This is a genomic window from Nocardiopsis rhodophaea (genome assembly GCF_039530945.1).
GTDB classification, from domain to species: Bacteria; Actinomycetota; Actinomycetes; order Streptosporangiales; family Streptosporangiaceae; genus Nocardiopsis_C; species Nocardiopsis_C rhodophaea.
Genome location: NZ_BAAAPC010000025.1, coordinates 1 through 84,892 on the forward strand (window position 1 = coordinate 1; position 84,892 = coordinate 84,892).

Below are 84,892 nucleotides of genomic sequence, written 5' to 3' on the forward strand. Positions count from 1 at the left end.
GGTGTATGGCCCCAGCGCCGAGACCGTGCTGGACCGGCTTGTGAAGCTGGAGGCCTGAGCCCACCATGCTGCGCACCACACTGGCCGGCCTGCGGATGCACAAGAGCCGGCTGATCACCACTGCCCTGGCCATCGTCCTCGGCGTCATGTTCGTCTCCGGCACCCTCGTCTTCACCGACACGATCCAGGACACCTTCGACAACAAGGTCAAGGGATCGACCGACCGGATCGACGCCGCCGTCGTCATCGACTGGGAAGCCGCACGACCCACGAGCCCCGAGGAGGCGGAGGATCGGGAGGAACCCACGCTCACCCCCGAGATGCTGGCGCGGATCCGCGACCTGCCGCAGGTCGCCAAGGCCGACGGCCTGACCAAGGGCGACGCCCCGCTCCTCGACCAGGACGGCCGCATCCTCGGGTTCGGAACGGCGGGCCTCTCCGTGGGCGATGACCTGGTCAGCCGCTACCCGGCGGAAGAAGGCCGCCTGCCCGCAGCCGACGACGAAGTCGCCCTGGCCACGACCAGCGCCGCCAGCGCCGGCTACACCACCGGCGACACCGTCGCGATCCTCGACGCCACCGGCGACAAGCACGAGTTCGATGTTGTTGGCCTCATCGACGTCGGCGTCGAGCCGGAGCTCGGCGGCCGCGGCGCAGTCGCGTTCGCCCCCGACACCGCGGCGAAGATGACCGGAACCTCGGGCTACAGCGAAATCGACGTCATCGGCAGCGGGGACACCGCACCAGAGGAGCTCAAGGGCGCCGTAGCCGCCACGCTCCCCTCCTCCGCCAAGGCCATGACCGGCCAGGAGCTGGGCGACGAAATGGCCATGGCGGCCGGAGGCGGCCAGGCGGCATTCCTGGGCACCGCGCTGCTGCTGTTCGCGGCGGTCGCCATGTTCGTGGCCGGGATCGTCATCTACAACACCTTCGCCATCCTCATCGCCCAGCGCCAGCGCGAGACCGCCCTGCTGCGCTGCGTCGGCGCCCAGCGCCAGCAGATCTTCGGCAGTGTGCTGACCGAGGCGTTGATCGTCGGCATCCTGTCCTCTCTCCTTGGGGTCGCGGCCGGGTTCGGCCTCGCCGCGGCGGCGATCGCCGTTGTCGGCACGCTCGCCGCCAACGTTCTGAACGGCCTCACCGTCGCTGGACCGCCAAGCCTCAGCCTCCCCGCGATCGCCGTGAGCCTGCTGGTCGGCACTCTCGTCACGGTCGTCTCCGCCCTGCTGCCCGCCTGGCGCGCCACCGCGATCCCGCCGCTGGCGGCGCTGCGCGCCGGTGCCGTGGCCACCGGCGTGGAGAAGGGCAGCGGGTGGAAGCGCGTTGCCAGTGCCGCGGTGCTCTTCCTGGTCTCGGCGGGAATGATCGCCTCCGCGCTCCGCGGAGAACCGAGTCAGAGCGCGATGATCGCCGTGGTCGCCTCGGGGATGGTCTCGTTCGTCGGGATGGTAATCATCGGTCCGGTGCTGGTGCGGGCCATCGTCCGGGTGGTCGGGATACCGCTGCGCACGTCCGGTGTGCCGAGCATGCTCGCCGTCGACAACGCCCGACGCAGCCCCAAGCGCGCCGCGACCGCCATGATCGCGCTCACCGTCGGCGCCACGCTCATGACCGGCTACGCGGTGATCAACTCCTCGACGGAGGCGACCCTCGACGACCAGCTGGGGCTGAAGTTCCCGGTCGACTACGCGCTGACACGGCAGCCGATCGGCGCCCCTGGTCCGCAAAGCGGCGCCGCAGCGGGTGAGGACGGCGGCGGGGACCTCGGGGTCCCCCAGGAAATCATTGCGAAACTCACCGCTTCGCCGCTGATCAGCGGCGTCTATCCCCAGCGCGGGACCGAAGTATCCCTGGATGGCCCGGACGAGGAGATCCAGGGCTACGTCTCCACCTACCTGGACGCGGAGATCGGAACCGACATCCGGCAGAAGGTGACGGCGGGGGACCTGTCGAAGGTCGGGCCGGGCCGGATCTCGGTTCCCCAGGGCATCGCCGCCTATCTCCAGGTGGACGTCGGCGACACGCTGGCGCTGGCAGCAGACGAGGGCGGGAAGCGGTCCTTCGAAATCGTGGCGATCACCGAGGGCGATGGCCCGCTGTCGTCGCCCACCATCGCCCCCTCCGATTTCGCCGCCGCCTACCCCAGCGCCACGACCAACCAGGCGGTGGCGATCACGGCGTCCGAGGGGGCGGATCTCGCCGACGTCCGCGAGGCCATCCTGGCGACGACGGCCGACGACCCCACGCTCGTCCTCGGTGGCGCCGCCGAGTTGAAACAGGAGTACACAACGGTCCTGAACGCCGTCTTCTGGACGGTGGCCGCGCTGCTGGGGCTGGCCATCATCATCGCGGTGTTCGGCATCGCCAACACCATGGCGCTGTCGGTACTGGAGCGCACCCGCGAGTCGGCGCTCCTCCGGGCGCTGGGGATGACCCGGGCGCAGCTGCGACGGATGCTGAGTATCGAGGCGGTCCTCGTGTCCCTCATCGGCGCGGGACTGGGTGTCGTGCTCGGGGTGCTGTTCGGCTGGGCCGCCGGTAAGGCGACGTTCGAAGACCTGATCCTGCGTGTTCCGGTGGAGATGATCGCCGGGTTCCTCGCCGCCGCGGTGCTCGCCGGCCTGCTGGCCGCGATCGTGCCCGCGCGCAAGGCGGCGCGCACATCGATCGCCGGATTGGGGTCGGGGGAGATCGGCTGACCGACAGCCCGGGGCCGCCGGTGGCGCCCACCGGCGGCCCCGTCGCCTACCGGGGCTATCGCTCTGACGGGGCCGGGATCCGCCATGATTCCGCGGGTCCCGACCCCGATCGGTGTCTCCGGGCGATTTCCGTAAGGAAACAGGGCTATTCGACGCCCCCGTCATCTGCTTATCGTTCGACTGGTTGAGCCTTCAACCCGGTGATTCCCCTCCGGCCCGGGCTGCCCCGCCCACAACGCGGGCCGTCCCGAGCGGGGAGGGAGCGGCCCGGGCACCGCCCCGAACGCCGCTTCGCCTTGTCCACCCCCACAGGCAAGGAACAGGAACACGGATATGCGGCCCCTCTCCCAGAGTCTCCGACTCCTCGGACTATCCCTGCTGGCCCTCGGACTACTCCTCGCGCTCTCCCCCACCGCCGCCGCCCACACGACCGTCACCGCCGCAGCGCGCGGCATCGACGAACCGACGCGCATCATCGCGGGCGACCCCATCTTTTCCGGCACCGTGTCCCGGTGCTCCATCGGCGCGGCCGTCAGGACGGCCACGGGCACCGGCGGCTTCCTCACCGCGTACCCGTGCGGCAGGCCGGGCGACGTCGTACGCAGTCCGGACGGTACGTACGGAACCGTCAGGTGGGTCGACCCCGAGCTCGGCGTCGCCTTCGTCGAAACCGACGAGGACTGGATCCTCACCCCCCACGTCCGCACCTCCCCCGGCGGAGCCTTGAAGACGATCGACGGGTCGCGGGAGGCGCCGATCGGGGCCTCCCTCTGCCGCTCCGGGTCCACGACCGGGTGGCACTGCGGGACCATCCAGGCCAAGAACCAGGATGTCCGCTTCACGTGGGGCACCGTGATCGGGCTGACCCGGACCAGCGTCTGCGCGGAACCCGGCGATACGGGCGGGCCCTTCATCAGCGGCAGCCAACTGCAGGGCATCCTGCTCGGCGGCGGGGGGAGCTGCCGCACCGGCGGCTACACCTACTTCGTCCCGATCAATCCCGTCCTGGCGAAGTACAGACTGATGCTCGTCACCGTCTGATCTCCGCCACGGAGTGCTCCCCCGGACGAGGACACCGACCGGTCGGTCTTGTAGGGTCGCTTCACCGCGACCACGGATCGCGCTCGTGCCGCTGGAGACCATCGATGAGTCGCACCGACGGAATCGACAGGGTGAACGGCCCCGTCCTCTCCGCCGTCGCCTGCGCCGATACCGCGCACGACGGAGATCCGGTTGGGATGACGCGCCCCCAGGGCGGCCCTTCGTGGCCGCCCTTCGCCTTTTCCCCCGCGTCACCTTCGCCTCATCCGCCCGGCCTCGGGACCCACCGGGGACCCCCACGATCGGAGCAGCAATGACAGAGTCGGACCTCATCCGCCCCCTGCGCTCGATGGTCGCCGTCACCTCCCGCATGCTGGTGGCCGGCAGCCCGTTCGAGATGGAGACCGTCGACGTCAACGGGACGCCCACCCGGGTCTGGAAGCACACCCCGCCGCACCTGCGCGCGATCCTGGAGGGGAGCCGTGAGCACGGCGACGCGGTCGCGCTCGTCTACGAGCGGGAGCGGACGACGCACGCCGAGCTCTACCGCGGCGCCGCCGCTCTGGCCCATCGCCTGGTCGACGACTACGGCGTGGCCAAGGGCGACCGCGTCGCGATCGCCATGCGGAACTACCCCGAGTGGGTGGTCTCCTTCTTCGCGACCGTGAGCATCGGCGCGATCGCGGTGCCGCTGAACGCCTGGTGGACGGGGAGCGAGCTGGAGTTCGGGCTGTCCGACAGCGGAGCGAAGGTGCTGATCGCCGACGAGGAGCGGTTGGACCGGGTGGCCGACGTGCTGCCGCGGCTCGGCGTCCCGGCGATCGCCGTGCGCACCGCGTGGTTTGGGGCCACCCAGGCCGGGGACACCGCGGGGTCGCCTCGGCCGGACTCGCCGCCGGAGCAGACGCGTTCGTGGGCCGACGTTATGGGCGAGGTGAGAAGGGATGTGCGGATCCCCGACACGGAGATCGCACCCGATGATCCGGCGGGCATCTTCTACACCTCGGGGACCACGGGTGTGCCCAAGGGCGCGGTCTGTTCGCACCGCAACATGCTGTCCAACATCGTCTCGCTGCAGTACGCGCGGGTCCGCTCGCTCATGCGGCTCGGCCTGGATCTGGACGATGGTCTGGGCTACATGGAGGCGCTGCCCACACCGGTCGTCCTGTGCCCGGTTCCGCTGTTCCACGCCACGGGAGCCCTGACGATCATGCTGCCCGCGCTGGCGCAGGGCGGGGCGCTGGTGCTGATGTACCGGTGGGACGCCGAAGAGGCGCTCGCGCTGGTGGAGCGGGAGCGGGTCACCGGTATCACGGCGGTGCCGGCGATGGTCAACCAGATGCTCGCCTCCCCGCGCCTGGCCGAGTTCGACCTGTCCAGTCTGTTGTCCCTGGGTACCGGTGGCGCGCCGGCGGCTCCGGCGCTGGTCTCGCGGGCCCACGGCAGCCTGCAGGACCTGGTGCTCGGGCAAGGGTACGGGTTGACCGAGTGCTCGGCCACGGCCTCGCTCAACGCGGCCACCGACTACCTGCTGCGACCGGACAGCGCGGGGGTGCCGGTCGCCACTGTCGATGTAAAGATCGTCGACCCGCAGGGCACCGAACTGCCGACGGGCGAACTCGGCGAGATCTGGCTGAACGGTCCTGGTGTGGTGCTGGGGTACTGGCGGCGGCCGGAGGCCACGGCGTCGACGTTCACGGACGGGTGGCTGCACACCGGTGATATCGGAAGGTTGGATAAGGAAGGCTTCCTTTACATTGTAGATCGCCTGAAGGACATGATCATCCGCGGCGGGGAGAACGTCTACTGCCCGGAGGTGGAGGCGGCGATCCATGAACACCCCGCGGTGAGCGAGGTGGCCGTGGTGGGGGTTCCGCACGACGTGTACGGCGAGGAGGTCGGCGCGGTGGTCCGGCCGCACGACGGCCACCGAATCGACCCCGCGGAGCTGCGCGACCACCTCAAGTCCCGGCTGGCCGCCTTCAAGATCCCCGACCACATCCACGTGGTGGACGCGGCACTGCCGCGCAACGCCGCGGGGAAGCTTGTGAAGAAGCGGGTGCGCGAGCAGCAGGGATGGACCGACCACCGGTAATGCCCGTGTCGCGGCCTTTGCCCGGTCGCGCTCCGTTTCCCCCCTCTCCCCCGGTCAGGCAGGGTGCGGCCGAGACCGGCGGTCCCGTGGCAGAGGCCCGCGGTCCCTCGGCAGGCCCAGCACACGCTCGGCGATGATGTCGCGCTGGATCTCGTCGGTGCCAGCGTAGACCGTGTCGGCGCGGGAGAAGAGGAACAGATTCTGCCAGCGGTCGAGGTCGTAGGGGGCTCCCTCGGCCACCGTCGACCCGGCCCCCAGCACGTCCATCGCGAGCTCGCCGAGCCCGCGGTGCCACCGCGCCCAGTGGATCTTGCCGATGGAGGCCTCCGGGCCGGGCGCGCCGTCACGCACACCCGCCATGGTGCGCAGCGCGGTGAACCGCATCGTCCGCACACCGATCCAGGCCCGGGTGAGGCGGTCGGCGATCAGCGGGTCGTCCGCGGCGCCGTTGGCCCGTGCCGTGTCGATGAGCCGCCGGAGCTCGCGCTCGTAGCCGACCTGGCGGCCCAGCATCGACACCCCGCGTTCGAAGCCGAGCGTGGTCATGGCCACGCGCCAGCCGTCGCCGGGCGCGCCGACGACGTTGTCCGCGTCGGTGCGGGCATCGTCGAAGAACACCTCGTTGAACTCCGAGGCGCCGGTGAGCTGAGTGATCGGGCGGACGCGCACGCCCGGCTGGTCCATAGGGACGAGCAGACAGCTCAAGCCCTGCTGGCGCCGCGAGCCCGGTTCGCTGCGGACGATGGCGAAGCACCAGTCGGCGTCGCGGGCGTGGGACGTCCACACCTTCTGCCCGTTGATGACCCACTGGTCGCCGACGCGTTCGGCGCGTGTCGCGATGGCGGCGAGGTCGGACCCGGCCCCGGGTTCGGAGTAGCCCTGGCACCACAGCTCCTCGACCGCGGCGACGCGCGGCAGAAAGCGTTCGCGCTGGTGGGGGGTGCCCAGCGCGATCAGCGTCGGGCCGAGGAGCTGCTCACCCATGTGGTTGACCCGCTCGGGGGCGTCGGCCAGGGCGTATTCCTCGTGGAAGATGACCTGCTGCTGAATGCTCGCGCTCCGGCCGCCGTACTCCTCCGGCCAGCCGATGCAGGTCCATCCCCCCGCCGCCATGTGGCGCTCCCAGGCGATCCGGATGTCGAAGGCCTCGTGGTTGCGTCCTGGACCACCGAGCCCGCGGGCATCGGCGAAGTCGCCGGTGAGGTTGGCGGCCAACCAGCCGCGAACTTCACGGCGGAACGCCCGGTCCGCACGGGACTCGTCGCCGCCGATGCCGCCGTCCGCCGCCGGCTGCGGGTCGGGTATCTCCATCCGTCCGCCTCCTGTCGCCGCGGGCTGACACAGGTTACCCTATCAAACACTTGTTAGGTTGAGGGAGGTGACGGTGGCGAGCGGTACCCCTCCCCCACCGCCCGCCCGGATCGGGCTCCCGGGCCGACGGGCCTCAGAGCGACGCCTCCAGGACGAACCTGACCCGTTCCTCGACCGGGGCCCGGGGGAGTTCGACCGGCTCGTAGCCGTAGTCCGTGTAGGTCTCGACCATCTGCGCCCAGGTCCGCTTGGCCTCAGCGAACGACTGCCGACGCTCGGCGTCCCGCTCGTAGATCTCCGGCCAGGGCGGTGCCACGAACACGCGCGTGCGATAGCGCAGCCGGCGTGCCGCCGCGCTGACATGCGCCGGGACCGGATGTCCCACCAGGTTCAGGTACCCCACGATGTCCGGCAGCGCGCGATCGAAGAAGACCGGGCCGCTCTCCGCCACCGCGAGCCGGTAGGAGCGCATCTCCCAGCACAGCATCGTCTCCGCGAACAGCACGGCGTCGACCCAGGGCACCGCGCTGCCGCCGATGGCGGTCTGATCGCGTATGACACCGCGCCCCGCCTCGTCGGTGGCCGGATACCCCGCCGCGCGCAACTGCTCGATGAGCGTGCTCTTGCCGGCCCCGGGTCCCCCGGTCACGACAATGAAGCGCTCGGCATTGGTGCTCGCGTCCGTGCTCATGGACACGCAATACCACCTTTCCTGTCAGCCTTGTCGGCCTTTTCCACCGCTTCGCGGGACATCGATCGATTGGGGCGACGCCCATCGCCGCACACCGAGGAGGACCATGCGGTTCAGTTCCGAGCAGGAGGAGTTGCGCACGACCGTGCGCACGCTGGTGGAGCGCCGGGGTGGGACCGCCGAACGGGACACGGGAGTGGGCTCCCACGGCGCCGCGGAGGGCGTGTGGCGGCTGCTGGCCGAGCAGGTCGCGGCGCACGCACTGGCGGTACCGGAGGAATTCGGCGGCGCTGGATACTCCTGCGTGGAGACGCACGTCGTCATGGAGGAGCTCGGCCGGGCGCTGACGCCGATCCCGTTCCTGGGCTCGGCGGTGCTCACCGCTCAGGCCCTCCTGGCCTGTGACCCGACCGCCGCCCGCGCAAAATGGCTGCCGCTACTGGCTTCCGGCTCCCTGGTCGGCGCTCTCGCGTGGGCCGAGCGGGGCTCCTTCGACACCGACGCGACCGCCACCCGCGCCGTGCCGGACGAGGGGGGTACCCCGTCCGTCCCACACCCCGCAGATCCCGCGCCCCGGCCCTCCTGGCGCCTCACGGGCGTCAAGGAGCACGTGCTCGACGCCGACTATGCCGGACTCCTGCTGGTGGCGGCGCGCACCGGCCGCGGGCTCGCGGTGTTCGCGGTGGACCCGGCGGCGCCGGGTGTCACCGTCGAACCGCAGGTTCCCCTGGACCTGTCCCGACCCCAGGGCCGCGTCCTGCTGGACGCGGCCCCCGCCACCCTCCTGAGCACGTCCGGAAAACGGGTGATGCGCCACGTTCTGGATACCGCGTGCACCGCCCTCTCCGCCGAACAGGTCGGCGGAGCCGCGCACTGCCTGGACATGACCCTCGCCTATGCCCGCCAACGTGTCCAGTTCGGGCGCCCCATCGGAGCGTTCCAGGCGGTCAAACACCGCCTGGCCGACATGTACGTCCTCCTGGAAAGCGCGCGTTCGGCCTCGTACGCCGCCGCCTTCGCTCTGGCCAACAGCGCCCCGGACGCGTCGGCCGTGGCCGCGCTGGCGAAGTCCTCCTGCTCTGAGGCCTTCCGCACGATCGCGGGCGAAGCCATTCAGCTGCACGGCGGCATCGGCATCACCTGGGAACACGACTGCCACCGCTACTTCAAGCGCGCGCACGGCTCGGCGCTCCTGTTCGGCTGCCCCGAGTGGCACCGCCGACGGCTGGCCCGCGGCCTGGGGCTGGCGGGCGGAGGAGACGCGGCGCGCACCGCTGGCGGCGCACTTATGGGGCACCGGGAGAGCGGGGCCGACCGCGGGTAGGGGTCCGGCGCCCTACCGCGGCAGCGGTGCGACCCCCGACCTGCCGAGCGGCCGCGTTCTTCCGCGGAGGTCGGCGTCACATGCGCGCGGCCGCTTCGTAGACCTCGCGGGCCGCTGTGCCCAGGACCGGGCCGTACATGTGGGTGCTGTGCTCCGGGTCGGTTCCGTGGCTGTTGACCGAGACGAGGGCGCCCAGGCCGGTGCGCTCGTCGATGTCGGCCAGCCAGGGGCCGCCGCTGGCGCCGCCGCCTATGTCGCAGGGGATGCGCTGTTCGTTCTCGGGGGCCGGCTCGGCGGTGCCGGAACAGTAGAGGAGTTCCCCGCCGAGCTGTGGCCGGGTGGCGGGGTAGCCGAAGGCGGTGATGTGGCCGCCGACCTCGCGGTCGAAGGCGACGGCCTGGCCGCCGACCTGCTCGGTGAGTTCACCCCCGTAACCGCGGTCCACGACGATCGCGGCGACGTCGTTGGTCGAGTCGTTCGTCCAGGTGTCCGGGGTGAGGGCGGCGCGGGCGGCGAATACGCCGTAGGGGCGCTCGCCCCGGTCGTAGCCGGGCACGAACACCACGCGGGTGGAGTGGTTCTCCGGGATGGAGGAGCCGCGCTGTACGCAGTGGCCCGCGGTCATGACCACCGATTGGTTCTTACTGACGACGGCCGTAGCGGTGCACCAGGTGTCGGCGCCGTCGGCGTTGACGAAGAACAGGCGGCCGACGGTCGGCATCTCCGCCCCCGTCCACGGGCGGGTCAGCGGCCCGGTGGGGCCGAGGTCGAGGTCGCGGCCGACCTGGCGCATGCGCTTCTCGGTCCAGTAGGAGAGGGCCTGCTGCCGTTGCTGGGGCGTGAACTCGTGCGTGGTGGCGGGGGACGCGCTGCCCCCGGCCGGGGTCTGCGCGAGCGTCGTGGCGGACGCGTCAGCGGCCGCTATCGGCGGGGCGGTGATGGTCGCGGCGGTGGCAAGGGCGATGGCGAAGGTCAGGGCCGACCGGGTGCGGAGCGGTCGGCGCAGGGTTTTCAGGGGGCGCATTGTCGCGGGCTTCTCCTTGTGGGATCGGGGTCGCGGTGGCCGGCACGCTAGGGGATGGGCCGCGTTCCGGGGAGCCGGGCGGGCGCGGTGCGGCTGAGGTGATGGTAGAGGCCGCCCCGCCGCTACCGCCCCACTGGTTCTGGCGTGTCCTCTTTTCGGGTTCTTCGCGCGGTGTGGCGGTCCGTTTCTCGGCGCGCCGATCCCCGCGGGAAGATCGGTGCTTTCATCGCCTCGGGGGATCTTGACAGCCCTTGATCGCTCCGCGCGTACTGGCCGGAGGAGAGACGCAGAGGCGAAGGAGAGACGCACCATGGCCGCCCTGGCTTCGCTGGGTTCTCTGGGTTCCGTCCCGGCTGCTCCCGGCCGGATCCCACTGGCGGGGCATGTGCCGCAGCTGTGGCGCCGCCCGCTGGCGTTCCTCGGCTCTCTGCGTCCGAAGGGCGGGATGGTCCGCGTCGACGTGGGCACGGTATCGGTCTACCTCGTCACCGACCCGGATCTGGCGCACGAGGCGCTGGTCACCAAGGCCGCCTCCCTCGGTCGGGGGCGGGTCTACGAGCGGCTGCGCCCCGTCCTGGGGCTCGGGCTGGTGACGTCCGAGGGCGAGGTGCACCAGCGGCAGCGGCGGCGGCTGCTCGCGGCCCTCCACCGGGTTCCGCCCGCCGGGCACACCGCGATCAGCGTCCACCACGCCGAAGAACTGATCGCCACCTGGCGCCCCGGCGAGATGGTGCGGGTGGACGAGGCCATGTTCGACCTGGTGCTCGGCATCCTCCTCCAGGCGGTGTTCTCCCGGGGCGTGGACCGCTTCGCCGCCGCGGAGATCAGGTACTCCACGCGGGTGGTGAGCAAGGGAGCGCTCGCGCGCGCGATCACGCCGCGGGTGCTCGACCGTCTGCCGGTGTCCCCGCACCAGCGCTATGACGCGGCGGCGGCGCGGTTGCGGTTCGTCCTCGACGCCCTCGTCGAGGAGCGTCGGGGCTCCGAGGGGGACTTCGATGACCTGCTGTCCCTGGTGATGTCGGTCCGCGACCCGGAGAGCGGGGCGGCCATGTCCGACGACCGGATCCGCGATGAGCTGATGGCCCTGCTCATGTCCGGCACCGAGGCGGCATCCGCCACGCTGGCGTGGACCTTCCACGAGCTGGCCCGGCACCCCGAGGCGGCCGACCGCCTGCGGGCGGAGGTCGATACCGTCCTCGGCGGGCGGCCCTGCGCTCACGAGGACTTGGCGCGGTTGGAGTACACGCAGCGGGTGCTCAACGAGGTGATCCGGCTGCATTCGGCGCCGCTGCTGCTGCGCCGCACCACGGCCCCCGTGAAGATCGGCGGCGTGCACATTCCCGAGGGGATCGAGCTCGCCATCAGCCCCTACGCGGTGCACCGCAACCCGCGGCTGTTCCGTTTCCCCGACCGCTTCACCCCGGACCGCTGGCTCACCGCCGAAGGCTCGCGGCTCCTGCCCCACGGCGCCTTCATCCCGTTCGGTGACGGCGACCGCCGGTGTATCGGCGACGCGTTCGCCTGGACGGAGATGACCGTGGCGGTCGCGACCGTGTGCTCGCGCTGGCGGATGCGTCCGGCCTACTGGCACACGGTCCGCGAGGTGCCCGCGGCCGTTCCCCGACCGGACGCGATGCCGATGATCGCCGAGCGGCGGTGACCGCGCGAGGGGCGGGAATTCGCGGACGATGCCGCGCCCGGCCCGCTCACTCCGCCCCTGGGGCGCGCCTGACCCGGTCGCCGTCGCCCTCGGCCGTGTGGTTGTCGGCCAGCGCCATCTCAACGATCGGGTAGATCTCGAACACCTCGCCCATCCGCAGCGTTTCGAGGATGCGGGCCGCCGCGGGGGACGGTTCGGCGAGCACCATGTGCCGCCCCTCGCGCGTCAGCACACGGTAGGCCGACATGAGCGCGCGTACGCCACTGGCGTCGAAGAACTCGACGCCGGAGAGGTCGACGATGACGCACGGGCTTCCCGGGCGGGGCACGGGGCCGCGGCGGCCGACGCCCGCCCGAACGGCGACGCCTTCCTTGAGCACGGTGGCGGGCGACGGATGGGCGGCGCGCAGCACGTGGTCGCGCACATCGTCAGCGGTCGCGATGTCGACCTCCCCGCGCACCGGCACGACGACGGCCTCACGGCAGGGGAAATACTCCGATCGTCCTCCGGACACCCCGCGCCGCCTCTCTACACGACCCCACGTAACAACACCATCACATCCCCGTAGGCAAGATCGTATCGGCTTGTGGACTCGGATAGGGGCGATTCATCGAAATAGCCGTCCAATCCGGCAGAGTACGCAGGGCACACTTCTTGCGCGCCGCACGGCGCCCCCGAACCCCATTTCACCCAGGAGACCAGGTCGTCGGGGCAGCACCCCCGTTTCCCGCCGTGCGGACCGTGCCGGGCCGGGACCGGTGCCCGTGGAGACAGCCTCGGCCGGATGTGGGACTTCCGCCCCATGCGGGCCGAGCCCAACGCCTCCACCGCCGACCGTCGCGGAAGGAGGAGAATTGGAGGCACACCAAGGCCAGGGGGTGATCAGTGTGACCGGGATCGAAAACGCGCAGCGGAGCCGCGGAGAGCTCGGACGCCGCGTCGCGCGGCGGCGCGAGGAACTGGGGCTCAGCCGGGAGACCGTGGCCGAGCGCTGCGGACTCACCCCCGGGTATCTCGCCTACGTCGAGGAGAACCCGGCCTACCTGAGCCACGGGGCGGTGGCCCAGTTGGCCGACGCGCTGCAAACGACGCCGGGGGTACTGCACGGCACCGAGCCGCCCCAGCAGCGCGCCCCGGAGTCCGCCGGCGGACTGCCAGAGCCGCTGAGCTCTCAGCGGTGCCTGGACCTCATCGCCCGCGGCGGGCTGGGGCGGATCGCGTTCGTAGTGCCCGGCGACGCCGCACCCACGGTGCTGCCCGTCAATTTCGCCGTCCACAACGACACCATCGTCTTCCGCACCGCGCCGTACGGGGTGATCGCGCAGCACACCCACGGCCATGTGGCGTTCCAGGTCGACGCGATCGACCCCGACCGGTACGAGGGCTGGAGCGTGCTGGTGACGGGCCGCACCCACTGGATCAGCGACCCGTTGGAACTCCGGGAGATCAGGAAGGTCCGCGGCATCCGGCCCTGGGCGGGCGGTGAGCGCGACACCTACCTCAAGATCGTGCCCACCCGCATCAGCGGTCGGCGGATCCCGCCGGCGACCGCGACCGGCGACACCACCAGCGCGGCCACTACGGAGCGCGGCGATCGCGGGGTCGGTGAGGGGGCGGAGACGTGACCGTCGGGTACCTGCGGAGCGCACGGTGTCCGGCGGCGGTGGTCGCGGCGGGCAGCGCGCCGTAGCGCCCGGCGAGCCGGGTACGGAAGATCCGGGGAAAGGCGGCGCCGAGAGGAGGGACGTGACCCAGAGCGCGGTGCGGGAGACGCTCCGCGCGGCCGCGCCCACCACCTCCAAGTCCCCCGCGCGTCGGCGGTGCGGGCCACGACCGCGCGCCGCACGACGTCGTGGTCGTCGGGCAGGAACGCTCTGGTCCGGATGCCGCCGCCATCCGGCGCTCGTCGGCGCGCCCGCCGTGCCGGTCCCTGGAAACCGCGGCCGTCCCGGGGCCGCCGCGGCCAACGGCAGCGCCCACCCGCGCCGTTACGGCCAAGCACGAGCATGGGTCAGGCACCCTGGTTCCCCTGCGCGCGCACGATCATGACGGGGCAGTCGGCGTGGTGCAGCAGCTTCTGGCTGACCGACCCCAGCACCAGGCCGGCGAAGCCGCCGCGCCCCCGAGCGCCGACCACGACCATGTCCGCCCGGTGGGACTCGGAGATCAGCGCGCGCTCGGGCAGGGCGCGCAGCACGACCTCCTCGACGCGGACGTCGGGGTGGTGTTCGCGCTCGCCCGCGATGGACTCCGAGAGCAGGCGCTCGGCCTCGGCGCGGGCGGCGACTTCTTCGGGGGATGCGTCGTGCCAGGTGAGGTCGGCGTGTTCCAGCGGGCCGAACCGCCCGTGCGAGCCCGGCCCATAGGCGCAGACGACGCGCAGCAGGGCGCCGCGCTCGGCGGCGGCGATGAACGCCTGCTGGGCGGCGGCGTCGGCGGCGCGCGAGCCGTCCACGCCCACCGATACGATCCCGCGCGGCTGCCCCGGCTCGACATCGGGGACGAGGACGACGGGGCAGGACGCCTGGGCGGCGAGTTCCAGCCCGGTGGATCCCATCCACAGCGCCTCCAGCCCGCTGAGGCGCCGGGTCCCGGACACCATCATGTGCGCGTGGCGGGAGTGCTCCAGCAGCACCGCGGAGCTGTAGCCGTCGACGGTGCGGGCGTCGATCGCGATGTCGGGCGCCCGCTCGTGCGCGCGGTCGCGGGCCCTGGAGACGATCTCGCGGGCGGCGTGGGCCATCTCCTCGGCGGCGGCGCCGGCAGAGGAATGGAACATCGGCCACTCGTTGGCGTGCACGATGTGCAGCGGGTGCCGCTGCCGCTGGGCCTCGTCGGCGGCCCAATCAGCGGCTCGCGCGGCGGCCTTCCCCCCGTCCACCGCCGCGACGATGGGCGCCGTGGTGTGCCCGGCCATGGCCTTCCTCCTTGTTGTCGGTGCGAGCTCGACGCGTATCGCGGGGCGCTGCGAGGGGAGGGCCGAAAGCGCCCCGGCCGTGTGGGGGCACTCGGGTCGGGATGCGGGCGCGGCGGCCGGTGACCGCGAGCGGAGTGGGAAGCGGCGCTCAGCGGGGGCGGGCGGTGAGCAGGCGCATCTCGGCCGCGAGGTCGGTGATGTCGGCGGTGGTCAGCCCCACCGGTCGCAGGAGGGCCTCGTACTCGCTCGCCGTCCGCTCCCGGCCGCTGGTCATCACCATCATGTGCACGTCGAAAGCGAGGGTGAGCAGCGGGTGCCGACCGTCGGGTATGACCCGCTCCACCACCAGCAGCCGCGCGTCGGGGCCCATGGCGGCGCGGCAGTTGGCCAGCAGCAGGTGGCAGGCCTCGTCGTCCCAGTTGTGCAGGACGCGGCAGAGGATATAGACGTCGCCGTCGTCGGGGATCTCGCGCATGAAGTCGCCCTCGACCAGGTCGCACCGGCCTTCGGCGATGTGGGGCGCGAGCCGTTCGCGCGCGCCGTGCAGCGCGGGCGGCCGCTCGAAGAGGATCCCGCGCAGGTGGGGGTAGGCGCGCAGGACGGCGGCCAGCAGAGTACCGTCGCCGCCTCCCACGTCCACGACCTTCTTGGCGGCCGAGAAGTCGTAGGCGGCGGGGAGGCCGGCGGCGAACGAGCTTCCGGCGGCCATCCCGGCGTCGAACAGCGCCTCGTCGTCGGGGTGGTCGGCGAGGTAGGCGTAGATGCCCTGGCGGTGAACGGAGCGGAAGGCGGGCTCCCCGGTACGCACCGCCTCGCTCAGCCCCCGCCAGGCGCGGGTGAAGAAGTCGCTGTTGTACAGAAGCGCCAGGGGCCGCATGGAGGCGGGGTGATCGCTGTGCAGCTGCTCGCCCATTTCCGTGAGCGCGTAGCGCCCGCCGTCCTCACTCAGCACGCCAGCGGCGGTGAGCAGACGCAGCACCCGCGCCAGCGGCTCGGGGCGCAGGGACAGCGCCGCGGCGGTTTCGGCGGGGGTCTCCGGTCCGTCGCCGAGGCGGTCGATCACACCGAGGCGCACCGCGGTGACGACGGCCTCGGTCAGCCAGGGCCCGGCCAGCAACCGCAGCAGCTCCCGGCCCTCCGTCTCTCCCCCGGCCATCGGCTCCCCCTATCGTGATCGCCGCCATCGCCAACCGTAGCGCTCCGTAGGCCGATTCTCACACGTGGAGTTTCGGATGGCGGGCGGACGTGCCGTGGTCCGCGTTCTTCCCGAGGGGATACGGCGCGGGCGTGCGGCCTCGCTGTGTGCCCGCCCGGGCCACCGCTTTCCCCTGGAAGCTCGGGTTCCGGCGTTCGCGTGCGCGCCGGACCGGTTCCCCGAGCTGCCGGCGGCGGCTGCCCAGGGGCGCTCCCCCTTTTTGCCAATGATCTTCGAAAACGATATTCATTGAAATATAAACAGCTTTCAAAAACGCGCCCCGCCACCCCAGATGAGCAATGGAACCAACCAGCCCAACCGAATAGCATTCGGACCGCGCCCGCGCAGCTCACAGCCGAGAAAACGAATTGGAGCAACACCGTTTACCATTCCAACCGACCCCGCGGTGACCGGATGCGGCCATCCCCTTCCCGCCAAATCGGTCTTGACACCCGACTTCGGACAAGTACGCTTCGGTGTTGTTGCGCGATCACGCCCAGCAAAACCCGACAGCGGGCGGACAATGAAATTAAACTATTTCCAGTACTGCCTTGCCGACCGTCTCTTCTATGACGCCCCCGGCAGCCGAGAACCAGATCGAGCCCCGTACACCTGCCCCCCACCTCCTGCCAATGAAGCGTGGTTGACAAGCGAGGACGGACCGTGGATCCACTACGTACGGCAGGATCGCCAGCCCCCGCCCCAAGGCTGGAAGGTCCACGTATCGGCGAATCTGGAATCGGCGCAGAAGGTGCTGGACCTCACATCGGACTACTGCGTCTCGGCGGGCATATCCTTCAAGCACCTGGCCCATGAAGGAGCTTTCCTGGCACGGAACGCGAAGTACGCCGATCGCGCAGCGAGTGGCAAATTCATCACCATATACCCGCCGTCGGATGACGCGCTGTACGCCGTCCTCAATGACCTCGCCGAGCGGTTGGACGGTCTCGGCGGGCCCTACATCCTCAGCGATCTCCGCTGGAAGGACAGCCCGCTCTATGTCCGCTACGGAGCCTTCACACTGAGATATGTCCGGAACGAACGGGGTGAACCAGTACCGGCAATTGAGGATCCTCAAGGACGGTTGTGCCCCGATCGCCGCGAACCCGTCTTCTCCTTCCCCGACTGGGTGCGGCCGCCGGACTTTCTCCTCCCGCTACTGAAAGAGCGGAGCGCCAGTGGGCCGCCCGCCGACTTCCCCTTCACGATCCGCTCCGCCCTGCACTTCTCCAACGGGGGCGGCATCTACCTCGCCGATGACCGCGAGAGCGGCGCGACGGTGGTCTTGAAGGAGGCGCGGCCGCACGCGGCACTCGACCAGGACGGCCGCGACGCCATCGCCAGGCTGCGGCACGAGCACGACATCCTCACCCAGCTCGCCGATGTCGACGCGGTTGTCGGCCTCCGCGGCCGATTCACCGCCTGGGAGCACGAGTTCCTTGTCCAGGAGTACGTCGGGGGCGGCACGCTCAGCACGGAGATGGCACGGCGCAATCCCCTGGCCCGCCCTGACCCCGACGGCGCGGCGAAGGCCGACTTCACGCGCTGGGTCGTGGACGTCACCTCCCAGGTCGAGCGGGCGATCGACCAACTGCACGACCGCGGCATCGCCTTCGGCGACCTCCACCCCGGCAACGTGCTGCTGCGCGGCGACGGCCGCATCGCCCTCGCCGACCTCGAAGTGGCGACCCGCGGCGGCGAGGACGGCCACATCGGTATCGGCGCACCGGCGTTCACCCCGCCCGACCGCCGCGGGGCCTACGCGGCGGACCGCTACGCGCTGGGCTGCGTGAAGATCGCGCCGTTCCTCCCGCTGACCATGCTGTGCGCGCTCGACACCGGCAAGGCGCGGACGCTGGTGGACGCGGTCGAGGCCCTCTTCCCCGTCCCCGACAACTGGGGACGCGATGTCCTCGACGACCTCGACCTCGGCCCCTCCCCCTGGGCTGGCACGCCGCACCAGATGGCGCGCTCCACCGCCCTCATCGCGGGCGCGGAAGACCAGCCCCCCGGCCCGGGAGACGACCGGAGGTCGGCGGCAACAAAACGCCCCGACTGGCGCGCGATCGAGGACTCCATCGCCCGCGCTATCCAGCAGAGCGCCACCCCCGAGCGCACCGACCGCCTCTTTCCCGGCGACGTCGAGCAGTTCACCACCTCCGGGCTCGGGCTGGCCCACGGCGCCGCCGGTGTGCTCTACGCCCTGTCGGCCTCCGGGCACGGCCGCCACGCCGGGCCCGAGCAGTGGGAGAGGTGGGAGGGCTGGCTGCTGCGCCGCGTGCGCGAGCAGCGCGCGCCGCACCGGCTCGGCTTCTACGACGGTCTGCACGGCATCGCCTACGCGCTGGAGGAGATCGGCCTGCGCGACGAAGCGCTCGAAACGCTGGAGGAGGCCGCCCGCGGGGAAGAGCACGGCGCGCTGGCCGATGGTCTCTACGGCGGGCGGAGCGGGATCGCGCTCAACCAGCTGCACTTCTTCCGCCGCCTCGGCGACCGCGAGTTCCTCGACGCCGCCGTGAACCACGCCCAGCGCATCGCGGACGGGGTCGCGCGACCCGAGGAGCGGGGCGCTCGGGGGCCGGCGGGGCTGCTGCGCGGGCCCTCGGGCAGTGCCCTGCTCTTCCTCCACCTGTACCGGGAGGCCGATGACCGCGGCTACCTCGACCTGGCGCAGCAGGCTCTGGAACACGACCTGCGCTCATGCGTACACGTGGAACGCGACGACACCCTGCTCGTCGACGACGGGCAGCGCACCCTGCCCTACGTGGCCGACGGGTCGGCCGGCATCGGGCTGGTGCTCGACGAGTTCCTGCGGCACCGCGACCATCCCGACTTCACCACGGCCCTGGCCCGGATCCGCCGGGCGGCCCAACCCGAGCTGGCCGTGTTCCCCATGCTGTTCCAGGGCAGCGCCGGGCTGCTCGGCCTCCTCACGCACCTGCGGCGGCCCGACAAGCACGACGCCCGCCTGGAAGAGCTCATCGCCGGCAAGCGCGACCGGCTGCGCTGGCACATGCTCGGCCTCCGCGGCGAGATCGCCTTCCCCGGCGACCAGCTGCTGCGGCTCTCCATGGACCTCGCGACCGGCAGCGCGGGCATCCTCCTCGCCCTGGCCGCGGTCCGCGACGACGACCTCCCGATCCTGCCCTTCCTCACCCGAGCCACCGCCGCCCGGTGACAGCCACCCCTGTGAGACCCGACCGACGACCGCCGACGAAAGGAGCACCCGAGCCGGGCGCGACGACACACAGCGCCCACGCCGCAGAGAATCATTCACCACCCCGGGTCCCTATCCCCGACCCGGATCCGACCGACGGACAACAGCCCGGGCGTTCCCCGGCCGAACGAAGGGATTCACCATGTCCTACATTCTCGACCTGCAGTCCATGGACACCCCCGTCAACGAGAGCGCCGACCAGGCCTACAGCGTGAGCTACCTCAGCCTGCTGGTGTGCTAGTCGGGGTGGACGACCGCTCCTGAGCCGCCGTGCGGCATCGCGTCCGCTCACAGAGCCGGTCCCCGCCTCTCGTGGGGGCGCGGGTTGCCAGGCACCCGCGCCCCCACCAGCGTGTCGCCGTCCCCCAACTCCCCGCGGCGTCCGGGGAGAACGTGCGTCGGGCCTGCCGCGCTGGCACAGTGAACACATGAGCGACGCACTGTTCCCGGTTCCGGCGCAGCCCGTGGAGGTGGCCCCCGGCGCGGTGCACGTTCCGGGATGGCTGAGCACAGAGACGCAGCGCAGGCTCGTCGATCTGTGCCGCGAGTGGTCGCGCGGCCCCGCCGGAATGCGGCAGCACCGGATGCCGCGCGGCGGCATGATGAGCGTGCGGATGGTGTCCCTCGGGTGGCACTGGGAGCCCTACCGCTACTCCAGGACGCTGCCTGACGGTGTACCCGTGGCTCCGTTCCCCTCCCTGCTGGACGAGCTCGCCCGCGCGGGGGTGGCCGACGCCTATGGCGCGCCCCTGCCGCCCGGCACGCCCGACTACGACGTCGCCCTGGTCAACTACTACGACGCCGAGGCGAAGATGGGCATGCACCAGGACCGCGAGGAGCAGGCCGATGTCCCGGTCGTCTCGCTGAACCTCGGCGACGCGTGCGTGTTCCGCTTCGGCAACACCGAGAGCCGCGGCCGCCCCTACACCGACGTGGAACTACGCGGCGGCGACCTGTTCGTGTTCGGCGGCCCGTCGCGGATGGCCTACCACGGCGTGCCGCGCGTCCTGCCGGGCACCGCCGACCCGGACGCCGGCTTGGAGCGGGGGCGGCTCAACATCACCATCCGCGCGTCGGGGTTGGAGTGACCGAGACGCCCCGGGCACAGTGTGCGGGCCGCACGGACCTCCGCCGCGCGGCCCGCGCGCTCAGCTCTCCACGGCCGCCAGGCCGTGGCGCGTCTGGCGGACCAGCAGGTCCACCACATCGGTGAGCCGCCCGCGCCGCGCGTAGGCGGTGCGCTGCCGACAGGCGCCGGACCCCACGGCCAGTAAGCGGTCGAGGAGCCGCCCGGCGAAGTCGGCGTCGGCGGGCACCAGCCCCTGCTGGGCGTGCTCCAGCATCTGGCGGACGAGCCGGTGAGCGGGGACGAGTTCGCAGCGGAAGGGGTCGAAGGCCTCGCCCTCCAGTCCGTCGTGGGCCGAGCGCCACACCGACAGCCGCAGTGTCTGGTCGCTGGGCGCCGGGTCGGGGCGCCCCTCGGCCCAGTGCCGCAGGGCTACCGCCGCCAGCCCGCGCACCAGCAGTGCGATCAGTACCGCCTCCTCCGCTGTACTCGCGGCGTCCACGGCGCGCACCTCCACGGTCGGCAGGTGGGCGGAGAGCCGGACGTCCCAATAGACCATGCGCCGGTCCAGGATCGCGCCGGAGGCCATCATCTCGTCGACGGCGCGATCGTACTCGGCGGCCGACGGCAGGAAGGGGGGTGGTCCGGCCGAGGGGAGCCGGGCCCAGGTGACCGCGCGCCAGCTGGCGTGGCCGGTGTCGCGGCCGAGGAGGAACGGCGAGTTCACGCTGAGTGCGAGCAGCATGGGTGACCAGGCGCGCAGGTGGTTGCAGACGTGCACGGCCGCCTCGCGGTCGGCGACGCCGACATGGACATGGCAGCCGCATACCGCGTGGGCGTCGCGCAGGGCGCCGAAGCGCGCGTCGATCCTGGCGTAGCGGTCGTCCTTGGTCAGCGGCGCGGGGGCCTGGTCGCCGATGACCGCCGTCCCGGAAGCGACGATGCCGAGCCCGTGCTCGCGGGCGGCGCAGGCGAGGGCGTGCCGGGCGTCCACGATGTGTCCGTAGAGCTCCCGGCCCGAGCGGCAGACGGGGGTCGCGGCTTCGACCTGGAGGCGGGTGATCTCGGCGCACATCGACGATTCGCGCCGTCGTCCGCGGTACCGCGTGCGGGCGCCCGACAGCACCTCGGGGGCGCGCCCGCGGGCCTGGAGCGTCGTGGTGTCGATGACGAAGAACTCCTCCTCCGCGCCGAGTGTCGGCCCGGTGGGCGCACCGTACGCCGTGTGGAGTGCCATTGGAACGGCCTGCTGGGTCGGGACGACGGGCATACCGCCCCCCGGCGCGGTGGAGAGATCCGCGCTGTGGTCGACTCGATCTCGGGCGGTACCGGATTCGTTCATCGGGTGAACCTCGCCATCGAGAGTAAAAAGGGCGAACGTAGTGATACCCATCCGCGGGTATCACCCGAACCCTCCGGAATGTCGAGATGCCCGGCCTCACAGCGGATCCCGCGTGGGCTGCCGGGTCGTCCTACCCCAGATGCGGCTCGCGAGCGCCGCCCGAACCTGAGTGCTCCGGCGACGCCGCGTTGTCGGCGGCCGGGGCCAGCCGGCCCGGCCGCCTTACGCCCGCGTCCGCGGGCGTATCACGGACAAGCATGGTGGGATTTGTATCGTCGCGAGGACATATGCCCCCAGTGCGACTGATGTCCGTTCTGGTTTCCGTTCTACCTTCCCTCCCACCGCCGTGTCACACAGGCGCACGACGCCTGGTCCGCGGGGTGCGGCCAGGGGTCCTCGACCATGCGCGGCGGTGAGCCGTTCAGGGGACGCAGCAGCACCGGGCCCCCGCGCGCGTATTCGACCAGGGCGAACGCGCCTTCGGTGGAGCACAGTTGGACATCCACTCGGACGGGGAGCGCGCGCAGGTCCGCCAGCAGCGTCGCCGCCCGCAGCAGCGGGAGCGGTTCGCGCGGGCGGATGACGATGTCCAGGTCGCTGCCGGGCAGCGTGACGGGGAGGCCGGTGACGATCTCGAACCCGGCGCTCCCGCCGATCCCCCAGCTGGGGACGTGGCGGCGCAGGGTCATGTCGAGCCGGGTGAGCACGCCGAGCGCGGGCACGGCCGCCTTGCGCTCGTCAGGCAGCCGCGGGTGCGACCGGGCCGCCTGTTCGGGGGTGAACCGCTCGACGACGGCGGACTCCGGGAGGAACCCGGCGACGCGGTCGGCCCGCCGGACACCGCGGATGCCGACCGGGATCATCCCGCCCGAGGCGATCCCCCGCCGCACCACCACCCACGGCACATCGCGGAGCACCGACACAGCCCACAACGGCAGCTCCAGCTCCGGCCCCTCAGGCAGCACCGCGCCCGGGTCATCGAAGCGAAGCAGATCGTGCGGGCGGACTCCAGAAACCACAGCAGGGCCCATGCCGCCACTTCCCATGCCTAGCCGCTTGTCGCCAACCACTCGACACCCTTCCCCCGTGGTCCACTCCCCGCGTCGGCGGGGTCACCCAGCACACGTGCCGCGGCACCGGTGCGGTTCATCCCCGAACGCGCGGAGATTCCCCCCATAGAGCCCCACCCCATCGGCCCGCGGCGGCCCAGCCCACCCCCGTCCGAGCGCGAGAGCGCGCTGCGTGACAACACGCAACTTTCACCTCCGCTTGACCCCGAGGTGACGCAACGTGAGTGGAATGCTACCCCCAGCACCGCTCACCTGGCCAGAGTCACTTTTTCGGGCATCATTCATCCCATGTCTCGGCCAAGCGGCGGCGCACATCCCGGGAGGCCGCGCGGTTCCTGCGCGCCTCAACCGAGCGCAGCCGCGCCGATAACCCCCGAGGCGAGGCGCGCGCGTCAGCGATGGCGTCCTCCAGGGCCGCGCGGACCGCGGCGGTCCCGACCGTGTCGGTGTCGGGGGCGTCGCCGTCAACACCGGTGACGAGCCGGTGCAGGGCGCCCAGCGTGGCGAAGGAGCGCACGTCGTAGGCGGTGGACGGAACCTCGCGGGCGATCGCGCCCAGTTCGGGGAGGGTCCGGCGGGTCAAGCGGGCGGTCGACTCGCGCGACATCGCCTGGATCACCACCGCCGCGTCGTCGAGCGCGACGATGCGGTCGGCCTGCAGGCCGTGGGCGAGGAATCCGCCGGAGATCGCCTGACCGACGACCAACGCGACGACGGGGTGTCCGGCGTGGCGGGCCTCGGCGTAGGCGTCGACGGCCCCGGCCAGGGCCTGGTGGACGCCGCGCACTTCCTCTCGGTAGCCGTAGGCCTGGCTGGGGGTGTCCACGATCGCGACGAGCGCCCGCTTCTCCTCGGCGGGGAGGGCGGCGTCCGCGCCCACCGCCGCGCGCACGCGGGCGGCCAGGGCCCAGCCCTCGTCGAGACCGACCTCCCCGGCGCGGGCGCGCGGCCAGCGCGCGACGGGATCGGGGACGACCGCCAGGAACCGGGCCGCGCCACCGCCCAGCTCCCCGTCGGCCACCAGGACCGATGCCGGTCCATCGGCCGATGCGGTGACCGGAGCACCGGTCAGGGCCGCGATCCAGGCGCGGCCCCGGCGGTCTTTGACGGCCGTTTCGGGGCGGGCGGCCCCGGTGGGACCCGCGGCCGTGTCCAGGGAAGCCCCCTCGCCCGGCGCGCGCCCGGCCAGACGCTCGGTGAACTCGGCAACGCGGGCACTGCGGTGACCGGACGCGCCGGGCACCGCGCCAGCGACGGCGGCACGGACCGCCCCGCGCAGCTCCGCCGCGTCATCGTCGACGAGCGTGTCGGCGAATCCGTCCGCTGTACGCCGCCGCCCGCCGACGGTGCGCAGGATCAGGTCGCGGTCGCGGGAGTCAAGCTCACCCACCCCCGCTTCCTGCTCGATGACCTGGGGACCGTTGAGGCCGAGCCGCCCCTGCGCGGTCATGATCAATCGGGTGCACAGCCCCGCCGCGATGGCCATGCCTCCGAAGCAGCCGATCCTGCCGCTGATGACGCCGACGACCCGGACATGGCGGCGCAGGTCGAGAATGGCGGCGTGGATATCGGCGACAGCGAGCAATCCCAGGTTGGCCTCCTGCAGGCGGATACCCCCGGTCTCCAGGAGCAGAACGGGGCGGACGGGGGCACCGGCCGCGGCGTCGCGCGCGGCCAGTTCCAGCGCCCCGGCGATCTTGGCGCCGCCCACCTCGCCGATGGCGCCGCCGAGGAACGTGCCGTCGAGCGAGAGCACCACGGCGGGTGCGCCGTCGATGGTGCCGCGGGCGGCCACCACGCCATCGTCGGGCTGGGGGATGACACCCTGCGGCGGCAGGTGCGGGGAGACGATCCGATCGGCGGGGCCGACGAGCTCGCGAAACGTGCCCGGATCCAGGAGGGCGCGGGCGCGCTCGCGGGCGGTCAGGCGGGTGTAGGGCGTGCCCGCACCGATCGGCGTGCGTCTCATACGGTCCTCCACCTCGACGTCGGGAGCGCGCGCGGGCGGTCCGGCCGGGTCGGAGCCCCGTCCCGGGGAGGGCGAGGGGGCAGAGGACTCATCGCGAGGCGTCGCCGGGGCGTGCGCGCACCCCGCTGCCGCCTCGCGCCGCTACGGGACCGGCCGGGCGGACCGGGTCGCCGATGACGTCCATCTCGCCTCTCTCCTCCCCCGCCCTCGACGCGATCGCGTCCGGTCCGGCGGCCCGTTCCAGGAACAGGGCCCCCGCCAGCAGGTCGGCCGAGCCCCCCGGGGACAACCGGTCGCGCCGCAACGTGTCATCCAACCGGGTGAACAGCTCATACCCGCTGGTGGTGGAGGTACCTCCGGCCTCCAGCACGTCGGCCGCCATACGCTGCACCTCCCGTAGGGCCGCGACCCCGCCGCGGTGGGCCAGGCACGTGTCGTCGAGTACGGCGAGCGCGCCGATCAGGGCGTTGATCCGGGCGTGCTCCTCGTCCAGACCGGCGGCGCGGGAGATCCGCAGCACCGGCAGAACGCGCGACACCAGCGTGGGAAAGCCGTCGGCGGCTTCACCTCTGGCGCCACGCAGACCATAGCGGGCGAGCGCACGCGCCCCGTGGGTGGGTACGGCATAGCGGGCAACAGCGGGGTCGGGGATGCGGGCGATCCGGCCGGCGGTGCCGACGATCTCGGCGGCGGGAGTGCCGTCGGGGTGTATCGCGGTCGCGGACACCAGGAGCCCGAGCGCCCAGATCGCGCCGCGGTGGGTGTTAACGCCTCCGGTGGCGGTGAGCATGTCCTCTTCAGCGCGGCGGCCCAGCGCGCCGAGCCGCCGCCGCAGCGCCTCGTCGGGGGCGCGGCTGTCACACGCGTCGGCCATCAGGGCGAAGGCGGGGCCGAGCGCCTCGGCGGAGCGCTCCATCAGGTGGAGGTCCATGTCCGGGTGGGCGCCGCCGCCGCGGCGATCGACCAGACCCGGTTTGGGGGTGAGGGCGGCCTCCTCGATCAGGGCCCGCACGGCGTGGGCGGCGAGGCGGTCGGCGCGCGGGCCGGCGTCAAGGTTCGGGGCCGACCGGGAGAGCGCAGTGGTCTCCCGGGCCGGGTCGACGACGCTCATCCCCATCCCCTCGCGTGGAGACCTCCGGATTCAACCGCTGGAGGGAACCCTTTCTCTCGCCTGAGTCTGTCAAAAATCCCGGCGGCACCGGCCCGAAATCAGCACAATGATCCCAACGGGCTACCCGCGACGAATGTCCGATGACCGACCGTGGTCAGCGCCGCAGGAGGTCGCGCACGTTGACGACGAGGAGGACGGCCACCACGACCACGATCGGCACCAGGAGTGTGATCCGCCAGTCCGCCATGAACGCCAGGATGATGCCGGTGACCACTCCGGCCACCAGGGCGAGAATGGCCAGTCCGGCCAGAAAGGTGCGCAGCTTGCGGCGCGCGAAGCTGTCGAAGGCGGCGAACAGCAGGACCACACCGATCATCGCCGGGATGGTGTAGGGGCCGTGCATCAGCAGCATGGCGCCCAACGCGGTGATGAGCAGCGGGGTGCTCAGCGCGACCCAGATGTGCAGGAAGCGGGTGGTGCGCTGCTGGCCGGTGGCATAAGGGAGGTGGGGCGAGCGCAGATGCGCCGTAGGGCCGGCGGTGATGGGCGCGTCGCTGTCCAGGGCTTTCTGGTGGGCGTCGCGCTCGTCGGCCTTCAGCGCCCGCTCGCGGTAGACAGCGGCGAGCTCGCGCTCCTCCTGCTCGATGAGGTCGCCGTACTCGCGCGCCCGGGCCTGGGCGTGCGGGATGCGGCGCAGGACGCACTGGGCGGCGGCCAGCCGACGAATCCGGTCGCGGCGATCGAGGATCTCGCCGTCGGCCTCGTCGATCTGGGCGGCGAGTCCCTTGACGTGCGCGGCGAGCTCGACGCGCGCCGCGGCGTCGGTGGGTGCGACCTTCTGCAGGCCCACCCAGGCCAGCGGGTCGGCCCAGGAGTAGCGAACGGTGCCGTCGCGCTCGTAGCGGGGACCGCTGGGCGCGCGCTCCCCGTCGAACCAGTCGCGGGTGTCGCGCCCCCACAGCCCGCGGAATCCGCGCACCCACGGGGTGTCGTCATCGATGACGACGGCGTCCCACGCGCGGTCGCCGCCGGGGCCGACGCGCACGCCGTCGCCGCGCGCGTAGTCGACGAAGGGGACACCGATGCCGTGGCGGCCGGACGGCGAGGTGTGGGGGAAGAGGCGGGTCGTGATGTGGCGCCAGGCGCGCACGACACCGCGCAGCGGGGCGGGGTCGACCTGGATGAGGTAGTCGCCGGGGAGCATCTGGTGGGAGTGCGATCCCGCGCCGACGTAGATGACGGGGTGGTCGCCTTCGCGGTCCAGGTCGGGGTCATCCCAGCTGCGCCGCAGGTCGTCGCCGGTGTACTCATGGGAGGAGGCGCCAACCCAGACCGGGCTGAGCCCGCCGTCGGGCCTCTCCACCACGTAGACGGTGACCTTCTCCCAGTCGGCCTCGTGGTCGTTGACGCCGCCGTAGATGGAGCGCCAGTCGTTCATCGCGTAGAAGAACCAGTACTGCAGCGCGATGTAGCCGCCGTCGCGGACCACGCGCCCGTAGTAGGTGGCGTTGCCGGGGTCGACCTGTTCGCGGTAGCGGGTGACGGCCGCCGCGGCCAGGCCGCCGGGGACGGCGCCGCGAATGAGGAGCGAGAACTTGACCAGGACGTCGACGATGCGGCCGAAGACGCCGACCGCCGCCAACCGCCCGCTCTTGGGGATTCCCGGGCGGGCGGTCGAGTGGAACCGCCGCGCCTCGTCGCGCAGGGTGTCCTCTTGGACGAACCGGAGGTGCTTGTAGCGGCCGGGCCACTCCTCCTCGGCCCCGGCCAGCCGGTCCAGGGTAAGCTGCCCGGCCGGCACCAGTTCGCGCTCCTTGCCTCCGTCGTCCTCACCCCACAGGCTGCAGGTGCGCACGTAGGCCGCGACGTCGGTGGGGAAGAAGAGTTCGCCCTTGGTGTAGCGCAGCACCGGCTCGAAGGCGCGGAGCAGCTCCAGATCAGATTTCTCGCTCATGTCTGCCCCCGACACTAGTGGATCTCTCCCCTCGGTTCGGTTCACGTGCGGCGTCCTCGCGGGCGTTACGCCGGTGCGGCCCGGCAGCGTTAGGTTTCCGTGTATGGAGGAGGAACGGATGACCCAGCTGATCCAGTCCGCACGGGACGACGCGTCGCCGCTGACCGCGCTGACCGCGACCGCTCAGTTGCGCGCCGAGGTCGAACGGCTGCAGGCGGTGCACGTTCGGCGGGCCCGGTCGCAGGGCGCCACCTGGTCGGAGATCGCGACGATCCTCGGCATCAGCAAGCAGGCCGTGCACAAGAAGTATGGGGGCAGCCGCCGGGAGAACTGAGACGACGACACGGCCCCGCCGCGCGGGCCGCGGTTCGGCGATGGGGACTCCACGGTGCTCGTGCGGCCACAGCAGACGGTCAGTGGCGCCCGGACCGTTTCCGGCCGGTCTGGTTCATGTCTGTTCCTCTCCTGTCAGTGCTGGTCGTCGACGTGCTGTCGAGCCGCGGCACCGTGCGGGTTCCGGTGCTCCCCGCGGCGTCGGCGCGCGCCTCGGCCTCCCGCGGGGCCGACCGGGGAATGTCCGGATGTGGCCGATCCGCAGTGGGGGACGGCGCCGACCGGGTGTCTCCGATCACGCTCTGTTCGGGCAGCGCGGGCTCGGTCACGGCCGAGTCGCCACGTGCCGCGCCGATGCCGGCGATCACCACGAGAAGAATCCCGCCGAACTGCGCCCATCCGGGCGTCTGGTGGATGATCAGCATGCCCATGACGAGGCTGACGGCGGGGTCCAGGCTGGCGAGGGTGCTGTAGGCGGTCCGGCTCATCCGCTGCAGCACCACCATCTCCAGCAGGAACGGCACGATGGGGAACAGCAGCGCGACACCCAGGGTCACGAGCACCGCGTGCGGGCTGGGGTGGGCCACGACGCCGGGCACTCCGAAGGGGGCGGTCAGGACCGCCGCGACAGCCATCGACAGCGCCAGCCCGTGCAGAGCGCGGAAGGTGCTGCCGACGCGCTGGGTGAAGACGATGTAGAAGGCGAGGCAGACCGCTCCGCCCAGGCCGAAGGCCACTCCGGTGAAGTCGGCCTTGCCGTTCCACGGCTGGGTCAGGAACAGCACGCCCAGCATCGCGAAGACGATCCAGATGAACTCCCGGCCACGGCGCATGGCCAGGACCGCGACGGCCAAGGGGCCGAGGAACTCGATCGCGGTGGCCGTCCCGAGGTTGATGCGCGCCGTCGCTTCGGAGTAGAGGGCCATCATCCCCGCACTGACTGTGCCCAGGATCACGACCGTGACCAGCTCATGTTTCGACGCCGCCCGGACTGCGGCCCACAGGGGGCGGCCGCTGAGGGCGATCAGGATCAGCGCGGCCCACGACAGCCGGAGCCAGGTGATACCGAGGGAGCCGACCTCGCCGAACAGGGTGACCGCGAGCGAACTGCCCGTATGCAGCGCGAACATCCCGCACACGAAGAGGAGCGGCGCGGGAACGCGGGTCTGGGCACGACGAAGCAGGCCACGAATGGAGATGATCACCCGACCATTGGATCTTCGGCCTATGTTTCTGTCCAGGGACCGATGGTGGATTTATCTTGTACTTTTGGTGAATGGATCTGACGCGCCTCCACCTGCTGGTGGAGCTGGAGCGCCTGGGCACGATGACGGCGGTTTCCGAGGTCACGGGCATGGGCACGTCGGCCGTCTCCAAGCACTTCGCGGTGTTGGAGCGGGAGGTCGGCGTCCCGCTGCTGGTCCCGGACGGCCGGCGGGTGCGGCTGACTCCGGCTGGGCACCGCCTAAGCGAGTACGCCGTGGACATTCTGGCCCGGGTCGCCGCGGCCCGCTCCGAGTTCGCTGGTGAGGGAGAACCGGTCGGCCGCATCGACCTGGTGACCTTCATCAGCGCCGCGCCGCCGATCGTGCTGCCCGCTCTGCGGCGACTGCGCGAGGACCACCCCGGGATCGACGTCCGGCTCATCGAGCATGAGCCGGACGAGGCGCTAGGCCTGCTGCAGACGGGGGACGCCGATATCGGGCTCGTGTACGAGTACAGCCTGGTACCGCGTAACTTCCCGGAAACCCTGACGTTGCATCGCCTGGGCAGTGAGCCGCTGCTGCTCTCCCAGCCCTCCGGGCCGCCGGCGTCCAGCCGAACGCTGACCCGGCAGCGGCTGAGCGCCCTGAAGTCCGCCTCCTGGATCTCCAACTCGCGCGGCAGCGACGAGGACGAGCTCGTCCAGCGCATGTGCGCCGCCGCCGGGTTCGCCCCGCGCATCCGGCACCGCATCGACAACCTTGAGGTGGTGGAGCAGGTGGTGGCGTCCGGGCGCGGGGTGGGCGTGATGCCGAAGCTGGCGGCGGTGACGCGGCGCGGCGTCACCCACTCCCCGCTCGGCGAGCTCGGCGGTAACCGGCGGATCTACCTGGTGAGCCGCACGGGCGGTTGGGCGTGGCGGCCGATGCGGGTGCTGGCCGAGTACCTGCACGACGTGGCCCGCGAGGTCCTGGACGACGTCGCGGACACCGTGTCGTTCTCCGCGCCGCCGGCCCCGGAAGCGCCCGCGTGACTTCCCCCGACCTGTTCGGGCGGCTCGTCCGAGGGGCGCGGCGGCGTCACCCCGTCGAGGCGATGAGGGGGCCGACCGAGGGCACCGGCACCTTGGCCGCGGCTTCGCGCACCGCGCTCAGCAGGGGCTCGGGGTCGGCCCCCGCCCGGCTCAACGCGACGATGTGGCGGCGCGCCGTGTTGCGGACCGACCGGACCACGATGTTGGGCGCGGGCAGTCCGGTCCAGCCGAGGCGCGGTACCAGGGCCATCCCCAGCCCAGCCTGGACCAGGGAGAGCACCGCGCTGAAATCGTCCACGGTGTGCACGATGCGCGGCTGGAACCCGGCCTGGTTGCAAGCCGCCGTCACGCAGTCGTACCAGGCGGTCCCGGGCGCCGACATGATCCAGTCGACGTCGGCCAGGTCCGCGGCGAGCTCCAGGTCGGTGGAGTTGGCCAGCGGGTGGTGATAGGGCAGCACCGCGTCGAACGGCTCGACCATGATCGGGTCGGCCCGGAACTCCGGTGATCCGTTGTGCGGCAGGTGCACGGACGACATGGTGATGGCGAGGTCGAGCTCACCGGTGCGGAGCATCTCGGTGCTTTCCTCGGGCTCGGCCTGGACGATCTCGAAGCGCCACCCGGCGTGGGTGTCGCGCAGGCCGGCGACGGCCGGTCCGAGGAGGTCGGAGATGCCGGTGGAGAAGGATCCGACGCGGGCGACGCCGACGGCGCCGTCAGCGTAGGCGGCCAAATCGGCTTTGGCCCGTTCCATCTCCGCGAAGATGACGTCGGCGTGTTCCAGCAGCACCCGTGCGGCTCCGGTGAGCAGGAAACGGCGCCCCTGCCGCTCGACCAGGGTCACCCCGGTCTCCTTGGACAGCGTCGCGAGCTGCTGGGAAACAGCGGAGGGGGTCACGTGCAACGCCTCGGCCGTCCCGGCAACGGTGTGGTGCTCGTCGAGCGCCCGCAACAATTGCAATCGCCGCACATCGATCATGATCACAATTTAGGCGAGCTGAAACACCGCGGTTACCTCTCGCGGTTACGGGGAGACGTGATCCCGTGCACGTTCGGGCCGCCACGGTACGCGGCGCTGACCTCCGCGCAGAGCCCTCCGCGCCGTCGTCCGCTCCCCGCTGTACCCCGCGCGGGCGGGGTGCGTGGTGGTCCGCGCACCCCGCCCGCCACACGAACCGGCCCCCGCTCAGGCGGTCCGGGCGTTGTCGACGGCCTCCAGGTCGGCGACGACACGCGCTGTCACCGGGGTGTCGATTCCGGCATCGCGCGCGGCCCGGAGCAGCGCGCCGCCGAGGGCGTCGATCTCCATGGGGTAGCCGTTCTCCCGGTCGAACAGTAGAGAGGGCTTGACGTGTGCGGGGCGGGAGTCCGCCACCTTGAGGACCTCGTCGGGGTCGATGGTGACACCGCGCGCGGCCGCCACGGCTCGGGCCTCGTCCACAATCCCGGCCATGGTCGCCCGGTGGGTGACGCGCGCCTCGCCGATGGGCAGCCGCGTGTGCGCGCAGACCAGTGCGGCGGGCAGCAGGAAGGAGTACTTCTTCCACAGCACCCTGTCCTCGCTGTCGAGGATGTCGGCGGTGATCCCCGCCGTGCGAAGCGCCGCCGCCAGCGCGTCGATCCGGTCGGCCACCGCCGCGGGACCGGCCATCTCGACGCTGGTCACGGATCCGGTGTGCTGAACGCGACCGGGGCTCGGGCGGGACGCGGCCACCAGGATGGAGGCGGCGACCACGTGAGCGCGGGGAAAGCGGGAGCGGAGAATGTCCACATGCTCGAACCCGTTGAGGAGCGGCACGATGAGCGCGTCCTCGACGGCGTCGGCGGAGATCCGCTCCAGTGCGGCGTCGAGCGTGGTGGCTTTGACCGTCACGAACAGGACGTCGGTCCGCTTGGTCAGTTCGGCGCGCGCCTCGGGGTGCGCGGTGAAGTCGCCGAAGGCCTCGGATTCCACTCGCAGCCCGTCGGCGGTGATGCGCCGGGCGGTGGACTCGCTGGCGACGACGCGGACACGGCGGCCGTGATCACCATCATCACCGTTCCCGGGGGCCCCGCGAGCGAGCAGACCGGCGAGCACGCCGCCGACACCGCCGGGCCCCAGGATCGTGAAATCCTTTAAATCTTTCTGATCCGTCATGAGGATCTCTCCTTTTCCTCGTGCCAGGACGCACGTACATCGAACTGGGACGTAATGTCGGAATCACAGCTCATCCCCTGGATTGGTCTGGACCAAAACAGGGAGTAGGCACGTCGTTGCGGGTGGAACGGGTGAGAAAAACATGGAAACTTCGTTGGTGACTAAACCGCGCACCCCTCTTTCGGACGTGCTGCGGTTCCGCTACCTCGGTTCCCACGAGATCGAAGAGCTCGCCGAGCTCTGGATGGCCCTGCACGAACAGCACACCGCGATCGCCCCGCACCTTGAGGACATCGTGACGTCGGTGTCCCCCGAGGAGTCCTGGAGGCGTCGGCGCAGCCAGTACCTCAGCTGGCTGTCGGACCCCGACACGCTCGCCGTCCTCGCCGAGCGCGGCGGTGAGCCCGTCGGCTACGCGATGGTGACGATCAGGGAGAACCCGAAGGGGTCGTGGGATCGTGGCGATCGGGTCGCTGTCGTGCAGACGCTCTCTGTGCCCGCGGAGTACTCCGCGTACGGCGTGCGGTCGGCGCTGCTGGAGGAGATCCGGCGGCAGGTCGGCGCCATGGGCGTCCGCGAGATCGAACTGACGGCGTTGGCCACCAGCTCCGACGACATCCACTTCTTCGAGCAGGAGGGGTTCCGCCCCTTCGTCACGACGATGGTCTGCCGCATCGGCGGCGTCGGCGCGCACGACTGACCTCACCCGGACGGCATGCGGCGGCTCCCGTCGCGGCCGGGCACTACGCCCGGTCGGCGACGGGAGCCGCCGTCGTCGCGGATCCCGACCGCGCGGTGGTCCGATCACCGGCTCCGCGCACCCCCGGATGCCCGCGCGGGACACGCGCTGATCTGCGCGTCCGCGGAGTCGGTGCCGGCGCCGCGCTCCGCCTCCAGCATTTCGTCGTAGATCCCGATCTTCTGGTCCAGGTAGCGAACCGTCCCCTCCAGCCGACGGATCTCTTCGGCCAGCCGCGCACGGTGATCGGCCAACAGGGCCCGGCGCCGCGCCGCCGTGCCGTCGCCTTCGCGGCGCAGCCGGGCGTAGAGCAGCATCTCCTGGATCGACATGTCGGTGTCGCGCAGCAGGAGGACGAAGCCCAGCCACTCCAGCTGCTCCTCGCCGTAGACCCGGTGCCCCGTCATTGACCTGGGGACGGGGTCGATTAGGCCGATGCGCTCGTAGTACCTGAGGGTGTCGGCGGAGAGTCCGGTGCGCTCGGCCACCTGGGAGATGGTCATGCCGCGGGGCGGGGAGACGCTCATGGTGGCGAATGTAGCGCTTTAGGGAACTGCTTCGCATTCCTCCTCATCGCGAGGTTTGCGTTGGAGCGCGCTCCAACGTCCAGGCTTTCCGTCTGGCGGGTCGCCCGACACCGCCGCCGTACACGGGAAGATTAAGGACGAACGCATGCGCACCACCACCCTGGGCGCCGACGGCCCGGGCGTCGGCGTCATCGGCCTCGGCTGCATGGGCATGACCTGGGCCTACGACCCGCAGAACCGAGACGACGACACGTCGGTCGCGGTCATCCACCGGGCGCTGGACATCGGCGTGAACCTGCTGGACACCTCCGACGTCTACGGCCCCTTCACCAACGAAGAGCTGGTCGGCCGCGCGCTCGCCGGGCGCCGGGACGAGGCGGTCCTGGCCACGAAGGTGGGCCTGTACATCGACGACAGCGGCACGATGCGCCGCAACGGGCGCCCTGAGCACATCCGCGCGGGCATCGACGCCAGCCTGCGGCGGCTCGGGACGGACCACGTCGACCTCTACCAGCTGCACCGGGTCGACCCGGAGGTGCCGATCGAGGAGAGCTGGGGCGCGATGGCCGAGGCCGTCGCGGCGGGCAAGGTCCGGGCCATCGGCCTGTCGGACGTGAGCGTGGTCGAGATCAAACGCGCCATGGCGGTCCACCCGGTGGCTAGCGTGCAGTCGGAGCTGTCGCTGTGGGACAAGGCCGCACTGTCGGAGGTCGTGCCGTTCTGCGCGGAGAACGGGATCGCGTTTCTCCCCTTCTCCCCGCTTGGGCGCGGCTTTCTCACCGGACGCTTCGGTTCGGTCGACGACCTGCCCGAGGACGACTGGCGGCGGGGCAACCCGCGCTTCCAGGATGAGGCGCTCGCCGCCAACCAGGTCATCACCGACCGGGTGAAGGCGATCGCCGAGCGGCGCGAGGTGCCCCCGGCCCAGATCGCGCTCGCCTGGCTGTGCGCGCAGGGCGACCACGTCATTCCCATCCCCGGAACCAAGACGCCGCGGTACCTGGAGTCCAACGCCGCCGCGGGGGATGTGCGGCTGTCGCCGGAAGAGCTGGCGGAGCTCGACGGCGTGCCGGAGGCGCGGGGGGAGCGCTACTGATCCGTCCAGCGCGACGAGGCCAGCGTGTGCGCGGGGCCCGTGGAGCGGCCGCTCCACGGGCCCCGCGCGTGTCATGCGTCACAGGCGGGGCCCTTGCGCGAGCGGGAGGGTCAGTTCAAACTAGTACATAATATTTTCTAACTAAAACAAAAGGTGCCCCCATGAGCAGTACTCCCCCCGCCCGCTACGCCGTGACGCCCCGCACCACCCCGTCGCGCAACCGCGACCGAATGCGCTATGACCGCGAGACCGTGCACGCGATCCTCGACGCCGACTTCATCTGCCACCTCGCCTTCGTGTCGCCCGACGGCGCGCCCGTCGCCCTGCCCATGCTGTACGCCCGTGTCGGAGACAGCCTCTACCTGCACGGCTCCACGGGGAGCCGGCCGATGCGCGACGCAGCGGAGGGCCTGCGCGTCTGCGCCACCGTCACCCGCACCGACGGTCTGGTCCTGGCCCGCTCCGGGGTGCACCACTCGATCAACTACCGATCGGTGGTGGCGCACGGGACCGCCTACCGCGTGACCGACCCCGGGGAGCACCGCACGGCCCTGGACGCCATCATCGACCACCTCATCCCCGAGCGCTCCGCCGATTGCCGCCCGGCCACCGCCAAGGAACTCGCCCAGACCGCGGTGCTCCGCCTGGATCTGGAGGAGGTCGCGGCCAAGGCCCGCACCGGCGGTGTCAGCGACGAGCCCGAGGACATCGACCTGCCCTATTGGGCCGGCGTCATCCCGATCACCCGAACCCTGGGAACCCCGGTCCCCGACCCCGGCATGCCAACGGAGACTCCGGTCCCCGCCTACCTGCGGCGCCTGGTCCAGAGCTGACCCCGCGGAGGACCGCACCCGGCCACGCGGCCGATTCCCGCACGCTCCGGCCGGGGAGCGCGGTCATCCCCGGCCGGACTAATAGGCTCATCCGCGTGGCCCTCGAAACCGACGCGAACACCTGCAACTTCCCCGGATGCGACCGCCCTGTGCCGCGCAGCAGCTCCCCAGGGCGGCCTCCCGAGTACTGCGACCTGCCCGAACACACGCGATGGCGCGCCTGGCGCGAGCGCCAGCGCCGCCAGCAGGAAGCCGAGGAGCGGCAGCGCGCCGTCGAAGAGGCCCAACGCGCGGCCGGCGAGGACAGCGTCCGGCCCCACGGGGAAATTGCGCACCACGGCACGGGCCCGACCCCACCCCAGAACGGTGCCCCCTCCGCGCACCGCACCGGGACGGCACCGGTTCCTCCAGCCGACGCCGCCCCGGTCACCAGCGCCCGGCTCCGCGCCGACGATCTCCTCACCCGCTTCGCGGTCCAGGCCGAACAGCTTACGGCGACGCTCAGCGCCGCCACCGAGGCGTTCAGCACCATGACCGACCCGGCCAGCGCCGAAGCCCAGGTCGAGGCGGCCCGCCTGGACGCCGCCCGCCGTGTCGCCGAGGCCGACACCGCTCGCCTGGAGGCGGAGAACCGCCGCCGCGCGGCAGAACAGGCCCGCGCCGCCGCCGAGGACGCCGCGGCGTCGGCGGCAGCCGCGACCGGTTCGGCCGAACGCATGGCCGACGAAGCCATCGCCCGCCGGGAGGCCGCCCACGCCGAACGGGACACGGCCCTGGAGCAGCGAGACGCGGCCCAGGCGGAGCGCGACGCCGCACTGGACCAGGCGCGGCAGGCAGCCGAAGAACTCCACTCCCAACGCGCCGCGTTCGAGGCCAGGCTCGCCGACGCCGAGCGCAAGCTCGCAGAGGAGCGCCGACACGCGGCCGAAGCCCTCGACCAGGAACGCCACCGGGCGGAGCAGGAACTCACCGCCCTCCGGGAACAGGCGGCAGACGAGGCCGACCAGCTCCGCCACGCCCTCGCCGAGGAGTCCGGCGCCAAGGACGAGGCCGTCGGCCGTGCCGAACGCGCCGAGGCCGACGCCCGGCGGGCCCACGCTCGCGCCGCCGAGCTGACCGCCGAACTCGACCGCACTCGCCAGGCCCACGAGGCCGACCGCGCCCGCTTCGCCCGCGAACTCGACGAACAACGCACCTCCGCGACCCGCACTCTGACCGAGCTGAAGGAAACCGCCGCCGACCGCCTCGCGGCCATCGAAGAAAGCCGCGACCAGGCCCTCCACCGCGCCACACGCGCCGAAGCCCACCTCGACGACACCCTGGCCGAACTCAAACGCCTGCGCGACGGCGCCCAAACCGCGGCCGAGGGCACCCATACGGACCGCTGAACGGGGCCGGGCAGGTCGTCGCCGCTGGTGCGGGCCGGGGACGGCTGAGCTCTGCCTCGCGGTTCCGGTTCCCGCCATACCTCTCCGTAGCTCTCGGACCAGCCGCGGCCGCGGTGGTGAAGCGCCCGTAGGGCTGTCGCTGGCATGCGCGATGATCTCTGTCCATGTCGTCATGGAAGACTCACCACACCGTCCTTGCTCATCGGTTCCTCTCACCAGAGGACGCCGTGACGTGGACCGGCCTGCTGCGGCCCGCGGCTGGGCTGACCACCGAAGAGGCCTCCGGCCCCTGTGCCGGGCACCTTGGGGGCGAACCGGCGCTGCCCATCGGGACCGGATGGCCCGAGTGGCCAGGGCACGGACCGCTGACGTTCATCGCGTCGGTGGACTGCGCCGCGCTGCCCACCTCCGACCTCGACATCGACCTTCCGGCCGGTGGAACACTGCAGTTCTTCTATTTCGACGGCCAGTTCGACGATGACGAGGCCCTGGTCGAAGCGCGCGAATCCGGATCCCAGGCCGGCGCGCGGGTCATCTATGTCCCAGCGGGCGCCGAGGTCACCCAGCGGACGGCGCCCACGGGCATCGAGCCCTATCCGCGGGTGCCTCTGGCAGCGCGGACCGTCGGCACGTTCCCCGACATCACTCACCCGGTCGCCCGCGCGGCGTTTCCCGCGGCGTTCTCCGAGAGCTGCGGACTGGCCCACCACGCCGTCGGCGCGGCCGATTTCCGGGAGGCGCTGTTTGCGGCCACGCCCCAGCACCGCGTCGGTGGTCACGCCGTCGCGATTCAGGGCTCCGTCGAGCGCGAAGTGGCACGGGGTGTTCTCGGCCGCGACACCCCCGGCTCCTTCTCCGACCCCGCCCTCCTGGCCGAGGCCGCGGAGTGGGTGCTGCTCGCCCAGATCGACTCCGACTGGAGCGCCGAGATGTGCTGGGGCGACATGGGCACCCTCTACTGGTTCGTCAAGCCCGCGGACCTCGCCGCACATCGGTTCGACCGGACCTGGTTCGGGTGGCAGTGCACTTGACCCGGACAGGTGAGGACCAGGTGGACGCGTCGTGCAGGTTGGCCGGGGCGGGAGGAGATCACGATCCCTTTACCATGGGGGACGTGGGCGACCAGGGGGATTCCAGAGGCAGCGGCGACGATCCGACACCGAGTGAGCCGATCTGGAACCCACCGACACGGGTCCGGTCGAAGATCGCTGAGCGGCCGCGGCAGCGAGTCGATCTGTCGGCGATCTTCGGGCTTGCCTCGGGTGGGTGGGCATGGACCACCGCGATCCAGGCGACGATCGCCATGGCCGTTTCGTTCACTATCGCGCTGGTCCTGATCGGTCCCCAGGTGGCGACGCTCGCAGCGCTGGGATCGATGACCGTCCTCTACGAGAAGAAGACCCCCTACAGCTACCGCGCTGTCGCGCTGGCCGTCGTGGGGCTCGGATTCGTCGCGAGTGTCGCGATCGGGTCGCTGGCCTCCTCCACGCTGTGGCTGGCGGCCATCGCCATCGGAGCGGTCGCGGGTATCGCGACCTGGTTGTGCCAGGCGCTGCGCGCCGAGAAGCCCGGCGCGATCTTCTTCGTCGTCGTCTGCGCGATCTCCACGATCGCTCCGGGCGGGCTGGCCGACGTGCCGGCGCACGCCGGGATCGCGGCCATCGGGGCGGCGGTGGGCTGGGTGGTGTCGATGGCGGGTGCGCCCGTGCGGAGCCGGCATCCGGAGAACCGGGCGGTCGCCGAGGCGTTTCGGCAGTTGGCCGAGCTGCTGCGGGCGATCGGGACACCCCGCCTGGACCACGTCCAACACGAGGCCTCGCTCGCGGTCGCCGAGGCGTGGCGGATCGTGCTGCTGGCGCAGACGCGCGGCTTCCGCGACACGCCCGCGGCGGCGCGGCTGCGGGCCCTGCTTCGCTGGGTGTCCGATATCCACCTCACCGCGACCGACGTGTCCCTGTCGCGGACCGAGCCGCTGCCCGAGGCCGCGGCCGACTTCGCCGACGGACTGGCCGACGCGGTGGGCAAACCGGAGCTCTGCCCGGACCCGGCCACGCTCGACGGGCTGCACAAGGGACTGCGCCCGCGCTCGCTGGAGGTGCGGCTCTACAACCGGTTGAGCCGGGCCGCGCAGGCCGCGCGGCGCCCGGAGCACGAGGACGAGGGCAAGGGCTTGGAGCTGTACGACACCCGCTCCCCCGCGCTGATGAACTCGCTGCGCTCTAGCCTGAGCCGCCATTCCCTGATCCGGCCGACCGCCCTGCGCATGGGCATCACCGTCGCCGCCGCCGGGCTCATCGGCCTCGCGCTCGGTTTCGAGCGCTTCTACTGGATCTCGATCACGGCGACGGCGGTCCTCCAGGGCGGCAACGTCGTCCTCACGGTGAACCGGTCGACGCAGCGCGCCCTGGGGACACTCATCGGCGTCGCCATCGCCACGGGGCTCCTGGCGATCGACCTGCCCCTGTTCGCTGTCATCGCCACGGCCGCGATGTTCCAGGGGCTCACGCAGCTCGTGGTCGGGCGGAACTACTTCTACGGCAGCGTGTTCCTCACCCCGATGGCCCTGCTGCTCGCCCACACGGCGGCCCCCTACCCGGTGGCCATGCTCGCCGGGACACGCATCACCGACACCATCGTCGGCTCGGTGGTCGGCATGCTCGGCGCGCTGCTGCTGTGGCGCCGGGCGTCGGCGTCGCGGCTCCCGCAGACGATCATCGATGTTCTGGACCGGTCCCGCGCCGTGGTCGTGGCGGTGCTGGACCCCGAGGTCACGATCGGCCCCGAGCGCCGCTACCGGCTCCGCCGCGACCTGCGTGCCGCTCTGCTGAGCCTGCGCGGCGTGTACGACAGCGCCATCGGCGACGTGCCGCGCGCCAAGACCACCCGCCCTCTGTGGCCGGTGGTCGTCGCGACGCAGCGCACCGGCTACCTGGCGTTGGCGGCGCTCGCGCTGGAGCGGCCGCCCGGGGCATCCCTCATCACACTGCAGAGGGTGGACCTGGCCTTCACCGAGCTGATGGCGGCGATGCGGGAGCGGCGCTCGCCGAGGTTGGGGGCACTGCCCCGGCTAACGGACTACCCGCGCATCAACATGGAGCTGCGCGCCCTGTCGTCGGCGATGCGCACGGCCGTGGCACAGGACCATCGCAGTGCGGAACTGGAGGCCGAGCGCCGGGCACAGCGCGAACAGCGCCGTGCCCGGGAGGAGATCGACGCCGACCTGTGAGGACGCGGTACCGCCCCGTGGTCAGACCTGCCTACACGGGTGCCGCCACGTCGTGGTTCTCGCATCGCTCCGGGCTCGCGGCCGACCAGGTCCAGACACTCAGGCGCCGACCATCGCGAAGGCCCGCACCGGGAAGGTCGCCAGGCCCCGCACCTTGACCGGGATCGCGAAGAAGGCGAAGCCCTCGGCGGGGAGCCGCCCCAGCTCGCACAGGTGCTCGACGACCGGGACCCCCGCGGCGAGGAGGGCGGAGTGCGCCGGGCGCGCACCGCCCGCGGCCTCGGAGGTGTCGTCGATGTTGACCGAGTCGATGCCGACGAGCGCGGCCCCGGCCTCGACCAGTGCCCGCGCTCCGGCTTCGGAGAGGAAGGGGTGCTCGGGCAAACCGTAGGCCTCGGTGCGCCAGTGCCGGTCCCAACCGGTGCGGATGAGCACGGCCCGGCCCTCGACGTCCAGCCCTTTGAAGGCCTCGGGGCCGATCTCGCGCTCTTCGGGCTCCACGACCAGTCCGGGAAGGCCCGCGACCTTTTCCAAGTCGAGGTCGGCGAGGTCGGCGCCGTCGCGGTAGCGGTGCGCCGGTGTGTCCAGGTAGGTGCCGGTGTTGGCGACCATCGAGATGCGCCCGATCCGGAACTCCGTGCCCGGCGCGTACCTCTGCCGCGAGTCCTCGAAGGTCAGGTGGTCGTCGATCTCCGGCCCGGGAAGCCCCGGGTAGGTGGTCATCCCGGCGGTGATCTGGTGGCTGATGTCGACCAGCTGTGTCACTGCTGCGTCCTCTTTTCCCTGTGCCGTGTACCCAGCGCTCCAGCCGTGGCTCCGCGAACCTCCGACTGCCCAGAGGTCTAGACCAGATTAGGGCAGGTGAGAGCTAGCTCACCACCCGTCCCACACGATTCACCCGCTCCTCCCGACGACCGGCCCCGGAATCCCGACCGAAACTCCTGCCCTGAGGGGCTTCCCGCGCCTCTGGCTCCCCAACCCTCGCCCGCGGCCGCTCCGGTGACGCGTGATGGGGACGGACCGCGCCATCGGCCCCCAGACCGATACAGTGCACAGGCGGCACCGGCCCACCGCCGCCGCCGCACCCCCGGTTCGCCATTGCGGCGCCCCCCGTGCCGACCCCTGACCCGAACACACCATGAAGGACACCGCAGTGTCGCTCTACGGGATCGCCAAAACGGTGATCGCCCCTGTCACGCGCGCCATCTGGCCGATCCGCGTGGAGGGGGCCGAGCACGTCCCCGCGCACGGACCCGTGATCCTCGCGTCCAACCACCTGTCCAACCTCGACCCGCTCTTCATCGGGGTGGCCATGCGCCGCCCGGTCACCTTCATCGCCAAGCGGGAGCTGTTCGCCCAGGGCAACATCGCCCAGCGCGCCTTCGCCGGTGCGCTCCGCGCCATCGGACAGCTGTCGGTCGACCGCCGGCCCGGCCAGAGCTCGCAGGAGGCGATGGAGAACAGCCTGCGGGTGCTGGAAGGCGGCTGTGCGTTCGGGATCTTCCCGGAGGGCACCCGCTCCCCTGATGGCCGCCTTTACAAGGGGCAGACCGGTCTGGCCTGGCTCGCACTGCGGTCCGGGGTTCCGGTAATCCCCATCGCGCTAATCGGGACCGACCGCATCAAACCGCGGGGGCGCGGACTCCCGGCGTTCTTCCGCCGCGTCGCGGTGCGCTGCGGACCGCCCGTCGACCTGTCCGCCTGGGCCGAAGAGCACGGCAAGGCACGCTCCCGCCGGGCCGCGACGGACGCCATCATGGCCGCTATCCAGGAACTTTCCGGCCAAGAGACGGTGGCCAAGTACGCCAGCTCGGTCAAGGCCGAGCTGACGCGGCACGGCGGCTAGCGGGCCGGCCAGGCCGCGCCGCGCCCCTCCCGCGGCACTGCTCCGAGCCGACGGCTCGGGGAGTTCCGCGATTCTCCGAACACCGGCCGTGATCGGGGTCTAGAGTCTCTCCAAGACCGGTCCCCTCACCCTGCCGGTCCTGCCCGATGAGGGCTGCCCTCCCCGGCGGCCCGCCACCGGGTGCGGACACCAGAGCGTGGAGGTGCAGGAGCAGTGGCACGCCTTTCCAGGCTGCTGTTCCCGGTCTTCCCCGGGAACGGGCTATTCCACGTCTATGGGCCCGGCGCCCGGGCCGGTGGTGCCGACATCAGCGGCCTGGCCGGGGGCTCGCTCCTCGCCAGCGGGTTCGATCATCTGGAGCTCAGCACGCTGCAGGGCCGGGTGGATGTCAACGTCATCCTGGAGGAGTGGGATCTGGCTCCCGCCGAGGCGTCCTGCGGCGGCTGGGAGGAGACCGCGTCGACCACGGTCTTCCTGCGCGGCCAGGTCATCGTGAGCGGGAACATCCCCGGCCGCTCCGTACGCCATCAACTGCTCGGCGGAAGCGGGCCCTACCGCGCCGAGGTCTACGCCCGACAGCGGCGCGCGGTGGCCGAACGCTATGATCAGCTACTCCACCGGTACCGCGATCCGCACTCCGTGGAGTTCCGCATCGCCGAGCAGGGGCTCCGCGGACGCGAGGAGTTCCTGATCCGGCTCTGGCCCGCGGTCGCGCATGACGGCCCCCACCCCGCGGGAGACGTGAGGTTCCCCACAGCCGTTTCGGGCTGATTGTCGCTCCTGGCGGGCGTTGTGCGAAGGGCTGGGGCCGTTCGCCCGCTGTGGCCTGGGCGGAAACGGCTGTTGAGGCAGATACAGGCACCCCGCGCATCGCGGGGGGAACAGGGTTGTCTACCTTTATAGTCGACTTAGTATGAAAAAGCCTCACGCATTAGATTAGGCTAGCCTTGCCTGATTTACCGCGTCCCGGGTGACGTGGAGAGCGGCACGACTCGGTCCCCACAGTGCCGCCCGGAAGCAGACGCGACGAAATGGAGATGTCAATGACGCGACCGATGCGAGTGGGAATCGTGGGGGCAGGCCCCGCGGGTATCTACGCAGCGGACCTGCTGACCAAGGACGAGACTCTCGCCGCGAGCGGCACCCCGGTCAGCATCGACATCCTGGACAAGCTGCCGTCCCCCTACGGCCTGGTGCGCTACGGCGTGGCCCCCGATCACCCCCGGATCAAGCAGATCCAGGGCGCGCTGCACAAGATCCTCGACAAGCCCGAGATCCGCTTCCTCGGCAACGTCGAGTACGGCGTCGACCTCAAACTCGACGACCTTCAGCACCACTATGACGCGGTCATCTTCGCGACCGGATCGGACCGCGACCGCTCTCTGGACATTCCCGGCATCGACCTGCCCGGCAGCCACGGCGCCGCCGACTTCGTCTTCTGGTACGACAGCCACCCGGACGTCGCCCCGGACTGGCACGTCGAGGGGACCAGCGTCGCCGTGATCGGCGCCGGCAACGTCGCCGTCGACGTCGCGCGGATCCTCGCCAAGGACGCCGACGATCTCCTCGACACCGACATCACCGACAACGTGTACCGGGGGCTGCGCGCCAAGAAGGTCACCGACGTGCACGTCTTCGCGCGGCGCGGGATCGCCCAGGGCAAGTTCACCCCCATGGAGCTGCGCGAGCTCGACAAGCAGCCCGGCGTCGAGGTCATCGTCTACCCCGAGGACTTCGACCTCGATGACGCGAGCCTCGCCGCGCTTGAGGAGTCCAACCAGGTCAAGACCAACGTCAAGGTGCTGCAGAACTGGGCCATCCGCGACCCGCGCGGCGAGGAGAAGCGGCTGCACCTGCACTTCCTGCACCGCCCTGTCGAGGTCCTCGGCGAGGAGCGGGTCGAGGGGCTGCGCACCGAGCGCATGGAGCTGACCGGCGACGGCAACGTCCGCGGCACCGGCGAGTTCGTGGACTATGACGTCCAGGCCGTCTACCGCGCCATCGGCTACCTCGGCTCGCCCGCCACCGACCTGCCCTTCGACGAGGAGCGGGGCGTCATCCCCAACGACGGCGGCCGCGTCCTCGACCTCGACGAGCGCGCCATCCCCGGTGTCTACGCCACCGGCTGGATCAAGCGCGGTCCGGTCGGTCTCATCGGGCACACCAAGGGTGACGCCCTGGAGACCATCACCAACCTCGTGGCCGACCGCGACCACTTCACGCCGGCCTCCGAACCGGAGCCCGAGTCCTTCCTCCAGCTGCTGGAGGAGCGCGGCGTCCGCTACACCACCTGGGACGGGTGGCAGCGCCTGGAGGCCCACGAGGACTCACTGGGCGAGGAGCAGGGCCGCAAGCGCGTCAAGGTCCGGGAGCGGGACGCCATGACCCGTATCGCGCGGGCGGAATCCTAACCGCCCCGGGGCCGATTCCGGCCACGCGCTGTGAGCTGTATAACCTCCGGTTTCCCTGCGCTTTTGGGAACATGAGGGTGTCCCGATGGGTTAGAGTCACTGGTGGTCGGCGTGGTAGCAAGTGTCCCCCGGGCCTCACCTATAGCCTTCGCGGAATACCGCGCGCGGGGCCCACTTCAGTGGGTGATCGCGCGGACGTTCGGAGCCGCGTTGTGCCCCGCGCCGAGAGGCGACCGCCACGCCGACCACTGACACTCACGTTCCCGCCCCGCTCTCCCGGTCCCTGGGAGCGTGGGGCGGAGCTGTATCGGGCGATCGGAAGGACGGTCAGGCGTGGACGACAGGTCGACCCCGGAGCCGGGCGGCGAGTCGCCCGCGCCTCCCTCCGGCCCGGAGGGAACGGGAGAGGATCACACCCCCCGCGCCCCCGGCCCCGAGACGGACACGGGCACGCAGCGGCCCGTCGCCGACGCCCCGACAGGCGGTGAGGCGCCACCCGAGGCCCCCTCCCCCACGCACGACCCGGCACCACGTGGCGAGCAGCCCACCGGCGCCTTCCCCGCCCCGTTCTCCGCCGCGCAGGGACCGCGCGGCGACGCCCCGGCCGGGCCGCCCACCGGGCCCGCGGCTCCCCCGACACCGCCGTCGGGGTTCCCGCAGTCGCCCGAGGCGCCGCGGCACCAGCCGCGATCCACCGACCACCCGGCACCTCCCGCATCCACTCCCCCGGCCGGGTTCCCCCGTGCGTCCGAGACACCACACGACGACCAGTGGCCGGAGCCGCCGCAGGGGTCCGACCACCCGTCCGGGCCGCACGAGCCCGTGCGCCCCTCCACGCCGCCGCCGTTCTCCCCGCAACTGCATGAGGCCGGCGCGGACGCGGGGGTGCCGCCGGCCCACCCCACCGCCCCCGGATTCGCGAACCCCCCGGGCGGCCCGGAGCACCAGGGGCCGGCCGACGCGCCCGACCGCCGCCCGCGCAAGGGGCTGTTCCTTGGCATCGGCGCCTCTGTCGTCGTGCTCGCCCTGGTCGGCGGTGGCATCTCCTGGTTCCTGCTGCGGCCCCCCAGCCCCGAAAGCACGGCCGAGGCCTACGTTGCGGCCTGGAATTCCACGGACTACGCCGACATGTCGCAGGCGGCCACGGGCGACGGGCTGGTGGACGCCTACAAGCGGGTGGAGAAGAACCTCGGCGTCGACAAGGCCGCCGTCGAACTCGGCGACATCACCACGGACGGCGACACCGCCACGGCCTCCTACACCGCCACGCTGTCCCTGAAGAACGCGGGCGACTGGAGCTATGAGGGCACGCTGCCCCTCACCCGCGCGGGAGGCGAGTGGAAGGTCGACTTCTCCCCGGCGGTGATCCACCCCGACCTCGGCGACGGCCAGACCCTCGCCCGGGTTAACGAGCGGGGCGAGCGCGGGCACATCCTCGCCTCCGACGGCTCCCGGCTGGACACCGAGGACGCCCCGGGCTCGGTGAAGATGCTCGTCGGGACCGTCGGACCCGCCACCAAGGACGACCTGAAGGACCTCGGCCCCGCCTACGCGGTGGACGACCCGATCGGCAAGAGCGGCCTCCAAAAGTCCTTTGAGGACCGCCTAGCCGGAACCGCCTCGACCTCGATCCGTGTCGTGGCCGAGGGCGAGGCGGACCAGGCCGCCGGCTCGGACACGGTCGTCGGCACGGTCGACGGCACAGCCGGACAGGACATCACCACCTCCCTCGACCCCGCCCTCCAGGACGCCGCCGCAAAGGCCGTGGTTACGGAGCGCAAGCCCACCTCCCTGGTCGCCCTGCGCCCCTCCACCGGCGAGGTCCTCGCCGTCGCCATGAACGCCGGCGACTTCAACCGCGCCTTCGACGGCCAGTACGAGCCGGGCTCGTCATTCAAGATCATCACCTACGAGGCGCTGCTGGAGAACGGGGTGTCCACCGACACCACGCTGAACTGCACGAAGACCGCCGATGTCGGCGGCTGGTCGTTCAAGAACGCCGGCGACGCGGCCTATGGAAAGCAGTCCCTCACCGAGGCGTTCGCCACCTCCTGCAACACGGCCCTGGTCACGGAGGTCGACAAGCGGCTCACCGCGGACTCCCTGACCACGACCGCCGAGGTGTTCGGTATGAACGCCGACCTGAACATCGGCATGCCGACCCGCACGCCGTCCTTCCCGGCCCCCACGAACACCACCGCGCTGGCGGCCCAGAGCATCGGCCAGGGACGGGTCATCTCCACACCGCTGCACATGGCCACCGTCCCGGCCGCGATCCAGAACGGGTCCTGGCGTTCACCGGTGCTGGTCACCGATCCGCAACTGCCCGACCAGCCCGCGCCCCGGCCGATCCCCAACGCCGAGCAGCTGCGTCCGATGATGCGCGCGGTCGTCACCGACGGAACGGCGAAGAAGGCCGGGTTCGAGGGCGAGGTCTACGGCAAGACCGGCTCGGCCGAGTTCGGCACGGCCGAGGACGAGGACGACGAGCTGGAGTCGCACGCCTGGATGGTCGGCTACAAGGGCGACCTGGCGTTCGCAGTCGTCGTGGAGGGCGGCGGCGGAGGCGGCTCGGTCGCCGGTCCGGTGGCCGCCACGTTCGCCAACGCCGTGTAGGGTCCCGCCGCCAGCGCTGAGGTGCCCGCCACGCGGACGACCGGCCCCACGTGTGTCGCGACGAGTCGGGGGCGCGCGGCCCGCCGGCGCCCCGCTCGTCACCTCGTCATCCGGATCCGGTGTCGGCCGCCGGGGCGACGGTCGCCGCGCCTCCGTCGGTGTCTGCGGGAGCCTCCCGCAGACCCGGCGCCGTCAGGATGAGCGCCGTCAGGAGCGCGATCACCGCCAGCGAGACGAGCCCGAAGACCGCCCACGGCCGCCAGCCAAGTCGCGGCGTCGTGTCGACCGAGGAGGGCACATCGGCGTTGAAGGTCCGCAGGTATCCGGCCAGATCGGGATCGTCCTCACTCAGACGGTGTTCGATCTCGGCAAGGATCCGCCGTTCGTACTCGCGTAGAGCCATTGCTGCCTCCTCGCCCAGTCGGGGGGAACTCCGAGGTGTGGGTCAAGTCTCCCCCACATCCACTGATTTGTATCGGGGGCGGAGAGGGGAAATCATCCGGTTCCGCGAAATCGCCTCTCACCTGACGGTAGGGATCGCCTTACCCGGCTTGACCGGGTTCGCCGGTCCGCGTGGCCGCGCTGATCGTCGGCGGCCGCGCCACCGGCGGGTCACCCGCCCTCTCCCGCGTCCACCCGCGCCGCCGGGCTCGGCGCGCTCTCGGCGCGGTAGTCGTCCAGGGCCGTCACGTAGTAGCGGACCGGGCCATCGGCGGGGTCGGCGTCGGTGAAGGCCTGTCGCCCCTCCGTGGCGTTGCCCCCGACGACCGCCAGCAGGTGTGTGCCGTCCGCGAGTGCGCACAGGTCCTCCGCGCCATTGTCGGGGACCCGGTAGATGGCGTGGAAGCGGGCGCCGCCGGTGGTGTCCCACACCAGTCGGACGCCCTCCTCGGAGCGCGCGGCCTCCAGCCCGGTGACCGGTTCGGGCGCCGCGGCGTCGCCGGTGGCCCGGGGTGGCAGGGCCGGGCGGCGGTAGTACTCGGCGGCGACCTTGTCGATGGCGTCGTCGGCCACGTCGTTCAGGCTCTTCATGGAGAAGTAGACGTCCCCGGTGACCTCGGGGTAGTCGGTGTTGAAGTCCAACTGCCGGGAGAGCGCGTCGCTGCCCTTCCATCCGTCGTCGCCCACCTTGTAGGCGGCCTGGCCGATGTAGAGGTCGACACCGGTACCGGCAACCTGCTCGGCCCACCAGGGCACGAGCGTGGCGTAGTCGGCGGCGTCGAACCCCTGCGGCCAGTACACCTGCGGGGCGATGTAGTCGATGGTCCCCTCCTGGATCCAGGCGCGGGTGTCAGCGTACTGCGCGTCGTAGGATTCCAGGCCCTTGGTGGCCGATCCCGTGGGGTCGGTGCGCTCGTTGCGCCAGATCCCGAAGGGGCTGACGCCGAACCGCACCCACGGCTTGCGGCGCTCGATCCGATTGTGGATCTCCGAGATCAGCTGGTTCACGTTGTCGCGCCGCCAGTCCGCCCGGTCGGTGAAGTCGCCGCGGTACTTCTTCCAGCTGGTGTCGTCGCCGAAGTCGCTGCCGTCTTCGTCGGGGTAGGGGTAGAAGTAGTCGTCGAAGTGGACGCCGTCGATGTCATAGCGGTCCACGACGTCGAGGACGACGTCGCTCACCCACGCGCGCACCTCGGGGTTGCCCGGGTCCATCCAGCCCTGGTCGTCGTAGGTGATCAGCCAGTCCGGGTGCTCGCTGAGCGGATGGTCCTCGGCGAGGTTCTCCAGGTCCGGGTCGTTCCACCCGACGCGGTAGGGATTGAACCAGGCGTGCAGCTCCAGACCGCGCTTGTGCGCCTCGGTGGTGGCGAACTCCAGTGGGTCATACCCCGGGTCGCCGCCCTGCGTTCCGGTGAGGTAGCGCGCCCACGGCTCCTTGTCGGAGCGGTAGACGGCGTCAGCGGTGGGCCGGGCGTGGAAGAAGACCGCGTTGAGCCCGAGATCCCGGGCGCGGTCGAGCTGCTCGATGAGCTCCTTCTTCTGCTGGCCCTCGCTGAGGTCGTCCTCGGAGGGCCAGTCGATGTTGCGCACGGTGGTCAGCCACACCCCGCGCATCTGCCGTTTCGGAGCGGCGGCGTCGACCTCGCAGTCGGCGGGGATCTCGCCGGGCGGCCGTGCCTCGGCGGCCGCCGCGTCCGGGTCCCCCACGTCGGGCTCCGCCCCCGGTGGAACACTGCTGCATCCCGCCAGCAGCGACATCACGGCGACCACGATCGCTGCCTGACCGAACCGCCCCATGGGCCGACCACCTCGACTTTCCCCCGGCCTACCGCGTATCCGCGTATGGCGGTGAATCCCCTGTTTTTCCCCGGACAGCCTAGAGCCGTTCGGACGGTCAACGGGCGGCGTTCACGTGATGCCGGAGGGGAATCGCGGTCGGTCCGGCGTGATACTTGGCACGGTGCGGGAGTGCCCCGAGGCGGCCGTGGCGCGCACACATGCACCGATCGGCGTTCTAGACTCCGTTGACGTGAGTGTCGTCGCAACAACCCCGCCCCAGCTGGCCGTACGCACCGTTCCTCTGCGGGACGGACGCGATCTCCTTGAGCACCTGCCCAGCGATGCTCCGTTGGCATGGGTGCACCGCGGCGATGGCCTGGTCGCGTGGGGCGAGGCGGCCCGCTTCACCTGGCCGGGGGACGACGTCGGCGACGGCACGCAGCGCTTCACGGCCGCCGCGCGGTGGCTGGCCGAGGCGGCGTCCGGCACGGATGTCGAGGACGAGGTCAACCTGCCCGGCAGCGGGATGGTGGCCTTCGGCGGCTTCACGTTCGACGGCCGCTCGGCGGGGTCCACCCTGGTCATACCGCGCATCGTCATCGGTCGGCGCGCCGACCAGTCGTGGCTCACCACGATCGGCGACCGGCGCGGCGCCCACCCGGGCGAAATTCTGGCATCGTGCACGCCATCGCGCCCGATCGGCCCGTTGACCTGGACGGAGGGATCCATCCCAGCGGCCGAGTGGGGCGAGGCGGTCGCCACCGCGGTGCGGCATATCCGCTCGGGTGAGATCGCCAAGGTGGTGCTGGCGCGCGACGTGTACGCGCAGGCCGAGCGGGATATCGACGTGCGGACCGTCCTGCGCCGCCTGACGCGCGACTACCCGGGCTGCTACACGTTCAGCGTCGACGGCATGGTCGGGGCCACCCCGGAGCTGCTGATCCGGCGCGAGGGGGACGGGGTCGGCTCGCTGGTGCTGGCCGGAACCCGTCCGCGCGGCACCACGCCGGCCGAGGACGAGCGGCTGGCCGCCGAGCTGACCGAGTCCGCCAAGGACCTGGAGGAGCACGAGTACGCGATCGACTCGCTGCGGGCGGCGCTCGCCCCGCTGGCCGCGACGGTCGAGACGCCCGACCGCCCCAGGCTGCTGCGGCTGCCCAACGTGCAGCACCTTGCCTCGCCGGCCCGCGCGACCCTGCGGCCGGGCGTCTCAACGCTGGACGTGGTCGCCGCGCTCCACCCGACCGCCGCCGTGGGCGGCACTCCGACCGCGGCCGCCGTCGAGCTGATCCGCGACCTGGAAGGCATGGACCGCGGCCGCTACGCGGGACCGGTCGGCTGGATCGACGCCCAGGGCAATGGCGAGTGGGGCATCGCCCTGCGCTGCGCCCACATCAGCCAGAGCCGCGCCCGCCTCTTCGCGGGATGCGGCATCGTGGCCGGTTCGAACCCGGAGGCCGAACTGGCCGAGGCCGACTCCAAGTTCCAGGTCATGCGCCAGGCCCTGACGGACTGACGCGCGCTTCGCCCCCCCACCCGCCCTTGCCGTTGATCTCGGCGATATCGACCTCATCATCGCCGACATTCGGTCGATATCGCCGAGATCAACGGCAAGGCGCCGATGTCGCCTGGACGGGCTCAGCCGTCGGACGGCAGCTCGAAATCGTCCCAGGAGAACCCCGGCGAGACGAACAGGCTGATGACGCCCTCCCGGCTGGTGATGGGGTGCGCCGTCTGCCATGTCCCGGCCGGTACCAGGGCCTGCACGACCTGCCCGGCCTCGATGTGCGGGCCGAGGGTGACGCGACTGTCCACCACGGGACGCTCTCCGGTGCCGCCGAAGGTCAGCTCGATCGGGCCGCCGCAGTTGAAAACCCACATCTCGTCCGACCGCAGCCGGTGCCAGCGGGAGCGTTCGCGCGGGCCGAGCATGAAGAGGGTGCCCGACGCGGCGTTGCGCTCGCCGGGGTACCCCTCGGGGCGCAGAGTGTGCCGGCTGCGCCAGGTCGAGCGGTACCAGCCCCCTTCCGGGTGCGGGATGAGGTCGAGCTCCTCCGCGGTGGCGCCCCGGTGCTGCACGGCGGAGAACACGCCGTCAGGCTCCCGCCGCAGATAGCGCACGCCGATGACGGCCTTGCGCGGAACCGGGCCGTAGATGTGCGGGAACTGCACCTCGGGCCGCACCCCGGGCGGCGGGGCCGGGTTGGCCGCCTCCCAGCGCACCTCCGCGTCGAGCAGGCCGGTGTCGATGACGAGGACGGCCTGGGGCGCCCGCACACCGGCATAGAAGGCGTTGGCGACCGCGAGCAGTGTGGGTTCGTCCGGTGAGGCGTGCACGAACCCCTCGGTCTTCAGGGATTCCGGTTCGAGGTCGCCCTCGCCACGGCGCCACTCACGAAGGTCGGTCATGTGCAACACGTAACTCATGACGCCAGTATCATGCCCCCGCCTCACGGAGCCCAGAGGCAATCGTTCCTTTTTGTCTGGTCTATCCCTCTAGCGCACGGTCGACGGCCGCCTGCAGGCGGCGCCGCAGCGCCGCGGAGTCGGCGCGGCCCGTGCACACCTCAACGATCCGCAGCCCCTCGCCCAAAAGGGTCTTGGGCAGGTCGGTGGCCCATTCGAGTCGGGTGTAGGGCAGGTCGGCCATGGCGGCGACGTGCTCCATCGATACGCCGTGCGGCGTACCGAAGACCCGCTCGAAGTCGGGATGCCCGGCCTGTTCCAGCCCGGAGAAGATACCGCCGCCGTCGTTGTTGACCACCACGACCGCCAGGTCGGGGCGGGCCTCGTCGGCGCCGAGGACCAGCCCGTTCTGGTCGTGGAGCAGGGCCAGGTCGCCGATCAGGGCGAACCCGGGGCCGCCGCCGTCGCGCTGGTGGGCCAGGGCGGCGCCGATGGCGGTCGAGACGGTGCCGTCGATGCCGCTCACGCCCCGGTTGCCGATGACCCGCGCGCCGCAGCGGGCGCTCATGGCGGCGTCCAGGTCGCGGATCGGCATGCTGGACCCGGCGAACAGCAGCGCCCCGTTGGGCAGGTGCGCGGCCAGGTCACGGGCGAGGCGGGGTTCGCTCAGCGCCTCCTCGCCGTCGAGCACGGCGTCGATGGCGGCGCGCGCCGCGGTCTCGGCGTCCTGCCAGGAACGCGACCACGCCGTATCGGGGGTGGCGTCGGGAGGCGGGACGAGGGAGGGAACGACATCGGTGGCGGTGCGCACCGGGTCAGCGAACGACAGGGCATCGCCGACGACGATGTGGCGCCGGGCTCGGCGCAGGTAGGCCAGCAGCTGGCGGGAGAGTCCGGGACGGCCCACGCTGACCACGAGCTCGGGTTCGTGCTCGGTGACGAACCGGGGCGAGGCCAGTAGCTCGCGGTAGGTCGAGACGGCCTCGGCCCGGCGGGCGTTGGAGGTGGGCTCGGCCAGCAGCGGCCACCCTGTGGCCATGGACAGCGCCAGGTAGGGGATGGGGTCGTAGTCTCCGTCACCGCAGACGATGACGCCGCGCTCCACCGACGGCGCCGTCGCGGGTGCGGGCTCGGACTCCGGTGCCGGACGTTCGATCCACGCCCGCCCGTCCGCGCGGCCCGTCAGGGGTTCGGGCCACTCGTCGCCGCAGCCCGGCTCGTCCGGGATGAGGGGGTCGCGGAACGCCAGGTTGAGGTGGACCGGTCCGGGGCGCTCCGCGGCGGTCGCGGCCCACGCGCGGCAGGCCAGCGACCGCCAGTAGGCGACCATGCCCGGCAGCCGCTCGGCCGTGCCGACCTCGGTGAACATTCGCGGGGCCGAGCCGTAGAGCTTGATCTGGTCGACGGTCTGGTTGGCCCCGGTGCCGCGCAGCTCGGGCGGGCGGTCGGCGGTGAGCACCAGCAGCGGCACCTCGCTCTGGTCGGCCTCCAGCACCGCCGGGTGAAAGTTGGCCGCCGCCGTGCCCGAGGTGCACACGAGGGCGGCGGCGCGGCGCGAGGCACGTGCCAGACCGAGCGCGAGGAACGCCGCCGAGCGCTCGTCGATGCGGACGTGCACGCGGATCCCGGGGTGGGCGGTCAAGGCCAGCGCGAGGGGCGTCGAACGCGACCCTGGCGCGATGACGGCCTCGGCCAGCCCGCATCGGGCCAGTTCGTCGACGAGGACCCGCGCCAGCGCGGTTGACGGATTCATCCAGACTGCTCTCAGGTCGTGACGTGCAGAACCAGTATCGACGGAGCGCCCCCGTCGGCCTCGCTACCCCACCGCTGCGGCACCCCTGATGTGCGTTCGGGGCAGCGATACCGGTGGCCATCACGCGTTCGCGCCCGTGGGGATGGAGCGCACCGGGATCCCGCCAGCGATCCGACGGTCCGTCCCGTACAACGCGTCTTCCCACGGTATTCGTCCGGTTCAGGGCTGCGATACGTCCCACTGTGCCGAACACCGCACCGGTTTCGGACGGTCTCGGGCTGATGTGCCGACCACCCGCCGCTCAGGACCGCCACTCCGCACGGGCTGCGGCCATGCGCGCGCGCCACGGCCCCGGGTCGATCTCGACGTCCGCCAGCCGTTCCTCGTCGACCTCCGGTGCCCGCACCGGCAGGTGACCGTCGACGGGCAGCAGCGGATCGGCGGTCACATCAGCGCGCAGCAGCCGCATCGTCGCCAGCCCGCAGGCGTAGGGCAGATCCGGCAGGGCGGCGGCCAGCGCGACGCCCGCCGCCAGGCCCACCGAGGTCTCCACGGCGCTGGACACCACCACCGGAAGCCCGCACGCCTCGGCCACGCGCAGCGCCGCGCGGACCCCGCCCAGCGGCTGCACCTTCAGCACCACGATGTCGGCGGCACCCGCGGCTCGCACCTTCAACGGGTCTTCGGCGCGACGGATGGACTCGTCGGCCGCCACCGGGACGTCGGTGCGCCGCCGTACGTAGGCCAGCTCCTCCAGGGTGGCGCAGGGCTGCTCGACGTATTCCAGGTCGAAGCGGTCCAGCTCGCCGAGCATGCGCACGGCCGTGTCCACGTCCCAGGCGCCGTTGGCGTCGACACGTACCCGTCCGGCGGGGCCGATGGCGTCGCGCACGGCCTCCACGCGGGCGATGTCTTCCGCCGGTGCCTGTCCGCGCTCGGCGACCTTCACCTTCGCGGTCGCGCAGCCGCCCTCGGCCACGATCCGCGCCGCTTCCTCGGGGCCCACCGCGGGCACGGTGACGTTGACCGGGACGCGTCGGCGCACCGGCGCGGGCCATCCCTCCTCGGCGGCCTCACGGCACGCCGCCCACCAGCGGGCGCACTCCCGCGGCGGGTACTCGGCGAACGGGGAGAACTCCCCCCATCCCGCGGGGCCGCGGACCAGCAGCCCCTCGCGCGCGGTGACGCCGCGGAAGCGGGTCCGCATCGGGATCGAGAACGCCCGTCCGGCGGCGTCCGCGGCGACGGTGGAATCATCCATTCGGGCCGCCTAGGGACGACGCGGGAACTTGTCGAACTCCGGCGGGCGCTTCTCCTTGAAGGCGTCGCGGCCCTCCTGGGCCTCCTCGCTCATGTAGTAGAGCATGGTGGCGTCCCCGGCGAACTGCTGCATGCCGGCGGCTCCGTCGCTGACCGCGTTGATGGCGCCCTTGACCATGCGCAGCGCCAGCGGGGACTTCTCCAGCATCTCGCGGGCCCAAGCCACGGTCTCCTCCTCCAGCTTCTCCAGCGGGACGACCGTGTTGACCATGCCCATCTCCTGCGCTTCCTGGGCGCTGTACTGGCGGCACAGGTACCAGATCTCGCGGGCCTTCTTCAGCCCGACCGTCTGGGCGAGGAGCCACGAGCCGTAGCCGCCGTCGAACGATCCCACCTTGGGGCCGGTCTGCCCGAACTTCGCGTTGTCGGCGGCGATGGTGAGGTCGCAGCACACCTGTAGGACGTTGCCGCCGCCGATGGACCAGCCCGCCACCATGCAGATGACCGGCTTGGGCAGACGGCGGATCTGCACCTGCAGGTCGAGCACGTTGAGTCGGCCGATGCCCTGCCGGGCCACGGCGTCGTCGCCGAGGTAGCCGTCCTCACCGCGGATCTTCTGGTCACCGCCGGAGCAGAACGCCTGGTCCCCGGCGCCGGTGAAAATGATCACCCCGACCTCGGAGTCGTCGCGCGCCACGTTGAAGGCGTGCTGGAGTTCGAAGAGCGTCTGCGGGCGGAAGGCGTTGTGCCGCTCGGGCCGATTAATCGTGATCTTGGCGATGCCCTCGGCGGTCTCGTAGATGATGTCGGAATACTCTCCCGACCGCTGCCAGTCGATCACGCTGCTCACGGCTCTCGTCTCTCCTAACCCGGCCATTCCGGTACTGCGGGCGAAGCGTGCAGCGCAGCGCGGAGAAACGCGGTATACCGCCGGGACCGCCTGCGCGAACGCTTTGCTTGTCAGAGGTCAACCTTAATAGTTCCGCCGGGTGCGGCCGCACCGGTGCCCGCCACGGGGACACCGCGGGCGCGCGGCGGCCACCGCGCGTTAGCCTTGGTCAACGTGGCGAACCGACCCTTGCAAGCGGTGTGCGGGCTCGACCCCGCCCACCTGACCGAACTCCTGTCCGCGGCCCTAGAGGGGCACGGCCCCGCGCTGCTGCCCGTCGACCCGCATCTGCCCGCACCGCGTGTGCGGTCCCTGCTGGCGGCGATGCGCGTCGACGAGATGCGCACCCCCGAGGGCGTGCGGACTTTCGCGGACGGTGCGGGGACCGCCGAGGACACCGCCCTGGTCATCGCCACCTCCGGATCGACCGGCGCCCCCAAGGGCGTGGAGCTGTCCACCGCGGCCCTGCGGCACTCGGCGCGCTCATCGATCCGCCGCATCGGGGCCGCCCCCGACAGCGCCTGGCTCTGCGTGCTGCCCACCGCGCACATCTCCGGCCTCCAGGTGGTCCTGCGCGCGCTGGTCAGCGGGGTGGAACCACTCCACCACACGTTCGACCCCGCCGCCACCATGGCGCTCGCCGACCAGCACCGCCCGCACGTGTCCCTAGTCCCCACGCAGCTGCGCCGGCTGCTGGCCGCCGAGGCCGATCTGTCCTTGTTCAGCACGATCCTGCTCGGCGGGGCCGCCGCTGACGAGCGGCTGCTCACCCAAGCGCGCGCCGCCGGGGGCCGCGTCGTCACCACCTACGGCATGAGCGAGACGTGCGGCGGCTGCGTGTACGACGGCGTCCCCCTCGACGGGATGCGCGCGGACCTCGACTCCGAGGGCCGGATCCTGCTGTCCGGGCCGGCCCTGTTCTCCGGCTACCGGCTCGACCCCGAGCGCACCGCCGCACACCTGCTGGCCCCGAAGGACGGGCCCGACGGGGCGCCCTGGTTCCGCACCAGCGACCTGGGCCGCTTCGACGCCGAGGGGCGGCTGCAGGTACGCGGACGCGCCGACGACGTGATCAACACCGGGGGCCACAAGGTCGTCCCGGGCGAGGTGGCCTCCGTGCTGTGCGCGCACCCCGCGGTCAGGGACGCGGTGGTGGTCGGCCGCCCCGATGAGGAGTGGGGACAGCGCGTCACGGCCGTCGTGGTCCCCGCCGACCCCGCGTGTCCGCCGCGCCTCGATGACCTGAGAGAATGGGCGCGGACCCAGCTGCCCGGCTACGCGGCACCCCGGGAGCTCGACGTGCGCGCGCGGATCCCCCTCCTCGGTTCGGGAAAACCGGACCTCTCCGCGCTGCGTTCGCCGACCCGGCACCGCGATTGACCTGGCAGTCCTGGGGCAGGATCAGATGAGAGGCGCGTTTACAGCCGGACGGATCCGCAAGATGAGGGAACTTCCCGCGGGGTATGGGCGTCTACTCCTGCATCTGGTTCCCACGCCCGACGCGAGGAGGCCCTTGGGTGAGGTGCGGATCATCCAATCAAGGGGGGATCACACGCAGGAGCACACGGCGCCGTGCTCGCCGCGCCTGGCCGTCGAACGCGCTCATTACCCGCTCTCGGGACCGGACGGCCACACTGACGATCGTGACGTACGACACGACGCGCGATATCCAATCGAGACCGGGAACATTTGACTCTCTGACACGTTAGACATAGTGGCGCGCCGAGACGGCGGTTTCCCATCGCCTCGCGCCTGACGTCTTGGAAGGGAGGGAGGTGCCTTCATGTCGCGCACTGCCCTAGCCACTTCTCCCACTCCCACGGTGGCGGACACAGTGGCGGAGACCGCAGACGGCAATGATGTCGCGTCCGCGGCTCTCGACCAGCTGATCACTCAAGGGCGTTCCCAGGGACACCTGTCCCTCGCGGAACTCCGCGCCGCGTTCTCCGCGGCTGGTATCAGCCCGGCCGACGGCCGTTCCATCCTGCGTGAGCTCACTGACGCCGGAGTGCGGCTCGCCAACGGGGGCGACGACGCCGCGGCCCTGGAGTCCGTGGACGCCGACAGCGATGACGAGGTGCTGGAGGAAACGCTTGAGGCCGCCAAGGCCGTCTCCAAGGCGCGGGGGAAGAAGGCCGCCGCCCAGGAGTCGGAAGGCGCTGAGGCGGACCTGGACGACCAGTCGCCCGCCATGGGCGACTCGGTGCACACGTACCTGAAGGCCATCGGTCGCCGCAAGCTGCTCACCGCCGAGGAGGAGGTCGACCTCGCCAAGCGGATCGAGGCCGGTCTCTACGCCGAGTACCGCCTCGGACTCGTCGAGGACGACACCCCGACCACCGAACTCAGCGACACCGAGCGCTCCGAGCTGGAGGCCGTCGCCGAGGACGGGCGCCAGGCCAAGCAGCACATGCTGGAGGCCAACCTGCGCCTGGTGGTCTCGGTCGCCAAGAAGTACAGCGACCGCGGCATGTCCCTGCTGGACGTCGTCCAGGAGGGCAACCTCGGCCTGATCCGCGCGGTGGAGAAGTTCGACTACACCAAGGGCTTCAAGTTCTCCACGTACGCCATGTGGTGGATCCGGCAGGCCATACAGCGCGGTTTCGCCGACTCGGCCCGCACGATCCGCCTCCCGGTGCACGTGTTGGAGCTGCTGAGCAAGGTCAGCCGGCTTGAGCGCGACATGCACCAGACCCTGGGGCGCGAGCCGAGTCCCGAGGAGCTGGCACACGAGCTGGACAAGACACCCAGCCAGATCGAGGAGCTGCTGCGGATCACCCGCCAGCCCATCAGCCTCGACTCCACGATCGGGGAGGACGGCGAGACCCGCATCGGTGACCTCATCGAGGACGTCGACGCGTCGGAGGCCTCGGAGGTCGTCGACCGGCAGCTCATGGCCGACCAGCTGCGCCGCGCTCTGGACGACCTGGAGCCGCGCGAGGCCACGATCATGTCGCTGCGGTTCGGCCTGATGGACGGGCGTCCCCGCACACTCGACGAGATCGGCAAGCACCTGGGGCTGACCCGGGAGCGCATCCGGCAGTTGGAGAAGCAGTCCCTGTCCAAGCTGCGCCACCCGAGCCGCGCCCAGCAGCTGCTGGACTTCGCGAGCTGAGCCGAGCTCACGCGCGACGGCGGAGCACAATCCACGGGGAGCCCACTCCCCCACCGACGGCCCTGGCGCCCGCACCGAACGCGGGCACCAGGGCCGTCGCCGTTGCGCGTCGCCGTGGCAGAGGAGTGCGCCCCTGGGACCGGCGGTATCGTTAACGGCCAGCAGCGATCGTCCTCCTGCGCTACATCCTCGTGCTCATCGGCACCCGCGAGTAGCGTCGCCACACCCTCCGTTGATCTCGGCGATATCGACCGAATTCCTGCCAGAATTCGGTCGATATCGCCGAGATCAACGCACGGGGATATTCAGCGGTCGAGAGCGGCCCGGACGATGGCCAGCGCCTCCTTGCGCGCCAGCCCGAGCCGGGAGATCACGTCGGCGTAGTCGCGGGCCGCCGCCAGCGCCTCCTCCCGCTGGGCGTCGCCCCCGGCGGCGACGAAGGTGCCGGACCGGCCGCGCGTCTCGACCACCCCGGCCTGTTCGAGCTCCCGGTAGGCCCGCGCGACGGTGTTCACCGCGACCGCCAGTTCCCCCGCCAGCGCGCGGACGGTGGGGAGCTTGTACCCCACGGGGATGTCGCCGTTGGCCGCGGCGTTGGCGACCGCGGCCCGGATCTGCTCGTAGGGGGGCACCTTCGATGATGGATCGAGTTCGATGAACCCCGGCATCTTCGTCCCCACTCCATTCGTCCGGGCCCACACCCGGCGGCCTCGCGGCGGCGTCCGGTGGCGCCGTGTTCCTTCACCGATCCTGCCATCGACAGACGCCGGACGCACGCTCGGCGTCCGGCGCGGGCGCGGGTGGGAGCTCGACCCTAGACACCGGCAGGGGTGGGCGGAACGCGGGCGATGCCGTGGAGCCGGTGCGTCTCGCGCTCGGTGAGCAAGCGTTCGGCGAGCTCGGTGGCGTCGCGGACGTCCCGCTTGGCCAGGCGCTTGCGGCGGTAGATGCGGTCGACGTAGCCGCGCGGACCGATCAGGGCGCGTTCCTTGGCGTAGGCGGCGCGCATCGCGTCGGTCAGCGCGGCGTCCAGCTCCATCCCGCACCGGCGGAGTTCCTCGGTCGAGGCCCCGTTCTCCTGAGCGGTGATCAATGCCTGCTCGGCCGCCGCCACCTCGTGCAGCAGCTGTGGCAGCCGCCGCGCGGCCTGCTCGTCCTCGCTGTGGCGGCGCCGGGCGTCGTCATCGACCTTGGGGCCGGTCAACCACATGCTCACTCCCGTGGATCGGCGTTGCGTGGATCAGGGTGTCAGGAGTCACTGTATGGGGTGATCCGCGTCACGGACGCACCCGAGGGGTGATTTCCACCACCGCCTTTACAAAGTAAGTCTATGATCGGGGGCGTGAGCCGAAACAACGCCGGCCTGAGCGCCGACCGCATCATCACCGAAGCCCTGCGCATCATCGACGGCCAGGGACTGCGCCGCCTGACCATGCGCCGCCTCGGGGACGCCCTGGAGGTGGAGGCCATGGCCGTCTACCACCACTTCCCCCTGGGCAAGGAGCAGCTGTTCGACGCCATCGTCGAATACATCACCGACGTCTCGCGGCCCCGGGGCACCGACGCCGAGACCGACGCGGGCGCAGAGGAGAGTGACACCGAAGCGGACGGCGCGGCCGAGGACGACCGCCCCTGGGACGAGCGGTTGCGCACGTGGGCACACGACTACCGGGCGGCGCTCCTGCGCCACTCCGGTGCGCTCCCCCTGTTCATCAACCGCCGCCCCGACACCGAGGCGGCACTGCGCGCGCTGGAGCTGCAGTACGCGGCCTTCGCCGAAGCGGGGCTGGAGGGCGCGGACATCGTGCGGGCGGCGTCCGCCCTGGAGGCCTACGTCACCGGTGCCGTCATCCGCGAGGTCCGCGGCGAGGGGCTGGCCAGCGCCCAGTCGGCCGCCTTGGACGGGCGGTTCGGACACGTTGCCCACCTGGGCGAGCTGACCGTCGACGCCGACCAGGCGTTCGGTGACGGCCTGGAGGCCCTCCTGCGATCGCTGACCAGCGGTACGGTTTAGTGCCCCCGCCGCGCCGTATCCCAGGTACTCGGGGACGGGGGAACACCGCCCCCTGGGCCTTGGCGTCCCCTCGCTCTTCCTCAGGGGGATCGAGGTCGGGCAAGCCCCCGCCCAGAGGTACCGCCCGGCCGCGGACGGCCGTTCCCCTGGACCGACGGGGCCTCAGGTTCGTCACGTCCAGGGCGACGGGAAGTACTCGTCGTACAGGTCGTGATCCGGCCAGTTTGATACCTGCTCAGCCGCCTGGTGAAGAAGATCGATGATGACCTGGTAATCGAGGCCCGACGGGTCGTCGCTCTGGTTGAACAGCGCGGCGAAGGTCGTTGCGTCCGGGTTGCGGGTCAGGTAGGTGGCAGTGCCCGGATAAAGCCCGGCATGGAAAGCACGGAAGCCAGGCTCTCCCGTACCCCCCGGGACGACGAACCATCCCAGGCCGTAGTACCACCCCCCTGGTTCGTGGCCGGTCTCGGGCTCGGAGAATGTGCGCTCCTTAGCTTCGAAACCGAGCACCGTGTCGGTGCCGTAGAGCGAGGCAAAGCGCACCATGTCAACCGCCGAGGACAACCAACTGCCGATTGCGGCCCGGCTCTCCAGCCGAAAGGTGCCATAGGGAGCGGCGACCTGCGCACCGGAGTCGTCCATCACGGTGCTCCCGGTCCGCTGCGAGAAGTAGCGCACCTCGGTTGGCGCCCGGTGCTCACGGAGGGTGCGGGCCAGCCGCATCCGCGTGATACCCAACGGGGCGAGCACGTTCCGCTGCACGAACAAGTCATAGGGCACGCCCGCGATGCTCTCCACGATCTCGCCCAACAGCATGTAACCGTAGTTGCTGTAGGCATATGTCGTCCCGGGATCATGGTCGAGCGGTCGTCCCGCGCCATAACGGACCACCTGGTCGATGCCGACCGGCAGCGACGCACCGAGCGCCTCAGCGGCGGCGACGTCCTCCAAGGTGATATCGCCGGAGATGTCGCTATCCCAGCCTCCGAGGTGCTGAAGTAGCCGCCGCACCGTGATCTGGTCCAATCGGGGATCAGCGGTCTCGCCCGGGACCGGGGCCATGTCGACCAGGTCCGTCAGCCGGGCGTCCAGATCGAGATCTCCCCGCTGGACAAGGACGTTGGCTGCTACGCCGGTGACCGGTTTGGACAGGCTGGCGATACGGAACAGCGAGGTGGGCCCCAGACGACAGGCCTCGACAGTGTCGTCGGTCCACGCATAGGAGCGTGCCAGGACCAGGCGGTTATGGCGGGTGACCGCGAGCTGGCCGGCCGGGATGTTTCTCTCCTGCATGAACATCTTCATCGCGGCATCGAACGGGCGCAGTGCCGTGACGGGCCTGCCATTCTCTTGCCACGCCCGCTCCACCCCGGAAGCGGGGGAGGCTGTCGCCACTCCGCCGAGCATGGCTCCGATCCCCGTCATTCCCGCGAATGCGCCGAAGCCGCGCCGGGTGATGCTGTGTCCTGACATAGGTGTCCAACCCGTCTTGGGAGGCTGCGTTTCCAGACAACCGTGGGGGACTGCTCTCGGAAAACCAACCCCTTATTCGGTGACGGAGAGTCTTCAGCGGAAACGGAATGAGAACTTCTCATGGCGCGAAGATGCTCCACTGAGCCCTCTACCTTTCCCAGATCTCTGTTCGTCCATCACGGCGATCACGCTCTAACCGCTTCCACCAGCTCCGGATGGCTCGCGTCCCCCTGAAGGCACACCGAAACCGCTCGCGCTGCCTGCTTCCCTTCAAATCTGCAGCCTGCACCACTTCTCGCGTTCACGTCCGCACTCCCCGTAATTCCACTCCTCCGCGAACGCACGGAGGCACGCGACACCCAACCCAAGAATCGGCAGATCCTGCGCTCTGGCCACACACGGCCAAACATGAATGGGCTAGCCGACTTCTTCTGATCCACGATTGAAAACTCTGGTCACAGACGAGGGAGCCCATGCCACTAACCCCCTACCCGCACTGGACAACCCCGATATTTACGTGATCCACCACGTTCACTACCTGGCATATCTCGCAATTCCCCAGGTAGAGCCGCCAACAGTCCACTTCCGCCATCCTTGACACCCCTCCCATCATTCACTTAACGTTTTGATCACCTCAAAGGTGACATCAAGAACACCGGGGAACACGGGGGATGGACTCTGACTTTGGGCACAAGTCATGATCGGTCGACAGACTTCCTTCCAGTTGTTACGGCTGACCAGGAAGAACTGCTCGACTCAGTGCTTTCACATCCGTTTTCATATGTATCGACCACGGGGCCCATATGGCGCACCGCACGCCAGCGGGAGCAATTCATCGCCGACGACGGATCCTCGCACCTCGTCGTACGAGTGCAGGGGAACCTAGTTGGCGCGGTCACCTGGAGTACCGGTCAGACCCCCGGATACTACCGGCTGACAATCATCTCCGCAGATGACGACGCATGGACGCCTCATCTGGTGGAAGCGGCGATTCGGGAGGCCATCTCCATGATCGCCCGATCGTCGGAGGCGAAACGGATCGAGTTGCTCGTTCCGGGGTACGACATTCCATTAGTCGACTACCTCACGGCGACTCACAACTTCGAGATCGAGGGCGTACTCCGCGATCGTTTCTTCATCGATGGCAGGTACTGGCCAGGGATCATATGCCGCGCCGACATAGAAAAGTTCCGCCCCCAAGAGCGAGCCAGTAATGAAGAGCGTGCAGAGCTCTTGGATCGCCTACGCGATAGAGCAATGAACGACCTTTCTTCTGCGCAGACCCGGCCTTTTTAAATACGCGGATAACCTTACCCAGGGCTTCCACACCCGCGCGCTCTCCCATCCTAATAGCCGCACGCCCTCCCTCCAATAATCTGCGAACCCTCCCGCCCCCGCTGATGCTGTCTGCCCAGCGGACGGAGATAACGCTTCCAAGCTTCACCATGGAAAACAGTGGTGAATCCAAAAAAGAAATGAAAGGAAGAATGAAAATGGAACTCAACGACGTTATGGACCTGCAGGGCACCGAGATTATCGCTGACGGCGTCGAGCTGCCGGCCAGCACCGCCAGCGACGGCTGCTAAGTGGAGTTCAACCCGCTCATGAGCGAATTCCGCTCATGACCTGTGCAGGCCGGGACCCTGCCGGGCGCTCCGGTGCCCGGCCTGCCTTTCGGCCCCTCAGATGACAGATCGAGAAAGTTGGTCGCCATGCCCGCATGGGCGCTTGCGCCTGTCAGTCCGGTCAGCGTCGGAATCGCCCTTCCGGACAACGTCGTCTCGAACGCCAGACTCTGTGAGGACCTTGACTCCACTCCCGCATGGATCGAGGAGAAGACGGGGATCAAGGAGCGCAGGTTTCTTGATACTGACGAGAACATCACGGGGCTCGCGACGCAGGCGGCCGCCAACGCTCTCGCCAACGCCGACATCGCCGCATCCGACATCGACGTACTCGTCGTCGCCTGCACGAGTCCGGACTGGCTCATGCCCTCCCTTGGGGTCATGATCGCCACCGAGCTTTCCATCACCACCCCCCGCATCATCGACATCACACAACATGCCTGCTCGTCGTCGGTGTATGCGATCTACACCGCCGCCTGCATGCTCCAGGAGGAAGGGCTCGAGAACGCTCTTGTCGTCGGGGCCGAGTGCATCTCCCGCAACACCGACCCAAACGACCGGAGGACCCGGGTCTTCTTCGGGGACGCGGCGGCGGCCACGGTTCTGCGGAAGGGCGGCGCTACCGGGGCGTCCGAGGGGCTTCTCGGCTACGACCTCGGCAGCTCGCTCTCCCACGCCGTCGCCATGGCCTCCCCCTCCCAGCTCTGCCACGAGCGGGCGACCATGGGCCGCGAAGTGAGCCCGCGCTACCTGCGCATGGACGGAAGGGTCGTCTGGCAGGAAGCGACCACCCAAGTCCCGAAATCCATCAATGACGCCCTGGCGGCCTCCCAGGTCGACGTACATCAGGTCAACGCTTTCGCCCTCCACCAAGCCAGTGCCGTCCTCGTGCGACACATCACCGCCTCGATGGGGATCGACAAGGAGAAGGTCGCCGTCACCGCGGAATGGCTGGGCAACACTGCCGCGGCCTCGCCGCTGACCGCCCTGTGGCAACTGGCCAGGGACGGGCGCACCAGGCGCGGCGACCATCTTGTGATCAGTGCGATCGGAGCCGGGTTTCTCTGGGGCTCCCTCTGTTTCAAGCTGCCGAACGACATCGTCGCTGAAGGTTGAGATCCGATGGAAGAACTGCAGAAGATCTTCTCCCGCCTGTTCGCCGAACGTACGGGAGGCGAGACGCCCGACGCCGACACAGTGGTATTCGGCGCTGACAGCACATACGGACTGGAGTCGATGGAGACACTCCGGTTTGTCTCCGAGCTCCTCCCCACCTATGGAGACAAGGTCTACGACCTCAGAGTCGAGGAGATGACGACACTGAGGAGCGTCCATGACCAGCTCAAGGGCGCCTAGCACAGCGGCGATGAAAGGTGTGATGTGCGAACTCCTCCCCTTTCGCCGGTGCGACGCCGCGAAGGTCGCTGAGTGGTTGACGGCGACGGAGTGCGAAGCACTTCTCCGCGGGACCGCCGGAACCCTGTTCCGCGAGTCGAGCTACGCGGCCCTTGACTCGGGAAGAGGTCGTGCTGCCCTGGTGGCCGACACCAGGGGACAGGTGCTGGGTCTGGTCCACTTCTGGGAGCTGGGTCCCGGGGTATACGAGGTCGGCGGAACAACAGCCGACGAGCGCTGGTGGCGCACGGGGATCGGTCTCGAAGCCGCGGCGCTGCTCGTCGACTACCTGTTCGAAGTCGTCAACTGCAAGCGCGTGGAATTCACCACCGGGATCCACAACGCGTTGACCGTCCGGTTGGGCCTGGACGACGGAATGGCGATCGAGGCGATCTGCCGCGACTACTTCGGAACCGTGGGCGGGGTCGTCCATGCGGTGAAGTCCGGATTGACGCGGGAGGAGTACTACCAGCCTTACCCCCACTATCAGCCGCGCGTCGGTCGGCGCCTCGACCAGGGCCGATTGGACTCCAGCGCTGCCGCCATCACCCAACGCCTGGATGCCCGGCGGCTCGCCCGGCGCATCACTGAGGAGTATCGAGCATGACTTCGACGAATGGGTCGACGAACGGCCTTGACAGCACCGGCGCCCGCACTGAGTACCGCAATGTTCTGGTGGTCGGCGGTACCAGCGGTCTCGGCCAAGCCGTCGCCCGCGAATTCGCGCGGAACGCCCGGACCGTCCACATCTCCTACCACGGACGGCACGAGCTTGCGCAGAAGGCCGCCGCCGACGTGTCCAACCTCGGTGGATCGGCGCAAGTCCATCAGCTCACCCTGCCTGATGACGACCCCAAGGGACCGAACATCCGGCGGCTGTTCGGCGAGATCGGACCGTGCGACGCCGTGGTGAACTGCGCCGTCACCAACGACGCGGTCATGGCGACCATCGCCAACGCCGCCCGGTTCCGCGCGGTCGTGGACGCCAACATCTTCGGGACCTACCAGGTGAGCTCCATCGCGGCTCAGGCGATGGCCGCGACCGGGGGAGGCTGCGTCGTCAACATCTCGTCCATCCTCACGAAGAAGTACATCGTGGGCGCTATGGGATACATCACGAGCAAGGCCGCGATCGAGTCCATGACGCGCGGCTTCGCGCGCGAGTTCGGGCGCCTCGGCGTGCGTTTCACCGCCGTCTCCCCCGGGCCGATCCGGGATACCCGGCTGCTGGCGACCGTTCCCCAAGAAGCCATCGAGGAGATCATGGGCGGCCCTGACTACGAGGAGCGGCTGCTCCCGCCGCAGAAGGTGGCGGCCGCGGTCCGCGCGATCGCCGGCCCCGAATTCTCGGCCATGAACGGCGAAGTGGTCACTGTAGACGATGGGTTTTCACTATGACTCCGACCGGCTCCTACATTTTTCCGTCCCAGGTTGTCCTCACACCTGAGCTCAGGCAGCTCTGCCTGCGGGCGCCGTCGATGCGCCCCCTGCTCGACATGGCCAGCGACACGCTGTCCATGGATTTCCGCGCCATCCTTCGTGACGCCAGTGACGAGGAGGCCAACGACCCGCGGTTCCGGCGCCCCCTGATCAACATGATGGGAATCGCTGGATACAAGGAGGAGCTCCGGAGAGGCGACCTGCACCCCGTGTGCGTCACCGGCATCAGCTTGGGGTTCCTCAGCGCGGCCGCGGCAGCGGGCTGGGTGTCGATGGAGGACATGGTGCGAATGTCCAACACCATGGCCTCCATCGAAATGGAGGTGTTCGAGGGGACGGACCTCACCAGTGTCTTCTTCTACAACTGCGACTACACGAAGGTGTTCGAGGAGCTCCGCGCGCAAGACCTGGACTCCCTGCTGCACATGTCCGTCGTGGTGTCCTCGAACCAGTTCATCGCCGCCTGCCATGAGGCCGACGTCCGCAATCTGCGGCCCGCCCTGGCGAAGGCGGGCGCGCTGTTCAAGGTCATCCCGTACAGCTTCCCCGGCCACTGTGACCTCATGGGAGAGGTCAAGACACGTTTCGCCGAGGAATGGACGTTCCGCGACCCCTGTTCGAACTTGTCCATCCCGATCGTCAGCATCAATGACGGTCGCCCCTACACGAGTTCGGAGGCCATCTGGGAGCTGGCGACCGAGCAGTACACGACGGTTCTGCAGTGGAACGACGTCCTGTCCTACCTGGAGGGATTGGATCTCGATGGCCACGTCGTGCTGGAACCGTCGGACTTCGTCCTCAAGGCGATGTCGCTCGACCCGTCCTGCGGCTTGAAAGCCCGTTCCGGAGGAATACTCGATGTCAGCGAGTAGATCCCTCATCTTCCCCGGCCTCGTCCCCCTGAGCTTGCCGAACTTGGAGGCCGTGGTAGGGGTGGATGACGGCCACCTGTCCATCGCGGCACATGTGTGCGGCGTGGCCCCGGCCGATGCGGTGGCCCGGTACGGGGCCAACCTCCCGCAGACTCTCCACGAGGCCCTCCTCGCCGTGGCGGTCATCCGGCGAATGGAGAAGGAGCCCCTGGGCTGGACCGCTTTCGGTGGCCTGAGCGCCGGAGTCCTGCCCGCCCTCTACGCGGCGGGTGCGATTGCCGAGGAGGACTGCTTTCGGCTCGCTTACGAGATCAACAGCAGCCAACTGCGCGCGGGCCGACAGCGCCGCAGCGGCACCACCATCGCCGCCCTCACCTCGTCGGAGGGGGACGCCGAACGGCTCGTAGAGGTACTCGGGGAGAGAGGGTATAAACCGCACCTCTCCGTGGACCTCGGCGGCGGCCTGGTGGCCGTCGCCCTCCCCACAGGTGACCCCCTGCCTGTCACGGAGTTGCTGCATCGGCTCGGGATCATGGTCCTCGACTCCATCGACCGCGCCGAGCACTGCCCCTTCGCTCTCCCCCGCAAAGAGGAGTTCCGCTCGCTCCTGGACACCGTCGAGTTCCGGAGCCCAACGGCCACCGTGATCTCGCCCCTCACCGGCGAATGTCTCGGATCCTCACCCGACGAACTGAAGCACATGCTGGTCGAGCAGTGGTTCGACACCGCCCGCCTCCCCAAGACGGTAGACGGGCTCCTGTCCGTCTCCGGTGTGAAGGGCGTGGACCTGGTCTCTCCGGAAAGCTCGGTCTATGTCTCGTGCACGCGCAACCTCCTGCGCGGCCGGGCTGACCACCGCCTGCTCACTCTGCCGGGATGAAGCGACCGGCCGCCCCACCCCGCCCGACCTAGGAAGGATCCCATGGCCAACGGTGACGGAACCGCTGTCGTGAACTCGTGGAACGAGTGGGACACGCTCAGGGAAGTGGTCGTCGGATCAGCGGACGGCGCCTGCTACGAACCCACCGAACCCGGTAACAGACCCCAGGTCCGCGACAGACCGGACGAGCCCTTCCCTACCGGCCCCAAGCCGCCAGAGGTCATCGCCAAGGCCAACGAGGAACTGGACCGGCTCGCCGAGGTGTTGGAGTCGCGCGGCATCGTGGTCCGCAGACCCGCTCCGTACGACTTCAGCCAACCGCTGAGGACCCCTCACTTCGGTGTGGAGAACCAGTACTGCGCGGTATGCCCACGGGACGTAATGATCACCGTCGGCAACGAGATTATCGAGGCCACCATGTCCCGGAGGGCCCGGTACTTCGAATACGAGCCCTATCGCCACCTCGTCTACGAGTACTGGGAGTCCGACCCCCGGATCTCCTGGACGGTAGCCCCCAAACCCACCATGGCCTCCGCGATGTACCGGGAGGAGTTCTGGACGTGGCCGCTGGAGGAGCGCCATAGGCGCATGCACCAGTCGGAGTTCTGCGTCACCCAGGATGAGGTCGTGTTCGATGCCGCCGATATGAACCGGTTCGGTAGGGACATCGTCGTCCAGGAGTCCATGACGACGAACAGGGCGGGGATCCGATGGCTCAAGCGACACCTAGAGCCACGTGGCTTCCGCGTCCATCCCGTGCACTTTCCGCTCGACTACTTTCCCTCGCACATCGACTGCACCTTCGTGCCGTTGCGGACCGGCCTGATCCTGACCAACCCAGACCGCCCGCTCCGCGAGGACGAGGTTGCGCTGTTCACCGAGAACGACTGGAAACTGGTGGAGGCCCCCGAGCCCGTCCTGTCCAACTCCGAGATGCCCACACACTGCCAGTCCTCGAAATGGCTGTCGATGAACGTGCTGAGCATCTCCCCCACCACGGTGATCTGTGAGGAGCAGGAGGCTCCGCTGCACGACCTCCTGACCGACATGGGATTCGAGGTACTCACTGTCCCGTTCCGCAACGTGTTCGAGTTCGGAGGCTCACTGCATTGCGCGACCTGGGACATCCGACGGGATGGAACGGCGGAGGACCTCTTCCCCCGGGCTAAGTACACGCCGCTGACCGCCGGGAGCTCCCGGTGAACACAGCCGCCACCTTCCCGTCGTCGACCGTCCACGGGTTGATCGGGCAACGCATCGCCGAAGCACACGCGGACGCCATCGCGATGGTGGATGGTACTCGCACGGTCACCTACCGCGAGTTCGGTGCGATGGCCGACCGTGTCGCCGAGGAAATGGCTCGTCGCGGCATCGGACATGGCGAATTCGTCGGGGTGCGGATGCCGCGGTCGCCAGAGGCGATCGCGGCCATGCTGGGTGTGCTTCGGTCCGGCGCCGCCTACGTCCCCATCGATATTGGTGACCCTGCGGAACGGGTGCGGCACATCGCGACGACCTCCCGAATGCCATTGGTGATCACCTGCGAGTCGGCGGATCCGTGGGGGGAGGCATCGGCCGACGTCCCTGCTCCGGTTCTGGTGCTGCCCCAGGAAGGCCTCCTGAGCGCTGCGCACCGAGGCGCGGCCACTCCGCTCGCACGTCCGGTCACAGACCCCGCGGCTCCGGCCTACGCGATGTTCACCTCGGGCTCCACGGGAGCCCCCAAGGGTGTGGTGATGCCCCATGGCTCCTTGGTCAACATGGTGACCTGGCATGGCCGCGCACGCCCGTCGAGCTGCGCGCTGACCACCGCGCAGGTGTGCTCACTGAGCTTCGACTTCTCTTTCCATGAGATCTTCTCCACGCTGGCCTTCGGCGGCACCCTCGTCTTCGCCGCCGAGGAGGTCCGACGCAACCCCTACGCCCTGCTGGAGTTCCTCAAGCGCGAGGGAATCGAACGACTGTTCCTCCCGGTGACCCAGCTCGATCACCTGGCCAGGGTTGCAGCGGAGAAACGTCCTCCGCAGCGGCTGCGCGAGGTCGTGACCACAGGAGAACAGCTGCGTATCACCCCCGCGATCCGGTCGATGTTCCGCAGCAGCCCTACGCGCCTGCACAATCACTACGGCGCGACGGAGTTCCAGGACGCCGCGACGCACACCCTGGACGGATCCCCGGAGACGTGGCCGGATATCGTGCCGATCGGCCACGCCATCGACGGTGTCCAGCTGCGCATCCTCGACGAGGATATGCGTCCGGTCCCCCCAGGCGAGGCCGGGGAACTCTGCGTCGCCGGAGCCGGTGTCGCACTCGGGTACCTTGGACGACCCGACCTCACCTCCGAACGGTTCGTCGCCGACCCGTCCGGCGACGGGCGAATGTACCGCACGGGAGACCTCGCCCGTCGCCACCCGGACGGGGGGATCGAGGTGCTGGGGCGGATCGACGCGCAAGTCAAGATCGGCGGTGTGCGGATCGAGACCGGCGAGATCGAGGCGCAGCTCATGCGGCACCCTGAGATCGACGAGGCAGCCGTGGCCGCCCACGACATCGACGGAAGCCAGCGCCTCGTCGCCCACGTCGTCACCGCCTCCGAAACCGAGCGGGCCGACCTGCGGCGACAGTTGCACGGTCACCTTGGCGCACGGCTACCCGCAGCCATGCTGCCGCACGCGTATCGGTTCCACACCGCGCTGCCCCTCACGCCCAGCGGCAAGACCGATCGCGCCCGGCTCCGCCCACCGCGCACCTTCGACCGTCTTATCCCGTCCGATGTCGTCGCCCCGCGCGACGAGACCGAGCGAACCCTTGTCGACATCTGGCGGGACATCCTGCGACTGGACGCGGTATCGGTCGAGGACTCCTTCTTCGACCTGGGCGGTACCTCCCTGCTCCTCGTCGAACTGCGGGCGGAGCTTGCCGCACGGTTCGGGCACGGTGTCCCGATGGTGGACCTGCTGCGTTACCCCACCATCAGCGCGTTCGCTCGGCATATCGAGCGGAACCGCCTGCCCGCTCCCCGCCCGGACGCCGACAGGTCCGCCTATCACGTCGGCCGCGATGCCGGGGGCGGCGCGATCGCCATCATCGGCATGGCGGGGCGGTTCCCCGGGGCACCGGATGTCGAGGCGCTGTGGACCAACCTGATGCGGGGCGTGGAATCCGTCGAGGAACTCGGCGATGTCGCCCATGCCCAGCGAGACCAGCGCTTGGCCAACCACCCCGACTATGTGCGGATGGGTGCCGTCCTGCCGGGAATCGACGGCTTCGATGCCGAGTTCTTCGGCTTCACCGCGAAGGAAGCCGATGACCTGGACCCGCAACATCGCCTCTTCCTGGAGTGCGCATGGGAGGCACTCGAAGATGCGGGGTACGCCCCCGGTGGCAGCGGCACCGGAAACGTGGGGGTGTTCGGCGGTTCCGCGATCAGCACATACCTCATCAACAACCTCCTTCCGCACTACGGGTACGGTCACGGACGGGCGTTAACCGAGGCCGACATCGAGCAGTTCCAACTGAAGCTCGGAAACGACCCCGCCTATCTGACCACACGTGTCTCGCACGCCCTCGACCTGGTGGGGCCGAGTGTCAACGTGCACACCGCGTGCTCGACATCCCTGGTCGCCGTCCACCTCGCCGCTCAGAGTCTTCGTGATGGCAGCAGCGATATCGCCCTGGCCGGGGGCGTGCGCATCGCCGTCCCGCAGAATGCGGGATACCTGTATCAGGAGGGCATGGTCCTGTCCCCGGACGGTCGGACCCGCGCGTTCGACGCAGCGGCATCGGGCACCATGTTCGGCAACGGCGCGGGGATCGTCGTTCTTAAACGGTTCGAGGACGCACATGCCGACGGTGACCGGATCATCGCCGTCATCAGGGGATCCGCGGTTAACAACGACGGAGCTGACAAGATCGGTTTCACCGCGCCGAGTGTCGGCCGCCAGGCCGACGTGGTCCGCACCGCCATGGACGCCGCAGGGGTGGACGCGGAGGACGTCGGCTATGTCGAGGCCCATGGAACAGGAACAGCCCTGGGTGACCCGATCGAGGTGGCCGCGCTGCGCGAGGCGTTCTCTGGGGCCTCGCGATCCGGCTACTGCGCCCTCGGGTCGGTCAAGACGAACATCGGGCACCTAGATGAGGCCGCGGGCATCGCCGGACTCATCAAGGCGGCGCTGTGCGTCGAGCGCGGCATGCTGGTCCCCAGCCTGAACTACCAGAGGGCCAACCCGGAGATCGACTTCGCGTCATCGCCCTTCTACGTCAGCCGCACCGCCGAGCCATGGCGTTCGGAGGGCCGACCGCGTACGGCCGGGGTTACCTCCCTAGGCGTCGGTGGAACCAACTGCCACGTCATACTCCAGCAGGCGACCGGCCCCACAGCCGAGTCGCATCACGCCGCCACCGCCGACTCATCGACGGCTGATGAAGCGCACCTGCTGGTTCTCAGCGGCCGGAGTCCCGAGGCGGTCAGGGAGCTCCAGAGACGCTACGCCGACCTCCTCGCCCGGCCGACCGCACCCTCCTTCGCCGACGTGTGTTTCACCGCCGCCGTGGGGCGACGCCACTTCCCGCACCGTCTCGCCGTAACAGCGACGTCGGCAGCCGACGCCGCCGCCCGCCTCCAGGAGGCCGACGGCGCGACAGTCCCCGCCGCTCACCGCGGAACGGCCTACCTCTTCCCCGGTCAAGGTCCGCAATACCCGGGTATGGGGCGGGAGCTGTACGATCGGGTGCCGCTCTTCCGCGATGTGATCGACGAGTGTGACCGCCTCACCCGGGACCGCCTCGATGTAGCACTCCGCGATGTCCTGTTCACCTCGGGCAGGAAAGAGTCACTCATCGGGCAGACTGCCTATGCCCAGCCGGCCTTGTTCGCCTTTGAGTACGCGTTGGCCGAGGTGTGGCGTTCCTGGGGGGTCGCCCCCGACGTCCTCCTCGGGCACAGCCACGGCGAGTACGCGGCCGCCTGCCTCGCTGGGGTGTTCTCCCTGGAGGACGGGCTGATGCTGGTGTGCGAACGCGGACGACTGACGCACACCCTTCCTGAGGCCGGTGAGATGGTGGCCGTCTCGGCGTCCGAATCGGTCGTCGCCCCGCTCCTCGGTCCGCGCACCGCGATAGCGGCGGTCAATGGACCGGAGTCCGTCGTCATCTCTGGTCGCGGGTCCGAGATCGATGCGGCATGTGCTCGGTTGGAAGAACGCGGTGTCCGCACCCGCCGCCTGGACATCTCCTTTGCGTCGCACTCCCCCCTCGTGCTGCCCATGGTCGAGGAGTTCGGACAGGCCGCGAGATCCGTTCGCTACCAGGATCCGCGCATCCCGATCGTCTCGTCGTCGACGGGGAAACCCGTCGGCGACGCGATGGCGACCCCCGCGTACTGGATCGAACAGATCACGCGACCCGTGCGCTTCCACGACGCCCTCACCGAGCTGGAGAAAACCGCCGCCACGGCGCTACTCGAGATATCGCCCAAGCCGACTCTCTTGCACCTCGCTGAAGAGGTCGTCGACCCCGACCGGACCTCCTTTATAGCCGCGGTCCGCCCTGAGCGGCCGTGGGAACACGTACTTGGGGCCCTCGGCGACCTCTACGTGCAGGGAGTCGATGTCGACTGGGAGGCGGTGCATGGCCGACGGTCCGGCCGACGCGTCCGTCTCCCGACGTATCCCTGGCAACGCCAACGACACTGGATCGAACCCCAGGCGGACGGACGGGTCGATCCTGCCTCCGGGGCGGCGCCCGGCCCCACGACGCCGCTGCTCGGGCCACGGCTGGATCTCGCCGACGGCGGTGTCTGCTTCGACACCGTCGTGGCGCCCAACGGCGTCCCGTGGCTCCAGGATCATCGTGTGTTCCAAACGGTGGTGATGCCCGGTGTGGCCTACATGGAGATGGCGCTCTCTGCGGCGCGGGAGGTCTTCGGCCCGTCGGTCCCCCTCGAGACGCGCGACTTCCACATCCACCGGGCGATGGCGTTCGCCGATGTCGCGGACCCGCGTCAGATACAGGTGGTGCTACGTCCAGAGGAGGATGGGCGGCTGTCCTTCGAGGTCCACTCACGCCCAGCGAGTTCCGGCGGCCCATGGACGCTGCACGCTTCGGCAACCCTGACTAGGGCCGCCCCGGTGGATGCGTCGGCGGCCCGGCACGTGGCACCGGACGAGCTCATCGCCGAGGTGGCCGAAAGCGAAGGCGATCCCGCCCTGGTCTACCGTCGGGAGGCAGAACGGGAAATCGACCTCGGCCGGTCATTTCAGGTCGCCAAGCGGCTGTGGTACGACGGCCTCTCGACCCTCTGCGAGATCGAGCTCTCCGAATCCGAGCATGTCGACGCGCCCCGCTACCACGTGCACCCGGTGATTCTGGAGGCGTGCTTCCTCGCGCTGACCATGGCCTACCCCGAGCGAGTCGGCCGGAGGACCTATGTGCCCCTGGGGGTCGCGGAGATCCGGGCCGAGTCGGCCGAGGGCGTCCCCACGTGGTGCCGGACACGCCTGCGCCCGCCGGAATCACACGATCCGGAGACACTCAGAGCGGACGTCGAGCTGTTCACCGCGGCCGGGGCGGTCGTCCTCACGATGTCCGGAGTCCTGCTCAAGCGGGCCGACCGGAAGACGATGCTCCCCCCGGGCTCCGAACCCTGGCGGAGCTGGCACTACCGCACGCGCTGGCTTCCCGCCCCGTCGGGCCCCACGTCGTCGCCGAAGGGCGCCGCCCGCTGGCTGGTCCTGGCGGACGACGACCTCGGCCCCGCACTGGCCGGGGAGGCCAGCCGCCACGGAATCGAGTGCGATCTGGACACCACCGACGGCCCTGTGCTCGGTGACCGTCTCTATGACCTCGTGGTGGCATGCTGGTCCGCGACGTCCGAGACGGCCTCCGGGCAGAGCGGTATCGATATGAGCACTTCTCTGCTCGGTATCGCACAGCAGGTCACGGCTGGTGGCGGATCGGGGTCGGCGCTGTGCGTCGTGACCCGCGGTGCCCAGCCCGTGGCCGGTGATCCGGTGACGGCCCCCGCCCAGTCGGCGCTCTGGGGAATGTGCGCTGTCATCGCCGCCGAGCTGCCGGAGCTCGGCTGCGACCAGGTGGACCTGGACCCTCGCATCACCCCTGTTGAGCAAGTGTCCCAGCTCTGTGCGGAGCTGCGGTCACGCCACACGGACCGCGGTGGACGACGAACCGGGTACCGCGACGGCCGCAGGTACCGTGCCGTCCTGCGTGAGGCGCCACTCTCTGCCACCGAAGACACCACGCCGCCCGTACGGCCGGACGCTACCTACATGATCACGGGAGGTCACGGCGGCCTGGGCTTGGAGGCGGCGGAGATGCTCGGGCGTTCCGGGGCCCGCCACCTCGTGCTGGTCGGACGCAATCCTCCGACCCAGGAGGCGGAGCGACGGCTATCGGAGCTGCGCGCTCGCGGCGTCCGCGTCAGCTCGGCTATCGCCGATGTCGCTGACTTCACGTCGCTTTCCGGAGTGTTCGAGCGGATCAGGAGTGACTCCGCTCAGCCCCCGCTGGGCGGTGTGCTGCACCTCGCGGGCGTCCTCGACGACGGCATGCTGCTCCTTCAGACACCTCAGCGGTTCACCCGGGTTATGGCGCCCAAGGCACTGGGGGCGTGGCACCTGCACGTGCTGACCCGCGAGCTCCCGTTGGACTTCTTCGTGCTCTTCTCCTCCGCTTCCGCCCTGTTGGGAACGGCGGGACAGTCGAACTACGCCGCCGCCAACGCATTCCTGGACGGCCTTGCGTCCTTCCGACGCGCAGCGGGCCTGCCCGCGACCGCTATCCAATGGGGATCGTGGGCCGAGGTCGGAATGAGCGCGAGGCTGGGCCTGGACTCACGGTCGAACGACGGAGAGGGCGTCCTGCCGCGGGAGGACGGTCTGGCTCTCCTCACACACCTGCTCGCGAATGGTGATGGCGGCCCGGTCTCCGCAGTCCTTCCCACCGACTGGAGGCACTTCCCCCGCCGCGACTCCAGCGCGCTCGCTGACCTCCTCAGCGAGATGCCTGAGCGTCCGCCCACGGCCCCACAGGCCCGAGGCCCCTCCTTCCTCGACGCCCTTCGCTCCGCCCCTGATGGGCGACGGGGTGACCTCCTCGTCACCCACGTCCGGGAACACGTTCGCGCGGTGGCCGGAGGGTCGGAGGTGCCTGCTGACGCCGACATCTTTACGTTGGGGATCGATTCTCTGAAGGCGATCGAGTTGCGGCGCGGGCTCCAGCAGAGCCTGGGGGTCCGGATCCCCCCGTCCCTGGTCTTCGAGCATCCTACGAGCGCCTCTCTGGCCGATCGGCTGTTGAGCGAACTCACGGAAGGGAGCGGATCGCGTTGACCGGCATCAGGCTGATCTGCCTGCACCACGCGGGAGGAAGCCCGAGCGTGTTCTCCCCCTGGGTGCGGGAGGCGCCCTCCGGTGTGCAGGTCGTCACGATCGCCCTGCCCCAGGCCGAGGGCCCAGCGCGTCGTCGCCGATACCGGACTATCGAGGACCTGTTGCCCGTGCTCGCGGCGGATATCGAGGACCAGCTGAGCGACAGCGGCACCGGCCCCTATGTGCTGTTCGGGCACAGCATGGGTGGGCTGCTGGCATACCTGCTCGCCCGTCGCATGGCGGAAGGAAGCGGTCCGGTTCCAGCGGCCCTGGTCGTCGCCGGATATGGCGCTCCGCACGCATGGACGGTAAGCCTGGACTACGGCGACGACCGCGATCTGGTTCGGCGATTGCACGGCATCGGTGGGCTCCCCGACTGGGTCGTCGCCAACCCCGTCTGGTTGGAGCCGATGCTGGGACCGGTCCGGGACGATGTCGAGGTGTGCCGCTCCTACCGCCACACACCTCAGCAGGAAAAACTTCCCTTTCCTGTCCACGTGTTCGCGGGCAATGACGACCTGCTCATTCCCCGCGAGTATTTCTTGGCGTGGCGGGAATATGCCGATGAGGTCTCGATCAATTTCGTGGACAGCGGCCACTTCCTTGTGTCCGAGGACACCGGGCACTTCAGAAAGTTGATCTTCGAACTTGCACTCGGACAGCTACTCCCGCCCCCACGAAAAGATGGTAGACAAGATACGAATCACCCGTTCGAGCGGTGGCTGCCGGGCCACCAACACGACCGCATCGGAGATCCATGCGCTTCAAACTCATCCTCGGCCTCACCCTGATCGCCGCCGGAGCGGTTCTCGCGCTCTTCTTCTGGGATTTCGAGTACCGCTGGTTCCAGGGCGGCCCCCTTGGCCTTCTCTTGATCCTGCTGGGCGTTCTCGACCTGGGCGACGAGTACCGGAGGTCCAAGGGGCACAGGCCCCGCACGCTCCTCGACGACATCCGCGATGATTTCGGAGGGGGCAAATCTCGAAATAACGGCGACCAGGATGAGGGACGGCGCTAGAAAGGCATGTTCGCCCACATGACGAGTTTCGACCGCAGCGACGAGGCGAAGTCCAGAAAGGCAAGTCTATTCCTCATCTCCACGGGCACGCTGTCCACCGCGCATCTCCCCTTCTGGTTGAACTGGCTCTTCGCGAATCGGCCGAACTACTCCGTGACTGTGGGCCTGACCGAAACCGCGAAGCAGTTCGTCAGCACAACCGCCGTCACTGCGCTGACAGGAACCCCCACCGTCGCCAATACATGGTCCACGGCGAATGGGCTGGAGCCTGTCCACACCAGGATCGCCAATGACCATGACGGCATCATCGTCTACCCCGCCTCAGTGAACTTCCTGTCCTCACTCGCGGCGGGGTCGGGCGCCGGTCCCTTCACCCTCGGTGTTCTAGGCGCCCGGGTCCCGGTGATCGTATGTCCGTCATTCCCCCCGGACGTGGCCGACAACCAGATCATTCGCGACGTGCTGGCCCGCATTTCCAGCGTGCCCAACTACCTCCTTGTACGCGGACAGAAATCGGTAAGCCGCAGCGTCGATCGTGACGCCCACGTCGCGGCCCCTCTCTGGGATGCGATCAGCGCCTTCGAAAGCGCCTTGTCCGACGCCAACGAGGCCGACATCGATGCCGACCAGACGACCGCCTGAGAAAGGCCGGCATGGACCACTACTACTTCAATTTCGCTGACCCCGACGCCTATGACGACATCTCCCGCTGGAGGTGCCATCCTGGCGATCCCCGTTTCCGGAAGCTCGCCCATGGACCTGTTCCCATCGCATACAGGAACGGCTGGACCTACACCGACCGCGGGATCTGGACGGTATGCGCACCCGACGGTACGACACTGGGTCGGCAGGGATGGAAACTCCACCTCGCGGTCACACAGAGCTCTTTCGATTCCCTCCTCCGCATCGCGCGCGCGACCGGTTACGCACACGTTGTCCCGTTCAAGTACCTGGCCCGATACGAATACGCGTGGATCGTGAACGCCAAGTACGCCCCGCGCTCGGGCAGCGGCAAAGGCATCGTCTTCTACCCGGGCTCCACCGAGCAGGCTGTGGAGATCGCACGGGAACTGGTGTCCCGGACACGGGGGGTTCCGGGCCCCCGCATCTTGTCCGACCTCCAGCTCGACGGCACCGTCGTCCACGCCCGCTACGGCGCGTTCGTTCGAATGCACTGCCGTACCAACGCCGGCGACGTCACTCTGGCGATGGAAGACGAATCGGGGGAGAGGGTCCCTGATCCCCGCTCGGTGCCGTTTTCCGCCCCGACGTTCATCTCGGTGCCCGAGGCATTCACCCGAATGTCAGCCCCCGTGTCGGCGAGTGCGGGCGGGGCGTCGGGCACACCGCCGTACCGGATCGAACGCGCGCTGCACTTCAGCAATAGCGGTGGCGTCTACTTGGCTACGCACTCCGACACCGGGCAGTCGGTCGTACTCAAGGAGGCGCGTCCCCTGGCCGGCCAGGACCTCCACGGCGGGGACGCCGTGGCCCGTGCTCGCCACGAGTACACCGCGCTTCGAAAGCTCGCTGACCTCCCGGAGTTTCCGGAGGTATATGAGCAGTTCACGTGGCAGTCTCACGTGTTTACCGCCATGGAGTACGTCCCGGGCAACACCCTCCAGGAGTGGTGCGCGGCGAACCACCCCTACCTGTTGCGTCCGGATCCGTTCCGTCCTCCCTCACCGGAGGAGATCCGCACCTACCGGGAGAAGGTCGACCACATCCTCGACCAGATCACCAAGGCGATCCACGCCATCTGGGAGCGGGGCTACATCTTCGGAGACATCCATTCCGGCAACGTGCTCGTAACCCCGGACCTGTCGATCTCCCTCATCGACTTGGAGACGTGTGTCCCCCACGACGCTGACCGCCCACTCCCCGGAGCCCCCGGCTTCAGCCACGTCAGCAAGACCGGACGCGCCTCCGACGAGCATGCCCTGCGCATGCTGGAGCTCTCGTGCTACCTGCCGATCACTCCCTTGGTCCGCTTCGACGACACCAAGCTTCGGCAATTCCTCACGACGAGCCGGACGATGTTCGATATTTCATCGACCTGGGCCGATGAAATCGAGCGCATCTGCGGACAGGGTGCCTCCGCGCCCGCCCCCGAACTCTCGCCTTCCCCTGGTCTCCTGAACGAGGAGGCCGGATTCGCAGACTGGGCGGATCGGATCCTCACCGGGTGGCGCTCCCGGATGACACCGGAACGCTCCGACCGCCTACTTCCCAATGACCCGACGGGATTCGCGCTGTCTCCGGTCTCCCTGGCCACTGGAGGCTCCGGCATCCTCTGGTCTCTGCTGGACACCGATGAGCTCAATGATGCGGACCTGGTCCGCGAGGTAACCGAGTGGACCATACGTCGCGGGCGCTCAGGGACCGAACGCTTAGAGTGCGGCCTCTTTGACAGCGAGCTGGGCGCGGGCTGTGTCCTGCGCCGAGCTGGATATCCTGACCAGGCAAAATGGCTTGTTGACATGGCATTGGGCAAGGACCGCTCCGGATGCAATTCAAGCGTTTTCAGCGGCACGGCCGGAGCACTTCTGGCCGCGGCGGAGCTGGCGTCCGGCCCCGATCCTCTGCTGGAGTCCTCCCACGTGGAACAGATCGGCGCGGAACTCACCGAGCGTGCCGCGCTGATCCTCGCCGGGCTACGCGCGAACGAGAACGGCGAACGGCGTCAGGCCTACGGATTGATGCACGGGCTGGCCGGGATCGCCCTCGCGCTGCACCGCTATGGCGTGCTCGTCGACGAGACGATGGCCGTCGCCATGGCTCGGGAGCTCATGGAATTCGAACTGGACGCCTACATCCGCTGCAAGGACGGCTCGCTCCAGTTCAATGACCGGGGACGGCGGACGCTGGCGTACCTGGAGGAGGGATCCTGCGGAAGCGCGCTCGTCCTAGCGGAGCTGGAGGCGCACGAAGGATGGCAGTCGAGTCGTGCCTCGGTCGCCGACCTGATCCGGGCAATGGGGCCGGAGCTCATGGTCCAATCCGGCCTGTTCCGGGGTCGCAGCGGATTCCTCGCCGGGCTCACCCGTCTGTCGCGGCTCGGGTTCGGCGAGCAGACTGAACCTCTGGTCAAACGGCACATGAGCTGGCTGGGTCTGCATGAACTTCGGACGGGTAACGGTCAGCTCCACTTTCCCGGGGCGGGGAACTTCAAGCTCTCCTGCGACCTGCGCACCGGGAGCGCCGGTGTCCTCGTCGGGGTCGCGTACGCCTCAGGACGGCGCGAGGAGTGGCTGCCGGGCATGTTCTGACGCGCCCCCGGAGAGGACCGTTCCAGTTCCTACGGAAAGAAGGACGCTCCACCTGTGAATGTGCCCGTCGACCTGGTCGCGCGCGTTATTCCCCTCGCCCTCCTCGACACGGTCAGCGTCTCCACGCTGGCGATCCCCATATGGTTCCTCCTGACGCCGCGGAGCCTACGAATCGGCAACGTCCTTGCCTACCTCCTCCTAGTAGGCAGTGCCTACCTGGTCCTGGGGATCCTGCTGATGGGATTGCTGAACCGGGTCCGTTCTCCGCTGGAAGAGGCCCTGGCTTCCCCCGCCGGGGACACCGCGCTAGCGGTCGCCGGGGCCGGATTCCTCCTGGCCGGCCTCTGGCACGGCGTCCGGCCACAGGAGAGCTCACGCCGTGGACGTCTGACCGAATGGCGCAATGCCGCAGTCGGCGAGAACGCGACGACGCGAGGGCTGGTCACCGTGGCCCTTATCGCCGTACTCATCGAGGTCGCGACGATGTTCCCGTACCTCGCCGCCCTGGACATACTCACCCGCTCCGCTGCCCCATGGCACACCGGAATCGCCGTCCTCGCGCTCTATTGCCTGGTCATGATTGCACCCGCCCTGCTCGCGACCCTTGTCCTGCTCGTGTCCCGCGGCCTGATGCGCCCTGTCCTCGCCCGCGTCGACCGCTGGCTACGCGCCAACGCACGCGAGAACACCGCCTGGCTCCTCGCCATCGTCGGGATTCTCCTGCTGTCCAACTCCACTCTGTTCACCCATGTCCTGGACACGCTGCGGAACTGATCTTCGGAACCGACGCGGACCCAGCGGACAGGCGCGCCACACGCGGCCCGGTCGGTGCGGCACCCATCAATAAGCCCCGTTGACGAGCATGGCGAAAGAACTACGCTTCGAGTTCCTGGGCGATGATGGCGGCTTGGACCCGACTGCGCAGGCCCAGTTTGGCCAGGATGCGGCTAACATGCGTCTTGGTCGTGGTCTCGGTGATGGACAGTCGGCGGGCGATCTGCTGGTTGCTCAGCCCCTCCCCCACGCACGCCAAAACCTCGTGCTCGCGTGGGGTGAGTTCGTCGAGAGCGACCCGACTGACCTCCGGTGCCTGCGGCCCTACGCCCCCGCTGAACCGGGCGCCGGCACCGGCGAACTCGGCGATGAGCCGCCTGGTGACGGCCGGTGCAATCATCCCCTCGCCGCGGGCCACGACGCGGACCGCCTCAACCAGCTCGTCAGCCTCGATGTTCTTCAGCAGGAACCCGGCGGCTCCGGCTCGCAGCGCGCCGAACACGTACTCGTCGAGGTCGAAGGTAGTCAGGATCAGCACGTCCACCCCGATCCCGGCGAGGTCCCTGGTGGCCGCGATACCGTCCTTACGCGGCATCCGCACGTCCATGAGAACGACGTCGGGCAGGTAGCGGCGCGCCACGTCGACGGCCTTCTCGCCATCGGCGGCCTCGGCGACGACGTGGATGTCCGGCGCGGCGTCCAGGATCATCACCAGCCCGGACCTCACTGCCCACTGGTCCTCAGCAACAACGACCCGGATCACGCGCCCATCCCCGCTCTCTGTCCATCGGTGTCCCCGGGAGTGTCCGACTGTCCGATCGGCAGTTCGGCCCGAACCCGCCACCATGTCTCCGCGTCTTCCAACGGCCCGGCTTCAAACCGGCCGCCCACCATGGCGACGCGTTCCCGCATCCCGGCGATCCCCGAGCCTCCGCCCAACTCCGAACGCCAGGTAGGGTCCGGCTGGACCGGCACTGGATTCACCGCGGTCAGCACCAGTCGGTCAGCCTCCTGCCGTGGCCCCGACGCGGCGTACTCCACGGTGATCACGACCCTCTGGGGTTCGGCGTACCGCAGCGCATTCGTCAGCGACTCCTGGACGATCCGGTAGGCAGCGGCGTCCACACGCGCCGGGAGGGGGCACGCGGTGCCCCACTCCTGCACACGCACGTCCACCCCAGCTTCGCGGACGCTGTCCACGAGCCGGTCGACCTCGCTCAACCTCGGAGTGATGCGCTCCAGGTCGGGGGCGTCATCGGCGCGCAGTACGCTGATCATCTGCCGCATCTCCGCCAGGCCCTGCACACTGTTCTCCCGCACCACATCGAGGACCTGGCGAACCTGTTCCGGATCGGGGGCACGCATCGACAGCGCGGCCGTTGACTGCACCGCGATGGCGCTCAGGTGGTTGGCGATGACATCATGTAGCTCCCGTGCCATTCGAGTGCGCTCCTCCGCGACGGCGTTTCCCCGGTCAAGCTCGGCCATACGCGCGACCTGTTCGGCCCGCTCCCGCTCCAGTCGGGCCCGGAGCTGGTGCTCTCGCACACTCAGCCCACCCAGCATCGGGGAGAAGAAGACCAGGGCGTAGAGACCGAGGAGCTGGATCCCCTCCAGCGCCCCGCCAGGCAGTCGACCATGGGCGAGCAGGTACACGCAGACGACGACCACCACGACGGCACCGATGATCACCGCGACCAACGAACCGTAGGCCGCTCGCCGACGCCCCCAGACCGCGACCGCGTAAAGCAGCTCACCGTAGACGAAGAACACCCAGGACGACGGTCCGACCGCCACGTCCGCGACGAGCACAGCGGTGCCGACCACAAGCGCCGGTTCAGGGGCGGTGCGCCGGAACGGGACGATCGCGCATACCCCGACCAGTGTCAGCAGCATCCAGTGCGGATCCGTATCCGCCCGGTGAGCGTAGGCCCCCAGGCCCCAGAGCAACAGCCCAAAGGCCAAGTGCAACCCGGCCCACAGCGTGCTGCCGAGGTAGAGCCGACCGCCGAGGATGCGCCGGTCGAGCAGCGCGTAGCGTCGGAGAAGCAGCGTCACGCCCCTATCTCAGCACGTCCGCACCGCCGACGCGTACTTCGAAGGTCGTACGGCGATCTCATCCCCCGCGCCGATCCCCCGTGCCGGGCCGTTTCCGCATGATGGGCGGGACGCGGGGCCGGTGGACGGGCCCCATGGCGGAACGAGGGGGGCGCGACGGTGATCGCGGCGGTGATTCTGGCGGTCGAGGCGCTGTTCTGGGTCCTCGTGCTGGGCGGGCTGTGCGCGCGCTACCTGCTGCGCATGCGGCGGCTGAGCACGGTGATGCTGCTACTCGTCCCCCTACTGGACGCGGTCCTGCTGACGGTGATCGCCGTCCACCTGTCCCAGGGGGCCAGCGCCGACGTGACCCATGGCCTCGGGGCGCTGTACCTGGGGTTCACCGTCGCCTACGGGCATTCGGTCATCACCTGGGCGGACGTCCGATTCGCGCACCGCTTCGCCGGAGGCCCACCGCCTCCCCCGCGCCCCACCGCCAGGGCCGCCCGGCTGCGCCACGAGGGTGCCGCCTGGCTGCGCGGGCTGCTGGCCTGCCTCATCGGCGCGGGCGCGCTGGCGGGGCTGACCCTGTTCGTCGGCGACCCGGAGCGCACGGCCGTGCTGGACGGCTTCTACGCCCCGCTGGGCATCTTCATGTTCTGGAACACGGTCATCGCCGTGTGGGGCGCGGCTGAGGCACTGCTGTCCCGGGACGCCAAGGGCACAGAGCCGTCACCACACACACCGGTGGCGGCGGGTAGGGACCAGCCGCCCGCTCACTGAGCTTTTCACGCGCGATGCCCCCTTCCCCCGTCCCCCTTCCGTTGATCTCGGCGATATCGACCGAATTCCTGCGCTCTCAAGTTTCGGGTTTTTGGGGAGAAGGTGACAGGCCGCTTGCCCTGAGGTGAGATAACCCCTGGCCCCCTGCCGCGGGCCCGGAAACAAGGGAAGCATCGACGGTGCCAAAAGAAAGACCTCTCAC

The 84,892-nt window shown here is 70.1% G+C and carries 68 protein-coding genes; 41 read left to right on the forward strand and 27 right to left on the reverse strand.

Annotation, left to right across the window (positions count from 1 at the left end; genetic code table 11):
• Positions 1–65 precede the first annotated feature (65 nt).
• The 3 genes from ABD259_RS22600 to ABD259_RS22610 all read left to right on the forward strand — a co-directional run bounded on the left by ABD259_RS22600 (position 66) and on the right by ABD259_RS22610 (position 5,835).
• On the forward strand, positions 66–2,699 hold the full coding sequence (locus ABD259_RS22600; protein ID WP_344108259.1) for an ABC transporter permease: 2,634 nt from the start codon (positions 66–68) through the stop codon (positions 2,697–2,699).
• A gap of 333 nt (positions 2,700–3,032) precedes the next feature.
• The gene (locus ABD259_RS22605; RefSeq protein WP_344108261.1) at positions 3,033–3,740 is read left to right on the forward strand and encodes a S1 family peptidase; all 708 of its coding nucleotides are present in this window, start codon (positions 3,033–3,035) and stop codon (positions 3,738–3,740) included.
• Positions 3,741–4,053: 313 nt separating this feature from the next.
• Complete coding sequence (locus ABD259_RS22610; protein WP_344165226.1) at positions 4,054–5,835, forward strand: class I adenylate-forming enzyme family protein; 1,782 nt, start codon at positions 4,054–4,056, stop codon at positions 5,833–5,835.
• Between the two features lie 54 nt (positions 5,836–5,889).
• Here the strand turns inward: ABD259_RS22610 and ABD259_RS22615 are convergent, their stop codons facing one another.
• Both ABD259_RS22615 and ABD259_RS22620 read right to left on the reverse strand, forming a co-directional pair.
• Entirely contained in the window at positions 5,890–7,146 is a 1,257-nt protein-coding gene (locus ABD259_RS22615; protein ID WP_344108266.1) for an acyl-CoA dehydrogenase family protein, read from the reverse strand.
• A gap of 133 nt (positions 7,147–7,279) precedes the next feature.
• A complete protein-coding gene (locus ABD259_RS22620; RefSeq protein WP_344165252.1) occupies positions 7,280–7,837 on the reverse strand; it encodes an AAA family ATPase in 558 nt (185 codons plus the stop codon).
• Between the two features lie 106 nt (positions 7,838–7,943).
• Here ABD259_RS22620 and ABD259_RS22625 point away from each other — a divergent pair, with 106 nt between their 5' ends.
• Positions 7,944–9,161: an acyl-CoA dehydrogenase family protein gene (locus ABD259_RS22625; protein WP_344165227.1), complete on the forward strand. Its 1,218-nt coding sequence runs from the start codon at positions 7,944–7,946 to the stop codon at positions 9,159–9,161.
• A 76-nt stretch (positions 9,162–9,237) separates the two neighbouring features.
• Here the strand turns inward: ABD259_RS22625 and ABD259_RS22630 are convergent, their stop codons facing one another.
• A complete protein-coding gene (locus ABD259_RS22630; protein ID WP_344165228.1) occupies positions 9,238–10,185 on the reverse strand; it encodes a trypsin-like serine peptidase in 948 nt (315 codons plus the stop codon).
• A 310-nt stretch (positions 10,186–10,495) separates the two neighbouring features.
• On the opposite strand from ABD259_RS22630, the gene ABD259_RS22635 reads away from it, so the two are divergent.
• On the forward strand, positions 10,496–11,848 hold the full coding sequence (locus ABD259_RS22635; RefSeq protein WP_344108274.1) for a cytochrome P450: 1,353 nt from the start codon (positions 10,496–10,498) through the stop codon (positions 11,846–11,848).
• A gap of 46 nt (positions 11,849–11,894) precedes the next feature.
• On the opposite strand, the gene ABD259_RS22640 is transcribed toward ABD259_RS22635, so the two are convergent.
• The gene (locus ABD259_RS22640; RefSeq protein ID WP_344108277.1) at positions 11,895–12,362 is read right to left on the reverse strand and encodes an STAS domain-containing protein; all 468 of its coding nucleotides are present in this window, start codon (positions 12,360–12,362) and stop codon (positions 11,895–11,897) included.
• A gap of 373 nt (positions 12,363–12,735) precedes the next feature.
• On the opposite strand from ABD259_RS22640, the gene ABD259_RS22645 reads away from it, so the two are divergent.
• Positions 12,736–13,473 (forward strand): helix-turn-helix domain-containing protein, encoded by a 738-nt coding sequence (locus ABD259_RS22645; RefSeq protein WP_344108279.1) that lies wholly within the window; start codon positions 12,736–12,738, stop codon positions 13,471–13,473.
• A 386-nt stretch (positions 13,474–13,859) separates the two neighbouring features.
• Here the strand turns inward: ABD259_RS22645 and ABD259_RS22650 are convergent, their stop codons facing one another.
• Entirely contained in the window at positions 13,860–14,765 is a 906-nt protein-coding gene (locus ABD259_RS22650) for a universal stress protein (protein WP_344165229.1), read from the reverse strand.
• Between the two features lie 148 nt (positions 14,766–14,913).
• Positions 14,914–15,921 carry a methyltransferase gene (locus ABD259_RS22655; RefSeq protein WP_344108284.1) on the reverse strand — a complete coding sequence of 336 codons (1,008 nt, stop codon included), beginning with the start codon at positions 15,919–15,921 and terminating at the stop codon, positions 14,914–14,916.
• A gap of 562 nt (positions 15,922–16,483) precedes the next feature.
• Here ABD259_RS22655 and lanKC (ABD259_RS22660) point away from each other — a divergent pair.
• The 3 genes from lanKC (ABD259_RS22660) (at position 16,484) to ABD259_RS22670 (ending at position 20,265) form a co-directional block, all read left to right on the forward strand.
• Positions 16,484–19,138, forward strand: a complete 2,655-nt coding sequence (lanKC, locus tag ABD259_RS22660) for a class III lanthionine synthetase LanKC (RefSeq protein WP_344108286.1) — start codon at positions 16,484–16,486, stop codon at positions 19,136–19,138.
• 181 nt (positions 19,139–19,319) lie between these two features.
• Positions 19,320–19,418, forward strand: coding sequence for a SapB/AmfS family lanthipeptide (locus ABD259_RS22665; RefSeq protein WP_344108289.1), 99 nt, complete (start codon positions 19,320–19,322; stop codon positions 19,416–19,418).
• Positions 19,419–19,605: 187 nt separating this feature from the next.
• The gene (locus ABD259_RS22670) at positions 19,606–20,265 is read left to right on the forward strand and encodes an alpha-ketoglutarate-dependent dioxygenase AlkB family protein (RefSeq protein ID WP_344108291.1); all 660 of its coding nucleotides are present in this window, start codon (positions 19,606–19,608) and stop codon (positions 20,263–20,265) included.
• A 60-nt stretch (positions 20,266–20,325) separates the two neighbouring features.
• Here the strand turns inward: ABD259_RS22670 and ABD259_RS22675 are convergent, their stop codons facing one another.
• The 5 genes from ABD259_RS22675 to ABD259_RS22695 form a co-directional block, all read right to left on the reverse strand.
• Positions 20,326–21,585: a carboxylate-amine ligase gene (locus ABD259_RS22675; protein WP_344165230.1), complete on the reverse strand. Its 1,260-nt coding sequence runs from the start codon at positions 21,583–21,585 to the stop codon at positions 20,326–20,328.
• 326 nt (positions 21,586–21,911) lie between these two features.
• Positions 21,912–22,616, reverse strand: a complete 705-nt coding sequence (locus tag ABD259_RS22680; RefSeq protein WP_344108295.1) for a malonate decarboxylase holo-ACP synthase — start codon at positions 22,614–22,616, stop codon at positions 21,912–21,914.
• Between the two features lie 316 nt (positions 22,617–22,932).
• Positions 22,933–24,624 (reverse strand): biotin-independent malonate decarboxylase subunit beta, encoded by a 1,692-nt coding sequence (locus tag ABD259_RS22685; protein ID WP_344108297.1) that lies wholly within the window; start codon positions 24,622–24,624, stop codon positions 22,933–22,935.
• Positions 24,625–24,712: 88 nt separating this feature from the next.
• Positions 24,713–25,735 (reverse strand): triphosphoribosyl-dephospho-CoA synthase, encoded by a 1,023-nt coding sequence (locus ABD259_RS22690; protein WP_344108299.1) that lies wholly within the window; start codon positions 25,733–25,735, stop codon positions 24,713–24,715.
• Between the two features lie 154 nt (positions 25,736–25,889).
• Positions 25,890–27,689 (reverse strand): hypothetical protein, encoded by a 1,800-nt coding sequence (locus ABD259_RS22695; protein ID WP_344108301.1) that lies wholly within the window; start codon positions 27,687–27,689, stop codon positions 25,890–25,892.
• Positions 27,690–27,807: 118 nt separating this feature from the next.
• Between ABD259_RS22695 and ABD259_RS22700 the strand changes: the two genes are divergently transcribed.
• Positions 27,808–28,023 (forward strand): helix-turn-helix domain-containing protein, encoded by a 216-nt coding sequence (locus tag ABD259_RS22700; protein WP_412759474.1) that lies wholly within the window; start codon positions 27,808–27,810, stop codon positions 28,021–28,023.
• A gap of 79 nt (positions 28,024–28,102) precedes the next feature.
• Here the strand turns inward: ABD259_RS22700 and ABD259_RS22705 are convergent, their stop codons facing one another.
• Complete coding sequence (locus tag ABD259_RS22705) at positions 28,103–29,227, reverse strand: EamA family transporter (protein ID WP_344108306.1); 1,125 nt, start codon at positions 29,225–29,227, stop codon at positions 28,103–28,105.
• Between the two features lie 71 nt (positions 29,228–29,298).
• Between ABD259_RS22705 and ABD259_RS22710 the strand changes: the two genes are divergently transcribed.
• A complete protein-coding gene (locus ABD259_RS22710) occupies positions 29,299–30,258 on the forward strand; it encodes a LysR family transcriptional regulator (RefSeq protein WP_344108309.1) in 960 nt (319 codons plus the stop codon).
• Positions 30,259–30,304: 46 nt separating this feature from the next.
• Here ABD259_RS22710 and ABD259_RS22715 read toward each other — a convergent pair whose 3' ends face one another.
• Both ABD259_RS22715 and ABD259_RS22720 read right to left on the reverse strand, forming a co-directional pair.
• A complete protein-coding gene (locus tag ABD259_RS22715; protein ID WP_344108311.1) occupies positions 30,305–31,237 on the reverse strand; it encodes a LysR family transcriptional regulator in 933 nt (310 codons plus the stop codon).
• A 207-nt stretch (positions 31,238–31,444) separates the two neighbouring features.
• Entirely contained in the window at positions 31,445–32,395 is a 951-nt protein-coding gene (locus tag ABD259_RS22720) for a ketopantoate reductase family protein (protein WP_344165231.1), read from the reverse strand.
• A gap of 157 nt (positions 32,396–32,552) precedes the next feature.
• Between ABD259_RS22720 and ABD259_RS22725 the strand changes: the two genes are divergently transcribed.
• Positions 32,553–33,095: a GNAT family N-acetyltransferase gene (locus tag ABD259_RS22725; protein WP_425573561.1), complete on the forward strand. Its 543-nt coding sequence runs from the start codon at positions 32,553–32,555 to the stop codon at positions 33,093–33,095.
• A 104-nt stretch (positions 33,096–33,199) separates the two neighbouring features.
• Here the strand turns inward: ABD259_RS22725 and ABD259_RS22730 are convergent, their stop codons facing one another.
• Entirely contained in the window at positions 33,200–33,661 is a 462-nt protein-coding gene (locus ABD259_RS22730) for a MerR family transcriptional regulator (RefSeq protein ID WP_344165233.1), read from the reverse strand.
• A gap of 145 nt (positions 33,662–33,806) precedes the next feature.
• On the opposite strand from ABD259_RS22730, the gene ABD259_RS22735 reads away from it, so the two are divergent.
• From ABD259_RS22735 to ABD259_RS22755, 5 genes are all read left to right on the forward strand, one after another.
• A complete protein-coding gene (locus ABD259_RS22735) occupies positions 33,807–34,757 on the forward strand; it encodes an aldo/keto reductase (RefSeq protein ID WP_344165234.1) in 951 nt (316 codons plus the stop codon).
• Between the two features lie 161 nt (positions 34,758–34,918).
• Positions 34,919–35,590: a pyridoxamine 5'-phosphate oxidase family protein gene (locus ABD259_RS22740; protein ID WP_344165235.1), complete on the forward strand. Its 672-nt coding sequence runs from the start codon at positions 34,919–34,921 to the stop codon at positions 35,588–35,590.
• Positions 35,591–35,685: 95 nt separating this feature from the next.
• On the forward strand, positions 35,686–36,978 hold the full coding sequence (locus tag ABD259_RS22745; RefSeq protein WP_344165236.1) for a coiled-coil domain-containing protein: 1,293 nt from the start codon (positions 35,686–35,688) through the stop codon (positions 36,976–36,978).
• 227 nt (positions 36,979–37,205) lie between these two features.
• Positions 37,206–38,009: a YwqG family protein gene (locus ABD259_RS22750; protein ID WP_344165237.1), complete on the forward strand. Its 804-nt coding sequence runs from the start codon at positions 37,206–37,208 to the stop codon at positions 38,007–38,009.
• A gap of 74 nt (positions 38,010–38,083) precedes the next feature.
• Complete coding sequence (locus ABD259_RS22755) at positions 38,084–40,204, forward strand: FUSC family protein (RefSeq protein ID WP_344165238.1); 2,121 nt, start codon at positions 38,084–38,086, stop codon at positions 40,202–40,204.
• A 99-nt stretch (positions 40,205–40,303) separates the two neighbouring features.
• Here ABD259_RS22755 and ABD259_RS22760 read toward each other — a convergent pair whose 3' ends face one another.
• The gene (locus ABD259_RS22760) at positions 40,304–40,969 is read right to left on the reverse strand and encodes a cyclase family protein (protein WP_344165239.1); all 666 of its coding nucleotides are present in this window, start codon (positions 40,967–40,969) and stop codon (positions 40,304–40,306) included.
• Between the two features lie 388 nt (positions 40,970–41,357).
• Between ABD259_RS22760 and ABD259_RS22765 the strand changes: the two genes are divergently transcribed.
• The 4 genes from ABD259_RS22765 to ABD259_RS22780 all read left to right on the forward strand — a co-directional run bounded on the left by ABD259_RS22765 (position 41,358) and on the right by ABD259_RS22780 (position 47,077).
• A complete protein-coding gene (locus tag ABD259_RS22765) occupies positions 41,358–42,050 on the forward strand; it encodes a lysophospholipid acyltransferase family protein (protein WP_344108351.1) in 693 nt (230 codons plus the stop codon).
• Positions 42,051–42,263: 213 nt separating this feature from the next.
• Complete coding sequence (locus tag ABD259_RS22770) at positions 42,264–42,821, forward strand: hypothetical protein (RefSeq protein WP_344108337.1); 558 nt, start codon at positions 42,264–42,266, stop codon at positions 42,819–42,821.
• 290 nt (positions 42,822–43,111) lie between these two features.
• Positions 43,112–44,461, forward strand: coding sequence for an FAD-dependent oxidoreductase (locus ABD259_RS22775; RefSeq protein ID WP_344165253.1), 1,350 nt, complete (start codon positions 43,112–43,114; stop codon positions 44,459–44,461).
• Positions 44,462–44,794: 333 nt separating this feature from the next.
• Positions 44,795–47,077 carry a penicillin-binding transpeptidase domain-containing protein gene (locus ABD259_RS22780; RefSeq protein ID WP_344165240.1) on the forward strand — a complete coding sequence of 761 codons (2,283 nt, stop codon included), beginning with the start codon at positions 44,795–44,797 and terminating at the stop codon, positions 47,075–47,077.
• A 106-nt stretch (positions 47,078–47,183) separates the two neighbouring features.
• Here ABD259_RS22780 and ABD259_RS22785 read toward each other — a convergent pair whose 3' ends face one another.
• Positions 47,184–47,480 carry a DUF3040 domain-containing protein gene (locus ABD259_RS22785; protein WP_344108341.1) on the reverse strand — a complete coding sequence of 99 codons (297 nt, stop codon included), beginning with the start codon at positions 47,478–47,480 and terminating at the stop codon, positions 47,184–47,186.
• Between the two features lie 209 nt (positions 47,481–47,689).
• Positions 47,690–49,315: a glycoside hydrolase family 10-like protein gene (locus tag ABD259_RS22790; RefSeq protein ID WP_344165241.1), complete on the reverse strand. Its 1,626-nt coding sequence runs from the start codon at positions 49,313–49,315 to the stop codon at positions 47,690–47,692.
• A gap of 232 nt (positions 49,316–49,547) precedes the next feature.
• Between ABD259_RS22790 and ABD259_RS22795 the strand changes: the two genes are divergently transcribed.
• The gene (locus ABD259_RS22795) at positions 49,548–50,813 is read left to right on the forward strand and encodes an isochorismate synthase (protein ID WP_344108345.1); all 1,266 of its coding nucleotides are present in this window, start codon (positions 49,548–49,550) and stop codon (positions 50,811–50,813) included.
• A 122-nt stretch (positions 50,814–50,935) separates the two neighbouring features.
• Here ABD259_RS22795 and ABD259_RS22800 read toward each other — a convergent pair whose 3' ends face one another.
• From ABD259_RS22800 to menB, 4 genes are all read right to left on the reverse strand, one after another.
• Complete coding sequence (locus tag ABD259_RS22800; protein ID WP_344165242.1) at positions 50,936–51,724, reverse strand: cupin domain-containing protein; 789 nt, start codon at positions 51,722–51,724, stop codon at positions 50,936–50,938.
• A gap of 61 nt (positions 51,725–51,785) precedes the next feature.
• Positions 51,786–53,456, reverse strand: a complete 1,671-nt coding sequence (menD, locus tag ABD259_RS22805; protein WP_344165243.1) for a 2-succinyl-5-enolpyruvyl-6-hydroxy-3-cyclohexene-1-carboxylic-acid synthase — start codon at positions 53,454–53,456, stop codon at positions 51,786–51,788.
• Between the two features lie 301 nt (positions 53,457–53,757).
• Positions 53,758–54,717 carry an o-succinylbenzoate synthase gene (locus ABD259_RS22810; RefSeq protein WP_344165244.1) on the reverse strand — a complete coding sequence of 320 codons (960 nt, stop codon included), beginning with the start codon at positions 54,715–54,717 and terminating at the stop codon, positions 53,758–53,760.
• Between the two features lie 9 nt (positions 54,718–54,726).
• Positions 54,727–55,566 (reverse strand): 1,4-dihydroxy-2-naphthoyl-CoA synthase, encoded by an 840-nt coding sequence (menB, locus tag ABD259_RS22815; protein WP_412759497.1) that lies wholly within the window; start codon positions 55,564–55,566, stop codon positions 54,727–54,729.
• 213 nt (positions 55,567–55,779) lie between these two features.
• Here menB and ABD259_RS22820 point away from each other — a divergent pair, with 213 nt between their 5' ends.
• Both ABD259_RS22820 and ABD259_RS22825 read left to right on the forward strand, forming a co-directional pair.
• Positions 55,780–56,985 (forward strand): AMP-binding protein, encoded by a 1,206-nt coding sequence (locus ABD259_RS22820; RefSeq protein WP_344165245.1) that lies wholly within the window; start codon positions 55,780–55,782, stop codon positions 56,983–56,985.
• Between the two features lie 403 nt (positions 56,986–57,388).
• Positions 57,389–58,720 (forward strand): RNA polymerase sigma factor, encoded by a 1,332-nt coding sequence (locus ABD259_RS22825; protein ID WP_344109551.1) that lies wholly within the window; start codon positions 57,389–57,391, stop codon positions 58,718–58,720.
• 305 nt (positions 58,721–59,025) lie between these two features.
• Here ABD259_RS22825 and ABD259_RS22830 read toward each other — a convergent pair whose 3' ends face one another.
• Positions 59,026–59,388, reverse strand: a complete 363-nt coding sequence (locus ABD259_RS22830) for a GntR family transcriptional regulator (protein ID WP_344109638.1) — start codon at positions 59,386–59,388, stop codon at positions 59,026–59,028.
• A 146-nt stretch (positions 59,389–59,534) separates the two neighbouring features.
• The gene (locus ABD259_RS22835; protein ID WP_344165246.1) at positions 59,535–59,930 is read right to left on the reverse strand and encodes a hypothetical protein; all 396 of its coding nucleotides are present in this window, start codon (positions 59,928–59,930) and stop codon (positions 59,535–59,537) included.
• Positions 59,931–60,062: 132 nt separating this feature from the next.
• On the opposite strand from ABD259_RS22835, the gene ABD259_RS22840 reads away from it, so the two are divergent.
• Positions 60,063–60,734, forward strand: a complete 672-nt coding sequence (locus ABD259_RS22840) for a TetR/AcrR family transcriptional regulator C-terminal domain-containing protein (RefSeq protein WP_344109635.1) — start codon at positions 60,063–60,065, stop codon at positions 60,732–60,734.
• Positions 60,735–60,905: 171 nt separating this feature from the next.
• On the opposite strand, the gene ABD259_RS22845 is transcribed toward ABD259_RS22840, so the two are convergent.
• Positions 60,906–62,207: a serine hydrolase domain-containing protein gene (locus ABD259_RS22845; RefSeq protein ID WP_344109633.1), complete on the reverse strand. Its 1,302-nt coding sequence runs from the start codon at positions 62,205–62,207 to the stop codon at positions 60,906–60,908.
• 684 nt (positions 62,208–62,891) lie between these two features.
• Between ABD259_RS22845 and ABD259_RS22850 the strand changes: the two genes are divergently transcribed.
• The 15 genes from ABD259_RS22850 (at position 62,892) to ABD259_RS22920 (ending at position 81,870) form a co-directional block, all read left to right on the forward strand.
• Entirely contained in the window at positions 62,892–63,503 is a 612-nt protein-coding gene (locus ABD259_RS22850; RefSeq protein ID WP_344165247.1) for a hypothetical protein, read from the forward strand.
• Positions 63,504–63,607: 104 nt separating this feature from the next.
• Positions 63,608–63,793, forward strand: a complete 186-nt coding sequence (locus ABD259_RS22855; protein ID WP_344109144.1) for a hypothetical protein — start codon at positions 63,608–63,610, stop codon at positions 63,791–63,793.
• Between the two features lie 126 nt (positions 63,794–63,919).
• Positions 63,920–64,948, forward strand: a complete 1,029-nt coding sequence (locus ABD259_RS22860) for a 3-oxoacyl-ACP synthase III family protein (protein ID WP_344165248.1) — start codon at positions 63,920–63,922, stop codon at positions 64,946–64,948.
• Between the two features lie 6 nt (positions 64,949–64,954).
• Positions 64,955–65,188 (forward strand): hypothetical protein, encoded by a 234-nt coding sequence (locus ABD259_RS22865; protein WP_344109150.1) that lies wholly within the window; start codon positions 64,955–64,957, stop codon positions 65,186–65,188.
• On the forward strand, positions 65,166–65,834 hold the full coding sequence (locus tag ABD259_RS22870) for a GNAT family N-acetyltransferase (RefSeq protein WP_344109152.1): 669 nt from the start codon (positions 65,166–65,168) through the stop codon (positions 65,832–65,834). Before ABD259_RS22865 ends, ABD259_RS22870 begins: the two co-directional genes overlap by 23 nt.
• Positions 65,831–66,625 (forward strand): SDR family NAD(P)-dependent oxidoreductase, encoded by a 795-nt coding sequence (locus ABD259_RS22875; protein WP_344109154.1) that lies wholly within the window; start codon positions 65,831–65,833, stop codon positions 66,623–66,625. Before ABD259_RS22870 ends, ABD259_RS22875 begins: the two co-directional genes overlap by 4 nt.
• On the forward strand, positions 66,622–67,539 hold the full coding sequence (locus ABD259_RS22880; RefSeq protein ID WP_344165249.1) for an ACP S-malonyltransferase: 918 nt from the start codon (positions 66,622–66,624) through the stop codon (positions 67,537–67,539). Before ABD259_RS22875 ends, ABD259_RS22880 begins: the two co-directional genes overlap by 4 nt.
• Positions 67,526–68,419 (forward strand): hypothetical protein, encoded by an 894-nt coding sequence (locus tag ABD259_RS22885; RefSeq protein ID WP_344109158.1) that lies wholly within the window; start codon positions 67,526–67,528, stop codon positions 68,417–68,419. Before ABD259_RS22880 ends, ABD259_RS22885 begins: the two co-directional genes overlap by 14 nt.
• Before the next feature lie 42 nt (positions 68,420–68,461).
• Positions 68,462–69,622 carry a glycine amidinotransferase gene (locus ABD259_RS22890; RefSeq protein WP_344109160.1) on the forward strand — a complete coding sequence of 387 codons (1,161 nt, stop codon included), beginning with the start codon at positions 68,462–68,464 and terminating at the stop codon, positions 69,620–69,622.
• On the forward strand, positions 69,619–76,770 hold the full coding sequence (locus ABD259_RS22895) for an amino acid adenylation domain-containing protein (protein ID WP_344109162.1): 7,152 nt from the start codon (positions 69,619–69,621) through the stop codon (positions 76,768–76,770). Before ABD259_RS22890 ends, ABD259_RS22895 begins: the two co-directional genes overlap by 4 nt.
• Complete coding sequence (locus ABD259_RS22900) at positions 76,767–77,600, forward strand: thioesterase II family protein (protein ID WP_344109164.1); 834 nt, start codon at positions 76,767–76,769, stop codon at positions 77,598–77,600. Before ABD259_RS22895 ends, ABD259_RS22900 begins: the two co-directional genes overlap by 4 nt.
• On the forward strand, positions 77,567–77,827 hold the full coding sequence (locus ABD259_RS22905; protein WP_344165250.1) for a hypothetical protein: 261 nt from the start codon (positions 77,567–77,569) through the stop codon (positions 77,825–77,827). Before ABD259_RS22900 ends, ABD259_RS22905 begins: the two co-directional genes overlap by 34 nt.
• An 18-nt stretch (positions 77,828–77,845) precedes the next feature.
• Complete coding sequence (locus ABD259_RS22910) at positions 77,846–78,469, forward strand: flavoprotein (RefSeq protein ID WP_344109169.1); 624 nt, start codon at positions 77,846–77,848, stop codon at positions 78,467–78,469.
• A gap of 11 nt (positions 78,470–78,480) precedes the next feature.
• Entirely contained in the window at positions 78,481–81,096 is a 2,616-nt protein-coding gene (gene lanKC, locus ABD259_RS22915; protein WP_344165251.1) for a class III lanthionine synthetase LanKC, read from the forward strand.
• 54 nt (positions 81,097–81,150) lie between these two features.
• Positions 81,151–81,870, forward strand: coding sequence for a GAP family protein (locus ABD259_RS22920; RefSeq protein WP_344109173.1), 720 nt, complete (start codon positions 81,151–81,153; stop codon positions 81,868–81,870).
• 100 nt (positions 81,871–81,970) lie between these two features.
• Here ABD259_RS22920 and ABD259_RS22925 read toward each other — a convergent pair whose 3' ends face one another.
• Positions 81,971–82,633 (reverse strand): response regulator, encoded by a 663-nt coding sequence (locus ABD259_RS22925; RefSeq protein WP_344109176.1) that lies wholly within the window; start codon positions 82,631–82,633, stop codon positions 81,971–81,973.
• Complete coding sequence (locus tag ABD259_RS22930; protein WP_344109178.1) at positions 82,630–83,928, reverse strand: sensor histidine kinase; 1,299 nt, start codon at positions 83,926–83,928, stop codon at positions 82,630–82,632. The genes ABD259_RS22925 and ABD259_RS22930 overlap by 4 nt, the downstream gene beginning before the upstream one ends.
• Positions 83,929–84,087: 159 nt before the next feature.
• On the opposite strand from ABD259_RS22930, the gene ABD259_RS22935 reads away from it, so the two are divergent.
• Positions 84,088–84,690, forward strand: a complete 603-nt coding sequence (locus tag ABD259_RS22935; RefSeq protein ID WP_344109180.1) for a hypothetical protein — start codon at positions 84,088–84,090, stop codon at positions 84,688–84,690.
• Positions 84,691–84,892 lie beyond the last annotated feature (202 nt).

Excerpts from the sequence above, each read along its gene's own strand:
- ABD259_RS22600 (WP_344108259.1), top strand. The coding sequence starts at position 66 with ATGCTGCGCACCACACTGGCCGGCCTGCGGATGCACAAGAGCCGGCTG.
- ABD259_RS22605 (WP_344108261.1), top strand. The coding sequence starts at position 3,033 with ATGCGGCCCCTCTCCCAGAGTCTCCGACTCCTCGGACTATCCCTGCTG.
- ABD259_RS22610 (WP_344165226.1), top strand. The coding sequence starts at position 4,054 with ATGACAGAGTCGGACCTCATCCGCCCCCTGCGCTCGATGGTCGCCGTC.
- ABD259_RS22615 (WP_344108266.1), bottom strand. The coding sequence starts at position 7,146 with ATGGAGATACCCGACCCGCAGCCGGCGGCGGACGGCGGCATCGGCGGC.
- ABD259_RS22620 (WP_344165252.1), bottom strand. The coding sequence starts at position 7,837 with ATGAGCACGGACGCGAGCACCAATGCCGAGCGCTTCATTGTCGTGACC.
- ABD259_RS22625 (WP_344165227.1), top strand. The coding sequence starts at position 7,944 with ATGCGGTTCAGTTCCGAGCAGGAGGAGTTGCGCACGACCGTGCGCACG.
- ABD259_RS22630 (WP_344165228.1), bottom strand. The coding sequence starts at position 10,185 with ATGCGCCCCCTGAAAACCCTGCGCCGACCGCTCCGCACCCGGTCGGCC.
- ABD259_RS22635 (WP_344108274.1), top strand. The coding sequence starts at position 10,496 with ATGGCCGCCCTGGCTTCGCTGGGTTCTCTGGGTTCCGTCCCGGCTGCT.
- ABD259_RS22650 (WP_344165229.1), bottom strand. The coding sequence starts at position 14,765 with ATGGCCGGGCACACCACGGCGCCCATCGTCGCGGCGGTGGACGGGGGG.
- ABD259_RS22655 (WP_344108284.1), bottom strand. The coding sequence starts at position 15,921 with ATGGCCGGGGGAGAGACGGAGGGCCGGGAGCTGCTGCGGTTGCTGGCC.
- lanKC (WP_344108286.1), top strand. The coding sequence starts at position 16,484 with ATGAAATTAAACTATTTCCAGTACTGCCTTGCCGACCGTCTCTTCTAT.
- ABD259_RS22665 (WP_344108289.1), top strand. The coding sequence starts at position 19,320 with ATGTCCTACATTCTCGACCTGCAGTCCATGGACACCCCCGTCAACGAG.
- ABD259_RS22670 (WP_344108291.1), top strand. The coding sequence starts at position 19,606 with ATGAGCGACGCACTGTTCCCGGTTCCGGCGCAGCCCGTGGAGGTGGCC.
- ABD259_RS22675 (WP_344165230.1), bottom strand. The coding sequence starts at position 21,585 with ATGAACGAATCCGGTACCGCCCGAGATCGAGTCGACCACAGCGCGGAT.
- ABD259_RS22680 (WP_344108295.1), bottom strand. The coding sequence starts at position 22,616 with ATGGGCCCTGCTGTGGTTTCTGGAGTCCGCCCGCACGATCTGCTTCGC.
- ABD259_RS22685 (WP_344108297.1), bottom strand. The coding sequence starts at position 24,624 with ATGAGACGCACGCCGATCGGTGCGGGCACGCCCTACACCCGCCTGACC.
- ABD259_RS22690 (WP_344108299.1), bottom strand. The coding sequence starts at position 25,735 with ATGAGCGTCGTCGACCCGGCCCGGGAGACCACTGCGCTCTCCCGGTCG.
- ABD259_RS22695 (WP_344108301.1), bottom strand. The coding sequence starts at position 27,689 with ATGAGCGAGAAATCTGATCTGGAGCTGCTCCGCGCCTTCGAGCCGGTG.
- ABD259_RS22700 (WP_412759474.1), top strand. The coding sequence starts at position 27,808 with ATGACCCAGCTGATCCAGTCCGCACGGGACGACGCGTCGCCGCTGACC.
- ABD259_RS22710 (WP_344108309.1), top strand. The coding sequence starts at position 29,299 with ATGGATCTGACGCGCCTCCACCTGCTGGTGGAGCTGGAGCGCCTGGGC.
- ABD259_RS22715 (WP_344108311.1), bottom strand. The coding sequence starts at position 31,237 with ATGATCGATGTGCGGCGATTGCAATTGTTGCGGGCGCTCGACGAGCAC.
- ABD259_RS22720 (WP_344165231.1), bottom strand. The coding sequence starts at position 32,395 with ATGACGGATCAGAAAGATTTAAAGGATTTCACGATCCTGGGGCCCGGC.
- ABD259_RS22730 (WP_344165233.1), bottom strand. The coding sequence starts at position 33,661 with ATGAGCGTCTCCCCGCCCCGCGGCATGACCATCTCCCAGGTGGCCGAG.
- ABD259_RS22735 (WP_344165234.1), top strand. The coding sequence starts at position 33,807 with ATGCGCACCACCACCCTGGGCGCCGACGGCCCGGGCGTCGGCGTCATC.
- ABD259_RS22740 (WP_344165235.1), top strand. The coding sequence starts at position 34,919 with ATGAGCAGTACTCCCCCCGCCCGCTACGCCGTGACGCCCCGCACCACC.
- ABD259_RS22755 (WP_344165238.1), top strand. The coding sequence starts at position 38,084 with ATGGGGGACGTGGGCGACCAGGGGGATTCCAGAGGCAGCGGCGACGAT.
- ABD259_RS22785 (WP_344108341.1), bottom strand. The coding sequence starts at position 47,480 with ATGGCTCTACGCGAGTACGAACGGCGGATCCTTGCCGAGATCGAACAC.
- ABD259_RS22790 (WP_344165241.1), bottom strand. The coding sequence starts at position 49,315 with ATGGGGCGGTTCGGTCAGGCAGCGATCGTGGTCGCCGTGATGTCGCTG.
- ABD259_RS22800 (WP_344165242.1), bottom strand. The coding sequence starts at position 51,724 with ATGAGTTACGTGTTGCACATGACCGACCTTCGTGAGTGGCGCCGTGGC.
- menD (WP_344165243.1), bottom strand. The coding sequence starts at position 53,456 with ATGAATCCGTCAACCGCGCTGGCGCGGGTCCTCGTCGACGAACTGGCC.
- ABD259_RS22810 (WP_344165244.1), bottom strand. The coding sequence starts at position 54,717 with ATGGATGATTCCACCGTCGCCGCGGACGCCGCCGGACGGGCGTTCTCG.
- ABD259_RS22825 (WP_344109551.1), top strand. The coding sequence starts at position 57,389 with ATGTCGCGCACTGCCCTAGCCACTTCTCCCACTCCCACGGTGGCGGAC.
- ABD259_RS22830 (WP_344109638.1), bottom strand. The coding sequence starts at position 59,388 with ATGCCGGGGTTCATCGAACTCGATCCATCATCGAAGGTGCCCCCCTAC.
- ABD259_RS22835 (WP_344165246.1), bottom strand. The coding sequence starts at position 59,930 with ATGTGGTTGACCGGCCCCAAGGTCGATGACGACGCCCGGCGCCGCCAC.
- ABD259_RS22845 (WP_344109633.1), bottom strand. The coding sequence starts at position 62,207 with ATGTCAGGACACAGCATCACCCGGCGCGGCTTCGGCGCATTCGCGGGA.
- ABD259_RS22855 (WP_344109144.1), top strand. The coding sequence starts at position 63,608 with ATGCTGTCTGCCCAGCGGACGGAGATAACGCTTCCAAGCTTCACCATG.
- ABD259_RS22860 (WP_344165248.1), top strand. The coding sequence starts at position 63,920 with ATGCCCGCATGGGCGCTTGCGCCTGTCAGTCCGGTCAGCGTCGGAATC.
- ABD259_RS22865 (WP_344109150.1), top strand. The coding sequence starts at position 64,955 with ATGGAAGAACTGCAGAAGATCTTCTCCCGCCTGTTCGCCGAACGTACG.
- ABD259_RS22870 (WP_344109152.1), top strand. The coding sequence starts at position 65,166 with ATGACCAGCTCAAGGGCGCCTAGCACAGCGGCGATGAAAGGTGTGATG.
- ABD259_RS22875 (WP_344109154.1), top strand. The coding sequence starts at position 65,831 with ATGACTTCGACGAATGGGTCGACGAACGGCCTTGACAGCACCGGCGCC.
- ABD259_RS22880 (WP_344165249.1), top strand. The coding sequence starts at position 66,622 with ATGACTCCGACCGGCTCCTACATTTTTCCGTCCCAGGTTGTCCTCACA.
- ABD259_RS22885 (WP_344109158.1), top strand. The coding sequence starts at position 67,526 with ATGTCAGCGAGTAGATCCCTCATCTTCCCCGGCCTCGTCCCCCTGAGC.
- ABD259_RS22890 (WP_344109160.1), top strand. The coding sequence starts at position 68,462 with ATGGCCAACGGTGACGGAACCGCTGTCGTGAACTCGTGGAACGAGTGG.
- ABD259_RS22905 (WP_344165250.1), top strand. The coding sequence starts at position 77,567 with ATGCGCTTCAAACTCATCCTCGGCCTCACCCTGATCGCCGCCGGAGCG.
- ABD259_RS22910 (WP_344109169.1), top strand. The coding sequence starts at position 77,846 with ATGACGAGTTTCGACCGCAGCGACGAGGCGAAGTCCAGAAAGGCAAGT.
- lanKC (WP_344165251.1), top strand. The coding sequence starts at position 78,481 with ATGGACCACTACTACTTCAATTTCGCTGACCCCGACGCCTATGACGAC.